General features: G+C 68.8%; 89 protein-coding genes and 1 tRNA gene (1 of these 90 only partly in view). 45 read left to right on the top strand and 45 right to left on the bottom strand.

Features of this window, described 5'->3' with window-relative positions; genetic code table 11:
- Positions 1 to 92 precede the first annotated feature (92 nt).
- From MCHT01_RS25860 to MCHT01_RS23675, 5 genes are all read left to right on the top strand, one after another.
- Positions 93 to 794, top strand: a complete 702-nt coding sequence (locus MCHT01_RS25860; RefSeq protein ID WP_084453285.1) for a class I SAM-dependent DNA methyltransferase — start codon at positions 93 to 95, stop codon at positions 792 to 794.
- 43 nt (positions 795 to 837) lie between these two features.
- Positions 838 to 1,722 (top strand): PT domain-containing protein, encoded by an 885-nt coding sequence (locus tag MCHT01_RS26495; protein ID WP_148661689.1) that lies wholly within the window; start codon positions 838 to 840, stop codon positions 1,720 to 1,722.
- A 115-nt stretch (positions 1,723 to 1,837) separates the two neighbouring features.
- The gene (locus MCHT01_RS25855) at positions 1,838 to 3,823 is read left to right on the top strand and encodes a ParB N-terminal domain-containing protein (RefSeq protein WP_084453284.1); all 1,986 of its coding nucleotides are present in this window, start codon (positions 1,838 to 1,840) and stop codon (positions 3,821 to 3,823) included.
- Positions 3,813 to 4,997, top strand: a complete 1,185-nt coding sequence (locus MCHT01_RS26490; protein WP_148661688.1) for a hypothetical protein — start codon at positions 3,813 to 3,815, stop codon at positions 4,995 to 4,997. Before MCHT01_RS25855 ends, MCHT01_RS26490 begins: the two co-directional genes overlap by 11 nt.
- Positions 4,998 to 5,059: 62 nt before the next feature.
- Positions 5,060 to 5,872: a restriction endonuclease gene (locus MCHT01_RS23675; protein ID WP_067069635.1), complete on the top strand. Its 813-nt coding sequence runs from the start codon at positions 5,060 to 5,062 to the stop codon at positions 5,870 to 5,872.
- Between the two features lie 27 nt (positions 5,873 to 5,899).
- On the opposite strand, the gene dndE is transcribed toward MCHT01_RS23675, so the two are convergent.
- The 4 genes from dndE to dndB are packed head-to-tail and all read right to left on the bottom strand — an operon-like array spanning position 5,900 to position 10,847.
- Entirely contained in the window at positions 5,900 to 6,283 is a 384-nt protein-coding gene (dndE, locus tag MCHT01_RS23670) for a DNA sulfur modification protein DndE (protein WP_245643600.1), read from the bottom strand.
- Entirely contained in the window at positions 6,283 to 8,265 is a 1,983-nt protein-coding gene (dndD, locus tag MCHT01_RS23665; protein ID WP_067069629.1) for a DNA sulfur modification protein DndD, read from the bottom strand. Before dndD ends, dndE begins: the two co-directional genes overlap by 1 nt.
- A 3-nt stretch (positions 8,266 to 8,268) precedes the next feature.
- Positions 8,269 to 9,720 (bottom strand): DNA phosphorothioation system sulfurtransferase DndC, encoded by a 1,452-nt coding sequence (dndC, locus tag MCHT01_RS23660; protein WP_067069626.1) that lies wholly within the window; start codon positions 9,718 to 9,720, stop codon positions 8,269 to 8,271.
- Positions 9,717 to 10,847, bottom strand: a complete 1,131-nt coding sequence (gene dndB, locus MCHT01_RS23655; protein WP_084453283.1) for a DNA sulfur modification protein DndB — start codon at positions 10,845 to 10,847, stop codon at positions 9,717 to 9,719. The genes dndC and dndB overlap by 4 nt, the downstream gene beginning before the upstream one ends.
- A 458-nt stretch (positions 10,848 to 11,305) precedes the next feature.
- On the opposite strand from dndB, the gene MCHT01_RS23650 reads away from it, so the two are divergent.
- Genes MCHT01_RS23650 through MCHT01_RS23640 form a run of 3 tightly spaced genes read left to right on the top strand, consistent with a single transcriptional unit; the run spans position 11,306 to position 14,123 of the window.
- Complete coding sequence (locus tag MCHT01_RS23650; protein ID WP_067069623.1) at positions 11,306 to 11,707, top strand: GntR family transcriptional regulator; 402 nt, start codon at positions 11,306 to 11,308, stop codon at positions 11,705 to 11,707.
- Positions 11,704 to 12,660 carry an ABC transporter ATP-binding protein gene (locus MCHT01_RS23645; RefSeq protein WP_245643598.1) on the top strand — a complete coding sequence of 319 codons (957 nt, stop codon included), beginning with the start codon at positions 11,704 to 11,706 and terminating at the stop codon, positions 12,658 to 12,660. The genes MCHT01_RS23650 and MCHT01_RS23645 overlap by 4 nt, the downstream gene beginning before the upstream one ends.
- Positions 12,657 to 14,123 carry a hypothetical protein gene (locus MCHT01_RS23640; RefSeq protein ID WP_067069620.1) on the top strand — a complete coding sequence of 489 codons (1,467 nt, stop codon included), beginning with the start codon at positions 12,657 to 12,659 and terminating at the stop codon, positions 14,121 to 14,123. Before MCHT01_RS23645 ends, MCHT01_RS23640 begins: the two co-directional genes overlap by 4 nt.
- 54 nt (positions 14,124 to 14,177) lie before the next feature.
- On the opposite strand, the gene MCHT01_RS23635 is transcribed toward MCHT01_RS23640, so the two are convergent.
- On the bottom strand, positions 14,178 to 14,726 hold the full coding sequence (locus MCHT01_RS23635) for a flavin reductase family protein (protein WP_084453281.1): 549 nt from the start codon (positions 14,724 to 14,726) through the stop codon (positions 14,178 to 14,180).
- 35 nt (positions 14,727 to 14,761) lie between these two features.
- Between MCHT01_RS23635 and MCHT01_RS23630 the strand changes: the two genes are divergently transcribed.
- Both MCHT01_RS23630 and MCHT01_RS23625 read left to right on the top strand, forming a co-directional pair.
- A complete protein-coding gene (locus MCHT01_RS23630; RefSeq protein ID WP_067069617.1) occupies positions 14,762 to 15,736 on the top strand; it encodes a M48 family metallopeptidase in 975 nt (324 codons plus the stop codon).
- Between the two features lie 185 nt (positions 15,737 to 15,921).
- On the top strand, positions 15,922 to 17,520 hold the full coding sequence (locus MCHT01_RS23625) for a hybrid sensor histidine kinase/response regulator (RefSeq protein WP_067069614.1): 1,599 nt from the start codon (positions 15,922 to 15,924) through the stop codon (positions 17,518 to 17,520).
- 81 nt (positions 17,521 to 17,601) lie between these two features.
- On the opposite strand, the gene MCHT01_RS23620 is transcribed toward MCHT01_RS23625, so the two are convergent.
- The 3 genes from MCHT01_RS23620 to MCHT01_RS23610 are packed head-to-tail and all read right to left on the bottom strand — an operon-like array spanning position 17,602 to position 19,910.
- Positions 17,602 to 18,249, bottom strand: coding sequence for an MBL fold metallo-hydrolase (locus tag MCHT01_RS23620; RefSeq protein ID WP_067069611.1), 648 nt, complete (start codon positions 18,247 to 18,249; stop codon positions 17,602 to 17,604).
- Positions 18,250 to 18,265: 16 nt separating this feature from the next.
- Positions 18,266 to 19,633, bottom strand: coding sequence for a type II toxin-antitoxin system HipA family toxin (locus tag MCHT01_RS23615; protein WP_067069608.1), 1,368 nt, complete (start codon positions 19,631 to 19,633; stop codon positions 18,266 to 18,268).
- Positions 19,634 to 19,637: 4 nt separating this feature from the next.
- Positions 19,638 to 19,910 carry a helix-turn-helix domain-containing protein gene (locus MCHT01_RS23610; protein ID WP_067069605.1) on the bottom strand — a complete coding sequence of 91 codons (273 nt, stop codon included), beginning with the start codon at positions 19,908 to 19,910 and terminating at the stop codon, positions 19,638 to 19,640.
- Between the two features lie 367 nt (positions 19,911 to 20,277).
- On the opposite strand from MCHT01_RS23610, the gene MCHT01_RS23605 reads away from it, so the two are divergent.
- Positions 20,278 to 20,619, top strand: a complete 342-nt coding sequence (locus MCHT01_RS23605; RefSeq protein ID WP_067069602.1) for a DUF4148 domain-containing protein — start codon at positions 20,278 to 20,280, stop codon at positions 20,617 to 20,619.
- Between the two features lie 97 nt (positions 20,620 to 20,716).
- On the opposite strand, the gene MCHT01_RS23600 is transcribed toward MCHT01_RS23605, so the two are convergent.
- The 3 genes from MCHT01_RS23600 to yjjJ all read right to left on the bottom strand — a co-directional run bounded on the left by MCHT01_RS23600 (position 20,717) and on the right by yjjJ (position 23,588).
- Positions 20,717 to 21,826 (bottom strand): S-(hydroxymethyl)glutathione dehydrogenase/class III alcohol dehydrogenase, encoded by a 1,110-nt coding sequence (locus MCHT01_RS23600; RefSeq protein WP_067069599.1) that lies wholly within the window; start codon positions 21,824 to 21,826, stop codon positions 20,717 to 20,719.
- 40 nt (positions 21,827 to 21,866) lie between these two features.
- The gene (locus MCHT01_RS23595; protein WP_067069596.1) at positions 21,867 to 22,142 is read right to left on the bottom strand and encodes a metal/formaldehyde-sensitive transcriptional repressor; all 276 of its coding nucleotides are present in this window, start codon (positions 22,140 to 22,142) and stop codon (positions 21,867 to 21,869) included.
- A gap of 63 nt (positions 22,143 to 22,205) precedes the next feature.
- On the bottom strand, positions 22,206 to 23,588 hold the full coding sequence (gene yjjJ / locus MCHT01_RS23590; RefSeq protein ID WP_067069594.1) for a type II toxin-antitoxin system HipA family toxin YjjJ: 1,383 nt from the start codon (positions 23,586 to 23,588) through the stop codon (positions 22,206 to 22,208).
- On the opposite strand from yjjJ, the gene MCHT01_RS23585 reads away from it, so the two are divergent.
- Positions 23,587 to 24,498: a nucleotidyltransferase domain-containing protein gene (locus MCHT01_RS23585; RefSeq protein ID WP_245643596.1), complete on the top strand. Its 912-nt coding sequence runs from the start codon at positions 23,587 to 23,589 to the stop codon at positions 24,496 to 24,498. The genes yjjJ and MCHT01_RS23585 overlap by 2 nt on opposite strands.
- A gap of 24 nt (positions 24,499 to 24,522) precedes the next feature.
- Here the strand turns inward: MCHT01_RS23585 and MCHT01_RS23580 are convergent, their stop codons facing one another.
- The 4 genes from MCHT01_RS23580 to ribA all read right to left on the bottom strand — a co-directional run bounded on the left by MCHT01_RS23580 (position 24,523) and on the right by ribA (position 26,781).
- Complete coding sequence (locus MCHT01_RS23580) at positions 24,523 to 24,936, bottom strand: hypothetical protein (RefSeq protein ID WP_067069588.1); 414 nt, start codon at positions 24,934 to 24,936, stop codon at positions 24,523 to 24,525.
- 94 nt (positions 24,937 to 25,030) lie between these two features.
- The gene (locus MCHT01_RS23575; RefSeq protein WP_067069585.1) at positions 25,031 to 25,402 is read right to left on the bottom strand and encodes a response regulator; all 372 of its coding nucleotides are present in this window, start codon (positions 25,400 to 25,402) and stop codon (positions 25,031 to 25,033) included.
- A gap of 170 nt (positions 25,403 to 25,572) precedes the next feature.
- Entirely contained in the window at positions 25,573 to 26,106 is a 534-nt protein-coding gene (locus MCHT01_RS23570; RefSeq protein ID WP_169806198.1) for a hemerythrin domain-containing protein, read from the bottom strand.
- Positions 26,107 to 26,157: 51 nt separating this feature from the next.
- Entirely contained in the window at positions 26,158 to 26,781 is a 624-nt protein-coding gene (gene ribA, locus MCHT01_RS23565; protein ID WP_067069581.1) for a GTP cyclohydrolase II, read from the bottom strand.
- Between the two features lie 212 nt (positions 26,782 to 26,993).
- Here ribA and MCHT01_RS23560 point away from each other — a divergent pair, with 212 nt between their 5' ends.
- Positions 26,994 to 28,721, top strand: coding sequence for a M14 family metallopeptidase (locus MCHT01_RS23560; RefSeq protein WP_067069579.1), 1,728 nt, complete (start codon positions 26,994 to 26,996; stop codon positions 28,719 to 28,721).
- 86 nt (positions 28,722 to 28,807) lie between these two features.
- Here MCHT01_RS23560 and ypfH read toward each other — a convergent pair whose 3' ends face one another.
- From ypfH to MCHT01_RS23540, 4 genes are all read right to left on the bottom strand, one after another.
- Positions 28,808 to 29,506, bottom strand: a complete 699-nt coding sequence (ypfH, locus tag MCHT01_RS23555; protein WP_067069576.1) for an esterase — start codon at positions 29,504 to 29,506, stop codon at positions 28,808 to 28,810.
- 16 nt (positions 29,507 to 29,522) lie between these two features.
- Positions 29,523 to 29,861 (bottom strand): thioredoxin family protein, encoded by a 339-nt coding sequence (locus tag MCHT01_RS23550; protein WP_067069573.1) that lies wholly within the window; start codon positions 29,859 to 29,861, stop codon positions 29,523 to 29,525.
- Between the two features lie 101 nt (positions 29,862 to 29,962).
- Entirely contained in the window at positions 29,963 to 32,098 is a 2,136-nt protein-coding gene (locus tag MCHT01_RS23545) for a sensor histidine kinase (protein ID WP_067069570.1), read from the bottom strand.
- Positions 32,099 to 32,204: 106 nt separating this feature from the next.
- Positions 32,205 to 32,921: a response regulator transcription factor gene (locus tag MCHT01_RS23540; protein WP_067069568.1), complete on the bottom strand. Its 717-nt coding sequence runs from the start codon at positions 32,919 to 32,921 to the stop codon at positions 32,205 to 32,207.
- Between the two features lie 176 nt (positions 32,922 to 33,097).
- Here MCHT01_RS23540 and MCHT01_RS23535 point away from each other — a divergent pair, with 176 nt between their 5' ends.
- Complete coding sequence (locus MCHT01_RS23535) at positions 33,098 to 34,426, top strand: SPFH domain-containing protein (RefSeq protein WP_067069565.1); 1,329 nt, start codon at positions 33,098 to 33,100, stop codon at positions 34,424 to 34,426.
- 80 nt (positions 34,427 to 34,506) lie between these two features.
- The gene (locus MCHT01_RS23530; protein ID WP_067069561.1) at positions 34,507 to 36,312 is read left to right on the top strand and encodes a hypothetical protein; all 1,806 of its coding nucleotides are present in this window, start codon (positions 34,507 to 34,509) and stop codon (positions 36,310 to 36,312) included.
- Between the two features lie 52 nt (positions 36,313 to 36,364).
- Here the strand turns inward: MCHT01_RS23530 and MCHT01_RS23525 are convergent, their stop codons facing one another.
- Positions 36,365 to 39,616: a PAS domain-containing hybrid sensor histidine kinase/response regulator gene (locus tag MCHT01_RS23525; protein ID WP_067069558.1), complete on the bottom strand. Its 3,252-nt coding sequence runs from the start codon at positions 39,614 to 39,616 to the stop codon at positions 36,365 to 36,367.
- A 223-nt stretch (positions 39,617 to 39,839) separates the two neighbouring features.
- Entirely contained in the window at positions 39,840 to 40,670 is an 831-nt protein-coding gene (gene pyrF / locus MCHT01_RS23520; protein WP_067069555.1) for an orotidine-5'-phosphate decarboxylase, read from the bottom strand.
- A 95-nt stretch (positions 40,671 to 40,765) separates the two neighbouring features.
- Between pyrF and MCHT01_RS23515 the strand changes: the two genes are divergently transcribed.
- The 5 genes from MCHT01_RS23515 to ilvD all read left to right on the top strand — a co-directional run bounded on the left by MCHT01_RS23515 (position 40,766) and on the right by ilvD (position 46,552).
- Positions 40,766 to 41,533, top strand: coding sequence for a GNAT family N-acetyltransferase (locus MCHT01_RS23515; RefSeq protein WP_067069554.1), 768 nt, complete (start codon positions 40,766 to 40,768; stop codon positions 41,531 to 41,533).
- 88 nt (positions 41,534 to 41,621) lie between these two features.
- Positions 41,622 to 42,332, top strand: coding sequence for a winged helix-turn-helix domain-containing protein (locus tag MCHT01_RS23510; protein ID WP_067069551.1), 711 nt, complete (start codon positions 41,622 to 41,624; stop codon positions 42,330 to 42,332).
- Positions 42,332 to 43,645, top strand: coding sequence for an ATP-binding protein (locus MCHT01_RS23505; RefSeq protein WP_067069548.1), 1,314 nt, complete (start codon positions 42,332 to 42,334; stop codon positions 43,643 to 43,645). Before MCHT01_RS23510 ends, MCHT01_RS23505 begins: the two co-directional genes overlap by 1 nt.
- 203 nt (positions 43,646 to 43,848) lie before the next feature.
- Entirely contained in the window at positions 43,849 to 44,391 is a 543-nt protein-coding gene (locus MCHT01_RS23500; RefSeq protein ID WP_067069545.1) for an outer membrane beta-barrel protein, read from the top strand.
- A 304-nt stretch (positions 44,392 to 44,695) separates the two neighbouring features.
- A complete protein-coding gene (ilvD, locus tag MCHT01_RS23495) occupies positions 44,696 to 46,552 on the top strand; it encodes a dihydroxy-acid dehydratase (protein ID WP_067069542.1) in 1,857 nt (618 codons plus the stop codon).
- A gap of 59 nt (positions 46,553 to 46,611) precedes the next feature.
- Here the strand turns inward: ilvD and purB are convergent, their stop codons facing one another.
- Entirely contained in the window at positions 46,612 to 47,979 is a 1,368-nt protein-coding gene (gene purB / locus MCHT01_RS23490; RefSeq protein ID WP_067069540.1) for an adenylosuccinate lyase, read from the bottom strand.
- Between the two features lie 117 nt (positions 47,980 to 48,096).
- Here purB and MCHT01_RS23485 point away from each other — a divergent pair, with 117 nt between their 5' ends.
- Together MCHT01_RS23485 and MCHT01_RS23480 are read left to right on the top strand one after the other, a co-directional pair.
- Positions 48,097 to 50,958 carry a polysaccharide deacetylase family protein gene (locus MCHT01_RS23485; RefSeq protein ID WP_084453280.1) on the top strand — a complete coding sequence of 954 codons (2,862 nt, stop codon included), beginning with the start codon at positions 48,097 to 48,099 and terminating at the stop codon, positions 50,956 to 50,958.
- Positions 50,959 to 51,100: 142 nt separating this feature from the next.
- On the top strand, positions 51,101 to 51,562 hold the full coding sequence (locus MCHT01_RS23480; RefSeq protein WP_067069537.1) for a GNAT family N-acetyltransferase: 462 nt from the start codon (positions 51,101 to 51,103) through the stop codon (positions 51,560 to 51,562).
- A gap of 24 nt (positions 51,563 to 51,586) precedes the next feature.
- Here MCHT01_RS23480 and MCHT01_RS23475 read toward each other — a convergent pair whose 3' ends face one another.
- Positions 51,587 to 52,261 (bottom strand): glutathione S-transferase family protein, encoded by a 675-nt coding sequence (locus MCHT01_RS23475; RefSeq protein WP_067069534.1) that lies wholly within the window; start codon positions 52,259 to 52,261, stop codon positions 51,587 to 51,589.
- Between the two features lie 211 nt (positions 52,262 to 52,472).
- Here MCHT01_RS23475 and MCHT01_RS23470 point away from each other — a divergent pair, with 211 nt between their 5' ends.
- The 4 genes from MCHT01_RS23470 (at position 52,473) to metW (ending at position 57,135) form a co-directional block, all read left to right on the top strand.
- Entirely contained in the window at positions 52,473 to 53,105 is a 633-nt protein-coding gene (locus tag MCHT01_RS23470; protein WP_067069531.1) for a glutathione S-transferase family protein, read from the top strand.
- Between the two features lie 166 nt (positions 53,106 to 53,271).
- Positions 53,272 to 55,137, top strand: a complete 1,866-nt coding sequence (gene sppA, locus MCHT01_RS23465) for a signal peptide peptidase SppA (protein ID WP_439956184.1) — start codon at positions 53,272 to 53,274, stop codon at positions 55,135 to 55,137.
- A 226-nt stretch (positions 55,138 to 55,363) separates the two neighbouring features.
- Positions 55,364 to 56,554, top strand: coding sequence for a homoserine O-succinyltransferase MetX (gene metX, locus MCHT01_RS23460; protein ID WP_067069525.1), 1,191 nt, complete (start codon positions 55,364 to 55,366; stop codon positions 56,552 to 56,554).
- Complete coding sequence (gene metW / locus MCHT01_RS23455) at positions 56,551 to 57,135, top strand: methionine biosynthesis protein MetW (protein ID WP_067069522.1); 585 nt, start codon at positions 56,551 to 56,553, stop codon at positions 57,133 to 57,135. The genes metX and metW overlap by 4 nt, the downstream gene beginning before the upstream one ends.
- Before the next feature lie 26 nt (positions 57,136 to 57,161).
- Here metW and MCHT01_RS23450 read toward each other — a convergent pair whose 3' ends face one another.
- Entirely contained in the window at positions 57,162 to 58,217 is a 1,056-nt protein-coding gene (locus MCHT01_RS23450; protein WP_084453278.1) for a M14 family metallopeptidase, read from the bottom strand.
- A 26-nt stretch (positions 58,218 to 58,243) separates the two neighbouring features.
- Between MCHT01_RS23450 and MCHT01_RS23445 the strand changes: the two genes are divergently transcribed.
- From MCHT01_RS23445 to MCHT01_RS23435, 3 genes are all read left to right on the top strand, one after another.
- On the top strand, positions 58,244 to 59,092 hold the full coding sequence (locus MCHT01_RS23445) for an alpha/beta hydrolase (protein ID WP_067069519.1): 849 nt from the start codon (positions 58,244 to 58,246) through the stop codon (positions 59,090 to 59,092).
- Between the two features lie 92 nt (positions 59,093 to 59,184).
- Positions 59,185 to 60,660: a M20 family metallopeptidase gene (locus MCHT01_RS23440; RefSeq protein WP_067069518.1), complete on the top strand. Its 1,476-nt coding sequence runs from the start codon at positions 59,185 to 59,187 to the stop codon at positions 60,658 to 60,660.
- A 157-nt stretch (positions 60,661 to 60,817) separates the two neighbouring features.
- Entirely contained in the window at positions 60,818 to 61,837 is a 1,020-nt protein-coding gene (locus tag MCHT01_RS23435) for a LysR family transcriptional regulator (RefSeq protein ID WP_084453277.1), read from the top strand.
- A 25-nt stretch (positions 61,838 to 61,862) separates the two neighbouring features.
- On the opposite strand, the gene MCHT01_RS23430 is transcribed toward MCHT01_RS23435, so the two are convergent.
- Positions 61,863 to 63,005, bottom strand: coding sequence for an aminoglycoside phosphotransferase family protein (locus tag MCHT01_RS23430; RefSeq protein WP_067069516.1), 1,143 nt, complete (start codon positions 63,003 to 63,005; stop codon positions 61,863 to 61,865).
- Positions 63,006 to 63,185: 180 nt separating this feature from the next.
- Between MCHT01_RS23430 and MCHT01_RS23425 the strand changes: the two genes are divergently transcribed.
- From MCHT01_RS23425 to rsmA, 3 genes are read left to right on the top strand one after another with little or no spacing between them, the layout of a single operon-like run.
- Positions 63,186 to 65,558: an LPS-assembly protein LptD gene (locus MCHT01_RS23425; protein WP_067069513.1), complete on the top strand. Its 2,373-nt coding sequence runs from the start codon at positions 63,186 to 63,188 to the stop codon at positions 65,556 to 65,558.
- A gap of 40 nt (positions 65,559 to 65,598) precedes the next feature.
- Entirely contained in the window at positions 65,599 to 66,954 is a 1,356-nt protein-coding gene (locus MCHT01_RS23420) for a peptidylprolyl isomerase (RefSeq protein WP_148661687.1), read from the top strand.
- A 22-nt stretch (positions 66,955 to 66,976) separates the two neighbouring features.
- Positions 66,977 to 67,744 (top strand): 16S rRNA (adenine(1518)-N(6)/adenine(1519)-N(6))-dimethyltransferase RsmA, encoded by a 768-nt coding sequence (rsmA, locus tag MCHT01_RS23415; RefSeq protein WP_067069510.1) that lies wholly within the window; start codon positions 66,977 to 66,979, stop codon positions 67,742 to 67,744.
- 279 nt (positions 67,745 to 68,023) lie between these two features.
- Here the strand turns inward: rsmA and MCHT01_RS23410 are convergent, their stop codons facing one another.
- The gene (locus tag MCHT01_RS23410) at positions 68,024 to 68,419 is read right to left on the bottom strand and encodes a barstar family protein (RefSeq protein WP_067069507.1); all 396 of its coding nucleotides are present in this window, start codon (positions 68,417 to 68,419) and stop codon (positions 68,024 to 68,026) included.
- Between the two features lie 566 nt (positions 68,420 to 68,985).
- Positions 68,986 to 71,283: an NADP-dependent malic enzyme gene (locus tag MCHT01_RS23405; RefSeq protein WP_067069504.1), complete on the bottom strand. Its 2,298-nt coding sequence runs from the start codon at positions 71,281 to 71,283 to the stop codon at positions 68,986 to 68,988.
- Between the two features lie 374 nt (positions 71,284 to 71,657).
- Between MCHT01_RS23405 and MCHT01_RS23400 the strand changes: the two genes are divergently transcribed.
- The 6 genes from MCHT01_RS23400 (at position 71,658) to MCHT01_RS23375 (ending at position 77,079) form a co-directional block, all read left to right on the top strand.
- On the top strand, positions 71,658 to 73,745 hold the full coding sequence (locus MCHT01_RS23400; protein WP_067069502.1) for a PAS domain-containing sensor histidine kinase: 2,088 nt from the start codon (positions 71,658 to 71,660) through the stop codon (positions 73,743 to 73,745).
- Positions 73,742 to 74,398, top strand: a complete 657-nt coding sequence (locus tag MCHT01_RS23395) for a response regulator transcription factor (RefSeq protein ID WP_067069499.1) — start codon at positions 73,742 to 73,744, stop codon at positions 74,396 to 74,398. Before MCHT01_RS23400 ends, MCHT01_RS23395 begins: the two co-directional genes overlap by 4 nt.
- Before the next feature lie 61 nt (positions 74,399 to 74,459).
- Positions 74,460 to 75,437 carry a thiamine-phosphate kinase gene (gene thiL / locus MCHT01_RS23390; RefSeq protein ID WP_067069668.1) on the top strand — a complete coding sequence of 326 codons (978 nt, stop codon included), beginning with the start codon at positions 74,460 to 74,462 and terminating at the stop codon, positions 75,435 to 75,437.
- A gap of 7 nt (positions 75,438 to 75,444) precedes the next feature.
- A complete protein-coding gene (locus MCHT01_RS23385; RefSeq protein WP_067069496.1) occupies positions 75,445 to 75,996 on the top strand; it encodes a phosphatidylglycerophosphatase A family protein in 552 nt (183 codons plus the stop codon).
- Positions 75,997 to 76,015: 19 nt separating this feature from the next.
- Positions 76,016 to 76,516 carry a CinA family protein gene (locus tag MCHT01_RS23380; RefSeq protein ID WP_067069492.1) on the top strand — a complete coding sequence of 167 codons (501 nt, stop codon included), beginning with the start codon at positions 76,016 to 76,018 and terminating at the stop codon, positions 76,514 to 76,516.
- Positions 76,517 to 76,563: 47 nt separating this feature from the next.
- Complete coding sequence (locus tag MCHT01_RS23375; RefSeq protein ID WP_067069489.1) at positions 76,564 to 77,079, top strand: hypothetical protein; 516 nt, start codon at positions 76,564 to 76,566, stop codon at positions 77,077 to 77,079.
- Between the two features lie 57 nt (positions 77,080 to 77,136).
- On the opposite strand, the gene MCHT01_RS23370 is transcribed toward MCHT01_RS23375, so the two are convergent.
- The 9 genes from MCHT01_RS23370 to MCHT01_RS23330 all read right to left on the bottom strand — a co-directional run bounded on the left by MCHT01_RS23370 (position 77,137) and on the right by MCHT01_RS23330 (position 87,248).
- Positions 77,137 to 79,584, bottom strand: coding sequence for a putative bifunctional diguanylate cyclase/phosphodiesterase (locus MCHT01_RS23370; RefSeq protein ID WP_067069486.1), 2,448 nt, complete (start codon positions 79,582 to 79,584; stop codon positions 77,137 to 77,139).
- Positions 79,585 to 79,588: 4 nt separating this feature from the next.
- Positions 79,589 to 80,296 (bottom strand): methylamine utilization protein, encoded by a 708-nt coding sequence (locus MCHT01_RS23365; protein ID WP_148661686.1) that lies wholly within the window; start codon positions 80,294 to 80,296, stop codon positions 79,589 to 79,591.
- A 27-nt stretch (positions 80,297 to 80,323) separates the two neighbouring features.
- Positions 80,324 to 81,391 (bottom strand): DNA polymerase III subunit delta, encoded by a 1,068-nt coding sequence (gene holA, locus MCHT01_RS23360; RefSeq protein WP_067069484.1) that lies wholly within the window; start codon positions 81,389 to 81,391, stop codon positions 80,324 to 80,326.
- Between the two features lie 19 nt (positions 81,392 to 81,410).
- A complete protein-coding gene (locus MCHT01_RS23355; RefSeq protein ID WP_067069481.1) occupies positions 81,411 to 81,920 on the bottom strand; it encodes an LPS-assembly lipoprotein LptE in 510 nt (169 codons plus the stop codon).
- Positions 81,921 to 81,923: 3 nt separating this feature from the next.
- Positions 81,924 to 84,557: a leucine--tRNA ligase gene (gene leuS / locus MCHT01_RS23350; protein WP_067069477.1), complete on the bottom strand. Its 2,634-nt coding sequence runs from the start codon at positions 84,555 to 84,557 to the stop codon at positions 81,924 to 81,926.
- Between the two features lie 95 nt (positions 84,558 to 84,652).
- Complete coding sequence (locus tag MCHT01_RS23345) at positions 84,653 to 85,147, bottom strand: ExbD/TolR family protein (RefSeq protein ID WP_067069474.1); 495 nt, start codon at positions 85,145 to 85,147, stop codon at positions 84,653 to 84,655.
- A 31-nt stretch (positions 85,148 to 85,178) separates the two neighbouring features.
- On the bottom strand, positions 85,179 to 85,829 hold the full coding sequence (locus tag MCHT01_RS23340) for a MotA/TolQ/ExbB proton channel family protein (RefSeq protein ID WP_067069471.1): 651 nt from the start codon (positions 85,827 to 85,829) through the stop codon (positions 85,179 to 85,181).
- Positions 85,830 to 85,848: 19 nt separating this feature from the next.
- On the bottom strand, positions 85,849 to 86,655 hold the full coding sequence (dapB, locus tag MCHT01_RS23335; protein ID WP_067069468.1) for a 4-hydroxy-tetrahydrodipicolinate reductase: 807 nt from the start codon (positions 86,653 to 86,655) through the stop codon (positions 85,849 to 85,851).
- Positions 86,652 to 87,248, bottom strand: coding sequence for an outer membrane protein assembly factor BamE (locus MCHT01_RS23330; RefSeq protein ID WP_084453275.1), 597 nt, complete (start codon positions 87,246 to 87,248; stop codon positions 86,652 to 86,654). The genes dapB and MCHT01_RS23330 overlap by 4 nt, the downstream gene beginning before the upstream one ends.
- Before the next feature lie 82 nt (positions 87,249 to 87,330).
- Between MCHT01_RS23330 and fur the strand changes: the two genes are divergently transcribed.
- Positions 87,331 to 87,765: a ferric iron uptake transcriptional regulator gene (fur, locus tag MCHT01_RS23325; RefSeq protein ID WP_067069465.1), complete on the top strand. Its 435-nt coding sequence runs from the start codon at positions 87,331 to 87,333 to the stop codon at positions 87,763 to 87,765.
- A 17-nt stretch (positions 87,766 to 87,782) separates the two neighbouring features.
- Here fur and hprK read toward each other — a convergent pair whose 3' ends face one another.
- From hprK to hpf, 3 genes are all read right to left on the bottom strand, one after another.
- The gene (hprK, locus tag MCHT01_RS23320; protein ID WP_067069463.1) at positions 87,783 to 88,745 is read right to left on the bottom strand and encodes an HPr(Ser) kinase/phosphatase; all 963 of its coding nucleotides are present in this window, start codon (positions 88,743 to 88,745) and stop codon (positions 87,783 to 87,785) included.
- A 31-nt stretch (positions 88,746 to 88,776) separates the two neighbouring features.
- Positions 88,777 to 89,247: a PTS IIA-like nitrogen regulatory protein PtsN gene (ptsN, locus tag MCHT01_RS23315; protein WP_067069460.1), complete on the bottom strand. Its 471-nt coding sequence runs from the start codon at positions 89,245 to 89,247 to the stop codon at positions 88,777 to 88,779.
- Positions 89,248 to 89,517: 270 nt separating this feature from the next.
- On the bottom strand, positions 89,518 to 89,859 hold the full coding sequence (hpf, locus tag MCHT01_RS23310) for a ribosome hibernation-promoting factor, HPF/YfiA family (protein WP_067069457.1): 342 nt from the start codon (positions 89,857 to 89,859) through the stop codon (positions 89,518 to 89,520).
- A gap of 776 nt (positions 89,860 to 90,635) precedes the next feature.
- Here hpf and corA point away from each other — a divergent pair.
- Positions 90,636 to 91,625, top strand: coding sequence for a magnesium/cobalt transporter CorA (corA, locus tag MCHT01_RS23305; protein ID WP_067069454.1), 990 nt, complete (start codon positions 90,636 to 90,638; stop codon positions 91,623 to 91,625).
- Between the two features lie 543 nt (positions 91,626 to 92,168).
- On the opposite strand, the gene MCHT01_RS23300 is transcribed toward corA, so the two are convergent.
- Positions 92,169 to 92,804 (bottom strand): glutathione peroxidase, encoded by a 636-nt coding sequence (locus tag MCHT01_RS23300; RefSeq protein ID WP_067069452.1) that lies wholly within the window; start codon positions 92,802 to 92,804, stop codon positions 92,169 to 92,171.
- A gap of 172 nt (positions 92,805 to 92,976) precedes the next feature.
- Between MCHT01_RS23300 and MCHT01_RS23295 the strand changes: the two genes are divergently transcribed.
- The 4 genes from MCHT01_RS23295 to MCHT01_RS23280 all read left to right on the top strand — a co-directional run bounded on the left by MCHT01_RS23295 (position 92,977) and on the right by MCHT01_RS23280 (position 95,923).
- Positions 92,977 to 93,852 (top strand): ferritin family protein, encoded by an 876-nt coding sequence (locus MCHT01_RS23295; RefSeq protein ID WP_067069446.1) that lies wholly within the window; start codon positions 92,977 to 92,979, stop codon positions 93,850 to 93,852.
- Positions 93,853 to 94,065: 213 nt separating this feature from the next.
- On the top strand, positions 94,066 to 94,485 hold the full coding sequence (locus MCHT01_RS23290) for a VOC family protein (RefSeq protein ID WP_067069444.1): 420 nt from the start codon (positions 94,066 to 94,068) through the stop codon (positions 94,483 to 94,485).
- A 103-nt stretch (positions 94,486 to 94,588) separates the two neighbouring features.
- The gene (locus MCHT01_RS23285; RefSeq protein ID WP_067069442.1) at positions 94,589 to 95,452 is read left to right on the top strand and encodes a DUF3034 family protein; all 864 of its coding nucleotides are present in this window, start codon (positions 94,589 to 94,591) and stop codon (positions 95,450 to 95,452) included.
- Between the two features lie 15 nt (positions 95,453 to 95,467).
- Positions 95,468 to 95,923 (top strand): group I truncated hemoglobin, encoded by a 456-nt coding sequence (locus tag MCHT01_RS23280; protein ID WP_067069440.1) that lies wholly within the window; start codon positions 95,468 to 95,470, stop codon positions 95,921 to 95,923.
- A 95-nt stretch (positions 95,924 to 96,018) separates the two neighbouring features.
- Here the strand turns inward: MCHT01_RS23280 and MCHT01_RS23275 are convergent.
- From MCHT01_RS23275 to rsmB, 5 genes are all read right to left on the bottom strand, one after another.
- Positions 96,019 to 96,094 (bottom strand) — tRNA-Phe (locus tag MCHT01_RS23275).
- Between the two features lie 76 nt (positions 96,095 to 96,170).
- Positions 96,171 to 96,896 (bottom strand): response regulator, encoded by a 726-nt coding sequence (locus MCHT01_RS23270; protein ID WP_067069439.1) that lies wholly within the window; start codon positions 96,894 to 96,896, stop codon positions 96,171 to 96,173.
- Between the two features lie 13 nt (positions 96,897 to 96,909).
- Complete coding sequence (locus MCHT01_RS23265; protein WP_067069436.1) at positions 96,910 to 99,153, bottom strand: sensor histidine kinase; 2,244 nt, start codon at positions 99,151 to 99,153, stop codon at positions 96,910 to 96,912.
- Positions 99,154 to 99,189: 36 nt separating this feature from the next.
- Positions 99,190 to 99,804 carry a DUF4390 domain-containing protein gene (locus MCHT01_RS23260; RefSeq protein WP_067069433.1) on the bottom strand — a complete coding sequence of 205 codons (615 nt, stop codon included), beginning with the start codon at positions 99,802 to 99,804 and terminating at the stop codon, positions 99,190 to 99,192.
- Positions 99,805 to 99,822: 18 nt separating this feature from the next.
- Complete coding sequence (rsmB, locus tag MCHT01_RS23255; RefSeq protein WP_067069430.1) at positions 99,823 to 101,217, bottom strand: 16S rRNA (cytosine(967)-C(5))-methyltransferase RsmB; 1,395 nt, start codon at positions 101,215 to 101,217, stop codon at positions 99,823 to 99,825.
- A 206-nt stretch (positions 101,218 to 101,423) separates the two neighbouring features.
- Between rsmB and folE the strand changes: the two genes are divergently transcribed.
- Positions 101,424 to 101,889: the 5' portion of a GTP cyclohydrolase I gene (folE, locus tag MCHT01_RS23250; RefSeq protein WP_067069428.1), read on the top strand. Its footprint extends 251 nt past the window's final position; the window shows 466 of its 717 coding nt (coding positions 1-466); the start codon lies at positions 101,424 to 101,426; its stop codon lies beyond the right edge, outside the window.

Raw genomic sequence — 101,889 nt, 5'->3', positions numbered from 1 at the left:
GCCACATATCTGATGGCTCGCGTGGTGAGCTACCAAGCAGGCAAGATGCTTGCAACTAATGCCCTGCTCCGGGGCCTATAGCTGGAGGTAGGATGAGCACGCACTTTGACACTGCGAGATTTGGTTCGATGACGTCATCGCGGATGCTGACCAGTAAACCCCATGGCATGTCGGCGGCGGCGGCTGCGTCTGATATCGGCACGATGCGCTATTACGATGAGCATGCCACAAGCTATGCTGAAGCAACGCGCGCGCAGCCGCTACATCCAACCTTCGACAGCTTTGTTAAGAGGCTCAAGATGCATGGTGGCCCAGTACTTGACCTCGGGTGCGGCGCGGGGCGCGATCTACGAGCGCTCTCGCAGCGTGGCCTATCTGCGGTCGGTTTTGATGCGTCGCGGCCTCTTTTGGAACTCGCTACAGAATTCTCCGGTTGCCCCGTAATCCAAGGGGATCTTCGCGCGATTCCCTTTGAGAACGAGATGTTCGGTGGAGTTTGGGCGTCAGCCTCATTGCTGCATTTGCAGCGGGGCGACATTCCTAATGTGCTTCTGGAGGTCCTACGAATACTGCAGGTCGGTGGCTATTTCTTTAGCTCCATCAAAACTGGCGAAGGCGAAGGGCCAGATTCAAGTGCGCGCTGGTTTACATACTTCCATCCAAATGAATGGATTTCCCTTGTCCGCGAAGCAGGATTTGAAGTTATTGAATCACAGGCCTCGCGACAAAACATAGGAACGCTGGGGTCGCAGGCGCCCGTGGCTTGGTTCGATTGCACAGCGCGAAAGCCTTAATATTAGCTCAAATATCGAGCTCCACAATTCTATGGTTGAATTCATGAGCCGTCCTCGCTGGCTTTTAGCCTGCGCGTTGGTTGGCACCAGTGCAATAGCATTCGCACAGACACTGACGCAGCAGCCAGACGCTGCATCCACCCCTCAGCCTACGACTGCCCCTGCAAGTCAGCCGACGGCGATTCCAATTGCGGTGCATGTCGATTCGATAGCTCCAATAAAAATCGAACCATCTGGCACTGCTTCGTGGTGGGCAACCTATGGCCCGTTCGTTGGAAGCCTATTGTCGAGCATAGTTGCGCTCGGCGGCGTCTACTGGAGCCTTAAGATCGCGCGCGACAATACCGCAACAGTCACAGAAGGCGCCAGGCAGTCGAGTGAAGCCGCGCTTTGGCAAAAAGCCAACGAAGCCGAGCTCAAAGACATCCAAGCAAAGCTCGACGGCTTCTACATGCCATTCTGGCTTCTCTCAAAGGCGAATCACCTGCTTGCGATGGACGTGAAGTCAAGGCAACCAAACGATTTCAGGCTCTTGATTAAGCTATTTGATAAGAGTTGGAAAGACTCATTATCTCCTGGGGATCGTAAACTCGTAGAGTTGATTTGCAACAACGCAGAAGAGTTAAGGGCTCTCATCGCTTCAAAGTCAGGACTTGTTGGCGGCGACGTACTCGAGTATCTCAGTCGGGCGAGCGTACATTTCAGAGTGTTGCATCAAGTTTACAAGAATGAGCTGGGTGACGACCCGTCTCGCTTCAAGAAATACGTGTATCCACGACAACTCGATGATGTTCTGTCGCGGGAAATCAATCGACTCAATGCACGGATGCAGGAACTGCGGGAGAAGCCTGGAGTGCGTCCACCAGCACCGCCGCCATTGGTCATCCCCGATAACCTGAAGCTTCCTAAGTGGGAGGACGCGGCGTAGACCCGATCACTGTTCGGCGGCGTCTCATCTCGACTGCGGCGATCCGTTTTGGTTCCTTAGTGCATTTGGCTCTGCTGTCGCGGCGGATCCCTTCAATATTAATTACAGGATCTGTATGTCCAAGATTCCGGGTGTAAAAAAGCTTGTGAAATTCACGAAAGAAGTTCGTGGATCATTCGGTCGCTTCAAGACTGATCATAGTCATCAAATTTATTTCTTGAGCACAAGCGTCCCAGTCAATCAAGTTGGAGAGCTTTCGACTGCCGGTGAAATATTTAGCTCTGAGAAAATCAAGTTCGAAGAATTAATTCAACGCGACATTGACTATCGACGTGTGCAAAAGATCGCGAACGATTATTTGAGCAAAGGTGCAGGAAGGGTAATCTTTTTCCCGCCTCTATTGGCCTGCGTCGTGCTTGTAGAAGACGACGGATCGCTCAGAAAGCAATATTCCACAGTGGAGTCGAAACGGATTGAGAATGCCGATTTTGGTTCGCTATTGCAAACGACGTGGGACGGTGACGGATTTCAGTTGGATTTGCCGGAGGCAGATCCAGACTCCTCCGAGCGCTCCATCGATTGGGACGGCGGACCAAAGCACTTCCATGAGTTTGCGGCAACACTAAGACTCAATCCGAAAAGGGCGAAGCTTGTGGTCTTAGATGGGCAGCATCGTTTAGAAGCGATACGGTTGCTGCAGAAAAATTCTGAGCAGCAGCAGATCATCGCCGGGCTGGAAATACCCATATGTGTAATCTGGGCTCCGGAAGCTAGCCTCGCCGCGGGAAACGACGAGAACATGGCGCACGATTTCCGTGAGCTCTTTGTTCGAGTTAACTCTGAGCCAAGAAAAGTCAGTGGGCACTTCATCACTCTCCTAAAAGACGACTCCTATTCGGCAATGTCCTTGCGACAGCTCGCGGATCGGTGGAAGGCAGATGACGAACCTGGGAAATGGAGCCGTTTACATCTTTTGGAGTGGAATACCAGGGAGGACGAAAGAGTAGACGTCCGCACCCGCGACTTTTCAGTGACAACTGTCTCAATCGTTGCCAAAGTTTTGGAAGAGCATTTGTTCTCTGCTGGCGCTGCGTCAGAGTTGTTAAATCTCGATCAGAGCGCTACGAAGTTTGAACAGATTGACCCAGAATTTTCATGGGACGGGATTGTCGACGCGACTCAAATGTCCGCCGTCGACGCCATCGTCAAAGAGCACATCGAAACCTATTTGGTGTCCGCTCTGGATACGCTATTTCGCAAGGCGCCCCCGTATGCAAAACTTGAAGCAGCGTTGGGCGATGCATTCGCGCGATTGCAAGCAAAGGTTGCAGAGAACAACAGCTCCTTCATTGGACTGAAGGCACTACTCAAGTCATACATCTATCGAGAAGAGGAGATGTTTGAGGCTAGCGCGCGTGCCGCATTTGTCGATTTCAAAAGTTGGATCAAGACGGATCCCAATGATCGAATCTACTTCTTCTCGGTCTTTCAACAAGCGCTGATCCGATTCTGGATTCGCCTTGCAGCAATCTTGAAGCCCCATGGAGTAAGTGCCGACGCTTCAGCGGTCATCGCGATAGCCGCCCTTGAGAAGCTGGTATTCGTCGAGAAGGCCCGCTATCTGAGCGCGGAGAGAAGGTACACGCGCCGGACGCTGTGGCGGAACGAGAATGTTAACTTCACGTCGTCGTGGGCGAAAACCGCCTGGAGCGACTTGGTGGGTGCCTCACTTCTGCATAAGGATGTCCGAGCAGAGATTCTCAGGCTACTAGAGTTGAACCACGGGGTGGATGCCGACGACAGTGCAGATGTTGATGCCAAGCTGAGTCAGGCCGGTTATGCACTTGTTGGCCGTTATAGTGCAAAACTGAATGATGAGCTTGTAAAGGAAACTCGACAGGCACTGCAGGATTTCTTCGGCGAGGAGAAAGCGGCTCAGTTGCGTGCACTGAACTCGTCGGGGAAAGACTCCGACAAGAAGGAGTTTGAGGCACAGATTAAGAAGAAGGCGGAAGCTCGTCACGAGGAGGCGCTCAAAGAACTGGCGGATCAGCTAAAGATGAAGACCACCGATCTCCTGTTGACTGCTGATGCCAGTTAAGTTGTGGAGCGCCGGAGAGAAGATCGAATCTTCTGATACGCCGATCTTCTTTAGATCAGTGGATCAGGCTGCTGCTGTCGCCTCAATTATTGCGAGCGGCCATATGCCAGCAGCATATTCCGTTGCGCCCAATGGCGAAAAGTTCGTGGACTTCTTTTTGCCTTATGTGCTGTGGCGGCAGGGAGCAAGTTTTCGTGAGTTTATGTCGGCCGATTACTCAGGAAGCTTGGTTCCCGTCAGGGACATCGTAGCTCTCTGCTTTCGAATATGTGCCAGCTTTGCCGAGTTCGCGACGGATCAAGCAATAGAAGCATGTAGCGAGTTGTCGTACTTGCTCGCGCACCTCCCGACATCTGCACGTGCGTTGGTCCCACCCAAGCTAGAGGTTGCCAACGCGATATTGCTTGAGCTTGCTATTAGCTGCCTCAAACCTATGGAGTACGGCTCACCGTTCATTCATATGGGCACCTCTGAGCAGAATAAGAGCTGGTGGAAGACTGCGCCGGCGCATCTGTCAAACTTAATTCGGCTTAGGAAGAGGCGGAATCTCGAGTTCGCGGGCACACAGGATGCGTTGAAGCCTGTGGATCAATGGATCCAGCAGATCCAAGGCCGGCTCGCACGCATGCAGGCATTGCCGCCCCAGGGCCCGGCGCGGGCGGAAGCAATTATCGAAGCCTCTGCATACTGCTGCGCCGTTGCTGAACGCCACTTGATGCGCGCGCATCACGGTTTGGCTGTTCTGCACCTGCACCGTGCATTTGACCTAATGCTGTTCGCGGTTTGCGATCAAGCGGGGGTGATCGATCATACCTTTCATGGCGGACGCTATGCCGCTTCCTATGTGCCATCCAACGGCGGAAACAAAATTACGCTGATGAATTCGTTGGATGCGTCTAAGGGGCTTGTTGCGCCGAGCCCGGCGCGCGAGAACGCCGTCAGAGAGCTGAACGATTGGAGAAACCTGCTGCTGCAGACACATTACATGACTGCGATGGATGATGCAAAGGCCCGGGAACTTTTCGTTCATGTCCGGCCGCATCTGGAAGCGCTAGGCGGTAATCAATGGGCATCGGCGTGCGATAGCTATGTTAAAGGTGTTCAGCTCACTTTGGCGGATTTGCTGGATGTGGACGGAGCGTTGTCCACCGGCGTTCAAGAAGTTATTTACTGATCCAGTCCGGGCTTGAAGAAGGCCGGATGGCAGCGTTCGATAAAAATTGAGGGAGATTCTCGATGACGATCGTCGAGGCAATCAAACAAGTGATGCATGATGCGGCGCGTCCGCTGACCGCGCGCGAGGCGTTTACCGCGATCGTCGACAGGTCGCTGTATGAGTTTCACGCGAAGGATCCGCTGCATGTCGTGTCCATGCAGATTCGACGGCACTGCGCCGGGATCGACTTTCCGAGCGCGGTGCCAAACAAGCATTTCCAACAGCACGGAGATGATCGTTACTCACCGCTTCCAGAAGTCTTGCGGAGCAAACGCGCCAGCAAACGCAACATTTCGCATGCGGAAACCATGCCTTTAATCGAGGCGACTGCCGGCAGTGCGCTGTCTACGTTGGAGGATGAGTTATGGGCATTGCAGGCAAAGTATCTGCAGCTGTTTGAGGCCCACATGCTGCGTGAGCTCAAGCTGCTTAGCCCAATGGGTTTTGAAGCGTTCGCCCGCGATCTGCTTCAGGCCTATGGCTTCAAGGACATGAAGGTGACCTCTGTTTCCAGGGATGGGGGAATAGATGGTCACGGAAAACTCAAGGTTGGCCTGGCTGATCTCAACGTCTCCTTTCAGTGCAAGCGTTGGGCAAACGGCAATATCCAGCGGCCGGAGATTGACAAGTTTCGGGGCGCCAGCCAGGGCAAGTATGAGCAAGGCATGTTCTTCACCACTGCCTCGTTCTCAAAAGGGGCAATCGGCGCGACCACGCAATCAGGCGCCATCCCCATCGTGATGATTGACGGCCCTCAGATCGTTCGGATGATGGTGGAAAAGAAGTTCCGCGTCGAGTCGAATGTCATGGAAATCCCCGCGTTCGCCCTTTGACATTCAGGAGTTATGCGGCACAGCAACCTACGTGCTGACTCCTGCTTGAATAGATTTCGCCATCTCGACCAGCAAGTCGTCCTCTCTGCGGCTGGCTAAGTAGGACAAGCCCCTGTGCACATGGAGCTGAAAGGCACGCTTAACAGCGTCCTCGGTGATCCGCTTGCCTTCGGCAAGCAGGCGCACTACGAGGAGGTTGTAATACAGCGCGTCCTGGCCGCCGGTGAGAGTGCGCCAGTCGATCTCGATGCCGCCGCCAAAACTGAAGGTTTCGTCAGGCGGCATGGAAGGGTTGGCCAAGGACAGGCATAACGCATGGCGGCAAAGCGCGTTGTTGTGCTCAATGCCGGTCCGGCGCTTGAGCGTGCTCAACTGGACCTTGGCCGCAGCGGTGAGTTTGATGCGCTCCATTATTGGGGCTCCGTCGCCTGGGCTGCATGGATCGACGTCCGTCCGGCGGCATCGTCGTAGTCCAGCACGTATTCTGCATTGGTGAAAGGCTTGAGCGCTTCGTAGGCAGAGCCGTCCACTTCCTGGTCGGTGGACAGCACCACGACTTGGTGCGAAACGGTGGCGAAGAATCGCTTAATGAGCGCAGAGCGATGCTGCTGGTCGAGTCGCGCCAGTGGGGTGTCAACCACGACCGGGAAGCGACCCTTGCGCTCCTTGATCAAGGCGCTGAGCACGGAGATCGCAAGTAGTTGCCGCTCGCCCGCGGACAGTCGGTCCATCGGCAGCTCTTGATGCTTCCCATCCTCGATGAAGACCCGATAGGTCTTTGGGTCCACCACGACCTTGGCGATCAAGTTGCGCTTGCGCAAGAGGTTGCGGAACTCGGTGGTGATCATGTCGGATAACCAGTGCGCCTTCGAAGCGAGTAGTCGATCCTTGAAGATCGCCAGGGCTCGACGAGCCCGGCCAGAGGCATCCAGTCCCTTGGCCTCCAATGAACGGTCCCGGAACTGCGTGCGCAGACGTTCTTGAGCGGCGTTGAGTCGGATCTTGGTGTGCGCCAGGTTGCTCTGCGCCTCTTCTAGGCGCTCCGTGATGCCGGCGAGCCGGGCGTCGGCGAGCGATGCTGCTTTGGACTTGTCCTGGAGCGACTTAAGGATCTCGCCAATCTGCTCTTCTGCGGGGATCTGCCCGATGCGTTGTTCGGCCTTGTCCAGCGCTCCTTGGGCGCTCTGGAGCCGCGACAGCTCGCCTCGCAATCGTTCCGATGCGTCTTCCAACTGTCGCTCGGCCTCTTTCGGCGGAGCATCCTGCAGAGGCGGCACGGTCGTTGAGCGCGCTTTTGTGTACGCCTGCAGATCGTCCGCGAGCGCTTTGCGCAGCGCTTCGACCGCGGCCCTGGGGGCGGCCTCAGAGATCGCGGCGATCACGCGCTGATCACGCTTCTTGAACTCCTGCCCTAGCAGTTTAGAGTGGCGAGCGTGCTGATCCTGCTCCCAGGCCTCACGGTACTGGCCCCATTGCTTGACCAGCCATGCAACTGGAAGCACCGGGTCGGACATGATCTCCGCGAGGGTCGATCTAGCCGAATCCACGCGCTCCTTGCCTGCGACGACGGCGTTGCGGATCACCGCCGCCTGCTCATAGGCGGTCAAGCCACGGCGCTGCGCCTCCGCGGTGAACTTGTCGAGGGTCAATTGCGCTCGCTCGGCCTCATTCCTGGCGCCCGCTTGCTCTTGCGTCAACCCCTGCACCTTCTCCTCAAGTGCTTGGACCTGCGCTTCCCATTCGGTCACGCTGCTGCGGACCGACTCGAACTCGGCCGAGCTGTCCCTGTTCTTGAGCGCCGCGCGGCGCTCCAGCGCCTTCAGGTCGTTGCCCAGAGCGTCAATGCCGCCGATGCCCAGAAACACCTCGGTGGCTTGCCGTAGCAAGGCGGGCAGCCTCTCCGGATTGGCTAAGGCTTCGATCTTTTCGCCGTCGAACAGGAAGAGCTGCACGAGCTCGGCAGGCAGGATCGATCCGATAAATTCGTCCCAGGTCTGAGAGAAGTCCAGATCCTTGCTGCCGCTCTCGAAGATGTCGAGCGCTTCCGTCAGGCCCTCGGATTTGCGATGCCACTCTCGTCGCACCTCCAGTTGTCGCAGGACACCGCCCACCTCGACAGTGACGCTGATCTCCACCGCCGCATTGCCCACGGCGTCCTTCCGCTGCAGTCCCAGCAGCAACTGCTCATACTCAGCGCGCTTCAGCCCGTCCAGCGCCTTCTGTCCATACAGCCCGATCTGCAGCGCGGTCAGCAGGGTCGTCTTGCCGCTGCCGTTGAGAGCCTTCACCAGGACAACGGGTCGCGCGCCGGTTGTCGAGAGGTCCAGTGTCTGCCGTTCCCGAAAAGGTCCCAGATTCTCTACAGAGAGACTCGTTATTGTTATTTTTGCCATGAATCACGCAATCAACGTCGACGCGTCCGGTGCGTCTCCATCTTGTTCCTTGACCGCAGAGCTCGACAGTGCGAACTCCAGGGCCTCGCCTTCGTTGCGGAAGGCATAGTGTTGAAGGACGCTCTCCAGCTGATCCAGGTGCTTGGATCGCTTGTGTGTTTCCATTGACTGAAACTGCACCGCGAGCAGGCTGCGCGTGAGCTTGTAGAGCTCGTCCGCCGCTTCGGGGTCGACCTCTGATGCAACCGCTTCGAGCAGCCCCAGATCCGTCGCATCCAGCGGCGACTGCTCGAGCTCTCGGCCGGGGTAGGGCGCTCCGAAGACGTCGGCGTAGATGCGGGGCACGATGTCCTCGATTTCGCCTTTCTCTTCCACCCAGATGCGTCGGATCTCGTCGAGCTCGTCGATGGATATGAGCTCGATCAGCTGCGTGCCCTGCGCCTGATCCGCGCCGCGAACAAGTCGTTGGGTGAGCAGCAGCTCACGCAGGAGCTGCGCGCGACGCGACTGGTTGTAGGGACCATGCACCAGCTCTCCATGGAAGACCGTCAAGCGACCGTTCATCCGGCGGAAATCGCGTACGTCTCGATCTTCAACGGCCAGATGCTTGTTGCGGAAGTCCAGGATCGGCTGCATCCATTGCTTCTGCTCGTCGTTCTGGATCATGGCCTGCATGGACTTGTCCTGCGCGACCATGGTGCAGACATAGCAGCCGAAACGGCTGTCGCCACAGCTGGCAGTCGAGGTGTCCACCACGATTGGGCACTCGGCATCGGGCGTGGCGCCGCGATAGATGCCGAACAGCTCCTGGTTGTCGATGCCCCAGGGGTTCGGGTGGGTGATCAGGTACTCCCACACATCGTCGCTAGTCCAGCTCTCGATCGGAGGATAGACCCAGACCCGCGACAAGCGCGGGTCCTTGTTCTTGCTGAGGCGCGCGCGCGTGCTTTCCTTGTACTGCTCCATTACTTTGTCACGCGCCTGACTCTCGCCGCGGCGCTGGCCGAGGACGAGGATGGCTTCGCCGTTGTTCTCGGACAGTTCTTGGATGAACTTGGTTGACGCGCTGATCTTCAACCGATCGGTGCACCACCGGAACTTGGGGCGAGGGGCCGGATAGCCTTTGCCGATCAGATTCACCCAGAACCGGTTCTCCATGGCAGGCACCAGCCGATGTGCCGTGATGGGCAGGCCCTGCTCTCTCGCGGAGATGCCGATTCGCATGAGCGACGTCTCCACCCATGCGGCGATCACCGGGTTCTCCACCAGCGTGTCCGTGCTGATGACATGGACGGGTTTGCTCCGCTGCTCCGGTGTGAGGGAGGACAGGGCCATCCACAACAGTTGCAGGGACGCGGTCGAATCCTTGCCGCCGCTGTAACCGACGATCCAGGGGATCGAGTCTTGCTGGTACAGGTCGCGAATCTCAGCGACGATTTGCTCGGGGGTACTCATGGTTTGCTCTTGTTACTCTTCGCTCCGCGGCTGGGCGCGCGGGCGACCTGCCAGGCCGCTTCGGCGGTGCGTTCATCCGCGGTCAAGTCGAGACCCAGCACGCGCTTGATCTCGTTGCATGTCAGTGTGATGTTCTGGCTGGACTTGGCCATGGCGCCACCCACCATCGCCCGGCCTTCCCAGGTACTCGCGTTATGTCGCGACCAGTCGACGCCACGCAGGCGCTTAATGCGGCGTTGCCGCTCTGCGGCGGACAGTTTATAGAGCGCGCGGCCGGCGCGGCCCAGCGACTGCAGCACGATGGCATGCGAGTGGATGAAGTCGCGGCGGACCTCGCCCGACGTCATCTTCGACTCTCGCACGTACGTCCACTCGGGGATTTGTTCGCCTACGAGCTCCCAAAATTCCAGGCATTTCTTGCTAGCCGAGCCGAAATTTTCCAGCTCCTTGTCGGGCAGTAGCTCCGACGTCGCGAAGTTCACGGCACTGAGCGTGAACAGCTTGCGGGATCGGGGTGACAAGGACGAGCGCTCGGTCTCGATCAAGTTCTTGAACACGGACGACGTTAGGCTTAGATGGCGCGCCAGGCTGGCTGCGGCGCTGCGATGGTCGTACAGGACCCCGAGCGATGCCGAAGGCTTGACGGCATGACGGTTAAGGTCCGCGAACATCTGCTGGCAGCGCTCCAGCCCGCGATCCAGGAAGAACACGACCGCGATAGTCTCGTCACCGAGCTCCGGTGCAGCCTCCAGCGCCTGGACGATGGCCGCCCTCCGGTGCTGGCCATCGTTGACGATGAACTTCGAGATCATCGACACGGAAAGGGAGCCCATGCGGAAATTGGCCGGGCCCTCCAGGCCGACCGGATCGAAGCGGATCTCACCATCGATGGACACGGTGATGGCAGAGAAGGTGTAGCTCGCCTTGTTGTCGAGGACGTACCGGGCGATGTCGGGAACCCGGGCCCGGTTGAGGGTCCGTTGGGCGCGCAGCTCGGGAACCAGCTCCTCTTCGTCGAAGGTGAATAGCCGCGTCAACAGGCGAAGCGGGCACATCGAGACGTAGTACTCACGCCCCGCCTGCACACCCCGAATCGCAGGGAAGACATAGGAAAAGTTCTCGGCCATACACGTCTCATTCTAGCCTGTTTGTGTTATTGCAAACAAACGTATGTTCAAGCAAGGCGAATGATTGTGTGACGCGGCTTCGGGACGTTTCGGCCGAAGAGCCGGTTCGCGTGCCGCAGACACCGTCTTTCGATTCCGTTGATCAATGCGGCTCGCTCGGGCTGCTTGGGCCGTCGTGCCCAGCTAAGGGCAGACAGCTCCAAATTCAGCGAGAACCGACAGGCGCTCTCGCGCAGCTCGCCGACTTCCGGAAAGTTCAGAGATGAACGAACAAAGTTCAAAGATGAACGGTTTTCGACAGCCGCCGCCGGTCGCCAGCGCCCATGCGTTCCCGCACTTGACCCCTTCCGACGACGTGTATTACTGTATGCATACACGTCGTCAGCATCGCCTGGCGACGCCGACGCGAACGACGGAGGCCCCGGACCCGGGCGTCCAGGGAGACGGGACACGCGACCATGGACAGCGATCTGCTTTTTCACATCAACCCCGGATCGGCCGAGCCGATCTACCGCCAGCTGGTGGACCAGCTGCGCCGGCGCATCGCCAGCGGCCAGTTGGTGGCGGGGCAGGAGATCCCGTCCGCGCGGGAGCTGGCGCAGGCGCTGGCGGTGAATCCGATGACGATCTCCAAGGCCTTCGGGCTGATGGAGGCCGAGGGCCTGGTGGAACGCCGCCGCGGCCTGCCCATGGTGGTGGCCGCCCAGCATCAGAAGGCCCTGAAGACGAAGTCGCGCGCCGAGTTGCTGCGCCCGACGCTGGAGAAGGCCGCCGCCGAGGCGCGCCAGCTGGAGTTGCCTGCCGATCAGGCGTTGGCGCTGTTCGAGGCGCTGTTGGAGGAACAGGGAGTGAAGCGATGAGCATGACCAACACCTTCGGCGCCGCGGGCGCCACCCATTCAGCCCAGACCGTCGATGCCGGCGCGCGGGACGCGGTCTCCGCGCTCGGCGCGCCGCCGGTGCGCGCGAGCGGGCTGCGGGTCGACTTCAAGGGCCATCCCGGGGTGCTCTCGGGCCTGGACTGGACGCTGGAACCGGGCCAGGTCGTGGGGCTGCTGGGCCGCAACGGCGCCGGCAAGACCACGCTGCTCGAGACCCTGCTGGGGCTGCGCGCGCCGCAGGTCGGCGAGGTGCGGCTGTTCGGCCAGCCGGCGCTGACGCCCGACGACGCCCTGCGCGCCCGCCTGGGCTACGTGCCGCAGCAGGCCGCGCTGTTCGAGGAGTTCAGCGTCGGTGACCTGCTGCGCTACTTCCGCAGCTTCTATCCGCGTTGGAACGACGCCAAGGTCGACGGCCTGATGTCGCGCTGGGACATTCCGCGCGACCGCCGCATCGGCGCGCTGTCCCAAGGTCAGCAGCAGCGGCTGTCCATCGTGCGCGCGCTGGCGCACGAGCCCGACCTGCTGGTGCTGGACGAGCCGGTCGCCAGCCTCGATCCCGCCGGTCGCCGCGATTTCCTGCGCGAGCTGGTGGATCAGGTGCTGGATCGGGGCACGACCGTGGTGTTCTCGACGCACATCCTGTCGGACCTGGAGCGGGTCGCCTTCAACCTGGCCTTCCTGAGCCAGGGTCGCATCGCGCTGCAGGCGCCGCAGGACGCGCTGGCGGAGGAGGTTCGCCTGCTCGCCGGCGCGGTGCCGGCGCTGGAGGCCGCGGTGGCCGCGCACGGGGGCCAGGTCTTGCGTCGACGCGAGGCCCGGGAGCAGTCGCGCTGGCTGGTGCGCTTCCAGGGGGGCTCCCTGCCCGCCGACGACGCGGCGCTGCGCTGCGAATCGCTCAGCCTGGAGGACCTGTTCCTGGAGTTGACGCAATGAGCGCCGCGCTGTCGCTGCCGGGCACGGGCGGTCATGGCGCCGTGCTGCGGGCGCTCGGACGGTCGCTGCGGGGTGTGCGCTGGCTGGCGCTGGCGCCCTTGGCCATGGGCGCGATCGGGGGGATCGGCTCGCCGTCGGCGGCGATGACCGCGTTCGGCGTGACGGCGGCGATCACGCTGCAGTTCGGTTGGTGGGTGATCGCCAGCGGCCTGACGGCGCAGAACCATCCGCAGCTCGCGCGCCTGGTGCCCGGCCACGTGCGTCAGCTGCGGGAGACCGCGTTGGGCCTGTTCATCGTGATCTCGGCGCTGTCCGGGTGGCTGATGTCGGCGTTGCTGGGGGATGTCTGGGGCTGGATGCCGGCGTTCGCGCTGGTGATGCTGGTGTTCTCGACGGCACTGCGTTGGCCGGTGCTGTGGTTCATCGTGTGGATCGTGCCCTCGCTGCTCTACGCGCAGCTCAAGGACACCCAGGCCTGGCGCCTGTTGCTGGCCGCGATGGTCGACTGGCACGCGCACCAGCCGCTGACGCAGGCCGCGGTGCTGATGCTGGCGATGTGCGGGCTGCTGTGGGGGCTGTTCCAGGACGGTGGCGCGGCGCATGCCCGGACCTGGGAGGCGAACCGGGTCATGCGCACCCGGTTGTCCCACCTGGAGCGCGGGCGCTGCGCCCATGCCCCGGGCAGCGTGGGCGATCGCCTGGGCCGCTTCTTCAACTGGGCGACCCCGCTGTGGCGTGAGCATCTGCTGCGCCATGCGCGGCCGACGCCGGCCAGCGTGCTGGCCCGGGCCGAGCTTGCCGTGCTGCGCGGCCTGCACTGGACCACGCTGGCCGGGATGGTGACCGTCCTGTTCACCGCGCTGGTGCTGGCGGGCGTGGTGTTGCGCCTGTGGCTGGGCTCGGATCGCGGCCCCGAGGCGCTGGCCGCCGCGCTGCCGGGCGTGACCTTCGGGCTGATGTGCTCGCTGATCGGCCCGGCCATGGGCATCGCCACCACGCAGCACCGCACGCGACGCGAGCAGGCGCTGCTGCTGCTGGTGCCCGGCATGCCACGCGGCGAGGCCATGAACCGCCACCTGGCGCCGCGGCTGTTCGGCAATTTCCTGGCCGCATGGGCCGTGGGCGTGGCGGCGATGTCGGCCATGGTCCTGCTGGCGCCGCACGGCGGCCCCAAGGATCTCCCGGTCATGGGGCTGCACTTCGCGGCGGTGACGCTGCCCTTCGGGCTGCTGCTCTGGCAGGACTGGGCCGCCAAGGGCGCGCCGTCGTCGGGTCGCGTCTCGCTGGTGATCCTGATCGTGATGCTGCTTGTGGCGCTCAGCCTGGCGGGATGCGCGCTGACGGGCGTCTCGCCCTGGTCGGTGCTGGCCGGCTCGGTGGTCCTGACGGCGGGCTTGACCGCCTGGCGCTGGCGCGCGGTGCGGCGCATGGCGCCGTTCTGGCCGACGGGTCGCGACGCCTGACCCCGGAGGGGATCGTGGTCCCGGCAAAGGCCCGATCGGGCCGGCCGGGGCCGGTCAGAGCGGCAGCTCGGTGTAGTAGCGGCCGCCGTGGAAGATCAGCGGCTGCGCCTGCTCGACGCGGGTGACGGCCTCGACCTCGCCGACGAAGATGACGTGATCGCCCTCCTCGTACTGGCTGCGGTTGGCGCATTCGAAGACCGCCGCGCAGCCCTCGAGCACCGGGGCGCCGCCGCAGCCGTCACGGAAGCGCACGCCGGCGAAGCGGTCGATGTCGCGCGTGGCGAAGCGCTGCGCCAGGTCCTTCTGATCCGAGGCCAGGATGTGGATCGCGTAATGCGAGCCACGGCTGAAGACCGGCATCGAGCCGGCGCGCCGCGCCAGGCTCCACAGCACCAGGGGTGGGGACAGCGAGACCGAGTTGAAGGAGTTGGCGGTCAGCCCGACCAGCGTGCCGTCGTCGGCGCGCGCGGTCACGATGGTGACGCCGGTGGCGAACAGACCCAGCGCGGCGCGGAACTGTTGCGGATCGAGCGGCGAGGTCGCGCACGCGGGAGAGGGCGTGATCACGGGCGACGGGGCGGACGACGAGGGCGGCTGGGACATGATGGCCGGTATTGTCGCCTCCCTAGAATGCCGGCATGGTTGATGCTGACTTCTCCTCCGATCATGGGACTGGCGCTGCCGAAGCCACGCCGCACCTGCCCTCCGCGCCGTCCTACGGCTTCGGCCGCTGCGACTGCCGCGGCTGCGCGCCGCGCAGCGCCGGCCGGCGGCTGTTCACCGGCCTGCTGGGCCTGGGCGGCGCGACCGCGCTGGCGCCCGCCTGGGCACAGGACGGTGTGAACGTCGGCAAGCAGAGCGGCTTCACGAAACTGGTGTCCGCCGAGCAGGTCGAGGCCGGCGCGCAGCAGCAGTACACGCAGATGATGCGCGAGGCGCAGCGCCAGAACGTGCTGGGCTCGGACCGGGATCCGCAGGTGATCCGGCTGCGCGCGATCGCGCAACGCATCATCCCGTTCACCGGGCCCTGGAACCCGCGCGCGCAGCAGTGGCGCTGGGAGGTGAACCTGATCAACAGCCGCGAGCTCAACGCCTTCTGCATGCCGGGCGGCAAGATCGCGTTCTATTCGGGAATCCTGCAGCAGCTGCAGCTCAACGACGACGAGGTCGCGATGATCATGGGCCACGAGGTCGCCCATGCGCTGCGCGAGCACGCGCGCGAGCGCATGGGCAAGACCATGGCGACCAACGGCGCGATCGAGCTGGGCGCCGCGCTGTTCGGGCTGGGCAACCTGGGACGGGGTGTCGCCAACATCGGGGGCCAGCTGCTGAAGCTGACCTTCAGCCGCGAGGACGAGAGCGAGGCCGACCTGGTCGGCATGGAGCTCGCGGCACGCGCCGGCTACAACCCGCGGGCCGGCGTGACGCTGTGGCAGAAGATGGGCCAGGCCAGCAAGGGCGCGCCGCCGCAGTTCCTGTCCACGCACCCGGCCGGACCGACCCGCATCCGCGACATCGAGCGCAACCTGCCGCGTGTCGAGGGGCTTTACGAGCGCGCCCCCAAGCCGACACAACGTTTCGAGCCCATGCCGCTGCCGGCGTCCCGCCGCTGAGCCCCCGCGCGCGGCGCCGACCGTCCGCCCCCCGCCCGGGCACCGATCGTCGGACACCCCGATGGCATCGACCCTGCCGGGCCTGCCCCTCGTCAGCCGTACCCCCTACATTTAGGCCCGTGGCGCCGCGATTGCCTGACGGGCGGGTGGTCCACGATCACGCCTCGGGCAGTCGGGAGGCCAGCATGTCCAAGAAGGTCCAGTCCAGCGGGGCCGGCGCGCATCCCGCGCTGGCCGATGGGGTCGCGCAGGTCGGCGCGGCCCTCGACTACGCGTCCGACGCGGTCATCCTGCTGCGCCGCGACTGGACCATCGCCTACATCAACGTCGCCTTCGAGCGCGGTTGCGGCCAGTCGCGCGAAGCCCTGCTGGGCCGCGGCTACTGGGCCGCCTTCCCGCATTTGCGGGGCACGCGCTTCGAGACCGAGGCCCAGGCCGCGATGACGGCCGGCCTCGCCCGCATCTACGAGGAATTCAGCCCGCGCGCGAACCGCTGGTACGAGTGCCGCGCCTATCCCTGCGACACCGGTCTGCTGATCCTGTTCATCGACGTGACGATGCGCAAGTCGGACGAGCTCACCCGCGTGGACCTGGAGGAGAAGCTGGTGCGGGCCCAGCGCATGGAGTCGCTCGGCACGTTGGCCGGTGGCGTGGCGCACGACTTCAACAACATCCTCGCGGCCATCCTCGGTCACGCGGGGATGATGCTGGACGCCCTGCCCGCGGACTCGCCGTTGTGCGAGCACATGCGGCAGATCAAGCGGGCCGGCGACCGCGCGCGGGAGATCGTGCAGCGGATCCTGGCCTATGCGCGCGGCGGCACGAACGAGCTGTCCAAGCATCAGCTGCGGCCACTGGTGGAGGACAGCATCGCGCTGCTGCGCTCGACGCTGCCCGCGACGGTGCGCCTGACCGTGGACCTGAGCGGCGACGGCTGCATCGCGACGGTGAACCCGTCGGAGGTGCAGCAGGTGGTGCTCAACCTGTGCACCAACGCCTGGCAGGCCATGGTCGGCGGCCATGGGCATCTGCACGTGGCCTTGCGGGCGGTGCAGTTCGACGTGCCGCATGCCTTCGCCATCGGCCGCGTGGCGCCGACGCGCTACGCGGAGCTCAGCGTGCGCGATGACGGCCAGGGCATGCCGGAGGAGGTCGTCAAGCGCCTGTTCGAGCCCTTCTTCACGACCAAGCCGCGCGGGCAGGGGACCGGGTTGGGCCTGCACATCGTCAACGGCATCGTGCACGCGCATGGCGGCGCGATCGACCTGCAGTCGGTGCCAGGCAAGGGCACGCTGTTCTCGATCTATCTCCCGATCGTCGACGAGGCGGCGTCGCTGGATCCGGCGGCCCTGGTCAAGGTGGCGGATCCCGGCGACGGGGAGCACCTCGTCTATGTGGATGACGATCCGATCGTGCTGATGATGGTCGAGGCGCTGCTCAGGAAAGCGGGCTACGACCTGCGCACCTACGCGGATCCCCGCGCCTGCCTGGACGACATCGAGGCGGGCCGCGTGACGGTGCAGCTGCTGATCACGGACTTCTCCATGCCCGGGATGAACGGGATGGAGCTCGCGACGGCGGTGCGCGCGACGTTGCCGCGCGTGCCGGTGATCATCACGACGGGCTACATCTCCGACGAGCTGACCTCCGAGGCCGACCGCCTGGGCGACGTGGCGGTGCTGCAGAAGGAGCGCAGCTTCGAGGAACTCGTCGAGCTGGCCGCCCGCGCGCTGCGCGGCTTCCCAGAGACGCGCTTCCTGGACAGCGGCTTGGCGCCGCTGTGAACCCGGTCCGCGCCGTTCGCTTCATCGGCGCGGTGAGCGTCGCGCGGCCGGTGGCGCGGGACGACGCGGCTGATCGCGCGCTCAGCCCCAGCGGCCGCCGACGAAGGGATTGCTGCGGCGTTCCTCGCCGAAGGAGCTTTCGGGGCCATGGCCGGGGATGAAGACGGTGTCGTCGCCCATGGGCCAGAGGCGTTCGTTGATGGAGCGGATCAGCGTGTCGTGGTCGCCGCCGGGGAAGTCGGTGCGGCCGATGCTGCCGGCGAAGAGCACGTCGCCGACGAAGCAGCGCTGCGCGCTCGCGGAGTGGAACACCACGTGACCGGGCGTGTGACCGGGGCAATGCCGCACGGACAGTGTTTCGCGGCCGATCTGCACGGTGTCGCCGTCCTCGAGCCAGCGCGTGGGGCTGAACATCTCCGCGGGCGGGAAGCCGAACATCGCGGCCTGCTGCGGGAGCGCGGTGATCCAGAACTGGTCGCCCTGATGGGGGCCGACGATGGGCAAGCCCTGCTCGCGCGCGAGCTGGCCGGTGCCGCCGGCATGGTCGATGTGGGCGTGGGTCAGCCAGATCGCCTTGAGCGTCAACCCCAGCCGCCGGACCTCGGCCAGCAGACGCGGCACCTCGCCGCCCGGATCGATGACGGCCGCCTCGTTCGTGGCATCGCACCAGACGATCGAGCAGTTCTGCTGGAAGGGGGTGACGGGGACGGTGTGGTAGCGGAGGGGCATGGGGCGGTCCTGGAGATCAAAGCGGCGACGGAGCGCTCGCGGCAAGACGGTTCGCGGCCGATTGGAGGCCGCCGAGGATGCTGTCGGCGATGGAAGCGGGGAAGTCTTCCGGCAACTGGAGGCGCACCGCCTGGATGACATCGGGCGTGCGTGCGACGACGTCATCGATCAGGGCGTCGACGGGGCGGCCGTCCTCGGTGAGCACGCCATGCCGAGTCCCCAGCGCGACCCAATGGCGACGGAGGATGTCTCGCATCTTCCAGTGGGCATTCCGGGAGCGCACGGCCATGGCCAATTTGACCTTGTGCGGTGAGATGCTGGCGGGTCCGGTGCCGAGCACCGGATAGGCCGACAGCACGTCGTAGAGCGGCGTGAGCTGGTAGCCCCCGCCCGGGCGCAGGAACAGGCTGAAGTTCTTGGCGTGGCCGTCGGTGGCGCAGAGCATCCAGAAGAGCAACTGCGTCGTGAAGAAATCGCGCCGGTCGCGCTCGCGAGCGATGGAGCCGTCGAGCAGCTCGAGGATGCGGTCGATGCCGGGTCCGCCGTCCGCCTCGTACTTCGCGTCGGGGGCGACGCCCATGGCTTGGCACATGTCCTCCTGCGGGAGGCGGACGAGGCGGTTGTCCCCGGCAGGAGAAGTCCACCAGAGGCGGTCGAAGCGCTCGACGACCAGGACCTTGATGTCCTCGAAGCGCATCGGTTCGCAGGCGGCCACCGGCAGCCCGTACGTCCGCAGGATCAGCGCGCACAGCCATTCGTTCTCGACCGAGTGCCGCATGTCCAGCTTCATGCCGCCTATCAGTCCGAGCGGCAGTTTGAAGATATGCGTGGTGGGCGTGCCGCCGCGGGGCAGGCACCACTTCCCGTCTAGCCGCAGCAGGGCGGTCTTCTCCTGCGCTCCTGCGATGGAGATGCGGAACTCGTCGTCCTCGTCACCGCGTCCCAGGGTCTGAGGCGTGGTCGCGCTTCGCAGCACTCGGGCGACGTCGGCGTCGCTCAGAGGCTCTGCGTGTGTCGCCGTGATGCCTGGCGAGACCTGACCCTCGGGCAGGATCTCAAGCGCGCCCACGCAATCGCGACCGATCTCGGCCAGCAACTCAAACGCTTCGGTCGACCCCGTCTGGAAGCGACGCGCCAAGCGTTCACGGATGTCCTTGCTGTCGGGCAGCAGGTTCTCGAAGTAGGTGTGGACCTTCTCGCCGCGATGCGGGGCATTGCCCGGCGCAAAGGGCAGGGAGAGCGACAGGGGACGGCCCTGGCGGGACTCGATCCATGTGGGGTCGTACTGGAGCGTATCCGGCGCCTGGGGCGTCAGGCTCCAGGTGCCGACACGGTCCCCGTTCATCCAGAGGCCGAGGGTCCGGGTATGCGAGCGACGTCCCATGGAATCACCAGTCCGGCTGATCCGCGCCGGATGGCGCCGGTGCGTCGCTGGGCGTCGTCGCCGGTTTGTCGAGGACCAGCGACACGCCCAGGATGTTCAGCAGCTTCAACAGCCTGACCGCGCCGACGGTGTCCGCGTTGCGCTCCAGCGCGGAGTAGGTCTGCTGGGTCACGCCCAGACGCAACGCGACTTCCCGTTGGGTCAGGCCGGCCTCCTTGCGGAAGGCCTGCAACAGGATCGGCAACTGATCGGTCGTACGGACGGTGAATCGAGGCATACAGGTTATTGGCTGTATTTTTGATTTACAGCGTTTGATCTGTTTATTCAGAATACCAATTACAGGCTGTAAATGCAAAAAACAGCAGCTGAGCTGTTGCCGGGCCTTGCCCGCGCGGTCCCGGGCTCCTGCAGGACATCTGGCCGGCTGTTCCGCCTGATGAGCGAGGCGCTGCTGGAAGCGAGGAACCGACAGGGCTGAGCGGTTGGGAGACGACGCGTTTGTATGACTGTGTGTCGACAAGCGCGGGCCATACAGGCTCATGCGAACGGACGGAGTGGATGACAAATGCCGGATACCTCCGAGGCATCAAATTCATTCCACGCAATCACCACGTGTTCCCACCACCCGATTCAAGGAGCCTCTCATGTCCAAGTCCCTGTCCACCGTCCTGTTCTCCGCCACGCTGCTCGCCGCCGCGCTCGGCGCCGTCGCGATGCCCGCCGCGGCGCAGTCCGCGTCGACCTCGCACCCCGTCGTCCCTCGCGCGCAAGTCCTGGCCGACCTGCAGATCTATCGCGAGTCCGGCCTGGCCGAGGCGGACCGCCCGGAAGGACTCAGCTTCGAGAACGGCCGCCGCGCGCAGGCGCAGGCTCGCTACGAGGAGTTGAAGGCGTCGCCGCGATTCGCGATGCTGGTGCAGCAGTACGCGGTCCTGGAGGGCAAGGGCGCCAAGGGCGTGGCCAATGAAGGTGTGGCGGCGCGCTGATCTCAGCGGCCTCTCGGCTTCCGCAAGGAGGAATGCCCGGCTCGTGCCGGGCATTCTTCATGTGAGCCTCCGATCGGTGGATCAGAGAATCAGCCGATCAATAGTGCACCACGCTCCGAATCGACTTGCCCTCGTGCATCAGGTCGAAGGCCTCGTTGATGTCGGTGAGCGGCATCGTGTGGGTGACGAAGGGCGCGAGCTGGATGTCGCCGCGCATCGCGTCCTCGACCATGCCCGGCAGCTGCGAGCGTCCCTTCACGCCGCCGAAGGCCGTGCCCTTCCAGCTGCGGCCCGTCACCAGCTGGAACGGACGCGTCGAGATCTCCTGACCCGAGCCCGCCACGCCGATGACGATGGACTGGCCCCAGCCGCGGTGCGCGCACTCCAGCGCCGCGCGCATCACGTTGACGTTGCCGATGCACTCGAAGGTGTGGTCCACGCCCCAGGTCGTCATCTCGACGATCACCTGCTGGATGGGCTTGTCGTGATCCTTGGGGTTCACGAAGTCGGTCGCGCCGAAGACCTTGGCCAGCTCGAACTTGGACGGGTTGGTGTCGATCGCGATGATGCGGCCGGCGTTGGCCCGCTTCGCCCCCTGGATCACCGCCAGGCCGATGCCGCCCAGACCGAAGACCGCGACGCTGTCGCCCGGCTGCACCTTGGCGGTGTTCTTCACCGCGCCCAGACCGGTTGTCACGCCGCAGCCCAGCAGGCAGACCTGCTCGGGATTGGCGTCCGGATTGATCTTGGCGAGCGAGACCTCGGCCACCACGGTGTACTCGCTGAAGGTCGAGCAGCCCATGTAGTGATAGATGGGTTGGCCGTTGTAGCTGAAGCGCGTCGTGCCGTCGGGCATCACGCCCTTGCCCTGCGTGGCGCGCACGGCGACGCACAGGTTGGTCTTGCCGGACTTGCAGAACAGGCACTCGCCGCATTCGGCGGTGTAGAGCGGGATCACGTGGTCGCCGGGCTTGACGCTGGTGACGCCCTCGCCGACCTCGACGACGATGCCCGCGCCCTCGTGGCCGAGCACCGCCGGGAACAGGCCCTCGGGATCGTCGCCGCTGAGCGTGAAGGCGTCGGTGTGGCAGACGCCGGTGTGGGTGATCTTCACCAGCACCTCGCCCTTGCGGGGCGGGGCGACGTCGATCTCGACGATCTGCAATGGCTTTCCGGCTTCGAAGGCGACGGCGGCACGGGACTTCATGGGGGCTCCTTTGGGGGATGTGGGCGAGGTGGCGCGAGGGCTACTTCAGATAGGTGCGCACGAGCGCGGTCATGTCCGCCGCGAGGCGCGCGGATCGACCCTCCTCATCCGCGACGGCGCCGAGTTCCTCCTGAATGTAGGACTCCAGGATCTCGGACATCAAGCCGTTCACGGCCCCCCGGATCGCGGCGATCTGCACCAGCACCGGCGCGCAGTCCGCGCCCTCCTCGAGCGCGCGCTGAAGCGCCTCGGTCTGGCCCAGGATGCGCTTCACGCGCGTGAGCGCCTTCTTCTTGTCCTGCGGGGAATGGGGCATGGCGGATACCGGGTGGGGGTATGAGGTGTCGGCGCGGAGTGTATACCCCGTGGGGGTATGTTGTCACCGGGACCGCGCCAAGCGATCGCTGTTGCGGCCGCAGAGCGCTCGGAACGCGGGAGTGATGCGGGCGTCGCCGGCGGCGGCTCGCCAGAAGGCGACGGCCGCGTCCGCGGCGGCCGACCAGGCGTCGAGCTCCGACGGCATCGGGAGCATGGGCGCGTACTCGCGCGGAGGCAACTCCATGCCGCGCAACGGGGCATAGGCCATCGGGAGCATGTCGTACACCGGCGCCGGCGCGAAACCGACGCTGCCGTCCGCGCGCGTGACCGGTCGCAGCGAGAGGTTGCCGTCGTGCATGTCGTTGTTGGCGATGAGCCGACCAAAGAGCCACACGCGATGAATCAGGGCCAGGTCTTGCGCGCTCATCCATCCCTTCTGGACCAGGGGGCGCGCCGCTTCGTGCCATGGATGGCCGGCGCTGCCCACCGTCGTGGCGTTGAGCGTGAACCATGACACCAGCGGCGACCGACCGAGCACGCCATGCCGGTCGAACCGATCGACCTCGAGGAAGGTGCGGTCGCCGTGCCGATGGATGCGGGAATCGGCCGCGGGAATGCCGAGGTGGGACGCGAGGACGCGTCCGGCCAGATGCTCGCAGACCAGCAGGTCGGACCAGCGGCGGGTGCCCGGCGCGTCGTCGTTGCCGGAGAACTTCACGATCACGTGTCGATGGCTGCCGTCGCGCAAGCGACGCAGGGCGGTGAACTTGGGGAACTCGCCGCCGGCGGAAGAGTCGGGGAGCCCGTCCAGCAGGACGAACGAAGCCTTGGTCGGGTAGGCGGCTTCGAGCGCGTCATCGTCCACCGCATCCGGGCCGTGCGTCTTCAGACGCCGGACCCGGTCTAGCCAGCGACGGCAGGCCGGCTCGCCGACGAGGAGATTGCCGGGCGTGTCATCACCCAGCAGCGACATCACATGCAGCGCATCGTCGTCGGACCAGGAGGTCGGATCGTCGCCGACCTGCAGGACCGGTGCGTAGTGCCGCGCTAGGTTCCTGCCGAGGAAGCCCTGCGGACGCATGTCCTGCAAGGGATATGGAAGCCCCTCGTGCCAGCCGTCGCGCATCGCGGCGTCCATCGGCCAGGCGAAGGGGCCGAGATATGCCATGGCGCAGCCGTGAGGATGGACGAGATCGAGCCGTGCGGCGTCACGGAGTTGGCCGGACGGATCGATCTCGAAGACCGGCAGCGAGGCGCGCGAGCCGCGCAAGGTCCGACGGGCGGCGTAGGTGGTTCGACGCGCATGGCCTCGGATGATCAGCGTGTCGCCAGCGGCATGAACCGCCCGCGACAATGTCGCCCGGCTGAGGCCGCTCAGCGTGGCCAAGCGACCCGCTTGCAGCGGGCCATGGACGCGGAGGCTGTGTTCGAGATCGATCGGCATGGAACGATTCTGGGGACGCCATGCCGCCGCCTTCTCTGGCAGATCTCAGCCAACCCATTTTGACGACGCAACGATGCCTGAAACGATTCAGATGACTTCAGATCGCGACACCAAGCCTGGCCCGATTCCTCCCGACGCCCACCGGGAAATCCAATCGCGCCTGCAGGCCGCTCAAGCGGAGCACGACGTCCGGGTTCTACTCGCCGTCGAGTCGGGCAGCCGCGCGTGGGGATTCGCCTCTCCCAACAGCGATTTCGATGCGCGCTTCATCTATGTGAATCGGCCCGACTGGTATCTGTCGGTCGGCCTGGAAGAGCAGCGCGACGTCATCGAGTACCCGATCGTCGACGAGATGGACATCAATGGCTGGGACCTGCGCAAGGCGCTGAGACTCTTCCGCTCATCGAATCCGGGCTTCGTCGAGTGGATCCAATCCCCCATCGTGTATGCGACCCAAGGCCGATTCCATGACCGCGTGCGGGAGCTGCTGCCACAGGTCTACTCGATCGAGCGGGGCGTCCATCACTACCGGAGCATGGCGAAGACCAACTTCCGCGGCTATCTGCAGGCGGAGCGGGTCCCTCTGAAGAAGTACTTCTATGTCCTGCGCCCGCTCCTGTCGGTCCGCTGGCTGGAGCGCGAGCAGCAACCTGCGCCGATCGAGTTCCAGCGGCTGCTCCACACCGTCGACGGCGAGCCCGGTCTGCTCGCGGCCATCCACGACTTGCTCGAACTCAAGCGTCGGACGCCGGAGCTCGGGCTGTCGCCCCAGGTCGAGCCCATCCAGCGCTTCATCGAGCGCGAGCTGGTCCGTCTCGAGGAATTGCAGCCGGCGCGGGCGGAGCGCCCGGAAGTGGAGCCGATGCTGTCGGCGCTGTTCCGCGATCTGCTGCGGGAGACCTGGGGCTGATCCCGTCCAGCGTCGCTCGGACCCTCAAACCCCCTTCAACGCCTCCTCGATCGCCCGTTTCGCCTCGAGGTACTTCGGGCCGTCGGTCTGCTTGAGCGTCTTCAGGTCCTGCGCGACGCGCTCCAGCCGCGACGCGGCGTCCTCGACCTTGAGGGCCTCGATCTCGCGCCACAGCTCCTCGAAGCGGCGGAGCGGTCCGGCCGGGGCGCCCTTGGGGTACTGGGCCGCGATCAGCGCGTGCACCGCGTCGGACAGCCGGCCGATCTGGCGGCCATAGCTGTGCTGCGTCACGATGCGCGCCTCGGTCTGTGGCGCGCTCGAATTGATGTTGGTGACGTTGTAGGTCGGCAGGATCGGCTGGTACAGCGACTGCGGCGCGAAGGACTGCATCCAGCTGAAGACCTTCGTCGGGTCGAGGTACGGCGGCATCGTGGTCATGAGGCGCTCCCGGTGGGCGTCGATGGAGCCGGCAGCCTACGGGCGACCGCGATCGCGGGACATCCTCAATCGGTAGGGCGGGCGGGCCGCGCCGTCACCGCGTGTCCACGCCCAGCAGCTTCCCGAGCCCGTCCAGATCGATGGGCTTGGCGAAGTAATGGTCGAAGAACTCGTCGTCGTCCCGCTGCGGACCGCGGTTGAAGCCCTCGCCGCTGACCGCGACGATCACCACCTGCTGGCCGTGGGCGCTCCGCACCCGCCGGGCGAGCTCGCGCCCGTCCATGCCCGGCATGTTGATGTCGGTGATCAGCACCTGCGGCGCCCAGGTGTCCAGCAGGTCGAGCGCGTCCTGCGCGCTGCTGCAGCCGCGCACCTCGCAGCCCCAGGCATCCAGCAGAGCGGTCAGGAACTCCAGCGAGTCGGCGTGATCTTCGACAAGAAGTGCCTGAAGACGGTCGGGGGACATGGCGGCATGCGGGCGTGGGGGCAGGGGAAAACCGCGTCATCGCAGGACGGTGACGCGGCGCACGACCCAGCCCGGCAAGCGGGATGCCCGGGCGTCGCGCACGCGTCGGGCCGCCGCCGCAGGCGAAGCCGACCTCGGTGTCGGCCTCGGGGACGACGCGGCCGGTGCCGCTAGACGCGACGGCGGGCGGCCATCTCCTCGCCCATCGACCGCAGCGCCGGCTCGGCCAACGAGTCGCTCGCGGCCGGATAGGCCTCGCCATCCTCGACCTCGATGTGCTGCCGGTACATCGCCGAGAAGGCCGCCCAGCGCTCGCGTGCGGCGGTCAAGGCGATGCCGCCCAGCGCGTCGTCGAGCACCGCCTCCAGATCCGACTCGATCGTGGCCCAGGCGCGCGCCAGGTCCCGATGCTCGACCAGCAGGCGATCCGCGAGCGCCTCCCGTCCCTGCAGCCGCAGGCGGGGCACGACGTGCAGCTCCTCGTCCTGGTGATGCAGGGGCGCGGCGACGCGGAAGTAGCGCAGCACGTCCCTCGCCGCGTCGCGGGCCTGATCGTCGCCACCGTGCGTCGCGAGATGCTCGCCCAGGCGCAGCAGCAGCGCCAGCGTCCGCGCCATCCGTTCGTGGCAGGCGGCCATCAGCTCGAAGGGCGCGTCGAAGCCGGCCGCGGGGCCGGCGTGCAGCGTGAAGATGGACGACGACACGATGTCCGCTCCCGCGTTCCGTCGTGCGTTCGAGGACGACCGGCCCGGGCCTCAGCCCAGGTAGTGCCCCATGCGCTTGCGCTTGGTCTCGAGGTAGCGCTCGTTGTGCGGGTTCGACGGGATCAGCAGCGGCACCAGCGCCTCGACCTCGACCCCGCCCTGCACCAGCGCGTCCCGCTTCTGCGGGTTGTTCGTGATGAGCCGGACGCTCTTCACGCCCAGCAGGCACAGGATGTCGATCGCGTCCGCGTAGTCCCGCTCGTCCTCGCCATGACCCAGCTGCAGGTTGGCGTCGATCGTGTCGACGCCGGCTTCCTGCAGCGCGTAGGCGCGCAGCTTCTCCACCAGGCCGATGCCGCGACCCTCGTGTCCGCGCATGTAGATGACGATGCCGCCCTCGTCCTTGAGCAGCGCCAGCGCCTCCTGCAGCTGCGGGCCGCAGTCGCAGCGCAGCGACTGGAACACGTCGCCGGTCAGGCACTCGCTGTGGATGCGCAGCAGTCCGCCGCGCTCCTTCAGCGGGCCGACCGACAGCACCATGTGCTCGGAGCCCGTCACCGGGCTGCGGAAGGCGCGGGCCTGGAAATCGCCCAGCGTCGACGGCAGATGCACCACTTCCCAGTCGGTCGCCCCTTGCGTCCCTAGCGGGATCTTCTCGCAGTGATTCACAGCCATCTCCAGAGTGCATCGCGACCGCCCGCTGCGGGCCGCCCGACAAGTCGTCAAACCGTGCGATCCGCGCCCTCGATCCGACGAGGCGCGCGCCGCAAGGGCGCCAATTTAACCGGTCTCAGGGTAAACGCGCTGTCACCCTGTGGAGAGGCCTCTCGGTCGCAGGGGATGGCGCATGCACAATCGGCCGCACCCAACCGCCCGCAGGGACGCCCATGACCGCTCTCCCGCCCGCCGCGCCCACCCCGGCGCTGCCCCGTCCGCGCTTCGACGAGTTCCCCCGCTACGAGGCCCTGACGCAACTGCTCTTCGGTTACGCGGAGGCCTGCCCCAACCTGGTGTCGGTGCGCTCCATCGGCCAGAGCTTCGAGGGCCGCGAGATCTGGGTCGCCATCCTGACCAACACCGCCACCGGCGCGGACGTCGACAAGCCCGCCTTCTGGGTCGACGGCAACATCCACGCCGCCGAGCTCACCGCCTGCACCACCGCGCTGTACTACCTGCACGAGCTGGTCAGCAAGTACGGCACGGACCCGCAGGTCACGCAGCTGCTGGACACGCGCACCGTCTACCTGGTCCCGCGCCTGAATCCCGACGGCGCCGAGCTCGCGTTGGCGGACCGGCCGCGCCACATCCGCTCGTCGACGCGGCCCTATCCCTTCGACGAGGAGCCGGTGGAGGGCCTGAGCGTCGAGGACATCGACGGCGACGGCCGCATCCTGACGATGCGTATTCCCGACCCGCATGGCGGCTACAAGAAGCACGCCGGCGATCCGCGGCTGATGGTGCCGCGCGAGCCCGGCGAATTCGGCGGCGAGTACTACCGGCTGATGCCCGAGGGCCTGGTCATCAACCACGACGGCCTGACCGTGAAGGTCAACAAGGACAGCGAGGGCCTGGACCTGAACCGCAACTTCCCGGCCGGCTGGCGGCAGGAGTTCGAGCAGGTCGGCGCCGGCCCCTATCCCACCAGCGAGCCCGAGGTGCGGGCGATGGTGGACTTCATGGTCGGCCATCCCAACATCGGCGCGGCGATCAGCTTCCACACCCACAGCGGCGTGATCCTGCGCCCCTGCGGCACGCGCGGCGACGACGACATGGCGCCCGAGGACCTGTGGACCTTCAAGCGCTTCTCCAAGCTCGGCGAGCAGCACACCGGCTACCCGTCGGTGAGCATCTGGCACGAGTTCAAGTACCACCCCAAGGAAGTCATCACCGGCACGCAGGACTGGGTCTACGAGCACCTGGGGGCGCTGTTCTGGGTGGTGGAGCTGTGGTCGCCCAACAAGGAGGCGGGCATCGAGGGCTACAAGTGGATCGACTGGTTCCGCGACCATCCCGTCGAGGACGACCTGAAGCTGCTCAAGTGGAGCGACGAGCACTGCGGCGGCAACGCGCACGTCGAGTGGACGGCGTTCAAGCATCCGCAGCTGGGCGAGGTGGAGATCGGCGGCTGGGACAAGATGAACTACTGGCGCAATCCGCCACCGCATCTGCGCGAGCGCGAGGCCGCGCGCTTCCCGGCGTGGATGAACCAGATCGCGCTGAGCCTGCCCAAGCTGGAGCTGCTGCGCACGGAGGTGCGGGCGCTGGGGCCGGACACGTGGCGGGTGCGGATGGCGGTGGGCAACAGCGGCTGGCTGCCGGCCTACGTGACCAAGCAGGCGCTGGCGCGGGATCAGGTCCGCGGGGTGATGTTCGAGATCTTCCTGCCGGTGGATCCGGAGGTGGGGCTGATCAGCGGGAAGCCGCGGATGGAAGGGCCTCAGCTCGAGGGACATGCGCCGAAGCAGACGCAGCTGGCGTTCCTGCCGGAGCGGGACATCACCGGGGATCGGGCGTATGGGGAGTGGGTGGTGCGCGCGCCGCAGGGGACGCGGCTGAGCCTCGTCGCTTGGGCGGATCGGGCGGGCACCGTTCGGACGGAAGTGACGTTGGACTGACAGCCCTAAGACCCTCACCCCCACCCTCTCCCGCAAGCGGGAGAGGGAGCCGCGTGAAACTGAGCGCCCATCGGGCGCTCACACTCTCAGTGCTTGGGGGCCTTTTCCTGCTCGGCGGCGGCGACCACCGCCTCGCGCCACAGCCTGGCGGGAATGAACGTCCGCAGCTGCTCCATCGCGCGCTCGATGAGCGCCGGATGCAGTTCATGCCCGATGTCGGGCATCACGTCCGCGGTGATGTCCGCGCCCAGCCCCATCAGCTCGCGCGCCGCGTTGAGCAGCGGCACGTAGGGCAGTTCCTCGTCGTTCTTCCCATGCAACAGATGGATGCTCACGTCCTTGGGCGCGTGCTGCGGCCAGTAGGCGTAGGCGCCACCGAAGGCCAGCACCCGGCCCGCGAGCTGCTCCTCCTGCTGCAGCGCCTCCAGCGCCAGGATCGCGCCCTGCGAGAACCCGCCCAGCGCGACGCGTTCCCACGACAGCTCCAGCCGCTCGGCCCAGTAGCGGATCAGCTCGACGACCGCCGGCAGCGCTTGCGTCAGTCCGGCCGCGCGCGCGGCGTCGTCGCCCTGCTCCGAGTACCACTGGAAGCCCGCGCCGCCCCCAGGGATCGCATCGAAGGCGTCCGGCGCGTCCGGCAGCACCAGCGCCGCGCGCGGGTACTGCCGATGCAGCGCCTCGGCCAGCGGCCGCATCTGCAGGCCGTCGGCGCCGGCGCCGTGCAGCAGCACGAAGAGCAGGTCGGGCTGCCCGTCCTTGGGCAGCAGCACGTGGGCTTGAATCATGGGGCGGGATTGTCGATCAATCCCCGTCCACGCGTCGCAGCGCGGTCCGGATGTCCTCGGCGTTCGTGGGCCTGACCAGCCGCGCCACTTCCGCGCCGTCGCGCAGGAAAATCAGCGTCGGCCACAGCTTGACCTTGAACGAGCGCCCCAGCGCCTGGCCCTTGCCGTCCTCGACCTTGATGTGCTGCACCTGTTCGTGCCGGTCCTCGAAAGCCTGTTCCAGCAGCGGCTGCGCGTTGATGCAATGCGGGCACCAGGGCGCGCCGAACTCGACCAGCACCGGCCACCGCGCCGACAGCGAGTCGACGGCGTCGCGCAGGGGCTCGGTCAGCGCGTAATGGGGATTCATCGGCATGGGGAACTCCTTGGAAATGGCCTCGCGGCGCGCCGGACCCGTCCGGGCGGGCGTCCGAGGGGCGACGCGGGGCACGTGGCGGCGATCGCCGCCAGCATGGCTCAAGCCGGCAGGCGCCGCAGCGTGAGCTCGAACACCACCCCATCCGGCAGGTTGAATGCCCGGATCGCGCCGTCCATCTTGGCCAGGTAGCTGCGGGCCACGAACAGACCCTGACCGCGGCGCTCGCCGGCCGCCTGCGGCGCGGTGTCCGACACGCCGTACTCGAAGATCCTGTCCAGCATCGCGGGATCGATGGTCGGCCCCTGGTTGCGGATGCGCAGCAGCACCGCGCCCGGCTCGCCGGCCTCCAGCGTCAGAGCAATGGGCGTTCCCGCGGGCCGGTAGCGGTCCGCGTTGCGCAGCACGTGGGTGACGGCGTCCTCCAGCGCGTAGGCCTCGGCGCGCACCAGCAGCGGCTCGGGGAGCGTGGATTCGAAACTCACGTCGTCGATGCCCGCGTAATGCGCGTTGGCGGCGACCTCGCGGCAGAACGCGGCCAGGTCGAGCGCCTCCGGATGCAGGTCGGCCGAGGCCAGCGCCTCGCTGGGCGGCGCGCTGCCGTAGAGCACCTTCACCGCCTGCTGCATGCGCTGCACGTAGCGGTGGCTGGGATCGTCCGCGCCGCCGTGCAGCACCATCAGCGACTGCAGCGGCGACATGATCTCGTGGCCCACCGCGTGCCACATCTCGCGCTCGCGCTCGGCGCGCAGCTGCTCGCGGCGCAGGCCGTCCTTGACCCGCTGCAGCGCGTCGGCCAGCGAGCCCGCCAGGATGCCCAGCTCGTCGCCGCCGCGCAGGTCGGCGACCTCGAGCTCGCCCAGCCGCTGGTCCGCGCGCGGGTCCTGCATGTTGTAGGAGACCGCCGCCGCGCGCTTGGTCAGCACCGCGATGCCGCGGATCAGGCCCAGCTCGACCATCAGCCAGGCGGCCGCGATGGCGGCGAGCATCGCGCCGGCCAGCATCGCCAGCGGCCGGGCCTCCAGCGCGAGCTGCCGGTCCAGGCTGCGCAGGTCGCCGCGCAGCTCCAGCCGGTAGCGGCCGTTGGGCGTCGCGACCTCGTCCGAGGCGGTGAGCCAGCGCACCTCCACGTCGCCGCGATCGGCGCCCACGCCCACGACCGGCAGGCGCCGGATCACGTGGATCAGCCAGGGCAGCGCGCGCTCGGACAGCTCCGGCCCGCGGCGTTCCGCGATCACCTGGGGACGGGGGCCGGTCTTCTCGATCCGCAGGGTCTCGCCGGGCTGCAGCGCGGCGCCGATGCGATCCAGCGACAAGGCCAGCGACGCGCCCGGCCGGGTGCTGTCGAACAGCACCGGCACCGGTTCGCCCTCGGGCGCGGGGCCGAGCAGCTCCACCCGCACGCGGGCCTGGTCCAGGTCGGCCGGCGGCCAGACCGGCGGGGCGCGCTCGAACAGCGCTTCCTGAAAGGCCTCCACCGGCAGACGCACCGAGTAGAAGGCGTGGCGGACGCACGCCGGGCCGGTGGTCGACTCGACGCAGGCGCCCTCGCGCCAGAGCCAGCCGCGGAACTCGCGCGAGGGCCGCGCCTTGCCGGGCAGCTGCGGGCCCGCGCCGACGAAGCCGGTGAGCCGGCCGCGCTGCGCGCCGTCGCGCGCGGCCATGCCCTCGAAGGGCGCGATCCAGGTCTGGGTCTCGCCGCGCATCGTCAGCGTGACCCGCATGCGGTGCACGCCGGAAAGCGCCAGCGCCCCATGCTCGCGGCCTACCAGCGGACCGCTGTCCAGGCTGCCCACCAGGTAGAGGAAGCCACCCGCGTAGGCGTTCGCGCCGACGGCCGCGCACAGGCTGGACCCGTCGGGCCAGCGCAGGCCGCAGCCGGCCATCTCGACGGCGCGCTGCGCCTTGTTCTGGTCGTCGAAGTCGATGGCGGCGAACGGCAGCAGCACCGGCGCCTGCCCGGCGCGGTCGCCCGGGGTCATCGTCGGATTGAGCAGCGCGAGCTGGCCGCTCGGATGCCGCAGCTGCAGGACGATCTCGGCCAGTGACTGGCGGAAGCCCTGCGCGTAGCGCTGGTAGGCGCGCTGCTTCTGGTCGGTCAGCACGGTGGCCACCAGGCCGAGGGTCGCCAGCGCCAGCAGCAGGAAGGCCAGGTGCACGACCGCGCGGCGCCGGAAGGCGGCGGGCCCCAGCCGCGGCACGGCCAGCGCGGGCAACTCGACGGGCCCCAGCCTCATGCGGAGACCCTCGCGCGCGTCGTCGCCCTGGCCATCGCCATCGCCATCGCCATCGTCATCGTCATCGGACGCGTCTCGACCCGATCGCGCGATCCGTCGCCCGCCGTCATTGCGGGCCGGTCCAGCGGAAGCCGCGCATCGGCACGTTCTCGATGGCGTCGAAGTCGGGATCGACCTCCTTGATCGCCTCGCGCAGCGTGGACACGTGCTTGCGGACGTTGTCGCGGGTGCGGCCGCTCTTCACGACGTCGTAGAGCTCCTCGTAGGACACGACCTGCGGCGCGCGCTGGTGCAGCGTGGCGAGGATGCGTTGCGCGGTCAGCGGCAGGTTGATGCGCTGGCCCTTCCACAGCGGGCTGCGCTGCCAGAGCGGATCCAGCTGCAGCGCCTCCGCCACCGGCACGGCCGGGACGGCGGGCGCGCGGGCCCGGGCGGCGCGCAGGATGTCCAGGAAGGTGTCGATGAACTCGGCCTCGTCGAAGGCCGTCTTCTGCAGATAGTCCCAGGCGTCCAGCGCCTTCATGATCCCGCGGTAGATCGCGGCCGGCATCGCCGACACCACCAGGACCGGCGTGCCCGCGTTCAGCTTGTTGATGGCGTTGATCAGCGCGACGCCGGCATGGCGCTCCCGGCCGAGCTCGATGTCGAGCACGACCATCTCGTAGTGCTCGCGTGCCAGGGCCGCCTCGGCGGCGTCGCGGTCGAACCACTGGTCGACCTGCAGTTCGGGGCGGGCGGCGCGGATCCAGCCGGCGAGCAGCTCGCTGGTGGGGCGGTCGTCCTCGATGACGGCGACCTTGTTTCCGGGGGCGGGGGTGACCATGGCGCCGGATTATGGACAGCCTGGACGACTTTCCCGTGCCCTCGTCGCGACGGCGCGCGGAAGCTTTCTTCCGGACCGTGAAGGGAGGCGCCGCCGCCCGCATTGAGGCTTCCGGGCCGGGCGCCGGACCATGCGTCCCATCCCAACACCCGAACACGGGAACCCCGGAGGACCTCATGAACGACCGCCTGCAATCGATCCGCGACGCCGCCGCCCGGCTGAGGGCTCGGCTGCCCGGTTTCTCCCGCCGCGCCGACGCGGACGGCAACGGCAACGATGGCGGCCCGCGCGGCGGCGCCGACTTCGGCGCGCCGATGCGCCGCGCCGGGTCGGGCCTGGTGCGCGCGCTGCCCTGGCTGGCTGGCCTGACGGCCGTGGCCGGCGCGGTGGCGCTGCTGGTGGCGCATCCGCCTGTCCATGAGGTGCCGCGCGGCGAGGTCAGCCTGCGGACCAACGCGCTGACCGGCGGCCAGTCGATCGCCCACGGGGGATCGATGCTCGCCATCCCGGGTCTGCACGAGGTCCGCGATCTGCCGCTGCGCGATCGCAGCTACCACCCGACCCGCTTCGCCCGTGCCGACGGCGAGGCCCCGCTGCAATCGGTCGAGGGTCTGTCGCTGGGCCTGGACCTGACGGTGCGCTGGACGGTGGACGCGACGCGCCTGCCGCAGCTGGCCGCCTCGCTGCCGGAGGACATCGAGGGCGAGGTCATCGCCCCGGCGCTGCAGGGCATCGTCTATCGCCAGATCGCGACGCACACGGTGCGGGAGATCTTCTCGACCCAGCGCGGTCCGATCCAGGCGGCGCTCGAGGGGGAGCTGCGCCGCAAGCTGGCCGCCGACGGCATCGTGCTGCGCGGGCTGGAGATCGGCAACGTGGACCTGCCCGCCGAGTACCGCCAGGGCCTGGAGCGCCTGCTGTCGGAGGGGCTGGCGACCGAGAAGATGCGCTACACGCTGGAGCTCAAGGAGAAGCAGGTCAAGCAGACGGAGCTGGAGGCGGCCGCCGACAAGGTGCGCCGCGAGACCGCCGCCGAGGCGTCGGCGCGGGAGCAGGTCATCGCCGCCAAGGGCCAGGAGGAGGCGATGAAGCACGTCCTGCCCTTCAAGCAGCGCCAGGTGGAGCAGCGCCAGCTGGAGGCCGAGGCCGAACGCGTCGCGCGCGTGCGCATGGCCGAGGGCAACGCGCAGGCGCGGGGCATCGAGGCCGACGGCGAGGCCAAGGCGCGCGAGAAGCTGGCCGACGCCGAGGCTTATCGGCAGACGCGCATCGGCAAGGTCGCGGTCGAGCAGATGGCCGCCGAGGGCGCGCTGCTGAGCCGCCACCCGCTGCTGATCCAGAAGGCGATGGCGGACAAGCTGTCGGACAAGGTGCAGGTGATCATCGCCCCGCCGCCGGCCGATGGCGGCTTCATCGGCAAGACGCTGCTGGGTGGCCGCGACGCGCCCGCGGACAAGCCCCCGGGCGAGGGCGAGGCTGTGCCGCAGGGCGCCGGCGCGCAGTGAGCGCCGATCGCCCCCTCGCCACGTCCACGTCCACGTCCACGTTCATGACCACCCCGTCCCGGCTCCCGAGGAGGACCGACATGTGCCGCCTGAAGCTCGTGATGGCCGCCGCCATCGCCGCCGTCGCCGTTCAACTGATGTGCGTCCATTCCGCCGATGCGGCGACGCCGGCCGCCGAGACCGCCTCGCCCAAGCCGCCCATCAAGCAGGCGGCGGCCGCCGTGCCGACCGCCGTCGCCGATGACACCGCACCGAAGCCGCCGATCAAGCGCGGCGCGGTGGAGGACGCCGCGCCGCTGCGCACGGCGATCGTGCTCTGGGACAACGTCGCGATGCGCGCGGCGGCGAAGGACTCGGCGCCGGCGCAGGCGCAGCTCTGGCGCGGCGAGGCGCTGGAGATCCGCGGCGAGCGCCCCGACCACTTCCAGGTCTACGACTACCGCCGCGAGCGCGGCGGCTTCGTCCGCAAGAGCGCGCTGCTGCCGCTGGCCGGCCCGGCCGCGCAGCCGGACGCGATCCTGGCCGCGCTGCGCGTGGTGCGCCAGCAGACGGGCGGCGAGTCGCTGGGCGTCGGCCTGGCCGCCGCCTACGTGCAGGCCGCGAGCGGCGAGCAGATGAACGCCGCCAGCGGCGCCGAGGCACTCGACGCGATGGGCACGCTGGCCGAGCGGCTCGCCGATCGGGCCTCGCGCACGCAGCCGCGCACGGACGTGGCGCCGACACCGGCCTCCGCCGCGGCCGACGCGCAGATGGCGGCGCAGCTCGACGTGGCCGCGCGCTACGGCTTGCGCTTCGTCACGCTGGAGCGGGACTCGGGCGCGGTGCAGCTCTGCTATGACGGCGCCGCCTTCCGTCGCGTGCTGGCGATGCCCGCCGCGACCCCGGAGCAGAAGGCGCGCGCGGCGCTCGCGCTGACGCGGCAGGACTGCGTCGATCCGACGGCGCCGCCGCCGCAGCGGGAGGCGCTCGATCAATGGCGCGCCGACGTCCTCGACAAGGTGGACCTGAAGGATCCGCTGCTGACCGCGTACTGGCGCAACCGCGTGCTGATGCGGCAGACCGGCGTGTGGAGCAGTCTCGCCTTCATCCGCGCCCGCCGTGCCGCGATGGGCGTCGGCCTGCCGGCGGCGCTGTCGGCCACCCCGAACGCCGCCGGTGCGACCTCGTCGATGCCCGCGATGCTGCAGGTCGATGCCTCGTCGGCGGCCGCTCGCCGCGCGTTGGAGGCCTTCGCCCGCATCGTGCCGGCGGAGCTCTCCGACGACGATCAACCCGCCTACAACGACGCCGCCATGCGGGGCAACGCCATGCGCTGGGCCACGCTGCCGTCGCCCGCGACGACGCAGCGCCTGGCCGGGCTGAAGGTCGACGTTCGTCCCGGTCAACCTGGCGAGACGTGCGTGACCTTGACGCTCGACGGTGCCACCGCGAAGGACGGCAAGGGCCAGCGCCTCGTCGCCGGCTCGACGGGCGCCGACAACGCGGCGCCGCTGCTGCGCCGCTGCGCATGGGGACTGGTGGTCGCGGCCTCGGTGCGGGCGAACCGCGAGGGCAACGCGATCGCGATCGCCTCGGTCCCCGCCGACGGCTGGCGCGAGCTGTGGCTGCTGCGCCGCGGCGCGAAGGGCTGGACCTTGTCGGTGCTGCCGCCGGCGCCGGCCCAACCGGGCCTGGGCTACGCGGAGTTCGCCGGCTTCGTGCCCGGCGGCAAGGAGATGCTGGTCGCCCGTGAGTCGCGCGCCGAGGGCCGCTATCGCAAGGCCTATGAGCTGATCGACCTCGACACGCTGGAGACGCGTCGACAAGCCGCGGAGGCCGCGATGCTCGGCGCCTTCCAGCGCTGGCAAGCGCCGGAGTGGAAGGGCGCGACGCTGAGCCTGCGCTGAGCCCGGGCCGTGCCGCCTGTCCAGGCCGCCGCGAGGCTCCGGGGAGGGCCGTTCAATCCGCCGTCAGCCGCTCCAGCACCTGCCGCAGCCGCTGCGCGTCGATGGGCTTGGTGAGGAATTCGTTCATGCCGGCCGACAGCGCCTCGTCGCGCTCCTGGACCAGCGCGGCGGCCGTCAGCGCCACGATGGGCAACTGCTCGGGGTCGTAGCGCTGGCGCAGCTGGCGCGTGGCCTCGTGGCCGCTCATGACCGGCATCTGCACGTCCATCAGGACCGCGTCGAAGGGCTTGCCCATGCTGGCCGCTGCGTGCACCGCCTCCACCGCCTGGCTGCCGTCGCTGGCCTGCGAGACCTCGGCCCCCCACTGCTCCAGCATCGCCACGGCGATCATCATGTTCACCGGGTTGTCCTCGACCATCAGCACCCGGCGGCCCGTCAGGCCCGGCTCCTCGGCGGGGGCGCGGCGCTGCGTGCCCAGCGGCGTCGGCGCGGCCGGCAAGGGCAGCTCCGCCCAGAAGGTCGCGCCCGCGCCGGGACGGCTGTCCACGCCCACCGAGCCGCCCATCAGCGTCGCCAGCTCCCGGCAGATCGACAACCCCAGTCCCGTGCCCCCGTAGCGGCGCGTGGTGGACTCGTCGGCCTGCGTGAAGGGCTGGAACAGCCGCTCGTGCATGGCCTCGGCGATGCCCGGTCCGGTGTCGCTGACCTCGATGCGGATGCGGCGCTCGTCCTGACGACGCACGCGCACCGCGACCGCGCCCTGCTCGGTGAACTTCAGCGCGTTGCTCAGGTAGTTGCTCAGGATCTGGCGCGTGCGCACCGGATCGCCCACCACCCAGGCCGGCACCTCGTCCTCGACGTCGATGCTGAAGCCCAGCCCGCGCGCCTGCGCCAGCGTCAGATAGCCCATGCGCATCGTCGCCAGCATGTCGCGCAGCGCGAAGGGCACGGTCTCCAGCGTCAGCCGGCCGGCCTCGATCTTGGACAGGTCCAGGATGTCGGACATCAAGCCCGACAGGCTCTCCGCGCTGTCCAGCATCTGGTCCAGGTAGTGGCGCCGCGTGTCGTCGCCCAGGTCGGGCTGCTGCAGCAGACGCGCCAGGCCGACCAGACCGTTCAGCGGGGTGCGGATCTCGTGGCTGATGTTGGCCAGGAAGGCGCTCTTGGCGCGGTTGGCCGCCTGGGCCTCGTCCTTGGCCTGCGCCAGCGCCGCCTCGACGCGACGCCGCTCGGTCACGTCCTCCATGATCCAGATCGTGCCGCCGCGGCTGGGGTGATTCGGGTCCACCGCGCGCGCCAGGATCCGGCACAGGAAGCGGCTGCCGTCGCGGCGCCGCATCAGGCGCTCCACCTCGACCTGCTCGCCCGCGGCCAGGCGCGGACCCAGCTCGCGGCCGACCGCTTCGTAGTCCTCCAGGCCGGGCCAGACCACGCTGCCCGCCTGCCCGATCAGCTCGCCCGCGGGCCAGCCGAACATCTCCTCGACCAGCCGGTTGGCCTGCACGAAGCGCGCGTCGCGCGTCAGCGCGATGCCGATGGAGGCGTTCTCCAGGATCGCCGCGTGGACCAGCCGGGTGCGCTCGCTGTCCGACACGTCGCGCGAGTTCACGACCAGGTAGGACATCCCGTCCATCACGAAGGGCGCCGCCGACAGCAGCATCGGGATGGGCTGGCCGCGCCGGTTGATGAAGGTGGCGGGCATGTCACTGACGCGGCCGTGCAGGCGCAGCGCCTCGATCAGGCGTTCACGGTCGGCCAGGTCCTGCCAGATGCCCACTTCCTCGGTGCTGCGGCCCAGCACCTCGTCGGCGCCGTAGCCGCTCATCTCCTCGAAGGTCTTGTTGACCATCACGTAGCGGCCGCTGGCGGTCTCGGTCAGCGTGACCACGTCGGGGCTGGTCGCGAACAGGTGCGACAGCAAGGCCTCCGAGCGCCGCAACGCGTCCTGCGCGCGCGAGGTCTCGGTCTGGTCGATGAAGAAGGACAGCGTGGCCGCGCCGCTGGCGGCGTCGACCCGCACGCTGGTGGCCTGCACCAGCCGGCGGCGGCGCGACAGCGTGCGCAGCCGGAATTCCGTCATCGGCAGCATCGCGCCGACCGGCATGGCCTCCATCTTGGCGGCGCGCTGGCGGGCGCGCTCCTCGTCGCCGGGCTCGTAATGCGAGAACAGGTCCTGGCCGATCATCGACGAGCGCTGCGTGTAGCCGAACATCGCCATCGCCGCCGGGTTGGCGTCCATCACCCGGCCCCAGCGGTGCAGCACCAGCGGCGAGGGCGAGCGCCGGAACAGCTCGCGGTAACGGGTCTCGGTGGCCAGCATGGCCTGCTCGGTCTGGACCTCGTCGGTGACGTCGCGGCCCACGCCCCAGTAGCCGCGGAAGTTGCCCTTGGCGTCGAAGCGCGGCTCGCCGCTGATGGAGACGTAGCGCAGCACGCCGTCCTCGCCGGCGCGGCGCATCACCAGGCCGCGGAAGGGGCGGTGCGACTCCAGGTCGGCGCGGTGCGCGTCCAGGTCCTCGTCGGACAGGCCCAGGTGCTCGATCTCCCAGGGCGCGCGGCCCAGGCGCTCTGAGGCGGACAGGCCGGAGGAACCGGGGTTGTGCTCGGCCAGATGCGTGAAGCGGAACTGGCGATCCATTTCCCAGTACCAGTCCGCCGCCATGTTGAGCAGGTGGCGGAAGCGGGCATGGCGCTCGTTGACCTCCTGCATCGCGCGGCGGATCAGCTTGGCGGTGCCCAGCCCGACCACCAGGCCGGAGATCAGCAGCATCAGCTGCGTCAGCAGGCGGCCGGTGAGGCCCGCGCTGGCGTTGCCGACCTGCACCCAGCCGCTGAGCTCGGCCGTGGCCAGTCCGCCCAGCGCCGCCAGGCCCAGGCCGAACAGCGACAGCCCGGCGCCCAGGCCGACCATGCCGGTGCCCAGCGCGACCATCAAGGCGATGATTCCCAGGCTGCTCGAGGTCAGGCCCAGCTGGCGCGACACCGCCACCGTCAGCGCCAGCGCGATCGCCAGGCACATCATGAACATCACGCCCAGCGGCCCGCGGTCGGACGGCAGGCGCCACAGCAGGGCCAGGCCGGCGACGGTGCCGACCAGCGCGGTCAGCGGGGGCAGCCAGCCGCCGAGCGGCTCGGCCGTCGAGGCGCTGAGCGCGAGCAGCGCCCCGCTGAAGGCGCACAGCACCACGCACGCGGCGATGAACAGCCGCGCGGCGCGCCATTGCAGACCCGGGGGCAGGCGGTCGCCTGGCGACAGCTCCTGCCCCACCAGACTGCTCAGATCGTCCTGGGAAACCTTGCTCACTCTGATGCCCAACTGGAACGTGTGGTCGTTCGATGGCGTCGCGATGGCCTGGCCCGGGACGACGCACGCGCCCAGGGCCCGGCTTGCAACGTCCGGTTACGCACAGTCTCGGCGAGTGGCGGCCGTTCTGAAGGGCAGAGGAAACCCGAAACGCGTGCCTCCCGACAGGCGTTTGGGGTTTCTGCCAATTAATTGGCGGCCGGCGGTGGACCCGGCCGGGGCCTCACAGGCCGCCGTCGGGGCGCAGCGAGTCGCGGGTCGCCAGGGCGACCTTGCGGGCGGCGGCGGCGAAATCCTCGCCCGAGGAGGCGTAGAGCACCGCGCGCGAGGAGTTGACGATGACCGTGCCGGCGCCTCGGCGCCAGCCCGCGGCGACCGTCGAGGCCGCGTCGCCGCCCTGGGCGCCCACGCCCGGGATCAGCAGCGGCAGCGTCGGGGCGAGCTCGCGCACCCGCTCGATCTCCTTCGGATAGGTCGCGCCGACGACCAGGCCCAGCTGGCCGTTGGTGTTCCAGTCGCCCTGGGCGATGGCGGCCAGGTGCTCGAACAGACGCGGCTGGCCGGGGACGTCGGCCAGGCGCTGCATCTGCCAGTCGTCGCCGCCCGGGTTGGAGGTGCGGCACAGCAGGAAGGCGCCCTTGTCGGGGTAGCGCAGGTAGGGCTCGACGCTGTCGCGGCCCATGAAGGGCGACAGGGTGACCGCGTCGGCCTGGTAGCGCTCGAAGGCCTCGCGGGCGTACTGCTCGGCGGTGGCGCCGATGTCGCCGCGCTTGGCGTCCAGGATCACCGGCACGTGCGGGGCGTTGCGCTTGATGTGGGCCATCAGCTGCTCGAGCTGGTCCTCGGCGCGGTGCGCGGCGAAGTAGGCGATCTGCGGCTTGAACGAGCTGACCAGGTCCTTGGTCGCGTCGACGATGGCGGCGCAGAAGTCGTAGATCCGGCCGGCGTCGCCCTTCCACGGGGCGGGGAACTTGGCCGGATCGGGGTCCAGGCCGACGCACAGCAGCGAGTCGTTCAGGCGTTCGGCGGCCTGCAGTTTCTGCATGAATTTCATGGAGGGTCCGGGCGTTGGGGTGACTGGCGGGCGGGCCGCCGGGGTGCGGTATTGTCCCACCCACGCGGACGGGGAGCCGCGGGAGGCCGGGATCGATGGAAGTGCTGAGGACGGCGCGTCTGCGCCTGCGCTGGTTCGGGGGGGAGGACGCGCCCTTCGTGCGCGGCCTGCTCAACGAGCCGGCCTGGATCGCCAACATCTACGACGCGCAGGTGCGCACCGACGAGCAGGCCGCGGCCTGGATCCGCGAGCGGCTGGAGGCGCGCTACTGGCTGCTGGGCTACGGCTTCTGGGCCGTGGAGCGGCTGGAGGACGGCGAGACGGTCGGCCTGGCCGGTGTCATCAAGCGCGACGGGCTCGACCACCCTGACATCGGGTACGGCTTCCCGGCGCGTTTCTGGGGCCACGGCTATGCGCGGGAGGCGGCCTCGGGCACCTTCGACTACTGCCGTCAGGTGCTGGGGCTGCGCGACCTGCTGGGGACGACCTCGCCCGAGAACCACGCCTCCGGCCGCGTGCTGCTGGCCATCGGCATGAGCGACGACGGCGTCCGGCAGACCGAGGCCCACGAGGGGCCTTCCCACGTCTACAGCTGGCACGACCCCGCGCCCCGGTCCGATGCCGAGGACGTCGCCGCGCTGCGCCTGCGCTGGCGCGCGGCGCTGCGGGGGGCCGCGCGGCCGGCGCTGATGGCCTGCGTCACGCCCGAGACCGTCGAGCGCGTGATGGCCTCGCGCACCGACCTGTCGCCGGCCGCGCTCGACCATCTGGCGCGGCGCTGGCTCCCCCTGGCGGAGGACCCCGCGCTGCGGGCGGTGCGCACGCCGCTGGGATGGCGGCTGGACATCCCCGCGGATCGCTGAGCCCGACCTCCACGCGCGTGAGCGCACGCGTGGGCGCGCTTAAGAATCCCTGAAGGCAGCGTCCGGGCGCCTCGCCTATGCTCGCGGGATGGAAATTTCTGCATCGCCGGCGGCCGTCCGCATCCTGCTCATCGAGGACGACGAGCGCCTGGCCCAGCTGGTCGCCGACGCGCTGGAGAAGGCCAACTACAGCGTCACCCTCTGCGGCGACGGCCTCGCCGGTGAGGCGCTGATCCGCCAGGAACCCTTCGATCTGGTGCTGCTGGACGGCCATCTGCCCGGCAAGGACGGCTTCGACGTGCTGCGCGACACGCGCCGCGACTTCGCCGGCCGCATCGTGATGCTGACCGCCCGCGACGACGACATCGACCAGGTCCTCGGCCTGGAGGGCGGCGCCGACGACTACATCACCAAGCCCGTCGCGCCGCGCGTGCTGCTGGCCCGCATCAAGGCGCTGCTGCGCCGTGACGCGCTGCCCGCGGCGCAACCGGTGGGCGAGGCGCTGCACTTCGGTCCGCTCACGCTGCTGCCGCAGTCGCGCGAACTGCGCGTCAACGGCGAGCCGGTCCCGCTGACCACCGCCGAGTACGAGCTGCTGAACTTCCTCGCGCATCGCGCCGGCCAGGTGGTGAGCCGAGACGACATCATGCAAGGCCTGCGCGGCCTGGAGTTCGACGGGCTGGACCGCGCCATCGACGCGCGCATCTCGCGCCTGCGCAAGAAGATCGGCGACGACGCGCAGGCGCCCGCCCGCATCAAGACGGTCCGCGGCCAGGGCTATCTGTTCGCGATCGACTGATGGCCGCGATGTCGCTGCGCGCCTCGCTGCTGCGGATGGCGCTGGGACTGGGGCTGGCGGTGCTCGCGCTGGCGCTGCTGGTCGAGAGCCTGGTGCTGATCGGCGCCTCCGAGGTCACCGACGACTACGTGCGCAACTTCATGCGCGGCACCGTCGACCTGCTGGTGCGGGATCTCTCGCCGCTGGACCCCTCCACCCGCCGCGAGCGGGTGCAGGAGCTGGATGCGCAGTTCGACTATCCGGTGCGCCTGATCCGCACCGATCTGGCCAAGCTCAGCGCGGACCAGCGCCGCAAGCTCGCGCAGGGCGAGATCCTCGTCACCGGCTTCAACCGGCGCATCTACGCGGCGCTGCCCGGCGAGCCCGATCAGCTGCTGCTGCTCGGGCCGCTGGACTCCAAGCGCGGCGGCGAGCTGCCCAAGGAACTGGCCGCGCAGCTGGGCGTGGCGGTGGTGTTGGCGCTCGCGGTGGCCATCCTGGCCTGGTGGCAGCTGCGACCGCTGTGGCGCGACCTGCGCGGGCTGCAACGCGCGGCCGAGCGGCTCAGCGCCGGGCGGCTGGACACGGAGATGCCGGCGCTCAAGAGCCGGCTGTTCGCGCCGGTGGTCGCGGCGACGCGGGCGATGCTGGAGCGGCTCGCGGCCGCGATGGCCACGCAGCGCGAGCTCACCGGGGCGGTCTCGCACGAGCTGCGCACGCCGCTGGCGCGCTTGCGCTTCGCGATCGACGCGCTGGTCGACGAGGACGACCGCGCCGAGCGCGAGCGCATGGTGCAGGCCTGCGAGCGCGACATCGACGAGCTCGACGAGCTGATCGACGCCAGCCTCACGCTGGCGCGGCTGGACATGGGCGCGCTGCAGCCGCATCTGTCCCAGGGCGATCTGGGCGACATGCTGGCGCGGGAGGCGCGCTCGCTGGCGCCTCTGCTGGACGGGAAGGCGCTGGACACCGATCTGCGGCTGCCCGCCGTGCTGCCCTTCGACGAGCGGCTGCTGCCCTACGCGATCCGCAACGGGCTGCGCAACGCGGCCCGCTACGCGAAGGGGCGGATCATGCTGTCGTCCTGGGTCGAGGCCGGCCAGCTGTGGCTGGCCATCGACGACGACGGCGAAGGCGTGCCGCCCGCGCTGCGCGAGGCGGCCTTCGAGCCCTTCAAGCGGCTCGAGCGCAAGGGCCGTGGCGGCACGCGGGGCTTCGGCCTGGGGCTGGCGATCGTGCGTCACGTCGCGCATGCGCACGGCGGTCACGCGCGGCTGGGCGAGGCGCCCCGCCTGGGCGGCGCGCGGCTGCTGCTGTACTGGCCGGTCGGCTGACAGCAACGTCGCGCAACAGGCGGCGCCGGGTGTGAAGCTGCGTCAAGCGCCATCGCCCGGACTGTCATGGACCGTCACAGAAGGCCCCAACTCGGTCCACAGACGCGAGAGGTCTCGATTCCCACAATGAGAGCCATGTCGAACGAGCAGCGGTCACGGTGATCGCGGAGCCCGACGGACGACAGCTCTCGAAGGAGTTTCGAATGACCAAGAACAATCGCACCGCTCTCCTGGCCGCCGCCGCGCTGGCTCTGACCCTGGGCTCGGGTCTGGCCAAGGCCGCCGACACGCCGTACTACATCGGTGGCGACGTGGCCAAGTCCTCGCAGCGCGTGGGCGGCGACAGCCAGAAGCGCAGCGCCGACAGCTACAGCATCTTCGGCGGCTACAAGTTCAACGAGAACTTCGCCGTGGAAGCCAACTACACCGACCTGGGCAGCATCAACTTCAACGGCATCAACGCCAAGAACAAGGTGTACTCGCTGGACGGCATCGCCCGTGCCCCGCTGGGCGCCGGCTTCGGCGTCTACGGCAAGGTGGGCGTGGCCTACGCCGACCGCAAGTTCGACAGCGGCCTGGGCAGCGAGCACAAGACCGGCCTGAAGCTGGGCGTGGGCGTCGACTACGCGCTGACCAAGAACGTGTCGCTGCGCGCCGAGGCCACCCGCTTCAACAACATGCCCGACGCCAACGGCTTCAACAAGAAGACCGACCGCCTGGGCGTGGGCCTGGCCTACCAGTTCTGATCGACCGATGACCGGTTACGGCGTCCTGACCAGACGCCGGGTGCCTTCCGGGACGCGCTCCTACGCGACACCCCGATACCCCCCGAAGCCGGAAGGCGCACAGGGCGATGCAGCGATGCATCGCCCTTTTTTCATTGCGAAGGCCCGGCGCCCCACGGGCGAAGGGGCCTGGGGAATAATCGGCGTCTGTCCGCCCGCAGCGCCGCTCAAGAGGTTGTACGCGAGGGCTTGAGAAGGGGCCTCTACTCCCAGGCCCGACGACATCACCGCAACGCCCCTTCCCTTCGATCAGTCCGAGATCAAGATGCCCGCATACCGTTCCAAGACCTCCACCTCCGGCCGCAACATGGCGGGCGCGCGCTCCCTGTGGCGCGCCACCGGCATGAAGGACGACGACTTCTCTAAGCCCATCATCGCGGTGGTGAACTCGTTCACGCAGTTCGTGCCCGGCCACGTCCACCTCAAGGACCTGGGCCAGCTGGTGGCGCGCGAGATCGAGGCCGCCGGCGGCGTCGCCAAGGAATTCAACACCATCGCCGTCGACGACGGCATCGCGATGGGCCATGACGGCATGCTGTATTCGCTGCCCAGCCGCGACATCATCGCGGACTCGGTCGAGTACATGGTCAACGCGCACTGCGCCGACGCGATGGTGTGCATCTCCAACTGCGACAAGATCACCCCGGGGATGCTGATGGCCGCGATGCGGCTCAACATCCCGGTGGTCTTCGTCTCGGGCGGCCCGATGGAGGCCGGCAAGACGCGCCTGGCCAACCCGGTGACGCAGAAGATCGAGATCAAGAAGCTGGACCTGATCGACGCCATGGTCGCCGCGGCCGATCCGAAGTATTCGGACGCGGACGTCGCCGAGATCGAGCGCTCCGCCTGTCCGACCTGCGGGTCGTGCTCGGGCATGTTCACCGCCAATTCGATGAACTGCCTGACCGAGGCGCTGGGCCTTTCGCTGCCTGGCAACGGCACGGTGGTGGCGACGCACGCCGACCGCGAGCAGCTGTTCAAGCGCGCGGGTCATCTGATCGTCGATCTGGCCCGCCGCTACTACGAGCAGGACGAGGCGACCCTGCTGCCGCGCGCCGTCGGCTTCAAGGCCTTCGAGAACGCGATGACGCTGGACATCGCGATGGGCGGCTCGACCAACACCATCCTGCACCTGCTGGCGATCGCGCAGGAAGCGGAGATCGACTTCACGATGGAGGACATCGACCGCCTGTCGCGCATCGTGCCGCAGCTGTGCAAGGTCGCGCCCAACACGAACAAGTACCACATCGAGGACGTGCACCGCGCCGGCGGCATCATGGCCATCCTGGGCGAGCTGGACCGCGCCGGGAAGCTGCACACGGATGTGCCGACGGTGCACGCGCCCTCGCTGAAGGCGGCGCTGGACCAGTGGGACATCGTGCGCACGCAGGACGAGGCGGTGCGCCAGTTCTACATGGCCGGCCCGGCCGGCATCCCGACGCAGGTCGCGTTCAGCCAGAACACGCGCTGGCCCTCGCTGGACCTGGATCGCGCCGAGGGCTGCATCCGGTCGTATGACCACGCGTTCTCCAAGGAAGGCGGCCTGGCCGTGCTGACGGGCAACATCGCGCGCAACGGCTGCGTGGTGAAGACCGCGGGCGTGGACGACAGCATCCTGGTGTTCGAGGGCAACGCCCACGTGACCGAGTCGCAGGACGAGGCGGTCGAGAACATCCTGGCCGACAAGGTCAAGGCCGGCGACGTGGTGGTGGTGCGCTACGAAGGCCCGAAGGGCGGCCCGGGCATGCAGGAGATGCTGTACCCGACCAGCTACATCAAGTCCAAGGGCCTGGGGAAGGCCTGCGCGCTGCTGACGGACGGCCGGTTCTCCGGCGGCACGTCGGGGCTGTCGATCGGGCATTGCTCGCCGGAAGCGGCGGCCGGTGGCGCGATCGGGCTGGTGCGCAACGGGGATCGGATCCGCATCGACATCCCGAATCGGACCATCGACGTGCTGGTGTCGGATGAGGAACTGGCGCGTCGTCGCGCGGAGCAGGACGCGAAGGGCTGGAAGCCTGAGCAGCCGCGGCCGCGCAAGGTGTCGGCGGCGCTGAAGGCCTACGCGAAGCTGGTGATGTCGGCGGACAAGGGCGCGATCCGCGATCTGTCGTTGCTGGACTGAAGTCAGCAAGCTCTCTTGCTCCCTCTCCCGCTTGCGGGAGAGGGCGGGGGTGAGGGTCTTCAGATCCGCTTCGCCAGTTCCTCGGCCTTGCCCGTGTAGTTGCCCGGCGTCATCGCCAGCAACCGCTGCTTCTCCGCCTCCGGCAACTCCAGCCCCTGGATGAACTGCTGAATCGATTCCCGCGTGATCGTCTTGCCGCGGGTCAGCTCCTTCAGCCGCTCATACGGGTTGGGCAGCGCATAGCGGCGCATCACCGTCTGGATCGGCTCGGCCAGCACTTCCCACGACGAATCCAGATCCGCGTCCAGCGCCTCCTGGTTGAGCTCGAGCTTGTCCAGCCCCTTGCTCAGCGAGTCGTAGCCCAGCAGCGCATAGCCCAGCGCCACGCCCATGTTGCGCAGCACCGTCGAGTCGGTCAGGTCACGCTGCCAGCGCGAGATGGGGAGCTTCTGGCTCAGGTGCGTCAGCACCGCGTTGGCCAGGCCGAAGTTGCCTTCCGCGTTCTCGAAGTCGATCGGGTTGACCTTGTGCGGCATCGTCGACGAGCCGATCTCGCCGGCCTTCGTCTTCTGCTTGAAGTAGCCCAGCGACACATAGCCCCACACGTCGCGCGACCAGTCCACCAGGATGGTGTTGGCGCGGGTGACGGCGTCGAACAGCTCGGCCATGTAGTCGTGCGGCTCGATCTGGATCGTGTACGGGTTGAACGTCAGGCCCAGCTGCTGCTCGATGACCGATTGGCTGAAGGCTTCCCAGTCCTGCTCGGGATAGGCCGACAGGTGGGCGTTGTAGTTGCCGACCGCGCCGTTCATCTTGGCCAGCAGCTTCACGTCCGCGATCACCGTGCGCGCGCGGCGCAGGCGGGCCACGACGTTGGCGATTTCCTTGCCCACCGTGGTCGGGCTGGCCGTCTGGCCGTGCGTGCGGCTCAGCATCGGATTCGCGGCCATGGTCTTGGCCATGTCGCTCAGCTTGGCGATGACGCGGTCCAGCGCGGGCAGGATGACCTCGTCCCGCGCGGCCTTGAGCATCAGGCCGTGGCTGGTGTTGTTGATGTCCTCGCTGGTGCAGGCGAAGTGCACGAACTCGCCGGCCTTCTCCAGTTCCGGCTTGCCCGCGAACTGCTTCTTGATCCAGTACTCGACCGCCTTGACGTCGTGGTTGGTGGTCTTCTCGATGTCCTTGATCGCCTGCGCGTCGGCTTCGGAGAAGTGGGCCACCAGGGCGCGCAGGAACTCGCGCGAGGCGGCCGGCAGCGGCTGCAGCTCGGCCAGGCCGGCGTCGGACAGGGCGATGAACCACTCGATCTCGACCTGCACGCGGCGGTGCATCAGGCCGAATTCCGACAGCAGCGGGCGCAGCGCGGCCATGCGCGACGCATAGCGGCCATCCAGGGGCGACAGGGCGGAGAGAGCGGAGAGGTTCATGGCGCGCTGCGGCCAGGGATCCGGCCGGGACTGGGGTGGGACAAACCCGGGGATTCTACAGAGAGGGTCACAATAGCCCCCGCTTTGAAGTTGCCAGAGGGAAGGCTGAGGGAAGGCATGAAGGACAAGAACCATCGCCGCGCGACCGGACGCATCACCATCCGCGCCGCCGCGACGAGCACCGCCGCCGCCTTGGCGGTGCTGACGCTGCTGGCCGGCTGCAAGCCCGCCGCCGAGACGCCGCAAGCGCTGGCGCCGCTGCAAGCCGCCTCCGCCAGCCCCACGGTCAGCGCGACGCTGCGCCAGCAGAGCGACGAGGTGCTGGCCCGCTACCGCCAGATGATCGTGCTGATGGACGGCGAGGCGGCCCTCAAGCCGGCCGAGCGCGACGCCGTGCACGCCGTCGGCCTGATGCTCTTCCACGACATGCAGGAGAGCATCAACGCGCTGGGCGGCACCGCCTCGGGCATCGCCCGGAGCACCGATCCGGCCGGCATCGCCGCGATCTCCGAGCTGCTGGACCGCATCGAGGGCGAGCCCTCCTGGTTCGACGCCGACCGCCTGGCGTTCAAGGAATTCCTGAGCCAGCTGTCGCAGCAGTTCTCGACCTCCCAGAGCCTGGCCGGGCTGAAGCTGGCCAAGCGCGCCGGCGAGGACCTGACCGTGCTGGCCGACATCGAGCAGACCTACGAGCAGGAGCTGCGCGACACCTTCGGCCGCTTCGCGCAGCGGGGCATCGTGCCCAAGCGGGAGAAGTGGTCCGACTACGTGGCCAAGCTCAAGGCCCTGTACGGCCGCGATCGCATCCTCAAGGACTACGCGACCATCCTCCCCGACCTGCAGGCCCGCCCCACGGTGACCGAGATCACCGTGCCCGCCGAGGCCGCCGCCTCCGGCGCGACGCGCGGCCCGAGCAAGGAGGAGCGCGAGTTCTTCGGCCGCCAGCTGCCGCCCAAGACCGTGCTGCTGACCTTCGACGACGGCCCGCATCCGCGCTACACCGACGAGATCCTGGAGATCCTCAAGCGCTACCAGGCGCCGGCCGTGTTCTTCGAGCTGGGCCGCAACCTGGGCACGGTGGACGCCAAGGGCAACATCAAGCCGGGTCCCGGCACGCAGGTGGCGCAGCGCGTGCTGGCCGCCGGCCATCCGATCGCGAACCACAGCTTCAGCCACGGCGTGATGTCCAAGTTCGAGCTGGACAGGGTCAAGCAGGAGGCCTCGTCGACCGAGGCGCTGCTGGACGCCGCCGGTCGCAGCGGCCAGGCGCTGTTCCGCTTTCCCTACGGCGCGCGCAACGACGCGGCGCTGAGCACCATCGAGGCGCTCAAGCTGCGCTCGATGATGTGGAACGTGGACTCGCTGGACTGGTCCGACCCGATTCCCAAGTCCATCGCGGCGCGGGTGCTGGGCGAGCTCGGCAAGCAGCAGCGCGGCATCGTGCTCTTCCACGACATCCACGCCCGCACCGTCGAGGCGCTGCCGCTGGTGCTGGACCAGCTCAAGGCCGAGGGCTACAAGTTCGCGGCCTGGAAGGACGGCAAGATCGTCCCGGTCGAGCCGCCCGCGGCCGACGCGGCCGCGCCCGATCTGGCCGGCGCCAACCTCTATCGCGAGAGCTACGCGCTGGTGATCGGCATCGACCAGTACAAGAGCTGGCCGCGCCTGCAGCACGCCGTGCGCGACGCCCGCGCCATCCAGGACACGCTGCAGACGCAGTTCGGCTTCAAGCCGGAGAACGTCACCGCGCTGACCGACGGCGAGGCCACGCGCGCCAACATCCTGCGCGCGCTCAACGCGATGACGCGCAAGGGCACCGACGGCAAGCTCAAGCGCGACGACCGCGTCTTCGTCTTCTTCGCCGGTCACGGCAGCACGCGCAAGCTGCCCAGCGGCCGCGACGTGGGCTACATCATTCCGGTCGACGCCGGCACCGACGATCTGCAGACCGACGCGATCGCGATGCCGCAGCTGCAGGAGCTGGGCGAGGCGCTGCCCGCCAAGCATGCGTTCTTCGTGATCGACGCCTGTTACTCGGGCCTGGGCCTGACGCGCGGCGGCGCGCCGGGCGGCAACAACTTCGTGCGCGACAACGCGCGTCGACTGGGCCGCCAGATGATGACGGCCGGCGGCGCCGACCAGCAGGTCGCGGACGACGGTCCGGGCGGCCATTCGGTGTTCACGTGGACGCTGCTGCAGGCGCTGTCGGGCAAGGCCGACCTGAACGGGGACGGCCTGATCACCGCGACCGAGCTGGCCGCCTACGTCGCGCCGGCGGTCTCCGCGATCGCGCACCAGACGCCGGCCTTCGGCAGCCTGCCGGGCAGCGAGGGCGGCGAGTTCATCTTCGAACTGGCCTCCGCGCAGGAGCAGGCCCTGAGCGGCGACAGCAACCAGCTCGACGCCAAGGCCAGCGCGCTGGCCAAGCAGGCCGACGCCGCGCGCGACGCGCAGCTGCAGCCGGTGGCGAGCGCCTCCGCGCCCGCCGGTGCCGCGCCCGCGAGCGCCACGGCGGTGCAGGTCACGCTGAAGAACCTGGACGGCACCGACACGGCGATCGCGACGAGCGCCGCGCCCGCGGCCGTGCCGGCGCGTGTCGCCGCGCAGCGCGCCAACGACCGGGGCCTGCAGCTCTACAAGGAGCGCCGCTACGACGAGGCCGAGGCCGCGTTCACCGAGGCGCTGAAGCTGCAGCCCAAGTTCGCGCTCGCGGCCAACAACCTGGGCTTCATCTACTACAAGCGCGACAAGCCGGTCGAGGCCGCGCGCTGGTACCGCAAGGCCATCGAGATGGACGGCAGCCGCGCGCTGGCGCACCTGAACCTGGGCGACGCGCTGCTGCGCGCCGGCGAGGACGCGCAGGCGCAGGCGGCGTACCGGACCTTCATCGAGCTCTCGCCCAAGCACCCGCGCGCACCGGAGCTGAAGGCCTGGGTGGAGCATCCGGACACGGCGAAGAAGCCGGAGCCGGCGCGCTGATCGGCACCGGGCGGGTTGTCCCTGATGCCGGTGTCAAGCGCTTGCTGCTTAATCCGGCCTTTCCCGCTCGGTTGACGTTTGGTTACCGCTCTCTGAGATGTTGTCCCTGGCTTCCGATGGCGCCGCACCGCGCCTTGTCCGCGTGCATCAGATCGACCCGCTCGCCTGGGCGCCCTTGCTGGCCGCCAGCGAGGCGGAAGGCTGGCGGATGCTGCGCCGGTTGATGGACGAGTGGCGCAGCGGCGCCAACCGCTACGAGCAGCCGGGCGAATCGCTCTGGGCCTGGTTCGACGACCACGGCCAGGTGGTCGCGGTGGGCGGCCTCAACCGCGAGCCCGCCCCGGGCCGCGCGGGCACCGGCCGCATGCGCCGCTTCTACGTGCATCCGTCCTGGCGGGGTCATGGCCTCGCGCGGCGGCTCGTGAACGCGGTGCTGGCGAGCGCCCAAGGGCACTTCAGCCGCCTGCACGTGAATTGCGAGAGCGCCGCGTCCGCGGAGTTCTGGACCCACTGCGGCTTCGCGCCCATCGCGGCCGGCGAACCCGCCGAGCGTCCCGCCCGCTACACCCACGCGCGCCTGCTGCCGCAGTACCAGGCCGCCTGAGCGCGGGGACGCCTCGCCGGGGGCTCAGGTCGGCGGCCAATGCGCCGCGTGCACGTCCGCGACCTGCGGCAGCGCCTCGATGCGCTGGAGCAGCGCCAGGAACTCGGGCCGCTGCGCCTGCAGGTGCTGCCGCGTGCCTGACCACTTCGAGACGATGCCCGCCATCACGTCGAGCGCGCCTGGCTGCGCTCCGCACAGCCAGGGCCGCGCCGGGAACATGTCGGCGAACAGCGCCCAATGCCGATGCAGCCGCGCGCGGCCGCCCTGCCGCACCGCCTCGTGCTGGGCAGGGTCCCCGCTGGTCGTGTAGCGCTCGGGATAGTCCGTGATGCTGATGCAGCTGTAGCAGTTCGCCGCGATGTAGACGAGGCCGCGCAGGATCTGGTCACGCGCCCGCTCGTCCGCGCCCAGCAGCCTCGCGTCGGGGAAGCGCAGCCCCAGATGCATGAGGATCGCGGCGCTCTCGCTAAGCACCTCGCCCTCGGGCGTGCGCAGCGTGGGGATCTGCATCAGCGGATTCACCGCGCGCAGCTCGTCGCGCGCGGACTGTTCCTCCCATGACGATGCATGCACCGTGCGGTACGGCTGGCCGCACCAGCGCAGCGCGATCTCCGCGATCGCGGAGCCGGAGCCCCGCGTGCCATACAGCACGTAGCCCGCGGCGGTTCCGGCGTGGGGCGGATGGGGCGAGGTCGTCATGAGCGCTCCTGTTCGTGGGGATGATCGCAGGCCGGATCGAGGCGGGGAATCCCGGTGGGCCGGACGCGAAGCGGGAAGTCCGGACGGCGGCAATCCCCGTTCCGAGGGCCCTCCCGAGCGTTGCATCCGTGACGCGGGCGGCAGAGGGCGACTCGTTAGAATCGCCGCTCAGAAACCCGAGGCCCTCGCTCTGTCCTCGTTCCGGATACGAATGAAACTCATCGGTTCCCTCACCAGCCCCTACGTCCGCAAGGTCCGCATCGTCATGGCGGAGAAGAAGCTCGACTACCAGTTCGAGCTGGAGGACGTCTGGGGCAGCGACAACATCCTCAAGATGAACCCGCTCGGCAAGGTGCCGTGCCTGGTGATGGAAGGCCAGGACTCGATCACCGGCGCGGTCTTCGACTCGCGGGTGATCGTCGAGTACGTGGACACGCTCTCCCCGGTGGGACGCCTGATCCCGGAGCGCGGCCGTGAACGCTGCGAGGTCCGCACCTGGGAGGCCCTGGCCGACGGCCTGATCGACGCCTGCGTCGCCGCGCGCCTGGAACGCACCTGGGCCGGACGCCAGGACGGCGAGCGCTCCGAGGCCTGGATCGACCGGCAGATGGCCAAGGTCCACGCCTCGCTGCAGGCGATGGGCCACGGCCTGGGCGAGAAGACCTGGTGCTCCGGCAACCACTTCACCCTGGCCGACGTGTCGCTGGGCTGCGCCCTGGGCTACGTGGACTTCCGCTTCCCCGACATCGACTGGCGCACCGCCTATCCCAACCTGGCGCGCCACTTCGACAAGCTCATGACCCGCGCGAGCTTCCAGGACACCCTGCCCCCCGCGAACGCGTGAGCGCCGGGGCGCCGCCCCTCCTCCGTTCGGCAGAGATCGAGGCCCTCTTCGGAGGGCTTCGTCGTTTCCGGCTGCGAAACCAGGGCGAACTGGGCTCACAATCGCCCGGTTCCGGCGCGAGGATCCGCGCCGGTCCCAAAGTTCCCCAAGGGAGGATTGGATGGGCGTGAAGCGAGCATTGGCGCCGATCGGGCGCTTCTTCGGCAAGCTGTGGTGGTTCGTCGACGGGACCCGTCGGGTGGTGTTGAACCTGCTGTTCCTGTTGATCGTGATCGCCCTGGTGTGGGCGGCGATCCATGGCGGCAAGCCGCTCAAGGAGAAGACCACGCTGGTCCTGGACATCCAGGGCGAGGTGGTGGAGCAGTTCGCCGGGTCCGCGCGCGACCAGGCGGTGGCGCAGCTCAAGGGCGAGAACCGCGCCCAGACGCGTCTGCGCGACATCCTGCGCGCGCTGGACGCCGCGGCCAAGGACGACAAGATCACGCAGGTGCTGCTGGACCTGGACCAGGTCGGCAACGCGACGCCCGCGTCGCTGCATGAGATCGAGGTCGCGATCCAGCGCTTCAAGCAGTCCAGGAAGCCCGTCATCGCCTACGCCAACGCGTACAGCCAGCGCGCCTACTACCTGGCCGCCCAGGCCGATCAGGTCTACGTCCATCCGATGGGCGAGGTCATGATCGAGGGCTACGGCCGCTACCGCAACTACTACAAGGACGCGCTGGACCGCGTGGGCATCACCGCGCACGTGCTGCGCGTGGGCACCTACAAGAACGCCGTCGAGCCCTACTTCGCCAACGAGCCCTCCAAGGCCACGATGGAGGCGGACAGCTACCTCTACGACGCGCTCTGGGCGACCTACCAGACCCAGGTCGAGGCCGCGCGCAAGCTGCCCAAGGGCTCGATCGCCAAGGCCATCGACGAGCTGCCGCAGCGGCTCGCCGCGGTCGGCGGCAACCCCGGCAAGTTCGTGCTGGCCGAGAAGCTGGTCGACGGCCTGAAGACGCAGGACGAGGTCGAGACGCTGCTCGAGAAGCAGGGCGCCAAGGACGAGAAGCACCTGCGCGCCATCCACCTGGGCGCCTACGTCGCGCAACTGCCCGCGCAGCTGCCCAAGCCGGAAGGCCAGATCGGCGTGATCGTGGCCGAGGGCGAGATCGTCGACGGCAACGCCGCGCCGGGCAAGATCGGCGGCGAGTCCATGTCGCGCCTGATCAAGCAGGCCCGCGAGGACGACAAGATCAAGGCCGTCGTGCTGCGCGTGAATTCGCCGGGCGGCAGCGCCTTCGCCTCGGAGCTGGTGCGCCGCGAGCTCGAGCTCACCCGCGCCGTCGGCAAGCCGGTCGTGGTCTCCATGGGCGGCGTGGCCGCGTCGGGCGGCTACTGGATCTCGATGGCCTCGGACGAAGTCATCGCCGATCCGTCGACGATCACCGGCTCCATCGGCGTGTTCGGCGTGCTGCCCACCGGCGAGAAGCTGATGGACAAGCTGTCCATCCACACCGGCGGCTACACGACGACCTGGCTGGCCAACGGCTACGACCCGCGTCGCGCGCTGGATCCGCGCCTGGCGCAGGTGGTGCAGTCCTCGATCGAGAACATCTACGCCGAGTTCACCGGCAAGGCCGCGCAGGCCCGCAAGAAGACGCCGCAGCAGATCGACGCCGTCGGCCAGGGCCGGGTGTGGACCGGCGCGCAGGCGCTGGAGCGCGGCCTGATCGACCGCAACGGCCTGCTGGCCGACGCGATCGCCAGCGCCGCCAAGCGCGCCAAGCTGAGCGACGACCCGACCGTGCGCTACGTCGAGCCCGAGCGCAGCACCGTCGACCGCCTGCTGAGCAGCGTGGGCGACGCGGCGGCCCCGTCGCTGCGCGGCATGGTGATGCACGCGCTGGGCGGCATCCCGTCGATTCCCGCGCCGCTGCGCGAGGCGCAGGCCGACATGACCTGGCTCTCCGAGCAGGCGCAGGCCGGCCCGGCGGGCACGCGCGCGCCGGTCAAGGCCATCGTGCACTGCCTGTGCACGGCCCCCTGACGACGGCCGCCACGCGCGGGCGCTGAACGCGCCCGTGGCGCCGCCGGACCTTCGGAATCCGGCGGCGTGGCTATACTCCGCGACTCATGGCGCCGATTTGTCCGGCTTGCGGGCGCCCAAGAAATGCAGCTAAAGAGGGACACCCGATCCACGGATCGAGACCCGGTGTTCCGCTTCAAGCAGCGGCGCCGGGTTTTGTTTTTTCTGGATGCGATCGAGGTGTTCCATGGGTTCTGTCGGTGAGGTCACACCGCAGCGGCTGCTGTTCGAGGAGCCGCTGACGCTGCGCAGCGGCGCCCGCATTGCCGGGTATGAGTTGATGGTCGAGACCTACGGCCGTCTGAACGAGGACAAGTCCAACGCGGTGCTGGTGTGCCACGCGCTCAACGCGAGCCACCACGTCGCCGGCACGCATGCCGGCGTCGAGAAGAGCGAGGGCTGGTGGGACAACCTGGTCGGCCCCGGCAAGCCCCTGGACACGGACCGCTTCTTCGTCATCGGCGTGAACAACCTGGGCTCGTGCTTCGGCTCGACCGGGCCGATGCATCAGAACCCCGAGACCGGCCGCGTCTACGGCTCGGACTTCCCGGTCGTCACCGTGCACGACTGGGTCGACGCGCAGGCCCGCGTGCTGGACCGCTTCGGCATCCGCCGCCTGGCGGCGGTGCTGGGGGGATCGCTGGGCGGGATGCAGGCGCTGGACTGGTCGCTGCGCTATCCCGAGCGCATGGGGCATTGCATCGCGGTGGCGACGGCGCCCAACCTGTCGGCGCAGAACATCGCCTTCAACGAGGTGGCGCGCCGCGCCATCATCACCGACCCCGAGTTCCACGACGGCTTCTTCTACGAGCACGGCGCCATCCCGCGCCGCGGCCTGCGGGTGGCGCGGATGATCGGCCACATCACGTATCTGAGCGACGACGTGATGGAGGAGAAATTCGGCCGCCAGATGCGCGCGACCGAGCTGGGCTATTCGACCTCGGACATCGAGTTCCAGATCGAGAGCTACCTGCGCTACCAGGGCGACAAGTTCAGCGAGTACTTCGACGCCAACACCTACCTGCTGATCACGCGGGCGCTGGACTACTTCGATCCGGCGCGCGATCACGGCGGCGATCTGAGCCGCACGTTCGCGAGCGCGCTGTGCAAGTTCCTGGTGGTGAGCTTCACGACGGACTGGCGCTTCTCGCCGGCGCGCTCGCGCGAGATCGTCAAGGCGCTGCTGGACAACAAGCGCGACGTCTCCTACGCGGAGATCGACGCGCCGCACGGCCACGACGCCTTCCTGCTGGAGGACCCGCGCTATCACGGCGTGCTGCGCGCCTACTTCGAGCGCATCGCCGCCGAGTTCGAGCGCCCCGCGGGCGCCGGAGCCGTCGCGCCGCAGTCCCATCGCCTGACGGGAGTGGCGGTATGAGCGACCTCAAGGTGATGGAGATGATCGCGGCGCTGGTGCCGGCGGGCTCGCGGGTGCTGGACCTGGGCTGCGGCAAGGGCGAGCTGCTGGCGCACCTGCAGTCGACCAAGGGCTGCACCGGCTACGGCGTGGAGCTGGACGACGCGAACGTGCTGGCCTGCGCGCAGCGCGGCGTCAACGTGATCCAGCTCAACCTGGAAGAGGGCCTGGCGATCTTCGAGGACCAGAGCTTCGACGTGGTGCTGCAGCTGGAGACGCTGCAGAACCTGCGCAACACCGAAGCGATGCTGCGCGAGACCGCGCGCGTGGGCCGCATGGGCGTGGTGAGCTTCCCCAACTTCGCGCACTGGCCGAACCGGCTGCAGGTCCTCGCCGGCCGCATGCCGGTGACGCGCGTGCTGCCCTACCAGTGGTACGACACGCCCAACATCCGCGTCGGCACCTACGCGGACTTCCAGGTCCTCGCGCGCAAGTGCGGGCTGCGGGTGCTGGACAGCTTCGGCGTGCAGGACGGCCGTCAGGTCCGCGTGATGCCGAACCTGATGTCCAGCATGGCGGTGTTCAAGTTCGATCGGGATTGAGCGCCTGAGCGGCGCGATCGCGCCGCTCAGTCCTCGTAGCGTCCCAGCCTCACCATCGTCTGTCCGGCGCGTCCCGCGCGGCGCGAGGGCATGATCAGCACGCAGTCGTCGTGCGGCGTGAGCCACTGGTGGCCGTCGTCCTCCGCGAGCGGCGTGCCGGCCCGGGGAACGATCAGGAGGTGATGCGTCGGCATCAGGAATCGGAAGCGCGGCGAGCGCGCGGTCACGCCCTCGCCGACGCGCACCAGCCGCTGCCGCGCCGGCGCCGCGACGCGCAGCCGCGAGGTCGCCCAGCCCGTTTCCACCATGCCCAGCTGCAGCAGGAAGCGCAGCGTCACGTCGATGGCCATGTCGGCGGAGGCGTGCTCCCAGTGCGCGCCGCATTCGACCAGCACCGCCTTGCGCGGGCTGTCCGGATCGGAGAAGCCGCCGCGGTCGATCAGCCGCAGCCCCGCCGCATGGCCGGTGTCGACCAGCAGGGTCTCGGGCTGGCCCAGCGCGCGCGCGAGCGGCACGCTCTTGTCGGTCATGCCGCAGATGGTGAGCGCCGGCGCCCCGGCCTCCTGCATCGAGTGCAGGTCCAGCAGCGCGTCCGCCGAATCGATGAAGGGCGCCAGCACCCGCGCGCGGCGCAGCTCGACCGAATCGCGCGGGCCGAGCAGCACCTCGTCGGCCCAGACGCGGTTCATGTCCTCGTCGACGCAGCGGGTGGCGAAAGGGGCGCGCGCGTCGAAGCGGCGGAAGGCCTCGATGTTGGCGAAGGCCAGGATCAGCCGGCCCCGCGTCGGCCGCACCTGCTCCGACAGCAGCCAGTCCAGCGCGATCGCCCCGCAGAGCTCGTTCCCGTGCGTCAGCGCCAGCACCATCGCCGTCGGTCCCGGGCGGCCGGAGTCGCGCACGTGGACGAAGGGGATGCCGCTGCCGCCGTCGCGCCAGCGCTCGATGTCGGGCGGCGCGAGCTGCAGCGCGGAGACCGGGAGTTCGGTGTCGACCGCCGGGGCGGTGTCGGTGGCGCCCGGAGCGGTGGCCCGGGCGGACGTCGGGGCGGCCCCGGAGTCGGGGGACGGCAGCGTGGCGGTCATGGCGGCCGATCCTACACTTCGCCCCCATGAAGACTCTCTCCGGCCATGACGGCCTGCCGCTGCACTGGCGCGAGTGGGGCGCCGACCTGTCGCTCCCGACCCGCGGCACCGTGTTGATCGTCCACGGCCTGGGCGAGCACATCGGCCGCTACGAGCACGTGGCCCAGCGCCTGAACGACTGGGGCTGGCATGCCGCCGGCTTCGACCAGCGCGGCCATGGCGCCTCCGGCGGCCCCCGCGGCGACATCCCGGCCCACGACAGCCTGCTGCGCGACCTGGCCGCCGCCATCGACGGTCTGCGCGCCGACGACCGCAAGGGTCGCGGCCCGCTGGTGCTGCTGGGCCACAGCATGGGCGGCGCGATCGCGGCCCGCTTCGTGGCCGGCGCGCTGGAGCAGGCGCCCTGGTCGCGCCCGGTGGACGGGCTGGTGCTGACTTCCCCGGCGCTGGACGCCGGCCTGTCGGCCTTCCAGCGCGGCCTGCTGGGCGCGACGCTGCCGCTGGTGCCGCATCTGGCGGTGGGCAACGGGCTGAACCCGTCCTGGGTTTCGCGCAGCCCGGAGGTCGTTCAGGCCTACCAGGACGATCCGCTGGTCCACAACCGCATCACGCCCACGCTGGCCAAGATGATCGCCAGCTTCGGCCCCGAAACCCTGCCCCTCGTCGCGCGCTGGACCACGCCCACGCTGCTGATGTGGGCCGAGGCCGACCGCTGCGTCAACCCTGCCGGCAGCGCGGCCTTCGCCCGGGCCGCGGCCGGGAACGGCGCCGTCCAGGCGATCGGCTTCCCGGGACTCTTCCACGAGATCCTGAACGAGCCCGAGCGCGAACAGGTCTTCGCCCGGCTGCGCCCCTGGCTGGGCGCGCGCTCCTAGAATCGGCCGATCCGCCCCTTTCCGTCCGCCGCGGCCGCTCCCGCGCCGCCGGACACGACATCAGCGGCGCACCCGCCGCGCAGGAGACCCGCATGAACGCACGTGACCCGTCGTTGCCGCTGCACAAGGATGAGATCGACGCCCTCGGCACCTTCGCCGGCAAGGTCTGGGACGAGCAGATCGTCCCCGCGCTGACCGACTACATCGCCATCCCCGCCAAGAGCCCCATGTTCGACGCGGACTGGGCGTCCAACGGCCACATCGAGCGTGTCATCCGCGACGCCGCCCAGTGGGTCGAGAGCAAGAAGATCCCCGGCCTGAAGCTGGAGGTCATCCGCCTGGAAGGCCGGACCCCGGTCATCTTCTTCGAGCTGCCCGCCACCAAGGCCGACAGCACCGACACCGTCGTCCTCTACGGCCACCTGGACAAGCAGCCCGAGTTCAACGGCTGGCGCGCCGACCTGGGTCCCTGGACGCCCAAGTACGAGGACGGCAAGCTCTACGGCCGCGGCGGCGCCGACGACGGCTACGCGATCTACGCCTCCATCACCGCGCTGATGGCGCTGGACCAGCAGGGCATCGCCCGCCCGCGCTGCGTCGGCCTGATCGAGACCTGCGAGGAATCCGGCAGCTACGACCTGCCCGCCTACATCGACCTGCTCAAGCCCCGCCTGGGCAACGTGTCGCTGGTGGTGTGCCTGGACTCCGGCGCCGGCGATTACGACCGGCTCTGGATGACCACCTCGCTGCGCGGCATGGTCTCCGGCGTGCTCAAGGTCGAGGTGCTGACCGAGGGCATCCACTCGGGCGACGCCTCCGGCGTGGTCCCGTCCTCGTTCCGCATCCTGCGCCAGGTGCTGGACCGGCTGGAGGATTCCAAGACCGGCCGCCTGCTGCCCGAGTCCTTCCATTGCGACATCCCCGGCGTGCGCCTGGAGCAGGCGCAGGCCACGGCCGCGATCCTGAAGGAAGAGGTCTACAAGCGCCTGCCCTGGGCCTGCGGCGGCGACGGCGGCCCGGTGCTGCCGGTGACGCAGGACCCGGTCGAGGTGCTGCTGAACCGCACCTGGCGCCCGACGCTGTCGGTCACCGGCGTGGATGGTTTCCCCGAGCTGAAGAACGCCGGCAACGTGCTGCGCCCGTACACGGCCTTCAAACTGTCGCTGCGCCTGCCCCCGCTGATCGACGGCAACGAGGCGGCGCTCAAGCTCAAGGCCCTGCTCGAGGACAACGCCCCGTACAACGCCAAGGTCAGCTTCGTGCCGGACGGCCGCGCCGGCGCCTTCGGCGCCACCGGCTGGAACACGCCCGAGCTGTCCCCGTGGCTGAGCACGGCGCTGGAGCAGGCCAGCCAGGCCCACTTCGGCCAGCCGGTCGGCTACATCGGCCAGGGCGGCACGATCCCGCTGATGAGCATGCTGCAGAAGGGCTTCCCGGCGGCGCAGATGATGGTCTGCGGCGTGCTGGGCCCCAAGAGCAATGCCCACGGCCCCAACGAGTTCCTGCACGTGCCCTACGGCAAGCGCCTGACCGCCGCGGTCGCGCAGGTCGTGGCGGCGCATCCGTGAACCCGCGCTGACGTTCTCCGGGCCGCTTCGGCGGCCCCTCCGCGGCGGCGCGCCGGCCGCGGGCCCCTGAAGCCGGTCCCCGGCGCATCGCGAAGTCATAGAGAGGCGGCCTGGCACGCGGGACTCGGTCCCGCGGCACCCGCCCGGAGGAGACGGGATGGATCAGGTCAAGGCGATGCGGGTCTTCACCCGCGTGATCGACGAGGGCAGTCTGGCCGGCGCCGCGCGGGCGCTGGACCTGGCGCCCGCCGTGGTGACGCGGCTGGTGGCGGATCTGGAGGAGCACCTGGGCGCGCGGCTGCTGAACCGCACCACGCGGCGGCTCTCGCTGACCGACGTGGGCGAGTCCTACCTCGAGCGCTGCCGCCGCATCCTCAGCGACATCGAGGAAGCCGAGGCGCTGGCCTCCGCCGCCACCAACGAGCCGCGCGGCAACCTGCGCGTGCTGATGCCTCCCGCGATCGCGATCCACCAGCTCGCCCGCCACATGGCGCGTTTCCACGCGATGTACCCGCTGGTCAGCGTGGAGCTGGTCGCTCCCGGGCCGGTGGACACGCTGGACGAGAGCTTCGACATCACCGTCATCTCCACGCGCAGCCCGCTGCAGGGCGACTTCATCGCGCGCAAGCTGGCCCGCACCGAGGTGATCATGTGCGCCTCGCCCGAGTACCTGGCGCGGCGCGGCCGGCCGCAGCATCCGTCGGAGTTCAAGCAGCACGACCTGATGCTGCCGCCCATCCACGAGCTGTCGCGCGGCGTGACCTTCGAGCGCTGCGGCGCGGACGGGCTGACCGCCGAGAGCTACTTCGCGATTCCGTCGCGGCCGGTGATGACGACCTCGTCGGTGGACACCAAGTACGCCTGCGCGCTGCACGGGCTGGGGATCGCCGGTCTGCCGTCCTTCGTCGTCGGCGACGCGCTGATGGAAGGCGCGCTGGAGCGCGTGCTGTCGCAGTGGCGGATCTACAGCTACTCGCTGTGGGCGGCGATGCCGACCCGCAAGTTCGTCCCGGCGCGCACGCGCGCTTTCATGGACTTCCTGCTGGAGATCTTCGGCGGCAAGGACGAGGACCCGTGGCTGGCCGCCGCCGGCTGCCCGAGCTACCGCGCGGCGCAGGAATTCCTCGCCGCCCAGTCCGCCAAGGCCAGCGCCGAGCCCGCGCCCAGCGCGGACTGACCGCGGCACCCGCCGACCGCGCGGCTCAGCGGAGGGTGAAGCCGGTCTGGAGGAACTGCGGTTGCAGATCCTCGATGAGGCGCAGCAGGGGCGACAGCTCGACATAGCGCGTCGCGGTCTTCACGACGTAGGCGTAGAAGCGCGGCAGGTCCTCGACGTACTGCGGCTTGCCGTCGCGATGCTTGAGCCGGCAGAAGATGCCCAGGATCTTGAGCTGGCGCTGCAGCACGGTCCACTCCAGCCGGCGCCAGAACAGCCCGAAGTCCAGCGCCATCTCGTGCGGGTCCTCGCCCGTCGGATCGGCCGGGTCCATCCCGAACAGGCCGGCCTTGCGCGCGCCTTCCCAGTAGCGCACCGCCCAGTCCAGCTCCTCGGCCTCGTCCCAGGAGATGAAGGCGTCGCGCAGCAGCGAGGCGATGTCGTAGGTGATGGGTCCCATCACCGCATCCTGGAAATCGATGACGCCGGGATTGGCGCCCTCGGCGCCCGCGGGGACGACCAGCAGGTTGCGCGGCATGTAGTCGCGGTGCATCGGCACCCGGGGCTGGGCCGCGATGTTGGCTGCCAGCAGCGTCACCGTGCGGTCCCAGTAGCCGCGCTGCTTCTCGTCCCACTGCTTGCCGTGATGGGCCTGGACGCACCAGTCCACGAAGATCTGCAGCTCGCGGCGCACGAAGGCCTCGTCGAAGGTCGGGAGCGCGCCCTCGGCCCGCGCGGCGGGGCAGGCCTGCCAGCGCAGCAGCGCGGCCGTGGCGTCGCGCATCAGCGCGTTCGCGGCCGGCAGGTCCTCCTCGCGCTGCGCGCGCAGCAGCGTGTCCAGGTAGGACTGGCTGCCCAGGTCCTCCATCAGCGCGAAGCCCAGCGCCGCGTCGTGCGCCAGGACCGCCGGCACGTGCAGGCCGCAGCCGGCCATCAGCGCGCCGACCTGGACGAAGGGCGCCAGCTGGTTGGGCTGGGCCGGGTCGTCCATCACGATCCGGGTGCGGCCGTCCGAGGTGGTGATGCGCAGGTAGCGGCGGAAGCCCGCGTCGCTGCTGGCGGGGGCCAGGGTCTCGGGGCGCAGGCCGTGACGCGCGACGAGCGGCGCCAACCAGCGGTCGAAGCGGGCGGCCCGGTCGGCGTCGGGCCAGGGCACCGGGGGGGCGTGCGGAGCGGAAGCGGTCGTCATCGGGCGCGGAAGGCGGGGAAGCAGAAGGGCCGCTGCTGGAGCGGCCCCGGGGATGGTCGACGTGGCGGTCGCGGCGGTCCTGCCGGCGCGCGAGCCTCGTGGATAATGATTCTACAAACCCCGGGCAGCGCGGCGCCTTCCACGCGCGGCCGCCTGACCTCTGACGACGCTGCCCGCCTGATGCGCCCTCCGGTTTTCCGTCCCCGTCCGCTCACCCTGACCGCCGCGCTCGCGGTGGCCCTGCCCGCTTTCTCGGCGCAGGCCCAGGAGACTTCCGGCGAGGCGCTGGTCCTGCGGCCCGTCAAGCAGCTGCACCAGGTGCGTCGCCAGGACACGCGCCCCGCGATGGCGCTCAGCGCCGATCGCATCACCAGCGAGCTCGACCAGACCTCCACCGCCGAGGGCGACGTCCAGCTGCGCTACGGCAACATGCTGCTGAAGTCGAAGACGCTGCGCTACGACTATCCGCGCGACCTGGCCACCGCCGAGGGCGATGTCGAGCTCAACCAGAACGGCGCCGTGCTGCGCGGCCCCAAGCTGGAGCTCTTCGTCGATCGCTTCGAGGGCCAGCTCGAGAGCCCCACGTACTTCTTCGCCACGACCGGCGGCAGCGGCAGCGCCAAGGCGCTGCACTTCCTCGGCGACCAGCGCATGCGCGCCGACGAGGCGACCTACTCGACCTGCCCGGTCTCCGAGGTCGGCGAGCGCAAGCGCGACTGGGAGCTGGTCACCAGCAGCCTGAAGCTGGACTTCGACACCGGCGAGGGCGTGGCCACCAACGCGGTGGTGCGCTTCCTGGGCGTGCCCATCCTGGCCGCCCCCTCGCTGAGCTTCCCGCTGGGCGACCAGCCCAAGTCCGGTTTCCTGCCGCCCAACGTCAACATCGACAACCGCAGCGGCTTCGAGTTCGGCCAGCCCTTCTACTGGAGCATCGCGCCCAACCGCGACGCGACGATCAGCCCGTTCATCATGACCCGCCGCGGCGCGGGCGTGGACAGCGAGTTCCGCTACCTCGAGCCCAGCCACCGCGGCACGATCAGCTACGCGCTGCTGCCGCACGACCAGGTGACCGGCCGCTCGCGCTGGGACCTGCGCCTGAACAACAGCGGCGACATCACGCCCGAGTGGCGCTACAACATCAACACCGAGCGCGTCTCCGACAACGACTACTGGAAGGACATGCGCAACCGCATGACCAGCCAGACGCCGCGTCTGCTGTCGACCGACGTGCGCACCCAGCGCGACTTCAACTTCAACTGGGGCGAGCTGCAGACCTACGCCCGCGTCCAGCACTGGCAGCCGCTGCAGGTGGCGGAAACCCAGGACCAGTTCCTGGCGCCCTACCAACGCTCGCCGCAGATCGGCATGCGCCTGCAGACCGGCGCGGACGAGTCGGTGCTGGCCGGCTACCTGCCCACCGGCCGCCGCGCGCGCCTGGAGGGTGGCGTGGAGGTCGAGTACAACCGCTTCGACCTGCCCAGCGGCAAGCTGGGCTCGCAGACCCAGACCGGCGAGCGCGTGCACCTGCTGGGCCACGTCAGCCTGCCCATGAGCGGCGCGGCCTGGTGGCTGATCCCCAAGCTGTCGCTGAACTCGGCCAGCTACAACGTCGACCAGCCGCTGGACGCCAGCGGCCGCCGCTCGATCGGGCGCTCGATCCCGACCTTCAGCATCGACCACGGCTGGATCCTGGAGCGCAACACCACGCTCTTCGGCCAGGCCATGCGCCAGACGCTGGAGCCGCGCGTGCTCTACGTCAACACCCCGTATCGCGACCAGAGCGCGATGCCCAACTTCGACTCGGCGCCGCGCGACTACAACTTCGACTCGGTCTTCGCGGAGAACCAGTTCTCCGGCGTGGACCGTGTCAGCGACGCGCACATGGTGGCCTTCGGCGCGACCACGCGCTGGATCGAGGACGAGCGCGGCGAGGAACAGCTGCGCCTGGGCATGGTCCAGCGCTACCTGCTGCGCAACCAGCGCATCACGCCGGACGGCACGCCGCAGACGCACAAGCTCTCCGACGTCGTGCTGCTGGCCTCGGCCCACCTGAACCAGGCCTGGTGGACGGACAGCACGCTGCAGCTGAACTCCTCCGACGGCACCGTCGAGCGGACCGTGCTGCGGCTGCGCTACTCCCCCGGCCCCTTCCGCACGGTGAGCGCGTCCTATCGCCTCGCCCGCGGGCAGAGCGAGCAGGTCGAGCTGGCCTGGCAGTGGCCGCTGTTCGGTCCGGACCGCAAGGCCATCACCGGCGGCGCGGGCTGCGCGGGGGCCTGGTACGGCGCAGGCCGGCTGCAGTACAGCATGCGCGACAAGCGCTTCACCGATTCGGTCATCGGCGCCGAGTACGACTCCGGCTGCTGGATCCTGCGCGTCGGCGCGGAACGCCAGGCCACCGGTCGTGCCGAGACCAACACCCGTCTGATCCTCCAGCTGGAGCTGGTCGGCCTGTCCCCGCTCGGATCCAACGCCCTGAAAGTGTTGAGAGACAATATTCCGGGTTACCGTTCGCTGAGCTCGGAACGCTCGGCTTTTGGCACATATGACTGAACTGCGTTCGATGCGACATCTCAAGCCGGTGGCGGCCGCCATGATTCTCCTGACCGCGGCCCTGGCCGGCACGGCATCCTGGGCGCAGTCCTCGGCGGCCGCGGCCGCCGCGGCCGCCGCGGCGACGCCCGCGCAGCCCAGCCGACCGCCCGTCGAGCAGCGCCAGCTCAAGCCCGGCGACTACATCGCGGCGGTGGTCAACTCCGACATCGTGGCGGCGTCCGAGGTCGTGCAGCGCACCGAGCGCATGCGCGACGAGGCGCGCCGTCGCGGCGAGAACGTCAGCAACGAGCTGCTGCACAAGCAGGCGCTCGACAGCCTGATCGACGAGCGCGCGGTCGTCACCTACGCCCGCGAGAACGGTCCCCGCGTCGACGAGCCCGAGCTCGACCGCGTGGTGGCCAACGTCGCGACGCAGAACAAGCTGACGATGGACGAGCTGCGCAAGCGCCTGGCCGCCGATGGCATCGACTTCAAGCGTTTCCGCGAGAACCTGCGTGACCAGATGCTGAGCGAGCGCGTGCGCGAGCGCGAGGTGCAGGGCCGCATCCGCATCACGGACGGCGACATCGACAAGTACCTGGACGAGAAGAAGGCGGCGCTGCAAGGCCGCGAACAGCTCAACATCGCCCAGATCCTGGTGACCGTGCCGGAGGGCGCCGGTCCCGTGGTCGAGGGCGAACGCCGCGCCCGCGCCCAGGCCGCCCTGGCCCGCGTGAAGGCGGGCGAGGACTTCGCCAAGGTCGCCAAGGAGTTCTCCGAGGACGCCAACAAGGACCGCGGCGGCGAGATCGGCCTGCGCTCGGCCGACAAGCTGCCCGACGTCTTCGTCGAGGCGGTCAAGGGCCTGCAGAAGGGGGAACTGCGCCCCGAGCTGCTGCGCAGCGCGGCCGGCTTCCACGTGATGAAGCTGCTGGACCGCGAGACGGGCAAGGCCTCGATCAACGTGGTCGTGCAGACCCATGCCCGCCACATCCTGCTGCGTCCCTCCGAACAACTGAGCCCCGAGCAGGCCACCCGCCGCCTGAGCGAGTTCAAGCGCCAGATCGAGGCCGGCCGCGCCACCTTCGAAGAACTGGCCCGTCTGAACTCCGAGGACGGCAGCGCGCAGGAAGGCGGCGACCTGGGCTGGGTGTCTCCGGGCGGCTTCGTGCCCGAGTTCGAGGAAGCCATGGACGCGCTGCCGCTCAAGGGCATCTCGAATCCGGTCCCGTCGCGCTTCGGCGTTCACCTGATCCAGGTGCTGGAACGCCGCGATGTGGTGCTCGACAGCAAGCAACTGCGCGAGCAGGCCCGCAACGCGCTGCGTGAGCGCAAGTACGACGAGGCCTACAACGAGTGGATGAAGGAACTGCGCGCGCGCGCCTTCATCGAGACCCGCGAGTGGCTGGACTGATCACGCGGACCGGGCAGTACACATGGGACACGTCGCGCGCAAGCGCTTTGGCCAGCACTTCCTGACCGACAAGGTCATCATCGACGGCATCATCGACGCGATCGCGCCAGGCGAGCAGCAGTCCATGGTCGAGATCGGCCCAGGCCTGGGCGCGATGACGCTGCCGCTGCTGCAGCGGCTTCCCGCGTCGAGCCAGCCGCTCACCGTGATCGAGCTGGACCGCGACCTGGCCGCCCGCATGCGCAAGCGCGGCGACGTCACGGTCGTCGAGTCCGACGTGCTGAAGGTCGACTTCGCGGCCCTGGCCGCGGAGCGCGGCCGCAAGCTCAGGGTCGTGGGCAATCTGCCCTACAACATCTCCTCGCCCATCCTCTTCCACCTGCTGGGCTTCGTCGACCACGTGGTCGACCAGACCTTCATGCTGCAGAAGGAAGTCGTCGACCGCATGGCGGCGGGACCGGGCGGCAAGGAGTACGGCCGGCTCAGCGTGATGCTGCAGTGGCGCTACGAGGTGGAGGCGCTGTTCGACGTGCCGCCCGAGGCCTTCGATCCGCCGCCGCGGGTGGACTCGGCCATCGTGCGCATGACGCCGCGCAGCGCGCCGCCGAAGCTGGATGAGGCGCTGTTCAGCGAGATGGTCCAGTCGGCGTTCTCGCAACGCCGCAAGCTGCTGCGCCACTCGCTGGGGCGCTGGCTGGAGGCCCGCGGCTTCCAGGGTCAGTTCGACCTGCAGCGCCGTGCCGAGGAAGTGCCGGTCGAGGAATTCGTCGCGCTGGCCCAGTCGCTCTGAGCCACCGGCGCGGGCGCCCGGCCGCCAGCGGGCGGACCAGAAAGCAAAAAAGGCCTTCCGTTTGCGGAAGGCCTTTCTTCTTGGCGGTGTCGCGATCAGCGGGATCGCTTCGTCGTCAGGCGGCGCTCAGCCACATCGAGGTGTCGAACGCGCTGCACATCATCGGCATGTTCATGCCGAAGTTGGGGTTCGGGTTCGCCTTGGTGCTCTTGATCACCGGCTTCGCTTCGGGGGCCACTTCGGTCGCCCGCTCCCAGGACGCGAGGTCCTGAGAGCGGGCTACTGAAAAGAATAGAAACACCGGAATGAGATCTTCCGTTCGCCCCAGAAGTCGGCGGCCTCGCGGAAGACGTCCAGCAGCTGCTCGCGCGCTTCGCGGTCGAAGCGGGCGTGATCCGGAAGCTGGTCCAGCACGACGACGAAGCCCGGCTGCGCGCCCGACTTGTGAACCAGGTCGGTCATGCAGTCAAACAGCGCGTCCATGCTCTTGCCGAAATGCGCCGGGAACAGGAAGCTGCTGGCGAGCAATTCCAACACGTCCTGTTTCGTCTCCGCCGATGACAGGTTGGCGTACAGGAAATGCTGGCCGGCATCTTGGGCGGCCTGCATCAAGTCCTCTACCCGGTAGGCTCTGATCGCCTGCACGATGTTGGGACGGACTGTCTGCAAAAGCATGGTCGCGTTCCTCCTTGATGGTCACAGATTCGGTGGCGCCGCCGGTTCACGGATCCACCGCGCAAGCGGATCAGATCGTGGTCGTCGGTGTCGATTCAAGCGTCAGGATCCAGAGTCCGGCGAGCTGGGGACCTGCGGTCGGGGCAACTCGGAACGGGTGTCGCAGGGGGGCTGAATCCTCACGCTGTGAGGCTGGAGCGGCCCGCGAAAGCACGGGTTAACCCTGAATCCTGAAGCCAAGATGGTACAGAAAGGGCCTCGAATGCTCAAGCCGGGGTCTGCCACAATGCTCAAAAAAGCGGCATTGTTAGCATGCGCACACATTCGCTGGAGGGCCTGTAAAGCCGCGTAGTCATCACGCAGAAATCCACTGGTGAGCCACTACAAACTTTTTCTATAGGCGTAAGCCGAGGTCGGGCATTGGGCGCCCGAATCGGGGAGTGTACGCGCAGAAACGCCCTCGTCCGGACGGCGCGAGGGCGTTCGAGGAGGCCTCGGGCGAGGCCCCGGAACCGGGCCGATCGGCCGCCGCGCCCCAGGGGCGACGCGGTCGGCGGCCCGCCGGATCAGCGGGCGGCGTTGGCGTCCGCGACCGTCAGCGCGGTCATGTTGACGATGCGCCGCACCGTGGCCGAGGCCGTCAGCACGTGCACCGGCTTGGCCGCGCCCAGCAGGACCGGGCCGATGGCGATGCCGCCGCCGGCGGCCGTCTTCAGCAGGTTGTAGCTGATGTTGGCCGCGTCGATGTTGGGCATCACCAGCAGGTTGGCCTCGCCGGACAGCGTGCTGTTGGGCATCAGCTGCGCGCGCAGGTTGGGATCCAGCGCGGTGTCGCCGTGCATCTCGCCGTCGACTTCCAGCCAGGGAGCCGTGTCGCGGATCAGCGCCAGCGCGTCGCGCATCTTGACCGCGGACGGGCAGTTGCTCGATCCGAAGTTGCTGTGCGACAGCAGCGCCGCCTTGGGGCGCAGGCCGAAGCGCATCATTTCCTCGGCGGCCATGATAGTGATCTCGGCCAGTTGTTCGGCGTTGGGGTCGTAGTTGACGTGGGTGTCGACCAGCATGACCTGACGGCCGGGAAGGATCAGCCCGTTCATGCAGGCGAAGTTCTTGACGCCGGGGCGCTTGCCGATGACCTGGTCGATGTACTGCAGGTGCATGGCGGTGTTGCCCCAGGTGCCGCAGAGCATCCCGTCCACTTCGCCCTTGTGCAGCAGCATGGAGCCGATCAGCGTCAGGCGGCGGCGCATCTCGATCTTGGCCAGTTGCTGGGTCACGCCCTTGCGCTCGGTCATGGCCAGATAGGTCTGCCAGTAGTCGCGGTAGCGCTGGTCGAACTCGGTGTTCACGACGTCGTAGTCGCGGCCTTCCTGCAGGCGCAGGCCGAAGCGCTCGCAGCGCTGGGCGATGACTTGCGGGCGGCCGATCAGCGTCGGACGGGCCACGCCCTCGTCGACCACCACCTGGACCGCGCGCAGGACGCGCTCTTCCTCGCCCTCGGCGTAGGCGACGCGCTTGTGCAGCGCCTTCTTGGCGATCTGGAAGATCGGCTTCATCGTCGTGCCGGAGGCGTAGACGAAGCTCTGCAGCTTCTCCAGATAGGCCGGCATGTCCTGGATCGGGCGCAGCGCCACGCCGGAGGCCTCGGCCGCCAGGGCCACCGCCGGCGCGATCTTCATCATCAGGCGCGGGTCGAAGGGCTTGGGGATCAGGTACTCGGGGCCGAAGCTCAGGTTGGCGCCGGCGTAGGCGGCGGCGACGACCTCGCTCTGCTCGGCTTGCGCCAGCTCGGCGATCGCGTGCACCGCGGCGATCTCCATCTCGTCATTGATGGTGGTCGCGCCGCAGTCCAGGGCCCCCCGGAAGATGTAAGGGAAGCACAGGACGTTGTTGACCTGGTTCGGATAGTCCGTGCGGCCCGTGGCCATCAGCGCGTCGTCGCGGATGGCGTGCACGTCCTCGGGCTGGATCTCCGGATTCGGGTTGGCCAGCGCGAAGATGATGGGCTTGGCGGCCATGGTCGCGACCATGTCCTGCTTGAGCACCCCACCCGCCGACAGGCCCAGGAAGATGTCCGCGCCGGCGATCACGTCTCGCAGGCTGCGCTGCTCGGTGGGCTGCGCGTAGACGGCCTTGTCCGGATCCATCAGTTCGGTGCGGCCCTGGTAGACCACGCCGGCCAGGTCGGTCACCCAGATGTTCTCGCGGGGCAGGCCCAGCTTGACCAGCAGGTTCAGGCAGGCCAGCGCCGCGGCGCCGGCGCCGGAGGTCACCAGCTTGACCGACTTGATGTCCTTGCCCGCGACCTTCAGGCCGTTGAGCAGGCCGGCGGCCACGACGATGGCGGTGCCGTGCTGGTCGTCGTGGAAGACCGGGATCTTCATGCGCTTGCGCAGCTCGCGCTCGACGTAGAAGCAGTCCGGGGCCTTGATGTCCTCGAGGTTGATGCCGCCGAAGGTGGGCTCCAGCGCGGCGATCACGTCGACCAGCTTGTCCAGGTCCTTCTTCTCGTCGATCTCCAGGTCGAAGACGTCGATGCCGGCGAACTTCTTGAACAGGACGCCCTTGCCCTCCATCACCGGCTTGGACGCCAGCGGCCCGATGTCGCCCAGACCCAGGACCGCGGTGCCGTTGGAGATCACGGCCACCAGGTTGCCGCGCGAGGTGTAGCGGAAGGCGTTGGCCGGGTCGGCCACGATCTCTTCACAGGCGGCGGCCACGCCGGGGGAGTACGCCAGCGCCAGATCGCGCTGGTTGATCAGCTGCTTGGTCGCGGCGATCGCGATCTTGCCCGGGGTCGGAAACTCGTGATATTCGAGAGCGGCCTGGCGCAGTTGCGCGCGTTTTTCTTCGGACGTGGTCATAAGGGCTCAGTCAGGTTGGCCGCGACCTCTCGATGGGGGTCCCGGGCTGTCTCTCAAACGATGGCGATGCGCGGGCGACGAGGGCTCCGACCAGGGGTCGAAGGGCTCGGGGCACGGCGGAAGCCGGGTCGGGCATTGTAGGAGTCCGACCGTCGCGGGACAGTGCGGACTATGCGTATGCCGCATGCGAGCCAGCCGCGCGCGGATGACGTGCCGGTCCCGCGCACCGGTCCCGCGCGTCCGCCCCGGATACGCGAAACTGCGCATCGCCCCGGCGCCTCGCGAGGCCATACTGCCTGCCCCGCTTTCGTGCCGGAGGGCGATCCTCGCCGCGCGCGGCTTTCAATCCGCTTTCCGTCCTCCGCTGTCCGCCCATGCACGCCGTCGCTCCGCCTCCCTTCACGCCCGCGCGGCCGCGCCGCTGGCGCCGCGCGCTGCTGTGGGGGACGCTGGTCGGGCTGCTGCTGGTGGCGCAGTCGCTGCTGCTGACCCTGACGGTGAGCCACGAGGCCGCCCGCGCGCAGGAGGCCTCCGACCTGGCCGCCGCCGAGGTCACCGCCCGTGGCAAGCAGCTGGTGAGCCGTGACCTGCAGGCGCTGCAGGGCCTGCTCTGGGCGCAGGACGACGAGTGGCGCACCAACGCCGCCGCGCTGATGCGCCAGACCCGGGTGCTGCTGCGCATCGAGCTGCGCGACCGCAACCGCGAGGTGATCCGCGCCGTCGACACGCCCTACGCGCCGCCGCTGTTCTCGACGCTGTCACGCAACCAGCTGCAGCTGGAGACCGAGCTCGCCTGCATCGCCGCGCTGCGTCAGGGCACGCCGCTGTTCTCCCGCTCGTACTTCGTGCCGGGCTCGGGCGGCGACGGACTGGAGGTCACCGACCTGTGCCTGCCGCGCGTGCGCGCCGGCGAACCCGCCTCCTACGTCGTCGCCACCGTGGGCCTGCGGCCGCTGCTGGAGGAGTCCATCTCCCAGGACCAGGCGCGCCGCTTCGAGATGTCCTTCGTCGAGGGCGACGGCACGCGGCTGGCGCGCACCGGCCTGACGCGGGGCAGCGGCTTCTACCTGTCCGAGCGCCTGCTCGACCTGCCCGGCCTGAGCCTGCAGCTGCGCGTGGACAACGCGACCGGGCGGCCGCAGCTGATCCCGAACCTGGCGACCGCGCTGGTGATCGGGCTGTCGCTGGCGCTGTTCGCGCTGGTCATCGTGCTGGCGCGCGACGGCCGCAAGCGCGCCGAGGCCGAGCATGCGCTGGCCGAGTCGCTGGCCTTCCGCCAGGCGATGGAGAACTCGCTGATCACGGGCCTGCGCGCCCGGGATCTGGACGGCAACATCAGCTACGTGAACCCGGCCTTCTGCGCGATGGTGGGCTATCCGGCCGAGGAGCTGGTGGGCAGCGGCCGGCCGCCGAATCCGCCGCTGTACTGGCCGCCCGAGTTCACCGACGAGTACTGGCGCCGCCACCGCGACCGCGAGGCGCGCTGGGAAGCCGGCCTGCCGCCGCGCGAGGGCTTCGAGACCGTCTTCGCGCGCGCCAGCGGCGAGCGCTTCCCGGTCATGATCTACGAGGCCCCGCTGCTCAACGCCGAGGGTCAGCAGACCGGCTGGATGAGCGCGGTGCTGGACCTGAGCGCGCAGCGCAAGGTCGAGGAGCTGTCGCGCCAGCAGCAGGACCGTCTGCAGGCGACGGCGCGCCTGGCGACGGTGGGCGAGATGGCCTCGCTGCTGAGCCACGAGCTGAACCAGCCCTTGGCGGCGATCGCCAGCTACGCGACCGCGTCGATCAACCTGATGGTGCGCGAGGCCGACGACCCGCAGACACCGGCCATGGTGCGTCAGGCCGTCACCCGCATCGCCGAGCAGGCCGAGCGCGCCGGCCGCGTGATCAAGAGCGTGCACGACTTTGTCCGCCGCCGCGAGGCCGCGCGCGAATGGACCGCCGTCGACCAGCTGATCGAGGCGGTGCTGCCGCTGGTGCGGCTGCAGGCGCGCAAGAGCGGCGCGCGCATCGAGCTCGACGTGCCGCGCGGCCTGCCGCGGGTGCGCTGCGACCGGACCATGGTCGAGCAGGTGCTGCTCAACCTGACCCGCAACGCGATCCAGGCCATGGATGGCCCCACGCCGCTGGCGGATCGCGCGCTGATCCTGCGCGTGCACCGCTTGCAGCCCAAGTGGCTGAGCTTCGCCGTCATCGACCATGGCCCGGGCATCCCGCCCGAGGTCGCGCGCCAGCTGTTCACGCCCTTCTTCACCACCCGCACCGAGGGCATGGGCCTGGGCCTGAGCCTGTGCCGCACCGTGGTCGAGCAGCACGGCGGCGCGATGGACTTCGAGAGCCGCGTCGCGCCGCAATCGCCCACCGGCACCGAGTTCCGTTTCAGCCTCCCCTGCGAGGATGGCGCCGGATCGCCCCGCGCGGCCGGCAGCCGCAACACGCTTTCTGGAGAATCGTCCGCATGAAGCCGCAGTCCCTGCCCATGGTCTATCTGGTCGACGACGAGGAGGTCGTGCGTGACGCGCTGGCCTGGCTGCTGCGCTCGCGCCGGCTGCTGTCCGAGGGCTTCGGCAGCGCCGAGGCCTTCGAATCGATGCTGGACGCGCTGCCGCGCGGCGGGGTGGACTGGCCGACCGCGCCGAGCTGCCTGCTGCTGGACGTGCGCATGCCCGGCATGAGCGGCCTGGCCTTGTTCGAGCGCCTGATCGAGCGCGGCCTGCAGCAGACGCTGCCGGTGATCTTCCTGACCGGTCACGGCGATGTGCCGACGGCGGTGGCGGCGGTCAAGCGCGGCGCCTACGACTTCGTCGAGAAGCCGTTCTCGGACAACGCGCTGGTGGATCGCGTCGAGCAGGCGCTGGCGGTGAGCTCCGCCGCGATCGAGGCCCGCGACAGCCACAAGGCGCTGGACCAGCGCGTCGGCGACCTCACCGAGCGCGAGCGCGAGGTCATGCAGCTGGTGGTGCAGGGCCTGCCCAACAAGCTGATCGCGGACCAGCTCAACATCAGCGTGCGCACCGTCGAGGTCCACCGGGCGCGCGTCTTCGAGAAGATGAACGTGAAGTCCGCGGTCGAACTCTCCAACCTGCTGCGCGGCGACAATGCCGCCCATGGCTGAATCCCCCGCATCGTCCTCGACATCGCCAGCGGCATCGCATGACCCCGGAACCCGCCGTCCGCTGGGCGAGTTCGACCTGATCGACCGCTACTTCGGCCGCGGCGCGCGTGCCGGGCGGATCGAGGGCGGCGCGGTGACGCTGGGCATCGGCGACGACTGCGCCGTGCTGACGCCCACCCCGGGCCACCAGTGGCTGGTCTCGGCCGACATGCTGGTCGAGGGCCGGCACTTCCTGAGCACCGTGTCGCCGCGCCGGCTGGGCCACAAGGCGCTGGCGGTGAACCTGAGCGACCTCGCGGCCTGCGGCGCCTCGCCGCGCGCCTTCCTCCTGTCGCTGGCGCTGCCCCGCGTGGACGAGGCCTTCCTGGCCGGCTTCTCCCAAGGGATGTTCGAGCTGGCCGACGCGCACGGCATCGTGCTGGCCGGCGGCGACACGACCGCCGGGCCGCTCAACATCAACATCACCGTGATGGGCGAGACGCCCGCGGGTCAGGCGCTGCTGCGCTCGGGCGCGCGCCCCGGCGACGACGTGTGGGTCAGCGGCACCCTGGGCGATGCGCGGCTGGCGCTGGAGGTCTTCCGCGGCACGCTGTCGCTGCCCGGGCAACAATTCGACGAGGCGCGTCTGCGCATGGAGCTGCCCGAGCCGCGCGTCGCGCTCGGTCGCGCGCTGCGCGGCATCGCGAGCGCGGCGGTCGATGTGTCCGACGGCCTGATCGGCGACATCGGCCATGTGCTGACACGCTCCGGCGTGGGCGCCACGCTGCGTCTCGCGGATCTGCCGCGCTCGGCGATCCTGGGCGCGCAGCCGGAGGCCGTCCAGCAGCTGTGCCTGCTCACCGGCGGCGACGATTACGAACTGGTCTTCACCGCGCCCGCCGACCAGCGCGAGCGCGTCATCGAGGCCGGGCATGCGGCGGCGACGCCCGTGTACCGCGTCGGCCGCATCGAGGCCGAGCCGGGCTTGCGCGTCGTCGACGGCGCCGGCGCGACGGTGTCGCTGGCGTCCCTGCGCGGCTTCGATCATTTCAAGTCCTGAGCCTCCCATGAGCGACGACCTTCCGCTTCCGCCCGTGCGCGCGACGCTCGGCTTCATGCTTCGCCATCCGGCGCACTGGATCGGCATCGGCTTCGGCTCGGGGCTGTCGCCGCGGGCGCCGGGCACGGTGGGCACGCTGTGGGGCTGGGCCTCGTTCGCGGTGCTCAACCTGTGGCTGAGCCCGACGCAATGGGGCCTGCTGATCGCGGCGAGCCTGGTGGTCGGCTGGTGGGCCTGCACGGTCACCGCGCGCCACATGCGCACCTGCGATCCCGGCGCGGTCGTCTGGGACGAGATCGTCGCCATCTGGCTGATCCTGTGGCTGGTGATGCCGGCGGGCTTCTGGTGGCAGCTGGCGGCCTTCGGCGTGTTCCGCTACTTCGACGCCGCCAAGCCCGGTCCGGTGCGCTGGGCCGACGGCCTGTTCAAGATCGAGCCCGGCAAGCCGGTGACGGTCTGGCAAGGCTTCGGCATCCTGTTCGACGATCTGGTCGCGGCCGGATGTACGCTCGTGGTGCTGGCCATCGCCAAGGCCGCGTGGCCGCACCTGGGCGGCTGATCATTCCTCTGGAGGCCCCATGCTGTTTCCCGACGAGTCCGAACTGATCGAACGCATCGCCCTCGCGCTGATCCAGCGCAAGGAACGCATGGGCACCGCCGAGTCCTGCACCGGCGGCCTGATCGCCGCGGCCTGCACCTCGCTGGCGGGATCGAGCCAGTGGTTCGAGCGCGGCGTGGTCAGCTACAGCAACGAGGCCAAGACCGAGCTGCTGGGCGTGCCCGCCGCGATGATCGCGCTCAACGGCGCGGTCAGCGGCGAGGTCGCCGAGCACATGGCCCGCGGCCTGATCGCGCATGCGCCGGTGGACTGGGCGCTGGCGGTGACCGGTGTGGCCGGCCCCGGCGGCGGCAGCGAGGCCAAGCCGGTCGGCACGGTGTGGCTGGCGCTGCTGCACGGCCGCAAGCCGGTCCGGGTGTGGAAGGAGCTCTTCCCCGGCAACCGGCATTCGGTGCGCGCGCAGACCGTGCGCGCCGGGCTCGAGGCGCTGTGCGACGCGCTCGAGGACCGCGACACCTGACCGGGGCCTGGCCGAAGGGCCGGAGCCACTTGTCGACGAGGCGCAGCATGTCTTTCCCGAGCACCCCGCGGACCAGATCCATCTGCCTGCAAGGCCTCGTCGCGCTGGCGCTCTGCGCGGCGCTGGGCAGCGCCGGCGCGATGTCCCGGATGGGCGAGGCCGGCGTGCTGGAGAAGGACGGCCTGCCGTGCTTCGTCGTGCCCGCCAGGGAGCTGGCGCGCGGGCCGAACGTGCGGGTGCGGGCCGTGTCGGTCAGCGATGCGTCGACCCAGCCGGTGGTCAGCGTGTGGCGGGCGTGGATCGATCCGCCGGCCGCGCCGAGTTCCGCCGCCGATTGCATCGCCTACGGGCAACTGCCCGCCCGGCCGGAGGATCCCCCGCCGGCGGTGCTGCAGACCGGCAAGGTCTACGAGGTCTATCTCAATGGACGCTCGTCGGATCCGTCCGATGCGACGCGGGGCTATGCCGCGAAGTTCTGCCTGGCCGTCGACGCCGCGGGCGCACGGCGCGTGATCCCGGTGATGCGGGGGACATCGGCGTGGCATGACGGGGTGTGCCGCTGAGCACGAGCCCCCTGCCGTCGCCGCGCGTGCTCGCGCGGGCGGCAGGCCAGGCCGGGCTCACAGGTTCGCGAGGATGGTGCTGGCGCGCGCGTCGCCCAGATCCGGCGGCCGCCAGTTCTTGAGCCACTCGGGGAACTGGTCCCCGGGCATGGGCCTCGCCAGCAGATAGCCCTGGCCCTGGTCGCAGCCCAGTGTCTGCAGCAGCGTCCAGGCCTTGGCCGTCTCCAGCCCTTCGGCGACCACGCTCAGCCCCAGGTTGTGGGCCAGCTCGATGGTGGAGCGCACGATCTTGGCGTCGTCGATGTCGCGCTCCATGTTCATCACGAAGCTGCGGTCGATCTTGAGCTCGTCCACCGACAGCTGCTTCAGATACGCGAGCGACGAGTAGCCCGTCCCGAAATCGTCGATGGACAGCTTGAAGCCCAGCGCATGCAGCTGCTCCAGCGTCTGCAGCGCGCGCTGCGGGTCGTCCATGATCGCGGACTCGGTGATCTCCAGGCACAGCGCCGACGGCGGCACGCCGGCGGCGAGGTCGGCGACCTTGATCGCCAGGTCCTGGTCCATCAGGTCGCGGGTCGACAGGTTCACGCTGATGGGCACCGCCAGGCCCTCGCGCTCCAGTCCGATCCAGGCCTGCGCCGCCGCGTGCAGCATCCACGCGGTGATCTGGCGGATGAAACCGGTCTGCTCGGCGAAGGGGATGAACTCCATCGGCGGCACCATGCCGCGCGACGGATGCTGCCAGCGCACCAGCGCCTCGGCGCCTGCGATGCGCTGGCCGTGCAGGTCGACCTTGGGCTGCAGGAAGAGCCGCAGCTCCCCGGCGTCGATCGCGTGGCGCAGCTCGCTCAGCAGCGACAGGGACTCCTGGCTGGCCGCGTCCATGCTGGCCGCGTAGACCTCGCAGCCACTTTGTCCGCGCTTGGCCGCGTGCATCGCCAGCTCCGCGCGCGCCAGCAGCATCGCGGGGTCGTGACCATGCTGCGGATACAGCGACACGCCCATGCCCGCCGACAGGTCCACCGTCTGGTCGTCGATGCTGAGCGCGCGCTCGAAGTCGCGCTGGATGCGCTTGCAGACGGCCTCGGCGCGCGTCGCGCCGGCGCCCTCGATCAAGAGCAGGAACTCGTCGCCGCCCAGCCGCGCGATCAGGCGGACCTCGTCCTTGAGCAGGTGTTGCAGCCGGTCCGCCACCGCGCGCAACAGCCGGTCGCCGAAGCCGCGGCCGAGCACGTCGTTGACGTGCTTGAAGCGGTCCAGGTTCAGCATCAGCAGGGCGAAGCGCTCGTTGCTGTCGGCGATGCGCCGCGCCAGCGCCTGGCTGAACTGCTCGCGGTTGGGCAGGTCGGTCAGCGGGTCCCAGAAGGCGAGGCGGTGGACTTCCTCCTCGCGCGCGCGGATGCCTTGGCGCATGGCCTCGAAGGCCTCGGCCAGATCGCCGATCTCGTCGCGCGAGGGCCGCGTCACCGGCCGCGCGTAGTCGCCCGCGCCGAGCCGGCGCGCCTCGCCCGCCAGTGCCTTGACCGGACCGCTGATGCGCCGCGCCGTCAGCACCGCGCCGACCGCGAAGACGGCCACGCCCGCCAGGCTCAGGCCCAGCAGCATCCATTGCAGCTGGCGGTAGGGCGCCAGCGCGTCGTCGACCGAGCGCAGCAGCAGCACCGCCATCAGGCGCTTGTCGTCGCCGCCGTGGGCCAGCGGCTGCAGCCGGGCCTGGAACTGCTCGCCGTCGAGGCGCAACTGGAAGGTCTGCGCGGGCGGCTGCTCGGCCCGGTCGGCGGTGCCCGCCGCCGGCTGCGCGATCGCGGGCAGCTCGCGCAGGACGAGCTCGGTGTTGGCGGCATCCAGCACGCTGGCCAGTACCGTCCAGGCGCCGTGCTCGGGCCGGCTCAGCAGCACGCCCTCGATGTTGGCGATGCGGCGCAGCTCCCGCAGCTGGTCCTGCCGCATCTCGAAGCCCATGAACACCCAGCCGCCCAGGCCCGCGGCGCGCATGCGCGCCACCACCACCTGATAGGCCCTGTCGCCCAGCAGCACGATCTGGCTCTGCGTGCGGCCCTGCTGCTGCCGGCTCACCCCGCGCAGCATCGGCGCGACCCGGCCGGCGATGGGATCGGTCGCGGTGACCAGCTGGAAGGCGTCGTTGGCGTAGCCGATGAAGCTCGCCTCGCCGCGCTCGCTCAGGTTCTTGAAGACGTCCTGCAGCGTGACGCGCAGCTCGTCGCCCTCGATGCCGGCGCCCACCAGCTGGCGCAGGCCGTAGTCGGACTGCAGCAGGTCGGCGATCAGGCCGCGCTGCTCGGCGTCCTGCTCGACCAGCTGCGTGAAGATGCGCTCGCCCGCGGCCAGCTCCTCCGCGACCGAGGCCCGCGCGTTGCGGCCGATGCCCTGGTTGATCAGGGCCAGATTCATCAGCTGGACGACTACCAGCAGCGCCAGGAACAGCGCGACGATGCGCCCCTCCAGCCGCCGCAGGTTGAGGAAGTCGGGCCAGCGCATGGGCATGGCGTCAGTCGCGCAGTTCCACCTTCAGCACGCCGGGCGCGCCGGCGGCCACGGTCAGCGGCTGCGCGGTCGGCGCGGCGTTGCCCATGCGCGTGGCCCACAGGCGCACGCGGTGCTCGCCCGGTGGCAGGTCGAGCTTGACCTCGCCCTGCGCGTCGGCCCGGCCGAACACCGGCGTGTCGACGACGACGATGTGGGCGCTCATCCGGTCGTGGATGTTGCAGCCGAGCTGGGCCACGCCGGACTTGTCGAAGACCACCGGCTCGGCCGGCGTGCCGGAGTACAGCTTCAGCTCGAAGCGCTTGGTCGGCGAGAACGAGTAGACGTGGTGCCGGACCGTGTCGAAATTCGGGAAGTTCACCGCCGTGCCGGTCTGCACGATCAGCAGCTGCGGCTGGAACTGGCGGTCCTTCTGGCCCATGGTGGCGGTGACGCCGGCCCCGGCCTTGGCCGGCTGGCCGCGCAGCTCGACCGCGACGACCGCGTCCGGCACCGGCGCGCCGCCGGCATCGCGGACCTGGATCGTCCACGGAGCGGCCTGGGCGGCGACGGCCAGGAACCCGGACATCGCCACGATCGGCACCGGCAGCGCGCGCCGGGCGGACGACAGGAACACGTGGAGGACGCCCGGGCGAGGCAAGAAGCGGCCCTCGGGGGCGGGAGCGCGGCCGGAAGGGCCGGCGCGCAGGCTGAAGCGGCGGAGCAGACTCATCGACGGCGCCTGATGGACGACAAGGCGTCAACCATAGCGGGTTTTCTGGGCCGGCGGTCGGAGGGCTTGCTCCAGCATGAGGGCCAATCGGGCCAGGGCTTCCCAGGGATCGGCGGGCCATTCGGGGTGGCGCAGGCCCTTGACGATGCCGTCGCAGATCTGCGCGGCCACCAGCAGACGCGCCAGCGACGCGCCGTGCAGTTGCGGGACGATGCGCTCGAACAGGCGCTCCTTGGCGCCCCAGACGCGCGCCTCGCGCAAGGCCATGGGCAGCGGCTTGCCCGCGCCCACCGCGTCCTGGACGCGCTTGAGCGCCCGGATGTCCTCGGCCATGGTCCAGTGCACCAGCACCGCGGCCTCGCCCTCGGCTTTCAGGCCCTCGAGCATGCGCAGCACGCGGCCCACGCGGCCGCCCAGCAGCGCCTCGCTGAGCTTGAACACGTCGAAGCGGGCCACGTCCAGCACGGCGGCCTCGATGTGCTGCAGGCTGAGCTCGCCCGGCGGGTGCAGCAGCGCCAGCTTCTGCAGCTCCTGGTGGGCGGCGAGCAGGTTGCCCTCGACGCGGTCGGCGAAGAACTCCAGCGCCTGCTGGCCCTCCGGGCCGGACGCGACGGGTTGGCCCTGCTGCTGCAGGCGCCGGGCGATCCAGGCGGGGAGCTCACGGCGTTCGACCGGATCGACCTTGATCGAGACGCCGGCCGCGTCCAGCGCGGTGAACCAGGCGCTGCTCAGCTGGGTCTTGTCCAGGCGGGGGAGCGTGACCAGGGTCAGGACGTCGGGGGGCAGGCCCTCGACGTAGCGCTGCAGGGCCTCGGAGCCCTCCTTGCCGGGCTTGCCGCCGGGGATGCGGATCTCGATCAACTGCTTGTCGGCGAACAGGCTCATCGCCTGGGACGCGGCGATCACCGGCGCCCAGTCGAAGTAGCCGCCGACGACGGTGAAGACCTGGCGCTCGCTGTAGCCCTGCTTGCGGGCCTCGGCGCGCAGCGCGTCCGCGGCCTCCTGCGCGAGCAGCGGCTCGTCGCCGTGCACGACGTAGACCGCCTTCAGGCCCTTGGCCAGGTGGGCCGCGAGGGCCTCCGCCTTGATCTGCATGCCGCGTGCCGCCCCGCGTTCAGTTGGGCAGGTGCACCGCGGCCAGGCGGCGCAGCAGCAGGCCCACGGCCTCGACCTGCATGGCCTTCTGCAGCGAGGCTTCCTCCTGCTCCTTGGCCAGGGCGGCGCTTTCGCTGTAGTTCATGTCGCGGGTCAGGCGCAGTTCGGTGCGGGGCAGCAGGATGTCCCCGCCGGCCGAGCGCAGCGAGTAGTCCAGCGACAGCCGCAGCTGCCATTCGGTGATCTGCCCGGCGGCGGTGGTCGCCACCGAGGTCTTGTCGCGGATCTCGCGCTCGGCGTCGATGATGACGTCGGCGCGGTTGGGATCCTCGACCAGCTGGACGGTGCTGCGCGCCACCTGGCGGCGCAGCTCCTGCGCGAGCGGGGAGTGCGGGATGAAGCCGGTCAGCGCCAGCGTCTTGAAGTGGTACACCGGTTCCTTGCGCAGCTCGAAGCCGCAGCCCGACAGCAGGGCTGCGGCGCCCAGCGCGCCGAAGGTTCCGAACGACAGCAGATCGCGGCGCTTCATGGCTCAGACCACCACGTTGACGAGACGACCCGGGACGATGACGACCTTCTTCGGTGTCTTGCCCTCGGCGAACTTCTCGAACTCGGGATTGGCCAGCGCGGCGGCCTCGATGGCCGCCTTGTCGGCCGAGGCGGCGACCTTGATCGAGCCGCGCAGCTTGCCGTTGACCTGCAGCATCAGCTCGATCTGGTCCTGCACCAGGGCCGACTCGTCGACCGCGGGCCAGGGCGCGTCCAGCAGCTCGCCGAGCTCCGAAGAGAAGCCCAGCTCGTTCCACAGCGCGTGCGCGATGTGCGGGCAGGCCGGGTAGATCACGCGCAGCAGCACCGAGAAGCCCTCGCGCACCGCGGCCGACTGGCCCTCGGCCTTGAAGCCCTCCAGTGCGTTCAGCAGCTTCATCGCGCCGGAGACCACGGTGTTGTACTGCATGCGCTCGTAGTCGTACGAGACCTGCTTGAGCACCAGATGCACCTCGCGGCGCAGCGCCTTGCCGTCGTCGTTCAGCGCGGCGAAGTCCGCGCCGCCGCTCTTGATCGCGTCGGCCTGCTTCGAGCCGAAGCCCCACACGCGCTTGAGGAAGCGGTGCGCGCCCTCGACGCCGGCGTCGTTCCACTCCAGCGTCTGCTCGGGCGGGGACGCGAACATCACGAACAGGCGGGCCGTGTCGGCGCCGTACTCGTCGATCAGGGCCTGCGGGTCGACGCCGTTGTTCTTCGACTTCGACATCGTCGTCATCTCGTACTCGAGCGGCTGGCCGTCGGCCTTGAGCGTGCCGCCGGTGGGCTGGCCGTGCTCGTTGCGGACCACGTCGACCTCGTGCTCCCAGTAGTAGAGCTTGCCGGCGTCTTCCGGCTTGCGGAAGAAGGCGCCCTTCAGCACCATGCCCTGCGTCAGCAGGTTGGTGAACGGCTCATTGAACTTGATGAGCTTGAGGTCGCGCATGACCTTGGTCCAGAAGCGCGCGTACAGCAGGTGCAGGATCGCGTGCTCGATGCCGCCGATGTACTGGTCCATCGGCATCCAGTAATCCGTGCCGTTCGCGACCATCTGCTCCGGATTGGTCGCGTCGCAATAGCGCATGAAGTACCACGAGCTGTCCACGAAGGTGTCCATCGTGTCCGTCTCGCGCTTGGCCGGTGCGCCGCACTTGGGGCAGGCGCAGTTCAGGAAGTCGGCGCGCTTGTTCAGCGGATTGCCGCTGCCGTCGGGGATGCAGTCCTCGGGCAGGACGACCGGCAAGTCCTTCTCGGGGACCGGCACGGGGCCGCAGGTCTCGCAATGGATGATGGGGATGGGCGTGCCCCAGTAGCGCTGGCGGCTCACGCCCCAGTCGCGCAGGCGCCAGGTGGTCTTCTTCTCGCCCAGGCCCTTGGCGCCGAGCAGTTCGGAGACCTTGTCCACCGCCTGCTTGTGCGTCAGGCCGTCCAGCGCGCCGGAGTTGATGCACACGCCCTTGACCTTGTCGCCGTAGGACTCGGCCCAGGCGTCGGCGCTCCACGGCTCGTCGCCGACCTTCACGACCTGCTTGAGCGCGATGCCGTACTTGTTGGCGAAGGCGAAGTCGCGCTCGTCATGCGCGGGGACACCCATGACGGCGCCGTCCCCATAGCTCATCAGCACGTAGTTGCCGACCCAGACCTCGACCTTCTCGCCGGTCAGCGGGTGCGTCACGAACAGGCCCGTCGCCAAGCCCTTCTTGTCCTGCGTCGCCAGCTCGGCCTCGGTCGTGCCGCCTTGCTTGCATTCCTCGATGAACGCGGCCAGGGCCGGGTTCGTCGCGGCGGCGTGCGCGGCCAGCGGGTGCTCCGGGGCCACGGCGCAGAAGGTCACGCCCATGATGGTGTCGGCGCGCGTCGTGAAGACGTAGAGCAGGCCGCCCTGGATCGGTTGGCCGTCCGCGCCCTGGATGTCGTGCGGGAAGGCGAAGCGCACGCCCTCGCTCTTGCCGATCCAGTTCTCCTGCATCAGGCGCACGCGCTCGGGCCAGCCGGACAGGTAGTTCTTGTCCGAGGGGTCGGCCACGGCGGCCAGCAGTTCCTCGGCGTAATCGGTGATCTTCAGGTAGTAGCCGGGGATCTCGCGCTTCTCGACCGTCGCGCCCGAGCGCCAGCCCTTGCCGTCGATGACCTGCTCGTTGGCCAGCACGGTCTGGTCGACCGGGTCCCAGTTCACGACCTGCGTGCGGCGCTCGGCGATGCCGGCCTCCAGCATCTTCAGGAACAGCCACTGGTTCCAGCGGTAGTAGTCGGGCTTGCAGGTGGCGATCTCGCGCGACCAGTCGATGGCCAAGCCCATCGCCTGCATCTGCGACTTCATGTAGGCGATGTTGTCGTAGGTCCACTGCGCGGGCGGGACCTTGTTCTTCATCGCCGCGTTCTCGGCCGGCAGGCCGAAGGCGTCCCAGCCCATGGGCATCAGGACGTTGTAGCCCTTCATGCGCAGCTGACGGGTCAACATGTCGTTGATCGTGTAGTTGCGGACATGGCCCATGTGCAGCTTGCCGCTGGGGTAGGGCAGCATGGAGCAGGCGTAGAACTTGGGCTTGGACGCGTCCTCGACGACGCGATAGGCGTCGCGGGCGTTCCAGTGATCGCGGGCGGCCTGTTCGACCTCGGAGGGGGCGTATTTCTCGTTCATGGTGCTCGGGCAAACGTAGCCGGCGATTGTAGGAGACAGACCCGCCGCGGCCACGGCCTCGGCGGGCGTTGGGCGAGGTCGAGACCCGGGGGAGCTCAGCGCTTGACTGCCGGCGCGGGCTCGGCGGGCAGCTTGATCTTGCCGGTCGCGGCGGGCGCGCGGGGCGCGTCCGCGCCCTCGCCGTTCTCGGCCACGAAGGCGATCCGGTTCAGCCCGGCCGACTGGGCCCAGCCGATCAACTGCGCGACGCGGCCGTAGGGCACGTCGCGGTCGGCGCTCAGGCGGAGCTCCGCGTCGGGTTGGCGCTCGGCGACCTGCTGGAGGCGCTCGCGCACGGCCGGGGCGTCGAGCTTCTCCTCGCCGACCTGGTAGTCGCCCCCGGGGGTGATCGACAGCGCGATGAAGCGGGCGCCCGGTCCGGGCGCGGCGGCGTCGCTCCGCGGCAGGTTCAGCTTGAGCGCGCTGCCCATCAGCGGGGCCGCGATGATGAAGATCACCAGCAGCACCAGCATGACGTCGATCAGCGGCGTCATGTTGATCTCGCCCATGGGCTTGGGCGCTTCGCGGCGTTCGAGGCGGCCGAACTTCATGGCGACCGGATCCGTGACGGGGCCGGGCCGCTCAGGCCGACGGGCCGGCGAGCAGCTCGCGCAGGTCGTGCGCGAAGCCCTCGAGCTCGGCCTCGCAGGCGCCGACCCATTTGCCGAACAGGTTGTAGGCCAGCACCGCCGGGATGGCCACGGCCAGGCCGGCGGCGGTCATGATCAGCGACTCGCCCACCGGGCCCGAGACCTTGTCCAGGCTGAAGTTGCCGGTCGAGGAGATGCTCAGCAGCGCGTGGTAGATGCCCCAGACCGTGCCGAAGAGGCCGACGAAGGGCGCCGTGCTGCCGATGGTGGCCAGCAGGACCTGACCGCGGCTCAGGCCGGCGATCACCGCGTGCAACGCGTCGCGCAGGCGGCGGGTGAGCTGGGCCTGGCGTTGCGCCGAGGCGGCCAGCGTGCCGGCGGGGCTGTCCGCGACCGCGGCGTCGACCAGCGGCGCCAGCAGGCCTTCGCGGTCCAGCGTGTGGATCTGGTCCCGACCCTGGGCCAGCGCGGGCGCGGCCCAGAACACGGGCAGCGCGCGGACCAGGTCGCGGCGGGCGCGGGCCAGCGTCCAGCCGCGCCAGAAGATCAGCACCCAGCTGCACACCGACATCGCCAGCAGCAGCAGCGAAACGAAACGGGCGACACCGTCGCCCGCTTGCCAGAGAGAGATCAGCTCGCGCATCGGGTCGCGGAGGTCGTGCTCAGGCGATGCCGAGCACGTCGTTCATGTCGAACAGGCCGGTCGCGCGGGTGCCCAGGAAGCGGGCGGCGCGCAGGCTGCCCTGCGCGAAGGTCGCGCGGCTGGACGCCTTGTGGCTGATCTCGATGCGCTCGCCGATGCCCAGGTACATCACGGTGTGGTCGCCGATGACGTCACCGCCACGCACGGTGGCGAAGCCGATCGTGGACGGGTCGCGCTCGCCGGTCACGCCTTCGCGCCCGTAGACCGCGCAGGTCTTCAGGTCACGGCCCAGCGCCTGGGCGACGACCTCGCCCATCTTCAGCGCGGTGCCGCTGGGGGCGTCGACCTTGTGACGGTGGTGGGCCTCGACGATCTCGATGTCGTAGCCGTGCGAGAGCGCCTGGGAGGCCTGCTCCAGCAGCTTGAGCACGACGTTGACGCCGACGCTCATGTTGGGCGCCATCATGACGGCGGCGCGCTGGGCGTACTCGCCGATCTTGGCCTTCTCGTCCGGGCTGAAGCCGGTGGTGCCGATGACCGTCTTCACGCCCAGTTCCGCGCACAGGGCCAGGTGGGCCAGGGTGCCTTCGGGGCGGGTGAAGTCGATCAGTACGTCGGACCGGGAGAGTCCGGCGCGGACGTCGCTGGTGATCGCGATGCCCGTGGTCTGGCCCAGGCAGGCGCCGGCGTCCTGACCGAGCGCGGGGCTGCCGTCACGGTCGAGCGCGGCGCTCAGCTGCAGGTCGTCCGAGGCCAGCACGGCCTCGATGAGCATGCGGCCCATGCGACCGGACGCGCCGGTGATCGCGATGCGCAGGCGGCTCATCGACGGGCTTCCAGCGGCGGGTAGTCGCGCGTGGCGCCCATCGGCTCGGCCGCGGAGGCGGCGGTCGCCACCTTGGCGGGCGGCGGCAGCGCCTGGCGTTCCGCCTCGGTCAGCTCCAGCTTGGGCTCGGCGCCCTTGAGCTTGAGCGTGTTGATCGAGGCGATGAATTCCTTCTCGGTCGGCAGGTCATCGGGAGCGTCGATCTTGGACAGCTTGTCGCCGTCGAAGCTCAGCAGGATGTGCCGGTTCTGCGGGGCCGCGCCCTGGCGGCGGATCGTGAAGACGTAGTCCCAGCGCGCCTCGTGGAAGACGTCGGTCAGCAGCGGGGAGCCGAGCGCCTCGCGGACCTGGGCGCGGGTCATGCCCGGCTTGACCTGGGCGAGCTGCTCCTTGGTCACGACGTTGCCCTGGACGATCTCGACGCGGTACGGGGTCACGAGACCCAGCACCTTGTCACCGCTCACGGAGAGGGCGTCGAACTTGGGCATCTGCGAGCAACCGCCCAGCGCCAGGAGACCGATGATCAGGCCGGCGGTCGTGCCGCGGACGGGCGTCCGGCGGGCAAGGCGGGCGATACGGGAATTCAATGACATGGCGCAACCGGGCCTAGGCGCAAGGGCTATGATCCGCGGATTCTAGCGGCACGCACCCACGCTCTCCGCAGGCGCAATCCCCATGAACCGGTCAGACGAAATCAAGAACAGCGGGCTCAAGGCCACGCTGCCCCGCATCAAGATCCTCGAGATCTTCCAGACCGCCCAACAGCGGCACATGACCGCCGAGGACGTTTACAAAGCTTTGCTGGATGAACGCGCCGACATCGGTCTGGCCACGGTCTACCGCGTGCTGACGCAGTTCGAGCAGGCCGGCCTGCTCTCGCGCAATCATTTCGAGTCGGGCAAGGCGGTCTTCGAACTCAACGAAGGCCATCACCACGACCACCTGGTCTGCCTGACCTGCGGCTTTGTCGAGGAGTTCTACGACCCGCAGATCGAGGAGCGCCAGCACGCCATCGCGCAGGAGCGCGGCTTCCAGCTGCAGGAGCACTCGCTGGCCCTGTATGCGAACTGCGTGAAGAAGGACTGCCCGAACAAGTCGGGCATGCGCTGAGGCGCTCCGGCCCCTGATCAGCCCGCGTCGTTGAGCCCTTGCTCGATGGCGCGCTGATGGCGCTCGACGAACTCGCGGTAGGTGTCGATGCCGCGCAGTTGCAGGATGGTGTTGCGCACCGCCGCCTCGACCAGCACCGCGAGGTTGCGGCCCGCGTCCACGGCGATCACCACCTTGCGCACCGGCATGCCCAGCACGTCCTCGTAGAGCGGCTCGTAGGGCAGGCGCTCGAAGTCGCGCTCCATGGTCTCCTTGCGGACCAGGTGCACGATCAGCTTGAGCCGCATCTTCCGGCGCACCGCCGTCTCCCCGAAGATCGCCTTGATGTCCAGCAGGCCGATGCCGCGGACTTCCAGCAGATTCATCAGGAGCTCGGGGCAGCGGCCCTCGATCGCCTCCTGCGCGATGCGGAAGAAATCGACCGCGTCGTCCGCCACCAGGCCATGGCCGCGGCTGATCAGTTCCAGGCCCAGTTCGCTCTTGCCCAGGCCGGACTCGCCGGTCAGCAGCACGCCCAGGCCCAGGATGTCCATGAACACGCCATGGCGCGTCGTGCGGTTCGCGCAGACGTGGGCCAGGTAGGCGCGCACCAGGTCGATGACATGGCCGGCCGACTCGGCGGTCGTGAACAGCGGGATCTCGGCGCGGTCGCACATCGCGACCAGACGGTCGGGCGGGACCTGGTCGTCGGCCACGATGATGACCGGCGGCTCCAGCGTGACGATGCGTGCGATGCGGCGGTCCAGCACGTCGCCGGAGGCCTGGCTCAGATAGCCGACCTCGCGCCGGCCCACGATCTGGACGCGGTAGGGATGGATGTAGTTCAGGTAGCCGACCAGGTCGGCGGCCGACTGGGCGTCGCGCAGCGCGGCTTCGTCGAAGCGGCGCTCAGGGTGCGCATGGCCGGCGATCCACTCCCAACGCAGGGCCTCGCGGTGTTCTTCGAACAGCCGGTCGGCGCTGATGGAGGTGGCTTTCACGAATCGGTCGGGGAGAGAGAGTGCGCGGGCCTCAGGCGACCGATTTCATCGGTTCCCAGTCGGCGATCAGGCGATGCACGGTGGCGGCCTCCGACTCGGTCTTGAGCCGCTCGCGCAGCTCGCGGTCGGACAGCATCTCGGCGATCTCGGACAGGATCTCGAGATGGCGCTGGGTGGCGGCCTCGGGCACCAGCAGGAAGATCAGCAGGGTGACGGGCTCGTCGTCCGGGGCGTCGAAGCCGATGGGCTGCTGCACGCGCAGCACGGCGGCCAGCGGATTCTTCAGGCCCTTGATGCGGCCGTGCGGGATCGCCACGCCATGGCCCAGGCCGGTCGAGCCCAGTCGCTCGCGGGCGAACAGGTTGTCGGTGACCGAGGCGCGGGAGATCGAGTGGTTGTTCTCGAAGAGCAACCCGGCCTGCTCGAAGACCCGCTTTTTGCTGGAAGCGTCCACATCGACCAGCACGTTGCTGGCGGGAAGGATGGCGGCGAGACGGTTCATCGGGCAGAGCGCCGATCGGTACGGATCGGCGGGGCTGGGGAAGCACTGCGCACCAGGTCGGCGCGCAGATCCGGGGGTTGAAGGCGGAGATTATAGGAATCACGTCGCCTTGACGGGCGTGACGGATGCGACGGAGCTGTGAAAACGTCGCCGTTGCTGCTGCATTGCAACAATTCTCGACAAAAAGGCGGCCTCGGGGGCCGCCTCTGCTGCGAACCTGGGGAAAGCCCCAGGGTCTTTCGCGCGTCTGTCGGATCGGACGGGCCGGGCTCAGCCGGCGTTCATGTCCAGCCGCTTGGCGGACGCGTGATGGTGGTTCTGCACCCGATCCTTGTGTCGGCAGACTTGCCGATCCAGCTTGTCCATCAGCTCGTCGATCGCGGCGTAGAGGTCTTCATGCGAGTGCTCGCAGAAGATTTCGCGTCCCTTCACGTGCAGCGTCACTTCAGCGCGCTGACGTCGATCCTTCTCCTTCTGCTTCTCCACGGTCAGCAGGACGTTGACGTCCACGACCTGGTCAAAGTGGCGGATCACCCGGCTGAGCTTGTTCAGCACGTATTCGCGCAGAGCCTGAGTCACTTCGAGATGGTGGCCGCTGATGGTCAGGTTCATAAAGCCTCCTTTCACAAGGGCTTGGTCGGAAACAAGAGAGGGGCCGCGGGGGCCGGAGCAAAGAGCGGAGGTGTCTGGGGGTGGGTGTGCTCGGAAAGTGGGTGGAGGGGAGGGGGAACGGAAAGAACGAGAGGGCTTCAACGTGACGCGCGGGGCGTCGGGAATCGAGGCTCAAGGCGGCGGCGTGGCTCGTGTCGCGTCGCGCGGGTCTGAGGATGAAAGGGCCGCGAGGGCCGATGGCATGCGGGTTCCGAAGGATCTGGTGAGAAGGGACGAGTCCAGTCTGCTCCCGAAAACAGGCTCCGGCAAGTGATCAAAAGCAAGGTTTGGGGGCGAATATTCCCGCCTTGCAGCATGGCGGGGTCCGTGCTCGAATGCTGGATGTTGCGCGGCGGGGCCGGTCCGGTTGCCGGTGTTCTCGGGGCGATGTGATAATCCCGCATCCCGATTCCTGGAGTCCCTCTTGGACAGCGACCACCCTCGGTGGCCGTCCACTCCAGCGTCAATCCGCCGCCTTCCCTAAGCGTTCCTGGCCGATGACGGCGCCGAACCTCGCGTTCCGCGCTCCTGGCCATCTGCAGCGCCGCCGCGGCGCTTGTCCGGAGTGAGACGGGCCACCTTCAAAGCCCTTGCTCCCGGACCGCCGCGCTCGCCGGCCGTCCTTGCCCAGACAACTCCGCGCCGCGTCGCGACCCGCACACCGCCTCCAGGGTCCGTCAACGCGCATTCGAGCGTGTGCGTTCGCCCCGGCGAGCCCACGCCGACGAAGGACCCGCATGCTGAATGTGTTCACACTGGATAACGGCCGCCTCAAGGGCGGCATGGTCCAGGAAGAGATCTCGACCGCGCTCGATCTGGCCTCCGTGGCCGGCGCCGAACGGGCCCCGGTCTGGGTCGACCTGGAATCCCCGACGCCCGAGGAGAAGGACTGGATCCGCGAGCGCTTCGGCCTGGTGATCCCCGAGGACATCGTCGACGAGGACCTGGAGGAATCCGCCCGCTTCTACGAGGAAGACAACGGCGAGCTGCACATCCGCTCCGACTTCCTGATCGACGACATGGAATCGCCGCGCAACGTGCGCGTGGCCTTCATCCTCCATGGCAACGTGCTGTTCTCGATCCACAACGAGGATCTGCCCGTCTTTCGCCTGCTGCGCCTGCGGGCCCGCCGCATCCCCGCGCTGATCGAGGATGCGAAGGACGTGCTGCTCAAGCTCTACGACGCGGACGCGGAGTACTCGGCCGACGTGCTCGAGGGCATCTACGACAACCTGGAGAAGGTCAGCGCGCGCGTGCTGAAGAAGGACGTCAACGACACCGAGGCCGGCGAGGTGCTGGCGGCCATCGCGCGCGAGGAGGACTTGAACGGGCGTATCCGGCGCAACGTGATGGACACGCGCCGCGCGGTCAGCTTCATGATGCGCAGCCGCATGCTCAACGCCGAGCAGTTCGAGGAGTCGCGCCAGATCCTGCGCGACATCGACTCGTTGGACTCGCACACGGCCTTCCTGTTCGACAAGATCAACTTCCTGATGGACGCCACGGTCGGCTTCATCAACATCAACCAGAACAAGATCATCAAGATCTTCTCGGTGGCCAGCGTGGCGCTGCTACCGCCCACGCTGATCGCCAGCGTTTACGGCATGAACTTCGACGGGATGCCGGAGTTGCACTGGAAGTACGGCTACTACTTCGCCATCGGGCTGATGGTGGCCTCGGTGGCCGCGCCCTTCATCTATTTCCGCCGCAAGGGGTGGCTGGCCTGAGACGGGCCTGACGGTGGCGCAGGGCCATGAAAAAAGGGCTTCCGCGATGACGGAAGCCCTTGAGAAGAAAAGAAGCCATCAAGACGCCCCGGGCCAACGAGGGAGGGAGGGAGGAGGAGGAGAAAGGCCTCGGGATTGCAGCTTCACGAGGAAGCAGGTCTTGCGGCTGAAATGGTGTGCTGAATGTACTCCGGTCGATCCCAGGATCGGTGCAAACCCGTAGCCCCGACTTCGTCTTCCGGCCTCTTAAGGTCGGTCAAAGCCAGCCCTGATACGGGTCCCTGCATCGGTCGTGGCAACCGGTGTTCCCGGTGTCGGCGCGGACCTGGCGCGATCGATGTCTCCTCGTGTCGTGATCGCGGTGCCGTGCTCAGCAGGGCTTCATGGTGCAACGCATCGCGGGCCCTGTCATCCCGTCGATGAAGGAAAAAGTGAGCAACTGTCACCGGTGTCCCGGCTAGCCGGGACAGTTTTCAGGCCGATGACAGCAGGCCCGACCCGTGCGGATCGAGGGTCGATTCCATGGGCCCGCGGCGGCCGATCTCACTGCTGCGACAGCAGCTTTTCCAGAGCCTGCGTGAACGGCTGGCTGTCCGGCGAGACGCCCGACGCGAAGCTCATCACCTGCTTCCCGTCACGGGAGATCAGGTACTTGTGGAAGTTCCACTTGGGCGACTGGCCGGTGCGCTTGGCCAGGTCGGCGAACAGCGGGTTCAGGTCGGTTTTGCCGGCGGCGACGCTGCTCTTGCTGAACATCGGGAACTTCACGTTGAAGGTGTTCTCGCAGAACTCGGCGATCTCCTTGTTGGAGCCGTACTCCTGGTTGCCGAAGTCACCGGACGGAAAACCGAGGACCACCAGACCCTTGTCCGCATAGCGCGCGGAGATGGCTTCCAGTGCCTTGTACTGCGGCGTGTAGCCGCAGAAGCTGGCCGTGTTGACCACCAGCACCACCTTGCCGGCGTACTGGCACAGCGCCTGGGGCTTTTCGTCCTGCAGGCGCGGCATCTGCCGCTGGAGGAGTTCCGGGCAGGCGGCGGGGGCGGTGGAGGCTTCGGCGGCGGGCGCGGCGTACGCGCTCGAGGCCGGCAGCGACGCGAGCACCGTGACGAGCGTGGCGGCGGCGAGGGCGGAGCCGCCGGCGAGACGACGGACGAAGGCACCGAGGGTGGCGGACATGGGGATCTCCTGATTCGACGTGATCCGGACCCGTGCCGACTGCGTAACAACCGAAGCTGGCATGAGATCCGGCGGAAGCGGCATTAGGCCAGATCGCCCCACGGGATCAGGGCCGTAAGGGATTGTCATGGTGCGACCGGTAGAATCCGCCGCGCTTAACAGGACGCTGACGATGCTTTACCCCGAACTCTTCAAGCAGCTCGAGGCTGTGCGCTGGAACATGGACACGGATATTCCGTGGGACAAGTTCGACGCTTCCATGCTGACGGACGACCAGGCGCGCACGATCAAGATGAACGCGATCACCGAGTGGTCGGCGTTGCCCGCCACCGAGATGTTCCTGCGCGACAACAAGGACGACAGCGACTTCTCGGCCTTCATGAGCGTCTGGTTCTTCGAGGAGCAGAAGCATTCGCTGGTCCTGATGGAATACCTGCGCCGCTTCCGTCCGGACATGGTGCCGACCGAAGCCGAGCTGCACGAGGTCCGCTTCGAGTTCGACCCGGCGCCCGCGCTGGAGACGCTGATGCTGCACTTCTGCGGCGAGATCCGTCTGAACCACTGGTACCGCCGTGCCGCCGAATGGCATACCGAGCCGGTCATCAAGGCCATCTACGAAACCCTGTCGCGCGACGAAGCCCGCCACGGCGGCGCCTATCTGCGCTACATGAAGCGCGCGATGACCAAGTTCGGTGACGAGGCCCGCGCCGCGTTCGCCAAGGTCGGCGTGCTGATGGCCAGCGCGCGTCGCACCGCCCAGGCGCTGCACCCGACCAACCTGCACGTGAACGCCAAGCTGTTCCCGCGCGACACCATCCAGAGCCGCCTGCCCGATCCCGAATGGCTGGAGACCTGGCTGGACAAGCAGATCCAGTTCGACAGCGTCTGGGAGAACAAGGTCGTCGAGCGCATCCTGCACAACATGAGCCTGCTGATGGAGCGCAGCTTCGCCAGCGTCCAGGAGCTCAACCGCTTCCGCAAGGAGCTGACGCAGCGTCTGGCGCAGGCTGCCCAGGGCGGCGAAGGCGCCGCGCCGCAGGCGACCTGAGCTTCGCTCTCGCTCGTTGAACCAGGCCCGCTCATGCGGGCCTTTGTCCTTTCTGGCGGGCGCGACGGACGTTCCTCGGATCGGCCCCGCCCCAGGGGCCGGGTCTTGCCCGGAGGATCGCGGATCGCACAAGGCCCCGGGTGGTGCGCGCGAGGCCGGTCTTGGCCACAATGCGGCATCCATTTGTTTCACTCCGCCATCCGCCGAGCGCTCATGAAGTATTTGCACACCATGGTCCGCGTGACCGACGTCGACGCCTCCCTGAAGTTCTACCGCGACGCGCTGGGCCTGGTGGAAGTCCGCCGCAGCGAGCACGAGGCGGGTCGCTTCACGCTGATCTACCTGGCCGCGCCAGGCGATGAGGACGCGCAGATCGAGCTGACCTACAACTGGGACCCCGAGGCCTATGCCGGTGGTCGCAACTTCGGCCACGTGGCCTACGCCGTGCCGGACATCTACGCGGCCTGCCAGCGTCTGATGGACCATGGCGTGCTGATCAATCGCCCGCCGCGCGACGGCCGCATGGCCTTCGTGCGTTCGCCCGACAACATCTCGGTCGAGCTCCTGCAGGACGGCCCGGCGCTGCCGCCGGCCGAGCCCTGGATCTCGATGCCCAACACCGGCGCCTGGTGATCCCCGGCCCCGCTTCAGTCCGTCGCTGAAGTCTGGCGATGCCCCCATCGATGCCGCTCTGTCTTCCGCCATGAAACAGCTCCTGCTTCGATCCCTCATTCCGATGCTGCTCGCCGTTCCGCTGGCCTGCGCGGCGCAGGCCCAGGGCAAGCTGCTCCTGACGGGCGGCGTGAGCAGCATCGACGGCGCCGCCGGCGGCGGTCTGTCGCCCTGGGCGCTGACCGGCAGCTACGCGACCAACGGTCAGGTCGGCGCCACCGCGTACTTCACGCGCCTGCCGGTGCAGGACTACAGCCTCACCGGCTACGGCGCCGCGGTGGCCTTCGGTGACCGCGCCGAGCTGTCGCTGGCGAAGCAGGATTTCTCCGCCTCGTCGACAGGGGCGGCGCTGGGCCTGCCGGGGCTGCGCCTGAAGCAGACCATCCTCGGCGCGAAGGTCCGGCTGATAGGGGATGCGGTGCTGGACGCCGACACCTGGATGCCGCAGATCGCGCTGGGCGTCGAGTACAAGCATCTGGATGCGGGAGGCCTCGATCCGACGCTGACGGCGCTGGGCGCCAGACGCAATGGTGTCGACGTCTACGTGAGCGCCACCAAGATCTTCCTGGCGCAGAGCACGCTGGTGAACGTGACGCTGCGCGGCAGCCGCGCGAACCAGAACGGCCTGCTGGGCTTTGGCGGGACGGCGAGCAAGAGCTACTCGCTGCTGCCCGAGGTCTCGGTGGCCTACCTGATCAACAAGCAGTGGGCCGTGGGGGTGGAGTACCGCGCCAAGCCCGACAAGCTGAATCCGTCCATCCTGGGCGACGCGCTGCGTGAGGACGACTGGAAGGACGTGTTCGTCGCCTGGGCGCCGAACAAGCATCTCTCGCTGACGGCGGCCTATGTGGATCTGGGCCGCATCGTGCCGGGCATCCAGCCGCGGCGGCAGCGCGGGGTGTACGGCTCGATCCAGTTGGCCTATTGATCGGGGAGGTCGCAGATGACACGCATCGTTCAAGCTGGCCCTTCGCTGGGGCTGCCGCTACGGGCCGCGCTCGTGACCCTGGCGCTGTGGAGTGGCTCCGCGTCCTGGGCCGCGGATGACACGCTCTTCCGGGCGCTGGGCGGCGACGCTGGCATCGCCCGCATCGTTGACGGCCTGATCGATCGCGCCTACCTGGATGACCGCATCAAGGCCAAGTTCGACGGCGTCAAGCAAGCGGCGTTGAAGGAATCGATCCGCAAGCAGTTCTGCCAGCTCAGCGGTGGCCCGTGCGTCTATGACGGCGAGACGATGAGGAACTCGCATGCGCAGCTGGCGCTGACCAAGGCCGACTTCAATGCGCTGGTCGAGGACCTGCAAGCTGCCATGGACGAACAGCAGGTTCCCTTCACCGTGCAGAACAAGCTGCTGGCGCTGCTGGCGCCGATGCATCGGGACATCATCACGAAGTGATCGCTGGCGGGGTCTTGCCCGTCGGAGCGCCCGGCCATCCCGGCGAGCGGCGCCCACAAAGCAGAAAGCCCGGCAGAGCCGGGCTTTCTTGAATCTGGTGGCCAAGGGCGGAATCGAACCACCGACACGCGGATTTTCAATCCGCTGCTCTACCAACTGAGCTACTTGGCCGTGAGACTGGGTCTCTGTCTCCGCTGTTCCGAGTCTTGCGACGCGTTGTTGAGCAGCGAAGACCGCGACTATAACACTAAATTCCGGTCCCGCGCTTGTTTCGCGAAAGATCGACGCCGAGCTGCTTCAGCTTCCGGTACAGATGGGTGCGTTCCAGCCCCGTCTTCTCCGCCACGCGGGTCATGGAGCCGTTCTCCTTGGCCAGGTGGAACTCGAAGTAGCTCTTCTCGAAGGCGTCACGCGCCTCGCGCAGCGGGCGGTCCAGCTCGAACACCTGCTCCGAGGCCAGGCCCTGCTGATGGGGAAGCGGCGTGACGGGCGCCAGGCCCGCCGAGGCCATCGGCAGCACGCCGGGCGCCGCGGGGGGCAGCGCCTCGGGGCGCGGATAGCTGGCCGGAACGCCGAGCACCGGTGGGGCCGCCGGGGCCGGCCGGGGCGTCGTCTTCACCAGCGCCTGCTCCACCGCGCGCAGCAGCTTCTGCAGGGTGATGGGCTTCTCGAGGAAGGCCATCGCGCCGAACTTGGTCGCCTCGACGGCGGTGTCGATCGTGCCGTGGCCGCTCATCATGATGACGGGCATCGTGAGCTGGCCGGTGCTGCCCCACTCCTTGAGCAGCGTCACACCGTCCACGTCCGGCATCCAGATGTCCAGCAGGACCAGGTCGGGCCGGCTGCGCTCGCGGCTGGCGCGCGCTTCCTGCGCGTTCTTCGCCAGCTCGATCGTGTGCCCCTCGTCCGAGAGGATTTCAGACAAGAGGGCACGGATGCCCAGTTCGTCGTCAACAACAAGAATGGTTGCCATGTATGCCTACTGTTCACGCGGGCCGAGGCGCGTCCTGCGCAGGGCTCGGTGCAGTCGCGAGTTTTGAAAATGATAACGAAACTTGCGCGCCGCTCGGCGGCTGTTCGCTGTCGCTCCCGGGGTGCAGATTCACGATCCGGATCCGGGCACCGTGCTCGTCGGCGATTTTCTTCACCACCGCGAGCCCCAGCCCGGTTCCCTTGGTCTTGGTCGTGACGTATGGCTCGAAGGCGCGCTTGAGCACGTTCTCCGCGAAGCCGTGGCCGTTGTCGGTGATGACCAGCCGCAACCCGCGCAGCTCGCCCGCCTCGTTCACCGCCTTCTGGGTGCGGACCGTGACGCGCCCGTCCGGGCGTTCGCTCACCGCGTCCAGCGCGTTCTGCACCAGGTTGTGGATGACCTGACGCAGCTGCGGCGCGTCGCCCAGGATGGGCGGGGGCTCCGCCGCCAGGTCCGCCACCAGCTGACCGGCCTCCTGCGCCGGCGCATAGAGCGTCAGCACTTCCGCCACCAGCTCGTTCAGGTCGAGCGCCGCCAGCTTGGCCGCCGGCAGCCGCGCGTAGTCGCGGAACTCGTTGACCAGCTGCTTCATCGCCTGCACCTGGTTCACGATGGTGCCCACGGCGCGCACCAGCATCGCCTGGTCCGCGCCCTCGAGCTTGGCCTCCAGCTTGAACTGCAGCCGCTCGGCCGAGAGCTGGATCGGCGTGAGCGGGTTCTTGATCTCGTGGGCCAGGCGGCGGGCCACCTCGCTCCAGGCCGCCGAGCGCTGCGCCGAGACCACTTCGCTGATGTCGTCGAAGACCAGCAGCCGCGCGTCCAGCGGCAGCGTCGCGCCGCGCACCAGCAGCGTCAGCGCGGTCTTCTCGTCGAGCTGCAGCTCGAAGGAATCCTGCCAGTGCTCGCGCTCGCCGGACTCGGGGGTCTGCAGCTCGAAGCGCTGCCAGATGTCGCGGGAGAAGACGGCCAGCGCGGGCAGGTCGTCGAGCTGTCGCCCGACGTAGGCCGACAGCGGCAGCTTCAGGATGCGGGTCGCGCCGGGGTTGACCGTCTCGATGCGGCGCTCGCGGTCGAACACGATGACGCCGGCGGTCAGGTTGTCCAGGATGGTCTGCACATGGGTGCGCGCGCTCTCGAGCTGCGTGACGCTGAGCTCGACCTGCGCCCGCGCGTCGGCCAGCTGCTGCGTCATGTCGGCGAAGGAGCGCGTCAGGCCGCCGAGCTCGTCGCGCGAGCGGAACACGGGCTTGGCCTTCAGGTCGCCGGTGGCGACTTCCCGCATGCCCTCGGCCAGCAGCAGCAGCGGCTGCACGAGCTGGTTGGACAGCGCCACCGCGAGCAGCAGCGCCGCGAAGACCGCCAGGATGAGCACCAGCGTCAGCGTGCCCAGGTACATGCGCCGCAGGCCGTCGCGCAGCAGCGAGCGCTGCAGGTATTCCTGGTTGGCGGTCGACACGTTCAGCGCGTTGCTGACCACCTTGCCGGAGATCTGCTTGACCACCATCAGGTAGCGGTCGCTGTTGGTCAGCTGCAGCGCGCTGCTGGGGAGCAGCGCCAGCGCGCGGATGCGGGCCTCGCCCAGCACCGCCTGCTGCTCGTCCTCCAGGCCCTCCAGGCGCGAGGCGACGCCGTTGGCGCGCGCCTGCGACAGCAGCGCGGCGGCGGGCCGCTGCGGGAGCTCGCTGGACTCGCCGCCGGCCGACAGCAGCACCTGGCCGTTGTTGCCCACCAGCGCCACCGTGCGCGCGCCCATCTGGTCGCGCAGCCGCTCCAGCGCCAGGGGTGCGAGGGCGCCGTCCTCCCAGCGCTCGGCCGCGGCGCGGGTGCGGGTCACGAGCTCGCTGCGCAGGTTCTCCAGCGTGTCCTGGCCCAGCGCCAGGCCGGCCTCGAGCGCGCTGGCCAGGCGCTGGTCGAAGAGGCTCTCGATGCTGCGGTTCACGAACTGGTAGCTGACCGTGTAGATCAGCAGCCCGGGCACCACGCCGACGAAGGCGAAGATGCCGGCCAGCTTGAGCAGCAACTTGGAGCCGAAGCGCCCGCGCTTGACGCGCAGCGCGAGTCGGGTGCCAGCCACGCCGATGACGATGATCAGCGCGGTCGCGACCGCGACGTTGACCCAGAACAGCCAGAGGTAGTGGCGTTCCAGGAAGCCGCGCTGGGCCGTGGTGCTGATCGAGAGCAGGAAGGCCAGCATGCCGCTGGCGCCCGCGATCGCGGCCACGGAGATCAACCACGCCAGGCGTGCCGACTTGGTCACTGGTCAGGGTCCTTGGTGTTCAGCACGGGGCCGCGCTCAGGGCTGCGGCTTGTTGGGTGGAGGCGTGGCGGGCGCCTCGAGGTTCAGCGTCAGCGTGTGGTCCGCGGACAGCGTCCATCCCTGGCTGCCGCCCAGGCCGATCTGCATCGGGCGGGGGAGCTGGGTGGTGTCGAGCTTGTAGCTGAACTCCAGGTAGTAGCGGCCCGCGTCCTCGATGTCCTTGGCGTCGGCCACGCGCCAGCCCGAGACGCCGCGCAGCGAGGCGATGGCCTCGCCCAGCGTGTCGAAGCTCTGGTGCAGGCCGCCGGTGCTGACGCGGTACTGGCGGGTCAGGGGTTGCCAGGTCAGGCGCCAGGTGCGGCTGGTCTGCGAGATGCGCGCGTCGCGCCAGTACCAGCGGCTGCGCAAGACCTGGACATCGGCGACGAAGTAGATCGCCACGCCCTTGAGCAGCGCGTCCTCGGCCGCCTTGGGCAGCTCGAAGCGGGTGCTGAAGCTCAGCGCCAGGCCGTCCTCGACCCGCTCGGCGTTGAGCAGCTGCAGCGCCACGCCTTGCCCCAGCGCCCAGCCGTGCAGGAGCAGCAGCGCACCGACAAGGGTCAGGCGCCGCCACCAGGCACGCAGCGAATCGGGACGGACGGAACGGCTCACGCGGGGTCGAGTCGGGGATTACAGAGGGGCGGAGGACGGCGATTTCTGCAGCAGGGCGTAATAGAAGCCGTCGGTGACGGCCGGCGCGCCCCGCGGCGCGTCCTCCTGCGCGGCATTGTCGGCCAGAGGCAGCAGATGGCCGGCGCCCCGGGTGAACTCTCGTGAACGCGCATCGCCGTGACGTTGCAAAAACGCGTCGATCTGGTCCTGGCCCTCGGCCTTGAAGACGGAGCAGGTCGCGTACAGCAGCCGGCCGCCCGGCTTGAGCAGCGGCCACAGCGCGTCCAGCAGCTCCGCCTGGATCTTCGCCAGCGACGGGATATCGCCCGGGCGGCGCAGCCATCGCACATCGGGGTGGCGGCGCACGATGCCCGAGGCGCTGCATGGAGCGTCCAGCAGGATGGCGTCGAACGGGCGGCCGTCCCACCAGGCGGCGGTGTCGCGGGCGTCGGCGGCGCGCACCGAGCCCTCGAGCGAGAGCCGGCCCAGGTTCTGGCTGACGCGCTCCAGGCGCTTGGCGTCGGCATCCAGCGCCAGCAGATCCAGGGCGTTGCCGCCCAGTTCCTGCAGATGCGCGGTCTTGCCGCCCGGGGCCGCGCAGGCGTCCAGCACGCGGGCGCCGGCGCCCAGCACCGCCCAGTCCTCGCCCGGGGCCAGGTCTTGCGGGCGACGCTGGCCCAGCAGCAGCGGCGCGGCCAACTGGGCGGAGGCGTCCTGCACCGAGGCATGGCCCGCGTCGAAACCGGGCAGGGCCTGGACCGGGCGGGGCTCGTCCAGCACCAGGGCCTGCGGGAACAGGTCGCCGGCGGGGCGGGCCGCGATGCCGGCCTCGGCCAGCCGGGCCAGGTAGGCCGCGGCGTCGCCATGGGCGGGATTGACGCGCAGCGTCATCGGCGGACGCTGCTGGTTGGCGTCGAGCAGGCCCTGCCACTGCGCCGGCCAGTCAGCGGAGAGCCGTTCCTGCCACCAGCGGGGATGGTTGTAGCGGGCGACCGGATCGGCCTCGACCTGGGCGACCAGCGCGTCGCGCTCGCGCAGGAAGCGGCGCAGCACCGCGTTCACGAAGCCCGCGCTGTTGGCGGCGCGCTGGCGCACCGCGTGCACGGTCTGGTCGACCAGGGTGTGCTCGGCGTAGGCGGTCTCGCCGGGCCACAGCAGCGCGATCGCGGTGACCAGCAGCGCGTCCACGCGGGGCGGGGGATTCTTGGGGGCGAGCTTGGCGCGCACGGCCTGCGCCGCGCCCAGGCGGCGCAGCACGGTGAAGCTCAGCGCCTGCGCGCCGGGGCGCAACTCGGCGGGGCAGCGGGACAGCCAGTCGGTCAGCGAGTGGCCGTCACGCACGGCCTGGACGGCATCGGCGCACTGGGCCAGCAGGCGGTGCAGCGGCGGGGAGGAAGTCGGTACGGAAGACACCGGCGGAGTTTAAGGGGCTCGTCCGCCGAAGCCGCCTGGCCCGCCCGACGACCGGGCCGACGCGGACGCGGGCCGCCCGCCGGACGGCGGGGATCGCCCGGGACGGCCTTGCTTTCGCTACGGCATCCGGAAGCGGGGACAATCGCGGCCTTCCTTCACGACGACCCGATGCCGGCGGCCGCGACGGCGCGCCGGACACGCACTTCATGACAGGCACTCCCATCCTGAGCCCCGAGGACCTGGCGGCGCTGCCGGCCTCCGACCGCATCCGCTATCGCCTGGTCCAGGCCGGACGCCGCCATCACGCCAACGACAACATCGCCGGCTTCATCGAGGACGGCGAGCTCCAGCAGCTGCAGGACGAGGTCCAGGCCAAGATGCAGGAAGTGCTGCAGGCCCTGGTGATCGACACCGTCAGCGACCACAACACGCAGGAGACCGCCAAGCGCGTGGCCAAGATGTTCGTGCGCGAGGTCTTCGCGGGCCGCTACGCCGCGGCCCCGGCGGTGACCGAGTTCCCGAATGCCGAGCGCCTGAACGAGCTCATGATCGTCGGCCCGATCACCGTGCGCAGCGCCTGCTCGCACCACCTCTGCCCGATCATCGGCAAGGTCTGGATCGGCCTGCTGCCCAGCGAGCACTCGAATCTGATCGGCCTGTCCAAGTACGCGC

The sequence above is a fragment of the Mitsuaria chitosanitabida ATCC BAA-476 = NBRC 102408 genome (assembly GCF_001598255.1).
Taxonomy (GTDB): Bacteria; Pseudomonadota; Gammaproteobacteria; order Burkholderiales; family Burkholderiaceae_C; genus Roseateles; species Roseateles chitosanitabidus.
Note: the sequence above shows the minus strand (reverse complement) of the source record. Positions and strands in the feature narration are given on the sequence as shown.

Excerpts from the sequence above, each read along its gene's own strand:
- MCHT01_RS25860 (WP_084453285.1), top strand. The coding sequence starts at position 93 with ATGAGCACGCACTTTGACACTGCGAGATTTGGTTCGATGACGTCATCG.
- dndD (WP_067069629.1), bottom strand. The coding sequence starts at position 8,265 with ATGGCAAAAATAACAATAACGAGTCTCTCTGTAGAGAATCTGGGACCT.
- MCHT01_RS23550 (WP_067069573.1), bottom strand. The coding sequence starts at position 29,861 with ATGCCGATGAATCCCCATTACGCGCTGACCGAGCCCCTGCGCGACGCC.
- MCHT01_RS23445 (WP_067069519.1), top strand. The coding sequence starts at position 58,244 with ATGAAGACTCTCTCCGGCCATGACGGCCTGCCGCTGCACTGGCGCGAG.
- MCHT01_RS23610 (WP_067069605.1), bottom strand. The coding sequence starts at position 19,910 with ATGCCTCGATTCACCGTCCGTACGACCGATCAGTTGCCGATCCTGTTG.
- MCHT01_RS23375 (WP_067069489.1), top strand. The coding sequence starts at position 76,564 with ATGTCTTTCCCGAGCACCCCGCGGACCAGATCCATCTGCCTGCAAGGC.
- MCHT01_RS25855 (WP_084453284.1), top strand. The coding sequence starts at position 1,838 with ATGTCCAAGATTCCGGGTGTAAAAAAGCTTGTGAAATTCACGAAAGAA.
- MCHT01_RS23330 (WP_084453275.1), bottom strand. The coding sequence starts at position 87,248 with ATGTCATTGAATTCCCGTATCGCCCGCCTTGCCCGCCGGACGCCCGTC.
- MCHT01_RS23485 (WP_084453280.1), top strand. The coding sequence starts at position 48,097 with ATGAAGGACAAGAACCATCGCCGCGCGACCGGACGCATCACCATCCGC.
- ypfH (WP_067069576.1), bottom strand. The coding sequence starts at position 29,506 with ATGATTCAAGCCCACGTGCTGCTGCCCAAGGACGGGCAGCCCGACCTG.
- MCHT01_RS23650 (WP_067069623.1), top strand. The coding sequence starts at position 11,306 with ATGGACAGCGATCTGCTTTTTCACATCAACCCCGGATCGGCCGAGCCG.
- MCHT01_RS23675 (WP_067069635.1), top strand. The coding sequence starts at position 5,060 with ATGACGATCGTCGAGGCAATCAAACAAGTGATGCATGATGCGGCGCGT.
- MCHT01_RS23300 (WP_067069452.1), bottom strand. The coding sequence starts at position 92,804 with ATGTCCGCCACCCTCGGTGCCTTCGTCCGTCGTCTCGCCGGCGGCTCC.
- MCHT01_RS23370 (WP_067069486.1), bottom strand. The coding sequence starts at position 79,584 with ATGCCCATGCGCTGGCCCGACTTCCTCAACCTGCGGCGGCTGGAGGGG.
- MCHT01_RS23340 (WP_067069471.1), bottom strand. The coding sequence starts at position 85,829 with ATGCGCGAGCTGATCTCTCTCTGGCAAGCGGGCGACGGTGTCGCCCGT.
- MCHT01_RS26490 (WP_148661688.1), top strand. The coding sequence starts at position 3,813 with ATGCCAGTTAAGTTGTGGAGCGCCGGAGAGAAGATCGAATCTTCTGAT.
- dndC (WP_067069626.1), bottom strand. The coding sequence starts at position 9,720 with ATGAGTACCCCCGAGCAAATCGTCGCTGAGATTCGCGACCTGTACCAG.
- MCHT01_RS23420 (WP_148661687.1), top strand. The coding sequence starts at position 65,599 with ATGATTCTCCTGACCGCGGCCCTGGCCGGCACGGCATCCTGGGCGCAG.
- dndE (WP_245643600.1), bottom strand. The coding sequence starts at position 6,283 with ATGGAGCGCATCAAACTCACCGCTGCGGCCAAGGTCCAGTTGAGCACG.
- fur (WP_067069465.1), top strand. The coding sequence starts at position 87,331 with ATGAACCGGTCAGACGAAATCAAGAACAGCGGGCTCAAGGCCACGCTG.
- MCHT01_RS23620 (WP_067069611.1), bottom strand. The coding sequence starts at position 18,249 with ATGCCCCTCCGCTACCACACCGTCCCCGTCACCCCCTTCCAGCAGAAC.
- ribA (WP_067069581.1), bottom strand. The coding sequence starts at position 26,781 with ATGGCTGTGAATCACTGCGAGAAGATCCCGCTAGGGACGCAAGGGGCG.
- MCHT01_RS23605 (WP_067069602.1), top strand. The coding sequence starts at position 20,278 with ATGTCCAAGTCCCTGTCCACCGTCCTGTTCTCCGCCACGCTGCTCGCC.
- dapB (WP_067069468.1), bottom strand. The coding sequence starts at position 86,655 with ATGAGCCGCCTGCGCATCGCGATCACCGGCGCGTCCGGTCGCATGGGC.
- MCHT01_RS23285 (WP_067069442.1), top strand. The coding sequence starts at position 94,589 with ATGCTGCTCGCCGTTCCGCTGGCCTGCGCGGCGCAGGCCCAGGGCAAG.
- MCHT01_RS23295 (WP_067069446.1), top strand. The coding sequence starts at position 92,977 with ATGCTTTACCCCGAACTCTTCAAGCAGCTCGAGGCTGTGCGCTGGAAC.
- MCHT01_RS23475 (WP_067069534.1), bottom strand. The coding sequence starts at position 52,261 with ATGACGACCTCGCCCCATCCGCCCCACGCCGGAACCGCCGCGGGCTAC.
- ilvD (WP_067069542.1), top strand. The coding sequence starts at position 44,696 with ATGCCCGCATACCGTTCCAAGACCTCCACCTCCGGCCGCAACATGGCG.
- MCHT01_RS23585 (WP_245643596.1), top strand. The coding sequence starts at position 23,587 with ATGGAACGATTCTGGGGACGCCATGCCGCCGCCTTCTCTGGCAGATCT.
- leuS (WP_067069477.1), bottom strand. The coding sequence starts at position 84,557 with ATGAACGAGAAATACGCCCCCTCCGAGGTCGAACAGGCCGCCCGCGAT.
- MCHT01_RS23505 (WP_067069548.1), top strand. The coding sequence starts at position 42,332 with ATGGCCGCGATGTCGCTGCGCGCCTCGCTGCTGCGGATGGCGCTGGGA.
- MCHT01_RS23450 (WP_084453278.1), bottom strand. The coding sequence starts at position 58,217 with ATGACCGCCACGCTGCCGTCCCCCGACTCCGGGGCCGCCCCGACGTCC.
- MCHT01_RS23510 (WP_067069551.1), top strand. The coding sequence starts at position 41,622 with ATGGAAATTTCTGCATCGCCGGCGGCCGTCCGCATCCTGCTCATCGAG.
- MCHT01_RS23560 (WP_067069579.1), top strand. The coding sequence starts at position 26,994 with ATGACCGCTCTCCCGCCCGCCGCGCCCACCCCGGCGCTGCCCCGTCCG.
- MCHT01_RS23355 (WP_067069481.1), bottom strand. The coding sequence starts at position 81,920 with ATGAAGCGCCGCGATCTGCTGTCGTTCGGAACCTTCGGCGCGCTGGGC.
- MCHT01_RS23600 (WP_067069599.1), bottom strand. The coding sequence starts at position 21,826 with ATGAAGTCCCGTGCCGCCGTCGCCTTCGAAGCCGGAAAGCCATTGCAG.
- MCHT01_RS23645 (WP_245643598.1), top strand. The coding sequence starts at position 11,704 with ATGAGCATGACCAACACCTTCGGCGCCGCGGGCGCCACCCATTCAGCC.
- pyrF (WP_067069555.1), bottom strand. The coding sequence starts at position 40,670 with ATGAAATTCATGCAGAAACTGCAGGCCGCCGAACGCCTGAACGACTCG.
- MCHT01_RS23430 (WP_067069516.1), bottom strand. The coding sequence starts at position 63,005 with ATGACGACCGCTTCCGCTCCGCACGCCCCCCCGGTGCCCTGGCCCGAC.
- MCHT01_RS23380 (WP_067069492.1), top strand. The coding sequence starts at position 76,016 with ATGCTGTTTCCCGACGAGTCCGAACTGATCGAACGCATCGCCCTCGCG.
- purB (WP_067069540.1), bottom strand. The coding sequence starts at position 47,979 with ATGAACCTCTCCGCTCTCTCCGCCCTGTCGCCCCTGGATGGCCGCTAT.
- MCHT01_RS23515 (WP_067069554.1), top strand. The coding sequence starts at position 40,766 with ATGGAAGTGCTGAGGACGGCGCGTCTGCGCCTGCGCTGGTTCGGGGGG.
- MCHT01_RS23270 (WP_067069439.1), bottom strand. The coding sequence starts at position 96,896 with ATGGCAACCATTCTTGTTGTTGACGACGAACTGGGCATCCGTGCCCTC.
- MCHT01_RS23575 (WP_067069585.1), bottom strand. The coding sequence starts at position 25,402 with ATGTCCCCCGACCGTCTTCAGGCACTTCTTGTCGAAGATCACGCCGAC.
- MCHT01_RS23385 (WP_067069496.1), top strand. The coding sequence starts at position 75,445 with ATGAGCGACGACCTTCCGCTTCCGCCCGTGCGCGCGACGCTCGGCTTC.
- MCHT01_RS23540 (WP_067069568.1), bottom strand. The coding sequence starts at position 32,921 with ATGGTCACCCCCGCCCCCGGAAACAAGGTCGCCGTCATCGAGGACGAC.
- MCHT01_RS23640 (WP_067069620.1), top strand. The coding sequence starts at position 12,657 with ATGAGCGCCGCGCTGTCGCTGCCGGGCACGGGCGGTCATGGCGCCGTG.
- MCHT01_RS23290 (WP_067069444.1), top strand. The coding sequence starts at position 94,066 with ATGAAGTATTTGCACACCATGGTCCGCGTGACCGACGTCGACGCCTCC.
- yjjJ (WP_067069594.1), bottom strand. The coding sequence starts at position 23,588 with ATGCCGATCGATCTCGAACACAGCCTCCGCGTCCATGGCCCGCTGCAA.
- MCHT01_RS23580 (WP_067069588.1), bottom strand. The coding sequence starts at position 24,936 with ATGACCACGATGCCGCCGTACCTCGACCCGACGAAGGTCTTCAGCTGG.
- MCHT01_RS23405 (WP_067069504.1), bottom strand. The coding sequence starts at position 71,283 with ATGACCACGTCCGAAGAAAAACGCGCGCAACTGCGCCAGGCCGCTCTC.
- MCHT01_RS23535 (WP_067069565.1), top strand. The coding sequence starts at position 33,098 with ATGAACGACCGCCTGCAATCGATCCGCGACGCCGCCGCCCGGCTGAGG.
- ptsN (WP_067069460.1), bottom strand. The coding sequence starts at position 89,247 with ATGAACCGTCTCGCCGCCATCCTTCCCGCCAGCAACGTGCTGGTCGAT.
- MCHT01_RS23440 (WP_067069518.1), top strand. The coding sequence starts at position 59,185 with ATGAACGCACGTGACCCGTCGTTGCCGCTGCACAAGGATGAGATCGAC.
- MCHT01_RS23395 (WP_067069499.1), top strand. The coding sequence starts at position 73,742 with ATGAAGCCGCAGTCCCTGCCCATGGTCTATCTGGTCGACGACGAGGAG.
- MCHT01_RS23530 (WP_067069561.1), top strand. The coding sequence starts at position 34,507 with ATGTGCCGCCTGAAGCTCGTGATGGCCGCCGCCATCGCCGCCGTCGCC.
- MCHT01_RS26495 (WP_148661689.1), top strand. The coding sequence starts at position 838 with ATGAGCCGTCCTCGCTGGCTTTTAGCCTGCGCGTTGGTTGGCACCAGT.
- metW (WP_067069522.1), top strand. The coding sequence starts at position 56,551 with ATGAGCGACCTCAAGGTGATGGAGATGATCGCGGCGCTGGTGCCGGCG.
- MCHT01_RS23345 (WP_067069474.1), bottom strand. The coding sequence starts at position 85,147 with ATGAAGTTCGGCCGCCTCGAACGCCGCGAAGCGCCCAAGCCCATGGGC.
- holA (WP_067069484.1), bottom strand. The coding sequence starts at position 81,391 with ATGCAGATCAAGGCGGAGGCCCTCGCGGCCCACCTGGCCAAGGGCCTG.
- MCHT01_RS23635 (WP_084453281.1), bottom strand. The coding sequence starts at position 14,726 with ATGTCCCAGCCGCCCTCGTCGTCCGCCCCGTCGCCCGTGATCACGCCC.
- MCHT01_RS23595 (WP_067069596.1), bottom strand. The coding sequence starts at position 22,142 with ATGCCCCATTCCCCGCAGGACAAGAAGAAGGCGCTCACGCGCGTGAAG.
- rsmA (WP_067069510.1), top strand. The coding sequence starts at position 66,977 with ATGGGACACGTCGCGCGCAAGCGCTTTGGCCAGCACTTCCTGACCGAC.
- MCHT01_RS23435 (WP_084453277.1), top strand. The coding sequence starts at position 60,818 with ATGGATCAGGTCAAGGCGATGCGGGTCTTCACCCGCGTGATCGACGAG.
- MCHT01_RS23625 (WP_067069614.1), top strand. The coding sequence starts at position 15,922 with ATGTCCAAGAAGGTCCAGTCCAGCGGGGCCGGCGCGCATCCCGCGCTG.
- MCHT01_RS23365 (WP_148661686.1), bottom strand. The coding sequence starts at position 80,296 with ATGAGTCTGCTCCGCCGCTTCAGCCTGCGCGCCGGCCCTTCCGGCCGC.
- hpf (WP_067069457.1), bottom strand. The coding sequence starts at position 89,859 with ATGAACCTGACCATCAGCGGCCACCATCTCGAAGTGACTCAGGCTCTG.
- MCHT01_RS23500 (WP_067069545.1), top strand. The coding sequence starts at position 43,849 with ATGACCAAGAACAATCGCACCGCTCTCCTGGCCGCCGCCGCGCTGGCT.
- dndB (WP_084453283.1), bottom strand. The coding sequence starts at position 10,847 with ATGGCCGAGAACTTTTCCTATGTCTTCCCTGCGATTCGGGGTGTGCAG.
- corA (WP_067069454.1), top strand. The coding sequence starts at position 90,636 with ATGCTGAATGTGTTCACACTGGATAACGGCCGCCTCAAGGGCGGCATG.
- MCHT01_RS23400 (WP_067069502.1), top strand. The coding sequence starts at position 71,658 with ATGCACGCCGTCGCTCCGCCTCCCTTCACGCCCGCGCGGCCGCGCCGC.
- MCHT01_RS23615 (WP_067069608.1), bottom strand. The coding sequence starts at position 19,633 with ATGGGACGTCGCTCGCATACCCGGACCCTCGGCCTCTGGATGAACGGG.
- MCHT01_RS23425 (WP_067069513.1), top strand. The coding sequence starts at position 63,186 with ATGCGCCCTCCGGTTTTCCGTCCCCGTCCGCTCACCCTGACCGCCGCG.
- MCHT01_RS23410 (WP_067069507.1), bottom strand. The coding sequence starts at position 68,419 with ATGCTTTTGCAGACAGTCCGTCCCAACATCGTGCAGGCGATCAGAGCC.
- metX (WP_067069525.1), top strand. The coding sequence starts at position 55,364 with ATGGGTTCTGTCGGTGAGGTCACACCGCAGCGGCTGCTGTTCGAGGAG.
- MCHT01_RS23545 (WP_067069570.1), bottom strand. The coding sequence starts at position 32,098 with ATGAGGCTGGGGCCCGTCGAGTTGCCCGCGCTGGCCGTGCCGCGGCTG.
- MCHT01_RS23630 (WP_067069617.1), top strand. The coding sequence starts at position 14,762 with ATGGTTGATGCTGACTTCTCCTCCGATCATGGGACTGGCGCTGCCGAA.
- MCHT01_RS23470 (WP_067069531.1), top strand. The coding sequence starts at position 52,473 with ATGAAACTCATCGGTTCCCTCACCAGCCCCTACGTCCGCAAGGTCCGC.
- MCHT01_RS23280 (WP_067069440.1), top strand. The coding sequence starts at position 95,468 with ATGACACGCATCGTTCAAGCTGGCCCTTCGCTGGGGCTGCCGCTACGG.